This window comes from Psychrobacter pygoscelis (assembly GCF_004335015.1).
Lineage (GTDB): Bacteria > Pseudomonadota > Gammaproteobacteria > Pseudomonadales > Moraxellaceae > Psychrobacter > Psychrobacter pygoscelis.
In genome coordinates this window covers 1,038,089-1,153,431 of sequence record NZ_RQRU01000001.1, presented here as the reverse complement: position 1 = coordinate 1,153,431, position 115,343 = coordinate 1,038,089, and the positions used below count along the sequence as shown (strand labels likewise).

General features: G+C 44.8%; 87 protein-coding genes, 1 tRNA gene and 1 pseudogene (2 of these 89 running past the window's edge). 59 read left to right on the top strand and 30 right to left on the bottom strand.

Translation table 11 applies throughout. The annotated features are described in order from the left end of the window. On the bottom strand, positions 1–1,165 hold the 5' portion of the coding sequence (locus tag EGV92_RS04525) for a hypothetical protein (RefSeq protein WP_131667987.1). Its footprint begins 44 nt before the window's first position; the window shows 1,165 of its 1,209 coding nt (coding positions 1–1,165); it begins with the start codon at positions 1,163–1,165; the stop codon falls past the left edge of the window. 228 nt (positions 1,166–1,393) lie between these two features. Continuing rightward, positions 1,394–2,386 (bottom strand): polyprenyl synthetase family protein, encoded by a 993-nt coding sequence (locus EGV92_RS04520; RefSeq protein ID WP_131667986.1) that lies wholly within the window; start codon positions 2,384–2,386, stop codon positions 1,394–1,396. A gap of 580 nt (positions 2,387–2,966) precedes the next feature. On the opposite strand from EGV92_RS04520, the gene fadB reads away from it, so the two are divergent. The 6 genes from fadB to EGV92_RS04490 all read left to right on the top strand — a co-directional run bounded on the left by fadB (position 2,967) and on the right by EGV92_RS04490 (position 9,553). Next, positions 2,967–5,126 (top strand): fatty acid oxidation complex subunit alpha FadB, encoded by a 2,160-nt coding sequence (gene fadB, locus EGV92_RS04515; protein ID WP_131667985.1) that lies wholly within the window; start codon positions 2,967–2,969, stop codon positions 5,124–5,126. Positions 5,127–5,170: 44 nt separating this feature from the next. Beyond that, complete coding sequence (gene fadA, locus EGV92_RS04510; RefSeq protein ID WP_131667984.1) at positions 5,171–6,343, top strand: acetyl-CoA C-acyltransferase FadA; 1,173 nt, start codon at positions 5,171–5,173, stop codon at positions 6,341–6,343. Positions 6,344–6,660: 317 nt separating this feature from the next. Then, positions 6,661–7,074, top strand: a complete 414-nt coding sequence (locus EGV92_RS04505; RefSeq protein WP_131667983.1) for a hypothetical protein — start codon at positions 6,661–6,663, stop codon at positions 7,072–7,074. A 223-nt stretch (positions 7,075–7,297) separates the two neighbouring features. Beyond that, positions 7,298–7,873: an isochorismatase family protein gene (locus EGV92_RS04500; RefSeq protein WP_131667982.1), complete on the top strand. Its 576-nt coding sequence runs from the start codon at positions 7,298–7,300 to the stop codon at positions 7,871–7,873. Positions 7,874–7,989: 116 nt separating this feature from the next. Continuing rightward, positions 7,990–8,613: an HD domain-containing protein gene (locus EGV92_RS04495; RefSeq protein WP_207401732.1), complete on the top strand. Its 624-nt coding sequence runs from the start codon at positions 7,990–7,992 to the stop codon at positions 8,611–8,613. Between the two features lie 400 nt (positions 8,614–9,013). After that, positions 9,014–9,553 carry a DUF1287 domain-containing protein gene (locus tag EGV92_RS04490; protein WP_423227890.1) on the top strand — a complete coding sequence of 180 codons (540 nt, stop codon included), beginning with the start codon at positions 9,014–9,016 and terminating at the stop codon, positions 9,551–9,553. A gap of 16 nt (positions 9,554–9,569) precedes the next feature. Here the strand turns inward: EGV92_RS04490 and asd are convergent, their stop codons facing one another. Next, the gene (gene asd / locus EGV92_RS04485; protein WP_131667981.1) at positions 9,570–10,460 is read right to left on the bottom strand and encodes an archaetidylserine decarboxylase; all 891 of its coding nucleotides are present in this window, start codon (positions 10,458–10,460) and stop codon (positions 9,570–9,572) included. 324 nt (positions 10,461–10,784) lie between these two features. Between asd and dtd the strand changes: the two genes are divergently transcribed. From dtd to phoR, 3 genes are all read left to right on the top strand, one after another. Next, entirely contained in the window at positions 10,785–11,222 is a 438-nt protein-coding gene (dtd, locus tag EGV92_RS04480) for a D-aminoacyl-tRNA deacylase (protein WP_131667980.1), read from the top strand. A gap of 687 nt (positions 11,223–11,909) precedes the next feature. Then, on the top strand, positions 11,910–12,611 hold the full coding sequence (gene phoB, locus EGV92_RS04475; RefSeq protein WP_131667979.1) for a phosphate regulon transcriptional regulator PhoB: 702 nt from the start codon (positions 11,910–11,912) through the stop codon (positions 12,609–12,611). A 276-nt stretch (positions 12,612–12,887) separates the two neighbouring features. After that, a complete protein-coding gene (gene phoR, locus EGV92_RS04470; protein WP_131667978.1) occupies positions 12,888–14,228 on the top strand; it encodes a phosphate regulon sensor histidine kinase PhoR in 1,341 nt (446 codons plus the stop codon). 118 nt (positions 14,229–14,346) lie between these two features. Here the strand turns inward: phoR and EGV92_RS04465 are convergent, their stop codons facing one another. Next, positions 14,347–14,973, bottom strand: coding sequence for a M23 family metallopeptidase (locus EGV92_RS04465; protein ID WP_242678600.1), 627 nt, complete (start codon positions 14,971–14,973; stop codon positions 14,347–14,349). A 428-nt stretch (positions 14,974–15,401) separates the two neighbouring features. Between EGV92_RS04465 and EGV92_RS04460 the strand changes: the two genes are divergently transcribed. Next, a complete protein-coding gene (locus EGV92_RS04460; RefSeq protein WP_242678599.1) occupies positions 15,402–16,103 on the top strand; it encodes a putative quorum-sensing-regulated virulence factor in 702 nt (233 codons plus the stop codon). 38 nt (positions 16,104–16,141) lie between these two features. Here EGV92_RS04460 and EGV92_RS04455 read toward each other — a convergent pair whose 3' ends face one another. Beyond that, a complete protein-coding gene (locus tag EGV92_RS04455) occupies positions 16,142–17,092 on the bottom strand; it encodes an alpha/beta hydrolase family protein (protein WP_131667977.1) in 951 nt (316 codons plus the stop codon). A gap of 78 nt (positions 17,093–17,170) precedes the next feature. Beyond that, positions 17,171–18,265, bottom strand: a complete 1,095-nt coding sequence (gene ahr, locus EGV92_RS04450; protein ID WP_131667976.1) for an NADPH-dependent aldehyde reductase Ahr — start codon at positions 18,263–18,265, stop codon at positions 17,171–17,173. 694 nt (positions 18,266–18,959) lie between these two features. Here ahr and EGV92_RS04445 point away from each other — a divergent pair. Next, entirely contained in the window at positions 18,960–19,583 is a 624-nt protein-coding gene (locus EGV92_RS04445) for an LOG family protein (RefSeq protein ID WP_242678623.1), read from the top strand. A 193-nt stretch (positions 19,584–19,776) separates the two neighbouring features. Here the strand turns inward: EGV92_RS04445 and EGV92_RS04440 are convergent, their stop codons facing one another. Both EGV92_RS04440 and EGV92_RS04435 read right to left on the bottom strand, forming a co-directional pair. Then, positions 19,777–21,552, bottom strand: coding sequence for an FAD-dependent oxidoreductase (locus EGV92_RS04440; RefSeq protein ID WP_242678598.1), 1,776 nt, complete (start codon positions 21,550–21,552; stop codon positions 19,777–19,779). A gap of 339 nt (positions 21,553–21,891) precedes the next feature. Beyond that, complete coding sequence (locus EGV92_RS04435; protein ID WP_131667974.1) at positions 21,892–22,536, bottom strand: YceI family protein; 645 nt, start codon at positions 22,534–22,536, stop codon at positions 21,892–21,894. Positions 22,537–23,249: 713 nt separating this feature from the next. Here EGV92_RS04435 and EGV92_RS04430 point away from each other — a divergent pair. After that, a complete protein-coding gene (locus tag EGV92_RS04430) occupies positions 23,250–23,684 on the top strand; it encodes a COG4315 family predicted lipoprotein (RefSeq protein ID WP_131667973.1) in 435 nt (144 codons plus the stop codon). Between the two features lie 519 nt (positions 23,685–24,203). Beyond that, entirely contained in the window at positions 24,204–24,485 is a 282-nt protein-coding gene (locus EGV92_RS04425) for a type B 50S ribosomal protein L31 (RefSeq protein WP_131667972.1), read from the top strand. A 125-nt stretch (positions 24,486–24,610) separates the two neighbouring features. On the opposite strand, the gene EGV92_RS04420 is transcribed toward EGV92_RS04425, so the two are convergent. The 4 genes from EGV92_RS04420 to EGV92_RS04405 all read right to left on the bottom strand — a co-directional run bounded on the left by EGV92_RS04420 (position 24,611) and on the right by EGV92_RS04405 (position 28,939). Next, a complete protein-coding gene (locus EGV92_RS04420) occupies positions 24,611–25,375 on the bottom strand; it encodes an SGNH/GDSL hydrolase family protein (RefSeq protein ID WP_131668112.1) in 765 nt (254 codons plus the stop codon). Further along, positions 25,375–26,772, bottom strand: coding sequence for a nicotinate phosphoribosyltransferase (locus EGV92_RS04415; protein ID WP_131667971.1), 1,398 nt, complete (start codon positions 26,770–26,772; stop codon positions 25,375–25,377). The genes EGV92_RS04420 and EGV92_RS04415 overlap by 1 nt, the downstream gene beginning before the upstream one ends. Before the next feature lie 196 nt (positions 26,773–26,968). Further along, entirely contained in the window at positions 26,969–28,057 is a 1,089-nt protein-coding gene (locus EGV92_RS04410; protein ID WP_131667970.1) for a bifunctional nicotinamide-nucleotide adenylyltransferase/Nudix hydroxylase, read from the bottom strand. Between the two features lie 693 nt (positions 28,058–28,750). Further along, positions 28,751–28,939 (bottom strand): hypothetical protein, encoded by a 189-nt coding sequence (locus EGV92_RS04405; protein ID WP_131667969.1) that lies wholly within the window; start codon positions 28,937–28,939, stop codon positions 28,751–28,753. An 840-nt stretch (positions 28,940–29,779) separates the two neighbouring features. Between EGV92_RS04405 and kduI the strand changes: the two genes are divergently transcribed. The 4 genes from kduI (at position 29,780) to EGV92_RS04385 (ending at position 34,469) form a co-directional block, all read left to right on the top strand. Next, a complete protein-coding gene (gene kduI / locus EGV92_RS04400; RefSeq protein WP_131667968.1) occupies positions 29,780–30,679 on the top strand; it encodes a 5-dehydro-4-deoxy-D-glucuronate isomerase in 900 nt (299 codons plus the stop codon). A 484-nt stretch (positions 30,680–31,163) separates the two neighbouring features. Continuing rightward, on the top strand, positions 31,164–31,736 hold the full coding sequence (locus EGV92_RS04395) for a TBP-associated factor 9 domain-containing protein (protein WP_131667967.1): 573 nt from the start codon (positions 31,164–31,166) through the stop codon (positions 31,734–31,736). Positions 31,737–32,120: 384 nt separating this feature from the next. Further along, positions 32,121–32,768, top strand: coding sequence for a Fe-S biogenesis protein NfuA (nfuA, locus tag EGV92_RS04390; RefSeq protein ID WP_131667966.1), 648 nt, complete (start codon positions 32,121–32,123; stop codon positions 32,766–32,768). 375 nt (positions 32,769–33,143) lie between these two features. Beyond that, entirely contained in the window at positions 33,144–34,469 is a 1,326-nt protein-coding gene (locus EGV92_RS04385) for an O-acetylhomoserine aminocarboxypropyltransferase/cysteine synthase family protein (RefSeq protein ID WP_131667965.1), read from the top strand. Between the two features lie 116 nt (positions 34,470–34,585). Here the strand turns inward: EGV92_RS04385 and EGV92_RS04380 are convergent, their stop codons facing one another. The 4 genes from EGV92_RS04380 to rsmI form a co-directional block, all read right to left on the bottom strand. After that, positions 34,586–35,908 carry a TrkH family potassium uptake protein gene (locus EGV92_RS04380; RefSeq protein ID WP_165525558.1) on the bottom strand — a complete coding sequence of 441 codons (1,323 nt, stop codon included), beginning with the start codon at positions 35,906–35,908 and terminating at the stop codon, positions 34,586–34,588. A gap of 121 nt (positions 35,909–36,029) precedes the next feature. After that, the gene (locus EGV92_RS04375; RefSeq protein WP_131667963.1) at positions 36,030–36,683 is read right to left on the bottom strand and encodes a potassium channel family protein; all 654 of its coding nucleotides are present in this window, start codon (positions 36,681–36,683) and stop codon (positions 36,030–36,032) included. Between the two features lie 117 nt (positions 36,684–36,800). Then, a complete protein-coding gene (locus EGV92_RS04370; protein ID WP_131667962.1) occupies positions 36,801–37,814 on the bottom strand; it encodes an adenosine kinase in 1,014 nt (337 codons plus the stop codon). A gap of 191 nt (positions 37,815–38,005) precedes the next feature. Further along, positions 38,006–38,851: a 16S rRNA (cytidine(1402)-2'-O)-methyltransferase gene (gene rsmI / locus EGV92_RS04365; protein ID WP_131667961.1), complete on the bottom strand. Its 846-nt coding sequence runs from the start codon at positions 38,849–38,851 to the stop codon at positions 38,006–38,008. Between the two features lie 325 nt (positions 38,852–39,176). On the opposite strand from rsmI, the gene EGV92_RS04360 reads away from it, so the two are divergent. The 8 genes from EGV92_RS04360 to hisC all read left to right on the top strand — a co-directional run bounded on the left by EGV92_RS04360 (position 39,177) and on the right by hisC (position 48,078). Next, entirely contained in the window at positions 39,177–39,584 is a 408-nt protein-coding gene (locus EGV92_RS04360) for a YraN family protein (RefSeq protein ID WP_131667960.1), read from the top strand. A 560-nt stretch (positions 39,585–40,144) separates the two neighbouring features. Continuing rightward, positions 40,145–41,149 carry a BON domain-containing protein gene (locus EGV92_RS04355; protein WP_242678597.1) on the top strand — a complete coding sequence of 335 codons (1,005 nt, stop codon included), beginning with the start codon at positions 40,145–40,147 and terminating at the stop codon, positions 41,147–41,149. 164 nt (positions 41,150–41,313) lie between these two features. Then, positions 41,314–42,297, top strand: a complete 984-nt coding sequence (locus EGV92_RS04350) for an alpha/beta hydrolase (RefSeq protein WP_131667959.1) — start codon at positions 41,314–41,316, stop codon at positions 42,295–42,297. 391 nt (positions 42,298–42,688) lie between these two features. Next, positions 42,689–42,940 carry a BolA family protein gene (locus EGV92_RS04345; protein ID WP_131667958.1) on the top strand — a complete coding sequence of 84 codons (252 nt, stop codon included), beginning with the start codon at positions 42,689–42,691 and terminating at the stop codon, positions 42,938–42,940. Positions 42,941–43,041: 101 nt separating this feature from the next. Further along, positions 43,042–44,310 carry a UDP-N-acetylglucosamine 1-carboxyvinyltransferase gene (gene murA / locus EGV92_RS04340; RefSeq protein WP_131667957.1) on the top strand — a complete coding sequence of 423 codons (1,269 nt, stop codon included), beginning with the start codon at positions 43,042–43,044 and terminating at the stop codon, positions 44,308–44,310. A 152-nt stretch (positions 44,311–44,462) separates the two neighbouring features. Then, positions 44,463–45,143 (top strand): ATP phosphoribosyltransferase, encoded by a 681-nt coding sequence (gene hisG, locus EGV92_RS04335; protein ID WP_131667956.1) that lies wholly within the window; start codon positions 44,463–44,465, stop codon positions 45,141–45,143. Between the two features lie 253 nt (positions 45,144–45,396). Next, positions 45,397–46,689 (top strand): histidinol dehydrogenase, encoded by a 1,293-nt coding sequence (gene hisD / locus EGV92_RS04330; RefSeq protein ID WP_131667955.1) that lies wholly within the window; start codon positions 45,397–45,399, stop codon positions 46,687–46,689. A 285-nt stretch (positions 46,690–46,974) separates the two neighbouring features. Next, complete coding sequence (gene hisC / locus EGV92_RS04325; RefSeq protein ID WP_131667954.1) at positions 46,975–48,078, top strand: histidinol-phosphate transaminase; 1,104 nt, start codon at positions 46,975–46,977, stop codon at positions 48,076–48,078. Between the two features lie 126 nt (positions 48,079–48,204). Here hisC and EGV92_RS04320 read toward each other — a convergent pair whose 3' ends face one another. Beyond that, positions 48,205–49,824 (bottom strand): anthranilate synthase component I family protein, encoded by a 1,620-nt coding sequence (locus EGV92_RS04320; RefSeq protein WP_242678596.1) that lies wholly within the window; start codon positions 49,822–49,824, stop codon positions 48,205–48,207. A gap of 6 nt (positions 49,825–49,830) precedes the next feature. Next, a complete protein-coding gene (locus EGV92_RS04315) occupies positions 49,831–51,126 on the bottom strand; it encodes a beta-ketoacyl synthase N-terminal-like domain-containing protein (RefSeq protein WP_131667953.1) in 1,296 nt (431 codons plus the stop codon). 681 nt (positions 51,127–51,807) lie between these two features. Between EGV92_RS04315 and EGV92_RS04310 the strand changes: the two genes are divergently transcribed. From EGV92_RS04310 to EGV92_RS04240, 15 genes are all read left to right on the top strand, one after another. Next, a complete protein-coding gene (locus tag EGV92_RS04310) occupies positions 51,808–53,049 on the top strand; it encodes an EcsC family protein (protein ID WP_131667952.1) in 1,242 nt (413 codons plus the stop codon). 468 nt (positions 53,050–53,517) lie between these two features. After that, positions 53,518–53,892 carry a 30S ribosomal protein S12 gene (gene rpsL, locus EGV92_RS04305; protein WP_025646352.1) on the top strand — a complete coding sequence of 125 codons (375 nt, stop codon included), beginning with the start codon at positions 53,518–53,520 and terminating at the stop codon, positions 53,890–53,892. 186 nt (positions 53,893–54,078) lie between these two features. Continuing rightward, positions 54,079–54,552, top strand: coding sequence for a 30S ribosomal protein S7 (gene rpsG, locus EGV92_RS04300; RefSeq protein WP_131667951.1), 474 nt, complete (start codon positions 54,079–54,081; stop codon positions 54,550–54,552). 457 nt (positions 54,553–55,009) lie between these two features. Next, positions 55,010–57,136 (top strand): elongation factor G, encoded by a 2,127-nt coding sequence (gene fusA / locus EGV92_RS04295; RefSeq protein ID WP_131667950.1) that lies wholly within the window; start codon positions 55,010–55,012, stop codon positions 57,134–57,136. Positions 57,137–57,399: 263 nt separating this feature from the next. Then, positions 57,400–58,590 (top strand): elongation factor Tu, encoded by a 1,191-nt coding sequence (tuf, locus tag EGV92_RS04290; protein ID WP_131667949.1) that lies wholly within the window; start codon positions 57,400–57,402, stop codon positions 58,588–58,590. Positions 58,591–59,043: 453 nt separating this feature from the next. Beyond that, a tRNA-Trp gene (locus EGV92_RS04285) sits at positions 59,044–59,119 on the top strand. A gap of 50 nt (positions 59,120–59,169) precedes the next feature. Further along, positions 59,170–59,652 (top strand): preprotein translocase subunit SecE, encoded by a 483-nt coding sequence (secE, locus tag EGV92_RS04280; protein WP_131667948.1) that lies wholly within the window; start codon positions 59,170–59,172, stop codon positions 59,650–59,652. A 35-nt stretch (positions 59,653–59,687) separates the two neighbouring features. Next, on the top strand, positions 59,688–60,218 hold the full coding sequence (nusG, locus tag EGV92_RS04275) for a transcription termination/antitermination protein NusG (RefSeq protein ID WP_131667947.1): 531 nt from the start codon (positions 59,688–59,690) through the stop codon (positions 60,216–60,218). Between the two features lie 133 nt (positions 60,219–60,351). Then, positions 60,352–60,783, top strand: coding sequence for a 50S ribosomal protein L11 (gene rplK, locus EGV92_RS04270; protein ID WP_131667946.1), 432 nt, complete (start codon positions 60,352–60,354; stop codon positions 60,781–60,783). After that, positions 60,784–61,485 carry a 50S ribosomal protein L1 gene (rplA, locus tag EGV92_RS04265; protein WP_131667945.1) on the top strand — a complete coding sequence of 234 codons (702 nt, stop codon included), beginning with the start codon at positions 60,784–60,786 and terminating at the stop codon, positions 61,483–61,485. It begins immediately after the preceding gene. A gap of 449 nt (positions 61,486–61,934) precedes the next feature. Continuing rightward, positions 61,935–62,462, top strand: coding sequence for a 50S ribosomal protein L10 (rplJ, locus tag EGV92_RS04260; RefSeq protein WP_131667944.1), 528 nt, complete (start codon positions 61,935–61,937; stop codon positions 62,460–62,462). Between the two features lie 98 nt (positions 62,463–62,560). Then, positions 62,561–62,938 carry a 50S ribosomal protein L7/L12 gene (rplL, locus tag EGV92_RS04255; protein WP_131667943.1) on the top strand — a complete coding sequence of 126 codons (378 nt, stop codon included), beginning with the start codon at positions 62,561–62,563 and terminating at the stop codon, positions 62,936–62,938. Positions 62,939–63,931: 993 nt separating this feature from the next. Continuing rightward, positions 63,932–68,041, top strand: coding sequence for a DNA-directed RNA polymerase subunit beta (rpoB, locus tag EGV92_RS04250; RefSeq protein WP_131667942.1), 4,110 nt, complete (start codon positions 63,932–63,934; stop codon positions 68,039–68,041). Positions 68,042–68,257: 216 nt separating this feature from the next. Then, positions 68,258–72,493 carry a DNA-directed RNA polymerase subunit beta' gene (gene rpoC, locus EGV92_RS04245; protein ID WP_131667941.1) on the top strand — a complete coding sequence of 1,412 codons (4,236 nt, stop codon included), beginning with the start codon at positions 68,258–68,260 and terminating at the stop codon, positions 72,491–72,493. Positions 72,494–72,654: 161 nt separating this feature from the next. Continuing rightward, positions 72,655–73,188 carry a DUF6586 family protein gene (locus EGV92_RS04240; RefSeq protein ID WP_131667940.1) on the top strand — a complete coding sequence of 178 codons (534 nt, stop codon included), beginning with the start codon at positions 72,655–72,657 and terminating at the stop codon, positions 73,186–73,188. 228 nt (positions 73,189–73,416) lie between these two features. On the opposite strand, the gene EGV92_RS04235 is transcribed toward EGV92_RS04240, so the two are convergent. Then, a complete protein-coding gene (locus EGV92_RS04235) occupies positions 73,417–76,095 on the bottom strand; it encodes a penicillin-binding protein 1A (protein ID WP_131667939.1) in 2,679 nt (892 codons plus the stop codon). Between the two features lie 185 nt (positions 76,096–76,280). On the opposite strand from EGV92_RS04235, the gene EGV92_RS04230 reads away from it, so the two are divergent. The 9 genes and pseudogenes from EGV92_RS04230 to gltB all read left to right on the top strand — a co-directional run bounded on the left by EGV92_RS04230 (position 76,281) and on the right by gltB (position 90,537). Next, entirely contained in the window at positions 76,281–77,336 is a 1,056-nt protein-coding gene (locus tag EGV92_RS04230; protein WP_131667938.1) for a pilus assembly protein PilM, read from the top strand. Beyond that, positions 77,336–77,998, top strand: a complete 663-nt coding sequence (locus EGV92_RS04225) for a PilN domain-containing protein (protein WP_131667937.1) — start codon at positions 77,336–77,338, stop codon at positions 77,996–77,998. The genes EGV92_RS04230 and EGV92_RS04225 overlap by 1 nt, the downstream gene beginning before the upstream one ends. After that, positions 77,995–78,744: a type IV pilus inner membrane component PilO gene (locus EGV92_RS04220; RefSeq protein ID WP_131667936.1), complete on the top strand. Its 750-nt coding sequence runs from the start codon at positions 77,995–77,997 to the stop codon at positions 78,742–78,744. Before EGV92_RS04225 ends, EGV92_RS04220 begins: the two co-directional genes overlap by 4 nt. Then, a complete protein-coding gene (locus EGV92_RS04215) occupies positions 78,744–79,280 on the top strand; it encodes a pilus assembly protein PilP (protein WP_131667935.1) in 537 nt (178 codons plus the stop codon). Before EGV92_RS04220 ends, EGV92_RS04215 begins: the two co-directional genes overlap by 1 nt. Positions 79,281–79,394: 114 nt before the next feature. Beyond that, entirely contained in the window at positions 79,395–81,656 is a 2,262-nt protein-coding gene (locus EGV92_RS04210; protein WP_242678595.1) for a type IV pilus secretin PilQ, read from the top strand. Between the two features lie 171 nt (positions 81,657–81,827). Beyond that, positions 81,828–82,337: pseudogene (aroK, locus tag EGV92_RS04205) on the top strand (shikimate kinase AroK); the annotation flags it as partial. A 275-nt stretch (positions 82,338–82,612) separates the two neighbouring features. Further along, positions 82,613–83,752 (top strand): 3-dehydroquinate synthase, encoded by a 1,140-nt coding sequence (gene aroB / locus EGV92_RS04200; protein ID WP_131667932.1) that lies wholly within the window; start codon positions 82,613–82,615, stop codon positions 83,750–83,752. 454 nt (positions 83,753–84,206) lie between these two features. Next, positions 84,207–85,337, top strand: coding sequence for a hypothetical protein (locus EGV92_RS04195; protein WP_131667931.1), 1,131 nt, complete (start codon positions 84,207–84,209; stop codon positions 85,335–85,337). 736 nt (positions 85,338–86,073) lie between these two features. Continuing rightward, positions 86,074–90,537, top strand: coding sequence for a glutamate synthase large subunit (gene gltB, locus EGV92_RS04190; RefSeq protein WP_131667930.1), 4,464 nt, complete (start codon positions 86,074–86,076; stop codon positions 90,535–90,537). A gap of 167 nt (positions 90,538–90,704) precedes the next feature. On the opposite strand, the gene EGV92_RS04185 is transcribed toward gltB, so the two are convergent. Further along, a complete protein-coding gene (locus tag EGV92_RS04185; RefSeq protein ID WP_131667929.1) occupies positions 90,705–90,944 on the bottom strand; it encodes a hypothetical protein in 240 nt (79 codons plus the stop codon). Between EGV92_RS04185 and EGV92_RS04180 the strand changes: the two genes are divergently transcribed. The 3 genes from EGV92_RS04180 (at position 90,925) to EGV92_RS04170 (ending at position 94,418) form a co-directional block, all read left to right on the top strand. Next, positions 90,925–92,346, top strand: coding sequence for a glutamate synthase subunit beta (locus EGV92_RS04180; RefSeq protein WP_131667928.1), 1,422 nt, complete (start codon positions 90,925–90,927; stop codon positions 92,344–92,346). The genes EGV92_RS04185 and EGV92_RS04180 overlap by 20 nt on opposite strands. Positions 92,347–92,494: 148 nt before the next feature. Then, positions 92,495–93,037 carry a dual specificity protein phosphatase family protein gene (locus tag EGV92_RS04175; protein WP_131667927.1) on the top strand — a complete coding sequence of 181 codons (543 nt, stop codon included), beginning with the start codon at positions 92,495–92,497 and terminating at the stop codon, positions 93,035–93,037. A 67-nt stretch (positions 93,038–93,104) separates the two neighbouring features. Beyond that, positions 93,105–94,418 carry an FUSC family protein gene (locus EGV92_RS04170; protein ID WP_131667926.1) on the top strand — a complete coding sequence of 438 codons (1,314 nt, stop codon included), beginning with the start codon at positions 93,105–93,107 and terminating at the stop codon, positions 94,416–94,418. A gap of 133 nt (positions 94,419–94,551) precedes the next feature. Here EGV92_RS04170 and EGV92_RS04165 read toward each other — a convergent pair whose 3' ends face one another. Beyond that, positions 94,552–95,754, bottom strand: coding sequence for an extracellular solute-binding protein (locus tag EGV92_RS04165; RefSeq protein ID WP_165525557.1), 1,203 nt, complete (start codon positions 95,752–95,754; stop codon positions 94,552–94,554). 419 nt (positions 95,755–96,173) lie between these two features. Then, positions 96,174–97,307, bottom strand: a complete 1,134-nt coding sequence (locus EGV92_RS04160; protein ID WP_242678594.1) for an ABC transporter substrate-binding protein — start codon at positions 97,305–97,307, stop codon at positions 96,174–96,176. 509 nt (positions 97,308–97,816) lie between these two features. On the opposite strand from EGV92_RS04160, the gene EGV92_RS04155 reads away from it, so the two are divergent. The 3 genes from EGV92_RS04155 to EGV92_RS04145 all read left to right on the top strand — a co-directional run bounded on the left by EGV92_RS04155 (position 97,817) and on the right by EGV92_RS04145 (position 99,275). Then, the gene (locus EGV92_RS04155; RefSeq protein ID WP_131667924.1) at positions 97,817–98,080 is read left to right on the top strand and encodes a hypothetical protein; all 264 of its coding nucleotides are present in this window, start codon (positions 97,817–97,819) and stop codon (positions 98,078–98,080) included. Positions 98,081–98,150: 70 nt separating this feature from the next. Beyond that, positions 98,151–98,885, top strand: coding sequence for a hypothetical protein (locus tag EGV92_RS04150; protein ID WP_131667923.1), 735 nt, complete (start codon positions 98,151–98,153; stop codon positions 98,883–98,885). Positions 98,886–99,017: 132 nt separating this feature from the next. Continuing rightward, complete coding sequence (locus EGV92_RS04145; RefSeq protein ID WP_131667922.1) at positions 99,018–99,275, top strand: hypothetical protein; 258 nt, start codon at positions 99,018–99,020, stop codon at positions 99,273–99,275. Positions 99,276–99,533: 258 nt separating this feature from the next. Here EGV92_RS04145 and EGV92_RS04140 read toward each other — a convergent pair whose 3' ends face one another. The 3 genes from EGV92_RS04140 to parC all read right to left on the bottom strand — a co-directional run bounded on the left by EGV92_RS04140 (position 99,534) and on the right by parC (position 102,682). Continuing rightward, positions 99,534–99,776 (bottom strand): SMI1/KNR4 family protein, encoded by a 243-nt coding sequence (locus tag EGV92_RS04140; protein WP_131667921.1) that lies wholly within the window; start codon positions 99,774–99,776, stop codon positions 99,534–99,536. 180 nt (positions 99,777–99,956) lie between these two features. Further along, positions 99,957–100,400 carry a hypothetical protein gene (locus EGV92_RS04135; RefSeq protein WP_131667920.1) on the bottom strand — a complete coding sequence of 148 codons (444 nt, stop codon included), beginning with the start codon at positions 100,398–100,400 and terminating at the stop codon, positions 99,957–99,959. After that, on the bottom strand, positions 100,397–102,682 hold the full coding sequence (gene parC, locus EGV92_RS04130; RefSeq protein WP_131667919.1) for a DNA topoisomerase IV subunit A: 2,286 nt from the start codon (positions 102,680–102,682) through the stop codon (positions 100,397–100,399). Before parC ends, EGV92_RS04135 begins: the two co-directional genes overlap by 4 nt. A gap of 1,019 nt (positions 102,683–103,701) precedes the next feature. Here parC and EGV92_RS04125 point away from each other — a divergent pair. The 4 genes from EGV92_RS04125 (at position 103,702) to rph (ending at position 109,214) form a co-directional block, all read left to right on the top strand. Further along, on the top strand, positions 103,702–103,956 hold the full coding sequence (locus tag EGV92_RS04125; RefSeq protein ID WP_131667918.1) for a VWA domain-containing protein: 255 nt from the start codon (positions 103,702–103,704) through the stop codon (positions 103,954–103,956). A 163-nt stretch (positions 103,957–104,119) separates the two neighbouring features. Then, positions 104,120–105,850 carry an AMP-binding protein gene (locus EGV92_RS04120; RefSeq protein ID WP_131667917.1) on the top strand — a complete coding sequence of 577 codons (1,731 nt, stop codon included), beginning with the start codon at positions 104,120–104,122 and terminating at the stop codon, positions 105,848–105,850. 681 nt (positions 105,851–106,531) lie between these two features. Further along, positions 106,532–108,346, top strand: coding sequence for an AMP-binding protein (locus EGV92_RS04115; protein WP_131667916.1), 1,815 nt, complete (start codon positions 106,532–106,534; stop codon positions 108,344–108,346). A gap of 151 nt (positions 108,347–108,497) precedes the next feature. Next, positions 108,498–109,214, top strand: coding sequence for a ribonuclease PH (rph, locus tag EGV92_RS04110; RefSeq protein WP_131667915.1), 717 nt, complete (start codon positions 108,498–108,500; stop codon positions 109,212–109,214). A gap of 160 nt (positions 109,215–109,374) precedes the next feature. Here rph and EGV92_RS04105 read toward each other — a convergent pair whose 3' ends face one another. From EGV92_RS04105 to EGV92_RS04085, 5 genes are all read right to left on the bottom strand, one after another. Beyond that, positions 109,375–110,916, bottom strand: coding sequence for a surface lipoprotein assembly modifier (locus tag EGV92_RS04105; protein ID WP_131667914.1), 1,542 nt, complete (start codon positions 110,914–110,916; stop codon positions 109,375–109,377). A 209-nt stretch (positions 110,917–111,125) separates the two neighbouring features. Then, positions 111,126–111,374, bottom strand: coding sequence for a transposase (locus tag EGV92_RS04100; RefSeq protein ID WP_131667913.1), 249 nt, complete (start codon positions 111,372–111,374; stop codon positions 111,126–111,128). A gap of 131 nt (positions 111,375–111,505) precedes the next feature. After that, entirely contained in the window at positions 111,506–111,637 is a 132-nt protein-coding gene (locus tag EGV92_RS04095; protein WP_131667912.1) for a transposase, read from the bottom strand. A 277-nt stretch (positions 111,638–111,914) separates the two neighbouring features. After that, positions 111,915–114,581: a lactoferrin/transferrin family TonB-dependent receptor gene (locus tag EGV92_RS04090; protein ID WP_131667911.1), complete on the bottom strand. Its 2,667-nt coding sequence runs from the start codon at positions 114,579–114,581 to the stop codon at positions 111,915–111,917. Positions 114,582–114,826: 245 nt separating this feature from the next. Then, positions 114,827–115,343 carry the 3' end of a transferrin-binding protein-like solute binding protein gene (locus EGV92_RS04085; protein ID WP_131667910.1) on the bottom strand. It continues 1,283 nt past the right edge of the window, so the window shows 517 of its 1,800 coding nt (coding positions 1,284–1,800); its start codon lies beyond the right edge, outside the window — the gene reads right to left on this strand; it ends in the stop codon at positions 114,827–114,829.

The following is a 115,343-nucleotide window of genomic DNA, read 5'->3' as shown; positions in this document are numbered from 1 at the left end:
TGAAAGTCTTTAGCCAAGCAATAAAGGCGGTTTCGTTAACAAAATCAGAATTTTTTATACCATAACCTTTTTGATAACCACGACCTTGGGCCGCGACGCCATTATCATTTAGCGTCAGGACAGTATAGTAAGACTTATTCGCTACACTGTCGAAGCTTAGGCTTGGCATGACGATGACTTTGCGATTATCAATCAGTTTAATATATTCAGGAATGGTCTTGTTGGGTTTATTAGTATCCACCTCATTACTACAACTGCTATTTTTTAAAGTATAAAGGGTAGCGCCGAGTTTAGAAGGATTAAACACTAGACCTTTATTTTTACCTTCTTCAATAGCGCAAACTACACTTTGTTTATTTGTATGTGCAGCGCGATACGCCTCTAAAGATTTATAGGTCGAGGCATCGTTGGACGATTGACGATAAGATAAGGCTGGAGAATCCGTATCTTCAAAATAATAGTACTCCCCTTCTGCCAGCCCGATGTTGATATCATAACCGACAGCTCCCTTACCATAGTTGCCAGTAGCCGGTTTGCGAGGGTTAATTAGAAGATCACTTATGTTTTTATCAGCGACACTTAGCTTAAAGCGAGCGGCGTTTAGATAGGGAGCGGTAAAACCCGATGGCGAATGGGACCATTGTGCCTCTTCAGGGTCGAATTCTTTTGAACTAAACTCGCTGCCATCAGAGAAAAAGTCGCCGAAGCTAAAACGAAAGAGATTATGGAAGGCATCCAGTTGTACCCAAGATTTATCTGTCGGCAAGTAGGCCCAGCTGTCTCTGTTAAATTGACCATTGGCATCTAACCAAATTCGATCAAAGCTTGGACAACCCACACTACCAAAGCTTGGGCAGTTGTTTTTATCAGATATTAAGGTGACCAGCTTAGGCTTATAAATCCCCGTCGTGAGTGCTTGCTCACCAGCCATAGTGTGTTTAAAGGCTAATGAATCATTGTTTTTAAGCTTAGGGATGCTGGCACTAGGTTCAAGGGTAAAGCTGGGCTTAGGTGGGGGTGTCTGCTTTGGTGGAGTGGGTGTAGCAGGGGATGAGTGATGAGATGTATAGGTGTCACCATCCGACCCCCCTCCGCATCCTAAAAGCGCAGGCGTTATACAGATGGCACTTATTATTAAAGACAGTGGTAGCTTTGACAATGGCATAAGGTGCTCCAAGTTATAGTTAATTGTTTTTAGTTTGATGGTAGCAATTGAGTATAACTATAAAAAGACAACTCAGCAAAAGTTATGCAATGAAAATTTATTTATTATTAGGAGCATAGGTAAAAGTTTAAGATAGGAGCCGTATGAAAGTGACTCATACGTGACTGCTCAAGCTTTTGTCCATTCGATTGCTCCTATCTATTTATTCTTCCTGTTAAGCGAAACCTGTTATTTATTGCGCTTCCAAAGCCAGTTTGCTAGCTCAATAAGCTGATTGTCGTCACCAAAAGTTTGCACCACAGCCGCTTTAGCCGAATCAAATAGCTCTCTAGCATACTCACTGGCCGTCTCAACGCCCATAAGCTTAACGTAGGTAGATTTGTCGAGCTTTTCATCGCTCCCAGCAGGCTTGCCCAGATCATCAGTACTGACCGTTACATCTAAGATATCGTCCTGAACCTGAAAGGCAAGGCCAAGATTGGCTGAAAAGTGCTGCACCGTGTCAAGCTCAGTATCGCTTGCATCAGCGCATATAGCGCCCATTAAGCTGGCTGCTTCAATTAGAGCGCCAGTCTTGTCACGATGAATGGCCTCAAGAGCCTCCTGACAGATAGGGGTACTCTCGGCGTTTAAATCCAGCATCTGACCTGCCACCATACGCCGAGCTCGCGGGGCGAACACCTTGATAAGCCGCAGTGAAAGGGTGGTATCAATGGCGGCAAATCCGTCAATATCGGCGCTTAAAACCTCAAAGGCGAGCGTCTGTAAGACATCGCCTGCCAGTAGGGCAGTAGCTTCATCAAAAGCAATATGACAGGTCGGTTGACCACGGCGTAGGTCATCGTCGTCCATGCAGGGTAAGTCATCATGGATAAGCGAGTAGGCATGCAGTAGCTCGACCGCTAACATCGCTCGCCGACAGGCATCATTTAATATAGGCGCTGACGACTCTGATGGGCCAAACTTACCTTGCAGCGTCATAAAGGCGCTAGCAACTAACAAAGGCCGCACTCGCTTACCACTGCCGCTCATCGCATAATGGCAGGCTCCTCTTAAAGGCTCTGGTAGTGATGAGACTTCGATGAGTTGCTCGATATCAGCAGTTAAAAGCTGGGTTGTGTGGGATCTAAGTGCGTCGAAGGATAGTTGATCCTGAGTAGCAGCTAAAACAGGGGTAGGCGGCGCTGAGGGCACCACAGCGTCATTATTAAATTTGGACATAAATAGCAGTTGCGAATAACCTAAAATAGGAATAATAGTGGCTTACGTGTGCGGGAAATGGTGACTTGAATCCGGCAAACGACGAAAAACAGATTTATTATAATAAGTATAACAATAATCTTGATAGGTGGTGTAGCATGATGATAGAAGGAGACTATTACACAAATTTACGACCAATAATTATTAATAATGACTTATGAGTCAGAGCTAACATTGTGACAGTCAGGGGGCAAATCCCCTACACTAAGCCCGAAAGAGCGACCATGTTCCTTAATGGTTGAGTATTTTTATAACCAAAATTTTATCTGTCAAAATCTAAAGGACGATGAGCGCTTAACAATGGTATGTTTCGCTGTGGTCTTTTTAGGGTTCTTTTCATTTATTGTGAATGCGTTAAGGGCCAATTAGCTACCAGTAATAGCGAGCCATATAACTTAATAAGCCATAAGTGTATGGCTACTAACAGCTTATTGGCTAATGGATTTTAGGCAATTTGGCGTTTTGTTTTCATTAATTCATCACAGTTTCATAAAATTATTTTTAACTTGCACAATAACCCAAGAACAACAAGGAGCTTCGAATGGTTTATCAAGGCAACCGCATTTCGGTGACCATGCTAGATGATGGTATCGCTAACCTGCAATTTAATGCAGAAAATGAGAGCGTCAATAAGTTTGATGCCGAGACCAATGAGCAATTTAAACAAGCCGTGAATGCGCTAGAAAAGGCTGACGACATTCAAGGTCTTATCGTAACTTCTGGCAAAGGCGTGTTTATCGCTGGTGCTGACATCACTGAGTTTGTCGGTTATTTCCGTAAAGATGAAGATGATATTAAGAACTGGATTCTAGATATCAATGATGTATTTAACCGTTTTGAAGACTTGCCATTCCCTAAAGTTGCCGCTATCAATGGCGCAGCATTAGGTGGTGGTTGTGAGATGACATTGGTCTGTGAATATCGGGTCATGAGCGAAAAAGCGCAAATCGGTCTCCCTGAAACCCAGCTTGGTATTTTCCCAGGCTTTGGTGGTACTGTGCGTACCACGCGACTATTGGGTGTGGACAATGCACTAGAGCTTATCGCGACTGGTAAGCCGCAAAAGCCGGCCGATGCGCTAAAAGTTGGTTTAGTCGATGCCGTTGTGTCAGCAGATGACTTGCAAAATGCTGCTATCGACTTGGTCAAAAAATGTATCTCAGGCGAGCTGGACTGGAGAGCAAAACGCGAAGAGAAGTTGCAGCCGGTTAAACTCAACCAGCTTGAGCAAGCTATGGCGATCAATAGTGCTAAAGGCGCTATCTTTGCTAAAGCCAATCCCAAGCAGTATCCAGCCCCTGCCATCGCCATCGATGCTATCGAAAAGCACATCAATCTAAGCCGTGATGAAGCGCTTAAAGTAGAGGCGGCAGGCTTTGCTAAAGCGGCTAAGACCCCGCAAGCGACTAGCCTTGTGGGTCTATTCTTGAACGATCAGACAGTCAAAAAGCTGGCGAAAAAGCACAGCAAGCTGGCGCATGATATCGATGAAGCAGCGGTACTAGGTGCAGGCATCATGGGCGGCGGTATTGCCTACCAAGCAGCGTCTAAAGGCTTGCCAATCATCATGAAAGACATCAAGGCGGAGCAATTAGACCTTGGTATGGGCGAGGCCAGCAAATTGCTTGGCAAAATGGTCGATCGCGGCAAGATGACCCCTGCACAAATGGGCGAAACCCTAAGCCGAATTCGTCCAACCCTCAACTACGGCGACTTTGCTGAGACCGATATCGTCATTGAAGCAGTCGTTGAAAACCCAAAAGTGAAGCATGCAGTACTAAAAGAAGTCGAAGGCTTGGTCAAAGACAACGCTATCTTAGCCTCTAACACCTCGACCATCTCAATTACTCATCTGGCTGAAGTGCTTGAGCGTCCTGAGAACTTCGTCGGTATGCACTTCTTTAATCCTGTGCACCGTATGCCACTGGTCGAAGTTATTCGCGGTGAGAAGTCATCAGAAGAAGCGATTGCGACCACGGTTGCTCTAGCGCAGCGCATGGGTAAAGTACCCGTTGTGGTTAACGACTGCCCAGGCTTCCTCGTCAACCGTGTATTGTTCCCTTACTTTGGTGCCTTTGACTTATTGCTTAAAGAAGGTGCGGATTTTGTTCATGTCGATAAAGTCATGGAGAAGTTCGGCTGGCCTATGGGACCTGCTTATCTTATCGATGTGGTCGGTCTTGATACCGGTGTGCACGGCGCAGAGGTTATGGCAGAGGGCTTCCCAGATCGCATGAAGCCTGACTTTAAAGGCGCTATCAAGCATTTGTTTGAGAACCAGCGTTTGGGTCAAAAAAATGGCGTTGGCTTCTATAAATACGAAAAAGACAAGCGCGGCAAGCCAAAGAAAACGGCAGACGAGGCGACTTATGCGCTGCTTAAAGACACCACTGATAGCAAGACGCAAGAGTTTGACGATCAAACCATCATCGATCGTATGATGCTGGCGTTCTGTAACGAAACCGTTCGCTGCTTAGAAGACAACATCGTCGCTACGCCAAGCGAGGCCGATATGGCGATGATCATGGGTGTCGGCTTCCCAGCGTTCCGTGGTGGTCCTTGCCGCTATATTGATCAACTCGGTCTAGACAACTACCTAGCGCTATGTGAAAAATATGCCCATCTTGGTAAAGCCTATGAAGCCCCGCAAAAGATCCGTGATATGGCCGCTGCCGGTGAGACTTTTTACCCACAAGCCTAATAACGATGACCTATAGTTATAATAAAATTTGAAAGGAGCTTTAAATGACAACTTTAAGTCCAACAGATGTAGTCATCGTAGATGGCGTCCGAACTGCGATGGGTAAATCGAAGAATGGTATGTTTCGCAATGTGCGCGCTGACAGCATGTCTGCTGAATTGGTTCGCGCGCTAGTTGAGCGTAACGACTTTGATACCAATGATGTCGAAGATGTGATCTGGGGCTGTGTGAACCAGACCCTAGAGCAGGGCATGAACATTGGTCGTAACATCGGTCTACTAGCGGACATTCCCAAGACCGCTGGTGGTCAAACTGTCAACCGTCTTTGTGGCTCTTCGATGCAAGCTTTGCATACAGCTGCGGCGCAGATTATGACCAATCAAGGTGATACTTTTATCATTGGTGGCGTCGAGCACATGGGTCACGTGGGTATGATGCACGGTATCGACATCAACCCTGAAGCCTCAAAGCACTATGCCAAAGCGTCAAATATGATGGGACTTACCGCAGAGATGCTTGGCCGCATGAATGGCATCACTCGTGAGCAGCAAGATGCCTTCGGCCTTGAGTCGCATCGCCGCGCTTGGGAAGCCACTCAAGAGGGCCGCTTTGATAATGAAATCATCGGTATCGAAGGTCATGATCAAGACGGTCACCTGCAGCTGTGTACAGTGGATGAAGTGATTCGTCCTGATGGCACGATGGAGCAGATGGCTAAGCTACGTCCAGCCTTTGATCCTAAAGGTGGTAGCGTGACCGCTGCTACCTCATCTGCTTTGTCAGACGGTGCGGCTGCGATGCTGGTCATGAGCGCGCAAAAAGCCAAAGATTTAGGTCTTAAGCCGCGTGCTCGTATTCGCGGTATGGCTGTCGCTGGCTGTGATGCAGCAATTATGGGCTATGGTCCAGTGCCGGCTACCCATAAAGCGCTCAAGCGTGCAGGATTAAGCTTGGACGACATGCAAACCATTGAGTTAAACGAAGCCTTTGCGGCGCAGAGCTTGGCAGTCCTTAAGTCACTGAATTTGATGGATAAGCAAGACATCATCAACGTCAATGGCGGCGCGATTGCCTTGGGTCATCCACTTGGCTGCTCAGGCGCGCGCATCACCGTGACACTACTCAACGCAATGGAGCAGATGGATACTGAGATTGGCCTTGCGACCATGTGTATCGGTCTTGGTCAAGGTATTGCCACTGTGATTGAGCGTGTTTAATTAAAGAATTTTATTTAAAAGTTTCTTTTTAGACCAATACGCTCTAATCGCATAATAAAAAAAACGCCAGATAATTCTGGCGTTTTTTTTGGTTTGTTGCTCTACTATTTATAAATTTCAGCCACGTTATTAAAGTTATATTCAATTCACTGTTCGCCAATTATCTTGTTATAGTTCATATTTGACCTATTTATAAGGGTTTTAAGTTTTTATCTGTATAACAAAAATTACGCTTACTCCATTTATCCCACGATACAATATTTGTAGCTAAAAACGCTATATATCTAACTAAGCATTGGGCTTAGTAGGAGACTAAAATGAGCAGTACTCAAAAACCACGTCAAGATAATCAACATAACAAACGCAAAAATTCGATACTAAAATTTGCTTTACTGGCTCTAATTGGTATAGGAGCAACAAGCTTTGCTGCTCAGCAAGCCATGTCCGCCAAGCTATCTGCCCATCTAGATAATCCAGGGTTAAAGCCAAAGCCAGTAACTGGCACAGTCCTTAAGACCTTAGAGCAGTTCAGCTTTAGCAGTAATACCGGTCAACAGTATCATATTGATGACCCCAGCAATATTATAGACAGTATTGCCAAGCAGCGCGGTATCAAAGACTCGTTTTATAAGCTGGATAACGTCTGTATCAAAGGGGTTGTTAGTAAGGTAGGCAGCTATGGTCACATGGGGCACTTTGAGCGGCAGATTATTGTAACAGGTAAGTGCTAGGCTCTTAGCTATTATTAGGTTGTAGCGCTAAGGCTTTGAAGTATAGCGGTAAAGCTAGCAGTCAGCGTTTAAGACATTAAATGACGGTGCTGAACGGGCGGCTTAACGCCTCATGAAATAAAACCCTAAAAATGATCTTCTCTAAAAACACAACGTTGACCCATCAGCTAAAGTGTGACTAAATAAGAGAATAAGTTAAAACGATAGCCACAAGGAGAGTGTTATGTCGACGATTACTACCGATAAGACCTACCGCATCATGCGTGATAATTGCCAAGCCGTGATCATTGATGTGCAAGAAAAGCTTACCCCGCATATTTATCGTCAGCAGGAAATCCTTAGCAAGATTGTGATGCTAATTGAAGGACTGCAAGCTCTTGGCATTCCCATTATGCTGAACGAGCAATACAAAAAAGGCTTAGGTGAGACTGTGCCGGAGATTATGGAAGTCCTAGATAGCAACAAAGCGAAGGCTGTAGAAAAGGTCACGTTCAGTGCCTGTGATAATAATGAAGCGTGGAATCATCTGGCACAGCAAAATCGTAATGCCGTATTATTGTGCGGTGTTGAGACCCATGTCTGTGTTATGCAGACCGCATTAGACCTGCTTGATAATGGCATGCAGCCTGTCATTATTGCTGATGCAACAGGCTCACGAAACGCCTATGATCGTAAGCAAGCGATTCGCCGAATGCGCCGAGCAGGAGCTGTCGTTACTACGGTGGAGGCCATATTATTTGAGCTATGCCGCTCCAGTAAAGACCCTGCCTTTAAAACAATTAGCAACCTAGTTAAATAGGGGGCAAATAACGGTTCATAGAGGTCAAATAGCCGTTAAGTAGCAGGGTATTAAAGATTCCTATAGTCAATTAGTCAATTAGTTGATTGGCTTTTTAGTAATAAATAGTGAGAGTTATGGACAGTCAGCGTCAATCTAAAAGCACCGCACCAGACAACTTGCCAAAGATGGAAGATATTACGCATTTTTTACTAGAGCTTGATGCGCTTAAACACGTGGAGCGCCGCAATTATATAACAGGCGGTACTCGGCGTGAGAATTCTGCGGAGCATTCATGGCACTTGGCAATGGCTTGCTGGTCTATTGCCGAATACTTCAAGCTACCGCTCAATCATGAGCGCTTACTGAAGATGGCATTGGTGCATGATTTGGGTGAGATTGACGCGGGCGATACCTATTTGTACGATAGTCAACGTAGTGAGGCGCATCATACAGAACGTGAAGGCATTCATAGACTTCAAGACGAGCGGGGCAATGGTATTGATAATCTGGCCAAGATTTGGGAAGAGCAAGAGACGGGGAGCAGTCAAGAGACCCAGCTGGTTAAGGTGGTCGATAGGCTACTGCCATTTTTGTTGAATTTAAAGACCCAAGGCGGCATGTGGCAGATGCACCAAGTGACTCGTAGCCAAGTCTTATCCACGCAGGCCTTTATCAAAAAGTCGTTTCCCGATATTTATGACTGGTTAATTCAGCAGATTGATGTTGCCGTTGAGCAAGGGTGGTTGATTGATGCCTAAGTTTATCTGCATAAGAGACTATGACAGCGTATTCATTCTAACAATCTAAGGTTTATGGATAGAAAGTAAAATTGGCCAGTTATTCAATCATTCGACGCACGATGCGCGCATCATTCAATAAAGAACGGAATAAAGAACTCAATAAAGAACTCAATAAAGAACTCAATAAAGAACTCAATAAAGAACTCAATGGATAGCTCATTAGGGTTTCAGTAAGTAATAAATAATGGACTAATAAAAAGAAAACAGGGGAGTGTTAGTGAAATGTCAGGACCGTATTGCCTTAAACAAGATATACCAAGATAAGATATCCCATGCCAACTCACCGTTAGCCATGCCAGTAACAGCTATCATGGCGAGACTCGCTCGAACAGGCCTGATAGCGCTGAGCATCGCCAGTATGCAGCTGGCCGTAGCTGCTGAGCCTGTCAGCAATGGCGCGAAGCTTGCTCGAGATGCCAAAAAGCAAATTGGTGTTACCGTGAGTTATGACCCCTCATATCGCAAGTTGGACTTTCCACGGGGCGATGTGCCGCAGCATACCGGGGTATGTAGCGATGTCGTCATTCGTGCTTATCGACTACAAAATATCGATTTGCAGCAGCTGGTCAATCACGATATGCAGCAGCATTTTGCAGAATATCCTAAACTCTGGGGACTAAAAACTGCCGATAAAAACATCGACCATCGCCGTGTTCCCAATCTAGAGACCTTCTTTGAGCGTCATGGTCAGAGCTTGTCTATAACAGATATTGAGAGTTTTAAAGCCGGTGATATCGTCTCGTGGCGACTGCCAAGTGGCAATCTGCCGCACATAGGTATCGTCTCTAATAAAACATCAGCGGAGGGGACACCGCTGATTATTCACAATATTGGTCAAGGCGTGCAGCAAGAAGATATCTTATTTGCCTATCCCATTACTGGTCATTATCGATACTAGTTTGCTTAGCGCTTAATTATACAGACTGGGTCGTGTTAGCGATCCCAAGCAGTTGGCCCATCTGCACCGCCAAGTTGTGCTCTAGCCCTTCTTGCCATACTACCCCTGCTGCTTTAGGCAATAGCACAATGGCGGTAGAACCCAGATAAAAGCGACCAAGCTCATCGCCTTTATTCAGCGCCATATCATGATTTTGTCTCTGGATAGTTTCGGAGCGCTCAATTTTCCCCGTAGCGACGGTCTCAATACCGGCCACGATCATAGCCCCTACCATAACCACCGATGCCATCCCAAACTCAGTCTCGAACAGACAGACCAAGCGTTCGTTGCGGGCAAATAAGTCGGGTACACCGGCAGCGGTGACGTTGTTAACTGAAAACAGTGACCCTGGAACATAGCGGGTCTGTACCAGCTTACCATCGAATGGCATATGTACTCGGTGGTAGTTACTCGGGGCGAGATAAACGGTGGCAAAGCTACCATCTTTAAAGTATTTGCCATCTTCACTGTCGGCTAATAACTGACCAACTGCATAATGTCGGCCTTTGGCTTGCAGCAACTTTCCTTGCTCAATATGGCCTAATTGTGAGATGACACCGTCTGCTGGTGAGACGATACCATTTGCGCTGTCATCAATAGGTCGTGCATCACTGGCTAGCTCACGGGTAAAGAAGTCATTAAAGCTCTCATAGGCATTGAGGCTTTTGCGCTCGTATTCATCTAGAGTAACGCCGTAAGCCTTGGCAAAGGTGTGCATAAAGGCTTTTTTGACAAGAGGATGGCGACTGGCGGCAAAGCGTCCTGCGGTCTTACTGAGTCGTTGCTGGGGGATAAGGTGCTGAGCGGCAGTGAAGAGCTTATCGGTACTTAAAGTTGCCTTAAGCTGGTTTTTTAAAGAGTTTTTCATGAGTCTCACAGTTTAATCATATATTGAGGAATGGCGCTGACTAATAATAAATAGTCTATCATGAATTGCTAAGATCAGAGGATAAGCTGCGGGTTGATTAGAGCAATGCTGCTGTAATTAGGTCATCAGGCTATTAAGCGTTGACAAGGTGGCAAGAGTTTATCCAGATACTGAGACCTAAGGCGATATTGAGCAGCGGTACTGGCGTAATAATCGATATAATAGTGATAATAGTCAAATGCCTAGCATCGAGTTAATTGGCATCAAGGCAGATAGCATTAAGACAAAGTGCATTCAGATAAAAACATAAGTTATGAGGACAGTATGAAAGCAGTTATTCAGCGAGTTACCCAAGCTAGCGTGAGTGTTGACGGCACAGTCGTAGGAGTTATCGATCAAGGTATTTTGGCTTATATTGGTCTTGGTCATGATGACGATCTAACGGTGGCCAAGAAACTCATCGATAAGATATTAACTTATCGAATCTTCGCCAATGAAGCAGGACGGCTCGATAAAAACCTTCAAGAGGTGCAAGGTGGCCTGTTACTGGTATCACAATTTACGCTAATGGCCAAGACTGATAAAGGTCGACGTCCTGATTTTGGACCGGCTATGGCGCCTGAAGCGGCAAAAGCCCTCTTTGATAGTTTGGTGCTCTATGCCCAGTCGCAGTACTCTAAAGTGGCTACAGGTGAATTTGGCGCTAATATGCAAGTATCTGCTGTCAATGATGGACCTATTAACTTCCTTCTTGAGGTCTAAAGGGCTTGCCACACTGCTATTTTGACACTGTCATTTTAGTACGGTTGTTCTCAATAATGTGCTTTTATTCGCCTTGTTTTTTAGTAGCACTATATTTGAGTAGCATTGTTTTAATACTTTTTTTGCAATTTTGGTAAGTATAATCAATCCTATTTAAAACTGGTACGAAAAACAGTCGTTGGTATAACGTTACTGGCTAGAAGTCGTAAGATGGCTGAGGCGGGCGTAAATTCATCCCAACGGCTTTGTGGTAAATCTAAAATGGATTTACCGTACATAACGTCTTGAGCCGATGAGGCAGGTATATCAAAAAGGCATAAGTTTGTCGTCAGCACTTTAACCTTAGAGTGGTGGACGGTTATCCTCTTTAAAAAGCCTTTATCGTTGCCTTACAACAAGAAAATAAGGATAAGTTGCTGCTTGTCATATGGTTGTCATATTGGTAGGTTGTAATATAACCGTCATAATTATAAGGTAAGGACAGCTAGAGTAATTACCAAATATTGTTTATTTTTTTGGTGATGAATAAGTGATAATTTATTAGCAGTCATTTCTTAACCAATAGAGACTGAGACGTTAAGCGGTATCACACTGTTTAAGTAAGCTTTTTAAGTAAGCGTATTTAGATAATATTGGTTAAATAGCATTGATAAATCATAATTGATCGAACAACTTTGAGGGTAGGGCATGAATAACGAAACCATATTGGTCGTTGAAGATGAGCCAGCAATTCGTGAAATGATCATGACAGCGCTTGAAATGGCGGGGTTTGACTGTGTACAAGCCGAAGATGTCTCTGGTGCTCATCGACAAGTGGTCGATCATCGCCCTGCATTAATCTTACTGGACTGGATGTTACCAGGTGGTCAGTCAGGAATAGACTTTTGCCGGATGCTAAAAAAAGACGAACTTCTCGCTGAGATCCCTGTGATCATGCTTACGGCTAAAGGTGAAGAGGACAATAAGGTGCAGGGCTTAGATGCTGGCGCTGATGACTATATTACCAAGCCATTTTCAACCCGAGAGCTTGTGTCGCGGATCAAAGCTGTGCTGCGCCGCAGTAGTGCCTTGTCAGGTGACAAACCCATAGAGGCAGAGGGATTGAGTTTAGATCCAGTCAGTCAACGCGTCACTGCTGATGGCAATGCGGTTGACATTGGTCCGACAGAGTATCGTCTTTTGGCCTTTTTTATGAGCCATCCGGAGCGCGCTTATACTCGGACGCAGCTGCTAGACCAAGTCTGGGGCGGCAATGTCTACGTCGAGGATCGTACTATCGATGTGCATATTCGTAGGCTGCGTAAGGTCCTGGAGCCTCATAACTATGCTGGATTTATTCAGACGGTTCGTGGTACTGGCTATCGGTTTTCGACACAAATGAGTGGCTAACTCAATGACGAGTCTTTAAGAGGGAATTTAGCGAGGTCTCGTCTTTACCACGCTTCACTTACCTCTGACCGCTTAGTCTTTTGCGACAAAAGGCTTTGATAGGGCGCTCAAGATCATCTTTAAAATTCTTTAAAATAGTATAAAAGCTGCGTACAAGCGCTACAGATAAGTATGACAGTCAGTAGGCGTAGCTTGGCTAATAAATTAGCCTATTCCTTAGCCGGCGTATAATTTTGGCTTTTTGTTTTGGATATCTATGCCAATAATGATCCAATTATGACTAATTCTAATTCTAACTCCTCTTCACAAAACTACGTCTTATTCTGGGCTGATTTTCGCTGGTTACTATTTTGGATGGGTGTCGGTGCGATAGGCGGCTGGTACTTCGGCGTTACTCCTTGGGGTATCGTCGTCGGCTTGGTGTTTTTTCATCTGCTACGTCTCTATGCCTTGCAGCGCTTTAGCTATTGGGTGAAAGCGCCTATTCAAGCACCGCCGCCAGAGATGTCAGGTGGGCTTACTTTCGTCGCCACTCAGCTATACCAAAGCCGAACGCAAGAGCAGCTCACTCAGCAAAAGATGATGGGGCTTATCAAAAAGATCCGTAGCTCGCTACTTGCCTTACAAGATGCGGTTATCCTTCTGGACTCAGAAGATCGGTTAGAGTGGTGGAATCAGTCTGCTGAAAAGCTTTTGCAGCTGCGCTCAGAAGATCAAGGCAATAGTATCTTTAACCTGATTAATGTGCCTGAGTTCCGTGAATACTATGAGATGACGAAGACCCCCAATGATGGTGTTCGCTTGAACTCATGGAAAGACCCAGAGCGCTACGTTCAATGTGAGGTGACTCACTTTGGTGAGGAGAAGCTGCTGCTCATCTATGATGTTACTAGATTACAGCACCTAGAGCAGATGCGAAAAGACTTTGTGGCTAATGTCTCACATGAGCTGCGCACACCGCTGACGGTGATTATGGGCTATATTGAGACCTTTTCTGACCAGCCTGACATTGACCCAAAATGGCAGCGTGGCTTTAGTCTCATGACCCAGCAGACGCGGCGCATGAATAGTATTATCAACGATCTATTGATGCTATCGCGCCTTGAGAATGAAGAGGCGCATGAGACGCAGTGTGTGGATATGCCCAGACTACTGACTCATGTTTTTGATGATGCTCAGATTTATAACAAGGACTATGGTCACTTTATTGATCTGCACTTAGACTCACAGGATAACCTGTATGGTTCAGAGATGTACCTCAATAGTGCGCTACTTAATCTCGTTACCAATGCTATTAAGTATACGCCCAAAGGTGGCGAGATTAGTATCAGCTGGACGGCAGTGAAAGAGGGTTGTATGTTTGCCGTTAGTGATACGGGGATTGGCATTGCCAAGGAGCATATCGACCGCTTAACGGAGCGCTTTTATCGGGTAGATAGTGGTCGTAGCCGCGCTACTGGCGGTACTGGGCTAGGCCTTGCTATCGTCAAGCACGTCTTATACCAGCATGATGCTACCCTAAAGATTGAGTCGAGTGAGGATCATGGCTCGACCTTTAAAGTATTCTTCCCTGCCTCCAGAATCTGCGGTACAAGCTCTAATTCTACCGATGCATGACAGTCGATCAATAGCGGAGCCTAATGTCATGACTGTTAAGCTTCCTATAACTATTATGTTTCCTACCCATCGCTAGATGCTGTTTAGAGTTTGACCCTAGTTCTGATAGGGACTATTTTTACTCTTTAACCAATAGTGGATAAGGATTTACCGCACTGCCATTGATATAGATGCCATAATGCACATGTGGCGGCGTGCCCTTTGCGTTACCACTGTCGCCCACATAGCCGATAACATCGCCTGCATTTACCCAGTCGCCTTCATTGATATTTGCATAATCCTCAAGATGGGCGTAATAGTGCCCCGCTCCGCCTGGTCCGACGATGACCACCACCTTACCACCCAAGCGATCTAACCCGACTTTTCGCACGATGCCGTGAGTGGTAGCGTGGATTGGTGTGCCACGCTGGGCAAAGATATCAATACCCTCATGGCGGCGACCCTCACTGCGAGCGCCGCCCCAAGTATCTGTAAGATGGCGATCGATTAACGGGTTGGGTAAGCTATTGTCTGTCGGTAGATCCTGCTGCATTAAAGTCAAGTACTGCCAGCTCTGAGTGGCAAAGGATTTTACTTTGTCGTGTAAGTTTGGGAGGAGCTGATCTAATGCAAATAATAGCAGCAATAGCAAAATAGAATGCATCAGTAAGCTGAGCAGCCGACCTAACCATGAGCGCCTCGGTGGCTGTGCTACAGGCTTAGGGCTGGATTTGGCTTGTTTTTGTGAATAAGGCTGTTTTGGCATCTTATTATGTATCGTCTGTTTTATAGCGTGAATACGCTAAGGTTCGGTTGGACCGTTGAGTGCTAAAGAGTTTTGAATTAAGTTTACTATAATATAGTCGATTCTAAATAAAATAGCGTCGCTGTATTATGCTGCGCCGCTGGTATAAGTTTTCTGATTTGCTGTGGGCACACCGACAGAGAGCGCAAAAATTCATCCTAGTACCGCTGTATTGTTTTTCTAATGAACTGGCTATAGATTAGCGTAGCAATTTCCGCTTTATATGGATATGAAAAGACCATGAAGAGTAATAGCAATAGTTAATAATCGCTGATTTATACAAAATCTAGCGACTAGCTCTATAAGTACACCATAAGCGCTAGAAATATACTGCCAAAGTACGCATTATAAAGGTCATGGCATTCTATACTACGATGAGGTTAAAGCCTATGACACCGAACGCTACCGCCTTAGTGATTGATACCGAGACCGACCAAGGCCGCAATGCTAGACCTATTCAGGTGGCGACAATAAATGTGCAAACGGGCTTTGAATGGATGGCCTACTTTAATAGTGGTCGACCTATTTCTCCATTTGTTACCAAGATTCATGGTATTACTGATGCTGACGTAGCAGGGCTTGAGCGCTTTGATTTGCAGAAGTTTGAGCTAAGTGACTACCTTATCGGTCACAACGTACGCTTTGATTGGGGGGTGATCGGTAGGCCATCGACTAAGCTCATTTGCACGGTAAGATTGGCTCGATTTGCCTTTCCAGAGTGGTCACGTTATAGCCAGTCTAGATGTATAGAGCAGTTAATAGGGGAGGCGGCAGCCCGCGAGATGACCGCTGCTGCACATGATGCGCTAGGGGATGCGCGTATGTGCTATTTGCTCTATAAAGCATGCTGTGAGCGATTGCAGATAGAGCCGACCGACTTTGCCGCGGCGCACCGTATGGCCAATCAAGCCAAGCCAGTGAGGCAGATGCCTTTTGGCAAGTATAAAGGTCGAGCGATTAAAGACTTGCCTAGTAATTATGTGCAATGGCTGCTCAGCAATGTTCAGAGTATGAACCCCTCACTATACTCAGCGCTACAAAAACGCTTGGCTAAGGATGTCTTTATAGCTGATGAGGCAGTGACAAAGTAACCCACGGTTGAGCTTTGAGGAAGGCGAACAAGAGCTGACTAGCTATGCTCTCTTAGCCAATCTACGGTCATCTGCCACAGCTCTGGCGCCTTAGCGAAAGTCTTACGGCTAAAATATTTCATATGACCAACCTCATCTAGCCCAAAGTCACTAGGGGCTAGCATACAATTTTTGGCGGGCATATTGGGGAAGACTCGAAGCATGTCGTTGACGTTTTTACTATTGGCGATGTCATCATCGGTGAAATTAAGCCAAAGGGCTGGCGTAGTCACTGCAGCGTAATAATGCGTGTGCACCGTCTTGCCAAAAGCGGTCTTGATATAGCCTGCGCCATTACACCAGATACGCCATTGTCTCGCTACGGCGCGCGGTAGTGGCTCACCCATACCCAGCTTGTCAGCAGGCGTATAGCCTAATATCAGATTACTGGCAGGAATAAAGGCCTCCATAAAGCCTATAGCCTTAGCCTTGTAGGGCAATGCCATATTTTTGATTTGACCTGATGAGCAGGCCACATTAACCACTGAACTAAGCTCGGTATGGTTGGGCATTAGACCAATAAGCTGACCGCCGGCACTATGACCAATGAGATGATAGCTTGCTTCAGGATATTGTTGTTGAAGCGCATCAAGTATCGCTGGCATGTCATGACGGCCCCAACTGATTAGCGAGGCGTCTGACTTGTCGATGGGGCAGCTGAGCGATTGTCCAATGCCCTCATTGTCAAAAGTCAATACCCCAAAGCCTTGCTCAGCAAGATATGTGGCAAAATTATGATAAAACTGCCTTTTAATCCCAGTAGCCGGCGCTATCATAATGGCTATACTTGGGGTAACCTTGGGGCGATATAGTGTCGCCGCTAATGGTTTGTTGCGTTCGCTCAATATTGTCAGCGCTTCGGTAGTCACTACCGGCGACGCTTGGCGCTTTGCTGATAATGTCGGTGCTTTATCATCTATCACAAGCGTATCTGAGGTTTCTTCAGTCATAGCACAGTCTCTTATTATAGGGATTGGTTATTGTGAATAGTCTTACCGAGTGTTACTAATAACTTGAAGACCCTTCCATCACTCAAAATCGTTTTCTAGTACGATTCGATAGCGAGCTTTGCCCTCGCGCATTCGTGTCATGGCCTCATTGATTTGCGACATAGGATAAGTCTCAGTAATGGGCTCAACACCTGCGCGAGCAGCGAACTTGACCATCTGACGCAGCTCAGCTGCTGATCCTGTTGGCGACCCTGCGACGGATTTAGCGCCGCCTATTAGGTTGAATGCTTGGATATCAAGAGGCTTTAGTACCGCGCCAACATAATGTAGCTTGCCTTCAGGTTTAAGCAAGCTTAAGTACAGATTCCAGTCTAGCGCGACATTAACGGTAGAGATAATTAAGTCAAGCGAGCCTTGAGCGTCCTTTAATGCGTCGGCGTCTTTTGAATCGATGATGTGATGTGCGCCCATCTCACGAATGGCATCATATTTCTCTGGACTACTGCTAAAGGCAGTGACTTCGCAGCCCCAAGCGTTCAAAAAGTCGAGCGCCATATGTCCGAGGCCACCGATACCGATAACCCCGACCTTTTTACTGGCGTCCATCTGATGCTGGATGATGGGTCGAAAGACTGTGATACCACCACACATTAAAGGCCCTGCTTTAGACTCATCCAGCTCTGCTGGCAGAGGGATAACCCATTGCCACTGAGCTCGAACTTTATCAGCGAAGCCGCCTGAATGACCGACGATGGTCGGTGTGGATTGGCGGCAGACATTGGCCTTACCATCAATACAGAAGTCGCAGTGCTGACACGATTCAGCGGTCCAACCGATACCGACAGTCTGACCGACCTGTAATCCTTTGACAGCCTCGCCCATTCGAATAATCTGGCCGACGATTTCATGACCAGCGATGACAGGATACTGGCTCATACCCCAGTCATTATCAATGACCGATAAGTCTGAGTGGCAGATACCACAGTAGCTTACGGCAATTTCTACTTCATCGATTTTTAGCTCGCCTGCGTCAAAGTCGTAGCGCTCTAGCTCGCCGCCAGCTTGCATAGCAGCGTAGGCGCGAACTTGGTTGTTAGGTTGGTTAACCTCGAGGTCAGTAGCGCTCAGGTTATCAGCAGTAGGAGCGTTGGTAGCTTGCGTAGTTGTCGTCATAACAGCCTTCTTAAATAGTAAAATGAGATAAAGTAGCAAGGGTAATTGGTTATGGTGCTAATTGGGGGATAGCTTTATTATAAATAAGGCACTTATTAGGGATGGCCTATGAGCTAGCATGGCTCGCTCTAAACTTATCAAGCGATGTTATATTTGTGATGCAGAGCTGTAGCATGAGTATGATATAGTGAATCAATGGCATTATTATGCCGTCTTAAGTAGTGTAATTATATAGTCTTAAGTAACTGGGTTAGGCTTATTGTTATGCATGGGTTGCGTCAGCGTGTCACCGGCATAAAATTTAAAGATATCAAAATCATAGTTGCAATTATAGTACAGCATATAGGGCAGGCAGAGCAGCTTGATGGCGCTACCACCTATAGTAAGACTTAGCAAAATTTATAATAGGTATCACTAAAGATCTAAGCACAAGTTATTGGATTGGATCTAACCTATTCTTCTAGATATGAAAGATTCAAGATACCAAAGTATCACAATCCGTGAACAGCTCACTTTTAGCTGTGAGTTAGGTTGTCTCTACCGACGTAATCCCCATGTATTAGCCACTCTTTAACTATAGATTTAATCAAAATAGGAACAGACAATGAGAAATACAGCTAATATTGATACCTCGAGCGCGGCTATTATCCCGCCCAAAAGCAAAGCCACGAGCGAGCAGAAAGTAATTACCAGTATGGATTTAAATAACATTGCCGAAGCAGTAGATAAGAAATCCTTAAGCCAGCCTTTAGTTGCGGTGTATTGCGGATCACGACTGGGCAATAATGACATCTACGACAAGGCTGCGCGCGAGCTGGGAAAAGCTTTGGCCAAAAATGGTTTAGGTCTGGTCTATGGCGGCGCTAGTATTGGGCTTATGGGCGCAGTTGCTGATGAAGCCATCAAGCATGGTAGTGATGCGGTTGGTGTCATTCCTACCTTCATGCTAGAGCATGAGATTGCGCACCAAGGTCTGACCAAGCTACATCTAACAGATACCATGCACACTCGAAAAGCCATCATGGCAGAGTATGCTGATGCCTTTGTGACCTTGCCAGGAGGCCTTGGTACGCTAGAGGAAATTATGGAGATTGCTACTTGGCGGCAGCTGTATCAGCACGAAAAGCCAATGATCATTATGAATATCAATGGCTATTATGATCGACTGATTGATCATTTACGCTATACCGCTGAGCAAGGCTTCATGAAGCAGCAGGACTTTGAGCGGCTCATCGTGTGCAATACCATTGATGAAGCCATTGAGCTATTACTGCAAGTGGTCAAAATTAACGATCAGCTCGATACCGATAAAATTTAAAGGTAGCAAGCTAACATATCGACTTGTCCAAATTATAGATTAAGCAGGCGCTAATAGTGATGGCTATTAGTGCCTGTTTTATTAGTGCTTAGTTTAAAAAGGTTTACTGGGAAAAGCAGTGCTAATCAATGCTAAAACCGCCGTTAAAGGCCAGCTAATATGAGCGTAAAGCTAAAGCTTATATTTGCTGCCATCAGCTTGCTGCTGACGAATTGTTATGATCACGCTTCGTGCAGGACTGGCTATTTACTTCAGCATTGACTTTTATACTATGATTCACCTTAGCCATAGGCTGTGGAAAGTGGCGCTGCTGTGCTAAAGATTGCGCGACCTTGTCTATATCGTTGCTATTTACCTTAGTCAGATATTGCCATTGGTGCTCACGCCGAGCTGAATCACTGGTTGCAGTGGGGGTAAGTAGACCAAGCTTGCTTAAAGTCGCAACAATCTCATCAGCAGCCAGTAGTGCAGAGGAGGCCTTTACATTCTCCGCGCGCGCATAGCGTCTATCATCGTAGAGACTCACATCCGCGACTCGTAGCGTATCGTCTTTACCAGGGATCTGCTGACCACCGTATAAGGCATTGCCGATAGTAATAGCGCTCTTAAAACTGGGGATATACTGAGCGACAAATTCAATCGCGCGCTGGCTGCGGGTCTTTAGAGCAAATGGGTCCCAACCCTCTTCGATATACTCCACATACTTAGGCGGTAAGCTTGGCTGGGCACTAAGCTCGGAGGAGGCCACGAGACCATCATTAAATAAGGTGATGTCCTTACTCATACCATGAATCTGAAAGTAGCCGTCTGGGTAAGGCGTCAGCTGTGCCATACCATGCGGCGTCCCGCGCTCACCATGGATGATAATCTCTGGGATTTGACCACCACTATTATTCCAATAGGTTACATAAGAAGACTTAAACTCGACCATACGCGCGCTATCAACGCCTACCATGTCATCGATTAATCCTGTGCGAAATCCGCAAGCGTTGACCAGATAATCTACCTCGATAGTCTGCTGATCATTAGTATCTGCTGCCGGATCGCAAGTTTCATAGTCTATGCGCCAGCTCGGAGCAGCATCACCGCTGATAACAGCAGTGTCAATACCGTGCTTATGAGCAGGCTTATAATCATGGTCATTATCTTGCTGGTTTTTAGTGGCTAGCGGCTCAACCTTAGTGACAGTGGTGTTGGTAAAGATATGGGCGCAGGGTTTATCGCTTAGTGCTAAGCTTGCAGAAGCCGCTAGGCGGAAGATATTCCAGCCATATTCTTGTACCACAATAAGTGGATATTGGACCTTGTCTAAATCCAGATATTTCGCTACAGGAATCAGCCATTCATCTACCGTCGTCGGTACGGGCTGCTGCGGCTGCTGAGCTAAACTCTCAAGTGCCGCTCGATCATACAGCTGGTAGTACTCTTCTGGCTCACCTAATACTTTATTATTCGGGTCTTGCGCGACCAGCTTTCGATAGGCATCGGTGAGAATGTCGAGACGTGGCAGCAGATCTTCAGGCGAGCCACTATCGTGGATGGGGACTGCAAATACGGTCGGACGCACATCGATGGTATACGGATAGAGCCGCAGAATATCGATACATTGCTCTAACAGCGCCACACAATCCTCGTCCGGAATCTCACGGTACAGATTGCCGCCAGCATGAAGGTGACACATCGGTGGACCATCAATCAGACTGGCGTTACGCTCAAATAAATAGGTCTCAACCCCCAGCTCTGCTAGGCGCAAGGCAATCGTAGAGCCTGCAGTACCACCACCGATGATTCCTACTTTCGTTGTAGGGCGAGTCTTATGCTTAGGGGGCACGGACGTGGCATTTATATCATTGTTATTATTATCCATACTTTCTACACTCTTAGCGAAGCGCTCACAGTCATCATCTGGAGACACTGTAGCCTTGTTTAAAATTGTGACGTGTTGATTTGGTGATTTAAGCATAGACATAATTGCAAGTTCTCGCTCATCATCGAATGAGCACTATTATAACGTGCTAATGGACTGACTGCGTCTATCTTACGTATGCCTACGTAATCCACTACTAAGAAGTTGTCACTAAATGTATGTTAAATCAGCAATTCTACAAACTGATTACAGTTAAGCGCATTAGCAATCAGTAGGGTCGATGCAATTTAAAAACAATACAGCTTAAAAATAGTACTGCTTAAAGGCAATACAGTAATGCTGGCCGTTGGTCTGTAACCGAGGTTACGTAGCCAATGGCAGCTTAGATATCGCAAGCTACTAACTAATAGACGCTATACCTGCACCATCCTCATAATAAGCTTATTGCATCTTAATGTAAGTCAGCTCACCATCGATTTGGATAGGGACATTGGTAGTGATGGCCTTGGCAAAAGCGTCCATGCCGAATTTAGTGCGATCAATTGTGCCGGTGGCTCTAAAGCCAATGACAGGCTCTTTGGTCATCGGGCTTACCGCAATTTTCTTTAAAGTAACGTTTAGGGTGAGTGGCTTGGTTTTGCCCAATAAGGTAAAGTCGCCGGTTACTATGGCTTGCTGAGGATTGATAAAATTAACCTTGGTAGACTCAAAGGTCATAGTGGGATATTTCTCACTGTTAAAGAAGTCCTCACCGCGTAAATGCTCGTCGCGAGCTTCCCAACCTGTATCAATACTGTCGGTATCTATGCTAAAGCGCAGGGTGGTGTTATTGGGGTTTTTGATATCGTAATGCACTGCCCCATCGGCTTTGTTAAAGCGGCCCATCGTCGTTGAATAGCCCAAATGTTCCACCTCAAAACCGATGCGGGTGTGTGAGAGATCAAGCTCCCAGTGCTGGGGTAGGGCGGGCGCTTTTATGGCGGTAGCGGGCGTTGCGGCTGCGGCTGATACGGCTGTCAGGGGTAGCGCTATTGTCAGTAATCCTACGCTTGATAATATCTTTATGGCTTGAATGGTGTTCTTCATATCGTTACTTCCAGTTAGATTTTTATTGTGATAATTGAATAAGCTGCTGGATCTACTTTACTTCTTTAATCCCACTATTTCAAAACCGCTTTTTTGTACGTCGGGCAATAAAATATAGTGAGAAATGCAATGTTCAATTTACAGCCGACTAACGGATTAGTACCGCTGTTAATTCAGCCAGTTGCCAAGGGTCACTAACAATCTTGGCCGGTGGCGAGGTGGCGTAGGGCGTCAGGGTAAGGCTGTGGTTTATAACAAGCCGTCATGCTTTTTGTTTCATAACTTTCGTTTCATAACCCTCATATTACAGCAAACATGTGTTTTGTAAATATTGGGCCGTTTTGTAAGTCGTGGTCAGAGCCAAATTATTACTGATATGCTCCCATGCTATATTTGACGGGCTTGAAACAGGATGGATTAATGATAAGGTTCATAGTTACAAGACGGCCATATCTTACTGATAGGGCGCTCTATTGGTTCTTATATGTCATTGATCCTAACCCTTTATAGATTTTTACTAGGAGCAAGTCAACGTTTAGCGACCTTCAAGCTTTATAACGACTGTCATCAATCCTATCCACCCTCTCGATCAATAACAGCTCAAGTATGAGGAGTAATACCTGACCTCATGAGTGACTAGTCGTTATCGCGACTGATTCTTTTAGCTGTATATTGCTCTTACTCTAATATCTTGTTTATCTCAAGGATGTACTATGAAACAGATGATTATTTTGTCAGCATTAGCAGGCGTATTAGCCCTCTCTGGCTGTTCAACCCTCAAGGACGTGGTGGGCAAAGACACCTCAGGAATGCATGAGATTAAAAGTACCAGTACCAACACGGCGCCTGTCACTAGCAAAAATGGCGTGTTGGTAGACTCAATCAAACAAATGACCTTGTATACTTATGACAAAGATTCTGCGAATAAGTCAGACTGTGGCAAGGTTTGCTTAGTCGCTTGGCCTGCATTCCTAGCCCCAAGCGATGCTAAAGCCTCAGGTAGATTCGCGCCATTCCAGCGTGAAGATGGCACTTATCAATGGGCCATGGATGGCAAGCCGCTATACTTTTATGCCAATGATAGCAAACCTGGTGATAAAAACGGCGATGGCAAATTCGATGTTTGGCATGTGGTAGCGACTAATTAAGCTAGAACCGCCTTGCTCCTATTTAAGAGAAGATTTTTAACTATAGTCTTAGCAATAGGATTCTAATAGCAAAGGGCCTGTGGTGCCGGATATCGTTAGAGATTTTAGCGAATGGGTACTTCAGGTCATTAAGTTTTGCATTTTTCAGCTGCTTTCTTTTTAGCTTCCTTCTTGTTAAATCTTTTTATTTAAGCTTTGTTGTTTTTAGCTTTTCTCTTGGCATGCTTTTTTGCACCTTATTAGGTGAGCTGTTTAAGTCATTATTTTTGCTCACTGTCTAAGCTTTAAGGGGCAGCTATTGATGAGCTAGTCGCCACGACGTCACGCTAATAACCTTGCAAATAAGGCTAAAAATCGGTAAAATCGCCGTTTAAATTTCCCGCTGGGGAAGGCTAAGATTGCAGATTATCGGTGTCATGTGCTGGAATAAGCCAGTGATATGATGGCTGGTGGTCAATATGCCCTTAGTGCCTCAGTTACGTGTAGCTTAGCTACATATCGGACCAAGAGAGAATTATCATGCGTAAAGATATCCATCCTAATTATCAAGAAGTTCTATTCCACGACACCAATGCTGACGTGTATTTCTTAACTCGCTCTACTGTAAATACCAAAGCGACTCGTGAATACGAAGGTAAAGAATACCCATACTATCCACTTGATATCTCAAGTGCATCGCATCCTTTCTACACTGGTGAGCAGCGTAAATCTTCTAACGAAGGTCGTGTTGCTAGCTTCAACAAACGCTTTGGCGCGTTTGGTAGCCGTGGTAAGAAAGCAGCAACTGACTCTGCAGAGTAAATTTAACTGTAGTAGTAAGCTTGCCGTTATAAGCTCATAAAAAACACCGCTGCTATTTAGTCAGCGGTGTTTTTTTATGCCTGCATTTTATGATTGAACTTTAGGCTAAGCGCTGTTGCTGCCAACTACAGCAGCCCCTCTATTTGGACTGCCAACGTTGATGCCCAGTAAGTGTAGGCAGTAGCGTTGGGATGTAGACCATCAATCGCAAACATCTCATCGACCTTAAAGTCTGCTTGGGTAAAGTCGATAGGGGCATAGGTGACATTATCGTATCGCTCGCAGACTTGTTGTAAGACCTGATCAAGCTGGTCTGCCTTAGCACCAATAAAGCCATTCAAGGGTTTTGGGATGGCGGGCATCTGCGCCATCGGTGGTAGACAAGGGAAGATAATATGCTTCGCGCCAAATTTACGCTTGGCTATCACGATAATCTCCTCAAGCTGCGCGCGCCAACGGTTAATGGATACATTCCTCTTAGTATCGTTGACGCCGACATTGACAATCATAATATCAATGGGGTTGGGCGGCGATGCCAAAACATACAGTCGGCGTAGACTGTCAAAGCTGGTGTGACCAGAGGTGGCATAAACTGCCCAGTCAATCTGTGCAAACTTGGCTTTTAAGGAGGGTATATCTTGAAGGCTATTAAGCAGCTGACCAACAAGAGCCTGATCCTGCGTATCGGTACCCACACCTGCCGCTGCTGAATCTCCGACAATCATCAAATTAAGCGTTTTGCCCTCAGATGATGTCGCTTGGTCCGGATCGGCTAGCGACAAGCTACCATGGCGCTCGCCACTTGCTTCAGGCAACCGCATCGCAGTGCGTTTTAGCTTTTTGCCTTGATGAAGATAGAGCGGAATAAATAGAATGTCTTTTAGTTGCATCACCAGCCCGTCCGTTTACGAATTTCTGTCAAGCTCTCATCAACGAGGAGCTTACCATCGACGAACACGTCACGAAGTAGATTGTTACTAGCAGCCGTCAAGGTATCTTCTTTGACTGTTTTTAGCTGACCTTTATCGTTTTTGACTAACGCTAGGCGGCCCTTTTTAGAGCGCTTGGAGCGGCTGGTAATTGGGTCTTTAAACACATCTTTCCAAGTACCGTCGATACGCACGGCGCTGGCTTTCATCGCCCAGCTCATCGTATCACGCGTGATTTGTTGCAGTAGGCCACCACCCATACCAAAGGTGACGTTCTCCGCGCTAAAGCCTGCCTCAATTATAGTATCCAAGATTTTACCAAGGCTCAGCGGATTAATGCCGTCACCTTGGATCAGGCGCACATAATCTGGCAATACTTTATAGCCCTTACTATTAACCGATGTACCGAATTTCACAGCCAAGCGCTCCAAGGCCTCACGGACGACTTTGGCAGGGTCACCGCTATCGGGACGAATCACTAGCGTGCCGCCCATAGTCTTGACGTCTTCTTTTAAAGTCTCACCCCAAATATTATCGATGGCATTCCACAAGTCATAACTGTCAGAGACTACCGCGACTATTTTGCCCTCACCGCCGAACTGCTCGAGCATATTGGCAAAGGCTTCGGTCTCAAAGTCGCGGCCCCACGCCGTCATAGTACTGTGCTCAGCGGCCGGAATAGAGAAGGCAGGCATCTCATTGTCCATACCGTACCAGCGGCTAGCAGCTATCAAGGCGGTCATACTGTCGGTGCCAGAGAAGTTGACCAGATGCGCCAAGCTCCCTAGGGCGACGGTCTCCATGCTCGATGCCCCGCGCGCGCCAAAATCATGCAGTTTAAACGGCAGTCCTGCGCTACTATCAGCAGTTTTTTCTAGCGCGTCTCTGATAATGCCTTTGCAATAGTAAGATAGGCTTGCCACGGTAGAGGGATACCAAATTGCGCGCAGTAGAGAGGTCTCAAGGTAGCTTGGTAGCCAATAAAACTCAGGGTCGGTGTTTACAATCTGGCAGACCACGTTGGAGACTGGCACAATAGAGCCTTCGGGAACCGCTTGAATACGGACCGGTAAATAGCCGCCATGTTTTTCTACCAAGCGCTCCCAACCAGCACGGTTAAAAGGCAGACCGTGGGCGCTAATGACAGCTTCGGCCTCATCAACATGCGCGGTGGTAATGGGCTTATCTAGGTACTCTTTAATATAGGCTTGCAGGCCAAAGAAGACCACATCGTAATCACCACGTCTGGCCTCGACGTAGCTCGACATGTACTCGCTCCCGGGTGGGTACTGAAGCCAATGCGATGCCTTGTAGCTGTCTGAATTCAAGATTAGATTGTTAAAATTACTGGTAAACATACTCACAGAACTCCTCTGCGTTGAAAATATCACAGCCCTCTTGAAGCCACACTGCAAATTGACTCCGTCAGTGGGACAAGTCAGCCGTGACAGGGTAGCCCTAGCCGTCTATCGGCAGGGGCGAAAAGCGTTATCATTTATATTTATTTGCTGATGATTTATCATTCATTGTCCTACTGGGCCATTAGCCTATACTCTACAATCCTACCATCTTACAGATGATGGCGTAGTGGTCTTCAAACATCTTTTTGGCATCAAGCTCCGCTAAGGGCAACCAAAAGGCGTCAGCCGCATCATCACCACCCTTAACTTTAGGTAGGCCGCTGGCATCACTCTTAAGCTGAAAATAAAATGCTTGAGTAATCGTGCGACCCCGCGCCGAGCGGTACGGATCATCGAAGGTGTGCTGACTATGACGCGAGCCGCGCAGTACGGGCTCTGGCACCTTAAGCCGAGTCTCCTCACGCAGCTCGCGGATACAAGCATCTAGCAAGGTCTCTTTTTGGTCGATAAAGCCTCCAGGCAGCGCCCAAAGACCACGACCTGGCATACTACGCCGCTCAACCAGTAGGATATGTCCTGATTGAACGACCAACGCATCAGCAGTCATAAAGGTCGGTGGATAGGGGGTATCTTCCCATTGTTTTTTATAGTTATCGACGAACCACGCTTCTTCTTGTAGTTGGCTGAATTCTTCAGTCGTCTTAAATTCCTCTAGTACCTGCCGCGTAGAGTCAGGCGTGCGCTCAGGTGTTGGCGTCGCCCCCATCAAGTAGCCTTCACGAATCGGCGTCGCTGATAAGTTTTGATAGTTGGGCACTGATACGGCGGCCCAATTGGGGAACAACGATAGGTAATAAGACGAGCTGTCTTTAGAGTGACCAATAAGACCAATATCCGCGTGCAAATCGTGGGTTACTGACTTTACTGCCGCTTGCACATACTGTAGCCAGCGTGTGTCGTTATACAGGGCATCGTCCAGACCGACACAGTGAATCCGCGCTGCATCCTCAGCTGAGTATGCACCCTTAATCATCTGCGCGCGCTCCGTGACCGAAAATGGATTGCGTAGGCTGCGCGGCAAATTCGCCGAGCCGATTAGCATAATCACATTTTCTGCGCGTTTCAGCGCCTCATCGACGACGGCCTTATGACCCAAATGAAACGGCTGAAAGCGGCCAATAAATACCAAATATTTATAACGGCGGTCGTCATCTTGATTGGTTTTGGGTTTGTCTTTATGTGCATCTATACCCACGGGGCTTCGCTCCGGTAGTGTACTCATAACCGCAGTCTCCTTGCGAAATCGATTAATAAGCTATTCATAATCAGTAATAATTGTCTAATGAGGTCAATACTGACACACTGAGCGACTTACTGACAAGTCCCACACTGTCACACGCTACATAAATGCAGAGCTATTGATAAATTGGCAGAAGTTGTTTGTAGAAGAGGTCATAGGCACTAATCACTCAAGTGATGAGTTGCTTTATACCAAATTTACTTAACCAAACAAGCCATTGAATTAACAATTAGACTACTGAGAGTGTTCCTAGACTTCGCCACAATGAAATGACATTCATAAATAGGGATTTATTATGACTACTTCTATATATTATAACTCTGGTAGCTGCACTTGTTCTAAATGCGGCTGTAGTTGTGACGCTACTTGTGACAAGTGCGATATGTGCGAAAAATGCTGCGAGTGCAGTTAAATACTGATTAAGCAGTTACAAAAAAGGCAGTATCCTAGTCGTTCTAGGGTGCTGTTTTTTTGCTTGTAGATACCGCTTTTCACTGACTTTGCGCCTAAAGATATCTTCATAACACTCAAATTAAATCCCCATCTAACCTTGATCCAATCCTGATCCAATCCTGATCAAACCGAATACTGATGCATCCAAGCTAACACCGTCGGCTAAATCTCCTCGTCGAGGTAATCCTGATTTCTCATTAGACACATCTAGAGCAACGGTCTCTATATCAAGTTTTTGCTTGGTAGCGGGGCTAGGGATATACCCACGCCACGCCAAAATATAAAGGCAATGATAGTTAGTAGCATATTTTGCTGATTGGCCTGATGCTCTTCACTCTTTTCGGCGACCTGCCAAATGGCCAATTGCTCGCGATCTTTGCTGGTGAAGAGCGTTAAGCTTCCAGTAATCATAATGATAGTCCACAGGATTTAAGAGAGGATAACTATCGAGCAATTAAAAAATGCTGTCTTAGTTATTCAACTTACCTTAGCCTTGTCTCACAATAATAGCCAATAAAAACTTATTGCATGCGCTAATAAGGTCATTTCATATAATTATGAAAGAAAATATTATTAATTAAGAGCTACTAATTAAATTTATTAATAAAAGTTAAATTAACCATTTTTAATACTATTAACAACCTCAATATATTCAGTAGAAAGCTGTTAATAAAAGACAAGGTTTTGACCATAATTTCGATTTATAAATCTTATATTAAAAAGACAATCAATTAAATGACTTTAATTTTTATTTAAATAATTTTAAATTTTTAGTGCCTTTAGGGAGCTAACAATGAAATGGGGGTGGAGTAGTGGCTCAGAGCATTAATAGTGGTTATTATAATATAGGCTAACTTAGTGTTTTTCTATTTTGAGTAGCATCCTGTTATTAACAATCTTTTATTAGAATTTCCTTATTCAAATTATTAACTTTAAACTAGTTTATTCAGGGTTATTATTGATTTGTTGTTTAAGGCGCTATTTTTTAGACTCTATCTCTTTTGGTGGTTTTAATTGATATTTAACATAATTTTTACGCCTATGGGTTATAGTAAAGTTTATCAGCTGATTATCAGTTAGCTTTATTCAATTTAATATAACTTGCCTTTAATATAAATAACTCTTATTTAACTAAAATTTTATTCAATTGACCTTTAGTTTTTGATTGTACTTAACTTAACCTACCTTTAACTTAATCTCACTTATTTAACTTAATCCCACTTAACTCAACTAATCCTTAAGGGCGATATTATGAGAAGGACGATTATTTTATCTACATTGCTACTATCTGTAGCTACTTTCGCGCAAGCCGATACCAATTATGAAGTGCGCTACGCGACCAACCCTATCGATGCGCAAAGCTATGATACCGAGCGCCTGCGTTCAGAGTACTTAGTACAAAAGCTATTTGAGGATGATGAAGTCAACATGGTCTATACCATGCACGATCGGATGATTATGGGCGGTGCCAAGCCTGTCAATCAAGCGCTTAAGCTAGAGCCGATTGAACCGATTAAGTCGTCTAATTTTACTGAGCATAGAGAGGTAGGCGTCATCAATATCGGTGGTAAAGGCGTCATTACTGTCGGTAATAAAAGATACGACTTAAACAATCAAGATGCTCTATATATTGGTCGCGGCAATGAAGAAGTCACTTTTTATTCTGCATCCAGTAGCGATCCGGCCTTATTCTATTTTAATTCAGCAACCTCTCACGCCTCGCATCCAACTAAAAAAATAACCAAGGCAGAAGCCCCAACTGAGGAAGCTGGCAGTATGGAGGCGGCTAATGCACGGCTAATCACTAAGTATATCTCTAAAGACAATGTTGAGACATCGCAACTGACAATGGGGCTAACAGAGCTGAAGAAAGGTAGCGTCTGGAATACTATGCCGCCGCACACGCATGGTCGTCGAATGGAGGCTTATTTCTACTTTAATCTTCCCGAAGATGGCTCCATTGCTCATTTCATGGGTGAGGCTGATAAAACACAGAACATTTGGGTACATAATCAGCAAGGCATTATCTCACCTGAATGGTCCATTCATGCTGGGGCAGGTACCAGCAACTATAGCTTCATTTGGGGCATGGCTGGCGAGAACCTTGACTATACAGATGTGGATGAAAAGACCAAGCAAGAACTTGAGTAAGTCATTGAACAATTAGTATTTTACAATGACTGTTGCCGTGTAATATAGTCAATCTATTTTAGGTTTGCCACAAAGTTGTTGGGATGAATTTACCCTCGCTTCAGTCGTCTTATGACTTCTAGCCAGTAAACTTGTACCAGCTACTGCTTTATATACCAGCTTTAAATACGATTGGCTATAGCGAGAAACCCGAGACTTTTTATGCGGGTTTTTCGTTTAATAGCTTGTTAAACCAAACCCAATGATTATATTTAAAAGCTGGGCAGTAAAGAAAAATAAAATTAGTGAAAATTACTAATAAGCTATATTAGCTAAATTTAAAATCCAATGAAGTGTAAAAGGTATAGGACAGTAAGTAAAAAGTTGATAATAAGCTGGAAGGAGCGAATAAATATCAAGGACTAGCAATAACTTTTCAATAAATCCAGAATAAATCTGAGCAGACCAACTGCTAGATTTTATAACTCTTTAAAAAGACCAAAATATGAATACATTGTTTAAATCTTTAAGTATCGCGCTATTGTCTATTTCTACCATGCTAGCGAGCATGTCAGCGACTGCCTATGACCCGCAGGACAGAGCTATTATCGAAGATAAAGTACAGCTCATCGTTGATAGTATGGAAAGGATGGATTTTGCCCCTATCTTTGCGATGATGCCATCGAAAGTCTATGACTACTTTGCCGAGAGCACCGGTATGTCTGTAGACGATATCAAACAGTTGATGATGGCTCAGTCGCAGCAGGTGTTTGCCGGTATGTCAGAAGATATGGTGTTTACTTATCTAGTAGACTTAGATAATGCCAAAGTTCGTCAGTCAGAGATTGGCCGTGACTATCTTATTATTCCAACCAAGTTAGATATGATGAATGACGGCATGGGCATCGTGATGCAAGGGAACATGGTGGCTTTTGAGGATGATGGGAAGTGGTTTCTCATGCGAATAGCGAACCAACAGCATCTGGATATAATTGCTGATATTTATCCTGATTTGTACGATTTAGAGCTATTTGAAGCCACAACCAATGTGTATGACCCTGAAGAGATGACAGAATAGATACGTCTTGTTAGGTCTAGACTATAGTCTTTGGTTTACTGGGTTAGTAGCTAGGGACTACTCGCTTCACTTTGACTATGATTGATGGTTTAGTATTCAATCAAAGCACCTTGTTAATCAAAATAGTAAAGATAGGTTAAGTAGCATGAAATCTGGGCTAAATGATAATGCCTAGAGGTAAGGTCTTTGACTTAATTAACCCTCAAGGGATGAGGGCAAATTTATAAGACATTAATATATGGCCACTTCTTCTACGCTCGCTAGCCTTGCACCTTGATTATTTTTCAATCAGCGCCATAATGAGACTATATATTCCTTATAGTCTCTCTGAACATCGCGTCCATTCAGTTTAACTCCCCAATTGTTAATAAGTGAGGTCATCTTATGACTGACAATAACCAAACCTCTGCCTTAGATATTGAACAAACGGATATCAAAAGCAATATCACTATTACTGAATCTGCCCAAGTTTACTTAGCAGAATTATTGGCTAAGCAAGAAACCGATGGTATCGGCGTTCGTATCTTTGTTGAGCATCCTGGCACACCGCGCGCTGAATGTTGTATGGCATACAACCAACCGGGCGAAGAAGATGCCGCGGACTTACAGCTACATTACGAGCACTTTACTGCCTTTATTGATGCGGCATCAGTGCCATATTTGGAAGATGCGGTCATTGATTACAACAAAGATCGCTTTGGTGGTCAGCTAACTTTCCGTGCACCAAATTCGAAGATTCCAAAAGTGGGTGAAGATGCTAGTGTCGAAGAGCGCATCAACTATGTACTACAATCTGAGATTAATCCTGGACTCGCCTCACACGGGGGTAATGTTCAGCTTATGGAGCTGATTGACGATGAAGCAGGGTTGACTGCTGTATTGAAGTTCGGTGGTGGTTGCCAAGGCTGCTCAGCAGTAGATATGACGCTGCGTCAAGGTGTGGAAGTTCAGCTAAAGCAGCAAGTGCCTGAGCTGATGCAAGTGGTTGATGAAACCGATCATTCGCGCACTGAAAATGCTTATTATCAATAAGTATGCTGGTTGCGATTGGTAGTTAAGATGGCCTAAATTGTCATGACTGTTATTACCAATAATAATTTTAGTCTGAACAATAAGTCATTATATTCATATAAGAGCTGGGTTATCATGAGTGATAACTCGGCTTTTTTATTTGCATAAATTTGCTAGGGTGTGTCCGCAATTGCAGCACAAGACTAAAAATGAGATAGAATTTTGCCAATCGGTGAAAATTTTGCAGAGAATATGAGCTTACTGTCTAGAGACTTTCGCCGAGTGGCTCTGTTAATCTAGGCTATAGCCAGTATTGCCGCCCCATTACATGCTAGGGTCGTTAATTGCGAACACGCCTTAGTCTATTATTGATTTTTCACTCTACTAGGAGACGATATGAGCGACCAAAACATCGAGCAAAGTCCAAATAGTAACCACCGCCTAGAGACCCTTGCTATCCATGCTGGTTATAGCGTGGAGCCGACGACCAAGGCGGTTGCCGTCCCCATTTATCACACTAGCTCGTATGCCTTTGATGATACTCAACATGGTGCAGATTTGTTCGACCTTAAGGTCCAAGGCAATATCTATACGCGTATTATGAACCCGACCAATGCAGTGCTTGAAGAGCGCGTTGCCGCGCTAGAAGGGGGAATCGGGGCGCTGGCCGTTGCTTCAGGCATGGCCGCGATTACCTATACGGTGCAGACGGTCTGTGAAGCTGGTGATAATATCGTTGCCGTTTCTACTTTATATGGTGGTACGTATAACTTCTTTGCCCATACGCTACCGCGCCAAGGTGTTGAAGTGCGCTTCTTTGATCACAAAAACCCTGAGTCAATTCGTGACCTGATCGATGACAAGACCAAGATGGTTTATGCTGAGAGTATCGGCAACCCGCTAGGGAATATCGTGGATATTCAAGCACTAAGTGATATTGCCCATGAGTACGGTGTGCCAGTAGTGATTGATAATACCGTGGCCACACCAGCATTGTGTCGTCCGTTTGACTTTGGCGCTGATATTGTGGTGCATTCATTGACCAAGTATATGAGTGGTACGGGTACTTCCATTGGTGGCGCAATCGTCGATAGTGGTAAGTTCCCTTGGGGCGATTATCCAGAGCGCTTCCCGTTATTAAACGAGCCTGATGCCAGTTATCACGGTGTCAACTTCGTCAAAGACGTGGGCGCTGCTGCCTTTATCGCTCGTGCCCGTGTGGCTCCGCTACGTAATACTGGTGCAGCGCTTAGCCCGCTCAATGCCTTTAGTATCTTGCAAGGGATGGAGACGCTCAGCCTACGTATGGAGCGCCATGTTCAGAATGCTCAAGCGGTGGCTGAGTATCTCAAAGGTCATGACAAGGTTGCTTGGGTTAAATATGCCGGGCTACCAGACCATCCAGAGCATGCTTTGGCACAAAAATACATGAAGGGCACACCGTCTGCTATCTTAACTTTTGGTGTCCGAAGTGGTGGTGAAGGGGGTGGCCGTGAAGCTGGGGCGCGCTTCATTGATGCGCTAAATCTGGTAACACGACTAGTGAACATTGGTGATGCCAAGTCGTTAGCTTGTCATCCGGCAACGACAACGCATCGACAGCTGAATGGCCAAGAGCTAGAGCAGGCGGGTGTGTCTGAAGATATGGTCCGCCTGTCTATTGGTATTGAGCACATCGATGATATCAAGGCAGACCTTGAGCAAGCGCTAGCTAAGGCCTAATGTCATCTCAGCTTCGAGCGTTTTAACTTGCTTATAGTTTTAAATTCTAGCATACAAAAGCCCCTATCCGTTATGACAGGGGCTTTTTATTACGTGCTATTTTGGCTTAAGCCGAGTTAGCCTACCAATACATTGGTCTCGGGATAGCTGATCCGTGTTGCCTTAGGCATAGCGATTAAATAGGCCAACGTGAGGGGACCGACACGACCAGCAAACATCATAAACATGATGACCACCTCACCGGCCGGACTCAGCTCAGAGGTAAGGCCACGGCTGAGCCCCACAGTACTAAGCGCTGAGACAACTTCAAATAACACGTCTTCGAGAGAGTGGTTAGGTTCGATCACCGCTAAGATAAACACGCTCAAAAAGATAAGTATCATAGTGATACTGATGAGCGCTAAGGCCTTTCTCACTTGGCGCTCTGGAATGCGCCGCTCAAAGACAGTGACATGATTGCGTTGACGCAAAAATGCCAAGGTGGTGAGGATAAGGATGACGAAGGTCCCAAGCTTGATGCCACTGGCCGTCGATAGTGAGCCGCCGCCGATAAACATTAAAAACATCGTCAGCAAGCTACTGGCGTCAGTAAGCTGATCAATGGGGATAGTATTGAAGCCTGCGGTTCTGGGAGTAATCGCTTGGAACCATGCAGCTATGATTTGATCGCCCAATCCTAGCTGACCTAGGGTTTCTGGATTATGCCGCTCAAGAAGCCAGAATAGAATAAATGCGATTATATTCAATAGCGTAGTAGCCACCAATACCATCTTGGTATTGACGCTAATCTTGCGCCAGCTACGATGCTCGGCTAAGTCTTTAATGACCAAAAAACCTAAGCCGCCAGTGATAATAAGCGCGGTAATAATAATATTAATGCTCGCATAACTCACGTAAGGTGCTAAGCTATCAGCAGTTAAGGCAAAGCCAGCATTATTGAATGCCGAGATAGTATAAAAAAACCCGTGGTAGATGGCCTCCTGACTGCTCATATGTGGCCAAAAGGCCATTGTCAGGGCTACGAAGCCGATAGATTCGACCGTCAATGAGATCATCATCACAGCCTTTGCCGTATCAAAAATATTACCAAAGCTGGTCTCGGCGAACGCTTCGCGGGCGATCATCTGACTAGGAATATTAAGGCGGCGCTGAAGACTAAAAAAGGCTAGCACGGCAAAAGTCATAAAACCTAGCCCGCCAAACTGAATAAGAAAGGCGATCACCAACTGACCAAAGCGAGTAAAATTCGCGGTGTCAACGATACTCAGCCCCGTCACCGTAACCGCTGACGTCGCTGTAAATGCGGCCTGCATCCAAGTAATATTATCGAAGGTAGCACCAGGTAGTTTTAGAAGGCAGCTGCCAGAGGTTATTAGAACTATAAATCCTAGGGCTAGGATTACGGGTGGAGACATTAACAGCCGTTTGCGAACGTTCATCATGCACTACCTACATTAAAGTACCTAAACCAGAGCCATTTGAAGGTGGCACCAATAAACTAATGTTAAAAGCAAAAATTGACAGCAGACAATTTAAATGTCGATATCATTATTAGCTGAGTTAGTGTCGGCGGAAGTATTTCGCCAATCTTTTTAAATCTTCAAGGCGACCAATAAACACCAGCCTGTCACCAGGTTGGACGGCCCGGTCATCATTAAAGACACGGATCATCTCTCCTTGGTGGATAAGTAACACTAATGAAGTGGTGGGATGAGAGTTTCGAATCTTGGCAATGGTCTGCGGTGTAAAGTTTGGATGAACGTCAATACGTACTAGGTACTCTTCACCGCCTAGCGCCAGATACTGCTTCATCATGGGATAGTTCATCGCTTGAGCAATTCGGATACCCATATCTTGTTCAGGATGGATGATATTCTCAATTCCCAAACTATCAAGGATGGCATGATGGGCGTCAGTCTTCGCTTTGACCCACAGATTTTTGGCGGGCAGATTAATGAGGTTTAGCGTACACAGTAGGCTGGCTTCTAGATTATCACCGATACTAACCATAATACCGTCAAACTGACTTAAATTAAGCTCCTTGATGGTTTCTTTATCCGTTGCATCAGCAATGACAGCGTGACTTAGCTCGCCGCTTACCTTGCTGACCTCACGATCATCCATATCGATACCTAGGACTTCATTGCCTTGGCGCTGCAGCTCAAAAGCACAAGCGCGGCCAAATACGCCCAATCCAATTACAGCAAACTGCATAGTTTATCCTCAGTAGGGATGCGGCCTATTACTCCATTTATCGATCTATTTTTTGATCGGTTAGTAGATGCTTAGGCACTTGCATATCTTAGTCTATCGGCACTTGTGCCGCGTTTATTATCCGGCCAAAACTCGGCGAGATATGTCTTGATACTGCCGCGCTTCAAGGCGAGGGCCCATCTGCTGAATTACCTGACTGGCCACTTCACTGGCAAGTCGGCCACACTCAGGTAAGGTGTAGTGCTGAGCTAAAGCATATAAAAAAGCACCAGAGTAGTTATCACCAGCACCATTGGTATCAATGACATCAATAACCTTGGGGGTGGTTACCTCATGAATCTCAATACTGCCTTCATGCTGGTTAGCAATAACCGCACCATTCGCCCCATCGGTAACGACTGCGGTTTGGCAAAACTCAGTCAGGGCGCGTGCTGCTGCTTTAAGCTGTTTTTTGCCAGTGAATAATTTTGCCTCTTCACTATTACAGAATATCACTGCCACGCCATTGCCAATCATATTTAGCAGACCTTCTTTGGCAAACTTAACGACAGCAGGGTCTGCAAAGCTTAAAGCAATATTGACATTGTGAATACCGGCTTGTTGACGTAGCTTGGTAACCGCAGGCTGTAGGTTCTCTGACATGGCGAGATAGCCTTCTAAATACAGCCAGCTCGTTTGGCTTAAGGCCTCAAGGTTAATGTTCTCTTCACAGATATCGCTTGAGGTGCCTAGGTAGGTCTGCATCGTACGCTCAGCGTCGGGGGTGATGGCCACTACACATGAGCCAGTGACGCCGCCTGTATGGATAGATTGCTTGGAGGTAGCCACACCAGACTTGTGCAAGTCTTGTAGATAAAAATGACCTTGTTCATCATCGCCCACTCGGCAGGCATAAAAAGCCTTACCGCCAAGACTGGCAAAGGTAAACATCGCATTGGCTGCCGAGCCGCCCCCAGCGAGCTTTGAAGGTTCAATTTCAGCGCTACTTAGATAGTCTAATAGGGTCTGTTGCTCCTCTAGACTGGCCAGTGACATATTGCCTTTTTCAAGACCTGTTTGACTCAGGTGTGTTTCTGAAAGTAGATACTCGTGATCGACTAAGGCATTGCCAATGGCCATAACGTCATACATGCGGTTGCTCCAAATTAAATCTATAATTAATCGTAGTGTAGGCTAATAAAAAGTTATTTTAGGCAAAATCTATCACAAAAATAGCAACTAAGGTATTAACCTCTCACTATCTTTTTATTCAAGATTTTAATTCTATAACGCAATTTATAATCAGTTTATTATAAGCTGTTAATAGTGGTTGTTATTGACTGTTAAAGCTGCTCTTGTAGTGTCAATAGGCGCTGATATAAGGCGTTTTTCTTAACACCGGTAATATCTGAGGCCAGAGCCGCTGCTTTTTTGACCGACAAGTCCTCTAATAGGCGCAATAGTAGGCCATCGTGTTGCTCTAAATCATCATAATCAGATTGCAAATTTCCGCCAACGACCAACACAATCTCGCCTTTTTGCTGATTAGGATCGCTTTGTACAAAATCATAAAGCTCACCTAAGGTGGTCTTTCGCACGGTCTCAAAGGTTTTAGTCAGCTCGCGGCAATAAGTAACGGGACGATCTGCGCCAAAGATTGCGCTCATATCGGCTAGGCAAGCGGCAATACGGTGCGGGGCTTCATAGAATATTAAAGTTTCTAATCGCGATTTTAAGTCTTCAAGCTGCTTTTGTCGGCCATGCGTTTTTGCAGGTAAAAACCCCAAAAAGCTAAATCGATCTGAGGGCAATCCCGCGACAGATAAAGCTGCGATAACGGCGCTTACACCAGCGACAGGTATGACGGTGACCCCTGACTGATGGGCGGCTTGCACCAGCTGAAAGCCAGGGTCGCTCACTAGCGGAGTACCGGCATCGCTGATCAACGCTATAGGGTGACCATTTTCAATCATTTCGATAATTTTAGGGGTTTGCACTTCGCTATTGTGCTCGTGATAGGCCCAAGTTTTAGTATCAATATTAAAGTGGTTTAGTAATTTACCTGAGGTTCTAGTGTCCTCACAGGCGATAATATCGACTGCTTTTAGAGTATTGATAGCACGGGGCGTCATGTCATCAAGATTGCCAATAGGGGTGGCGATGACATATAAGCAGGCAGGGATGGACATGAGGGCCTCAATAACGATTGGAATGAGTGGCTAAATGACGTAACAAGCTAGTGTATCATGATGTGCTAGAATAATTCGGTGATGATTCTTTACTAGCGGGCGTGTTAAGGGCCATTAAGTGCTTATTATAAAAGATAACCATCAGATTGAGTAATAAAAGATAGTCATTATAATAATTAGTATGCCTGCAATGCTTTCCCATTAAATAATAGCGATTTCTCAGATATAAACAATGATTAGATATAAATCGTAAGTAGCATGGCTTATCACTGCCAATACTCTTTAATAGCACTCATCATAGGCAAGCATTATAGGCAAAACTATTATGACCCAAGATTCGCTGAGCTTGACCTCACCTAAGCAGCGCCAAGGTAGCCGATTTGAGCAGTTAGCCCTAGAATATCTGCAACTACAAGGGCTTACTTTAATCGCGCAAAACTGGCTAGCGGCTAGAGTGGGCGAGTTGGACTTGGTCATGCTAGACTCTGGGGATAGTTGGGATACGCTAGTATTCGTCGAGGTTCGCCAGCGCAAACAAGGCAACTTTGGCGATGCTTTTACCAGTGTGACACTGAGCAAGCAGCGCAAGATTATCAAAGCTGCCAGTCACTTCTTGCGGCAGCACCCAAAGTTTGCCACTTGTGAATGTCGATTTGACGTGGTGGCCTTCTGTGATGAGCAGTCGCCACCGGACTGGCTAGCGGGAGCATTTCTAGCGTCGGCATGGTCATAAGGCCTTTATCTTATTAAGCTTGCTTGTGTCACCATGATAGTTTTATACCATGATCATTGGCGACTATTTATACACGCAAGCCGCAGTGTGCAGTGTATAGTCACTCCTAGTTAAAACTGGCACGCCAAACAGTAGTTGGTACAACTTGACGGGCTAGACATCGTGATATAACTGAGGTGGGCGCAAATTCATCCCAACGACTTTGTGGCACATCTAAATTGGACTGATTATAGACTATCAGTAGAGACATTTTCTCGCTATGATAGGCTTAATGCTAATGCCATCTTCATAATAGCCAAACAGTAAGTTCTTTATAAACGACGATGCAGCGGTACTGGGATGATTTTTGGCAGCCTCTATCGGCGTACCCGTAGCAAGCTAGAAGAATTTGTAGCAGCTTTGCAGCATAAGACAATGACGCTATGTTATTTAGAATTGACTGTAGTTAAGAGACATTGATTAAGAGGCATGTGTTACAACGTTAGGGTTAATTTTTTGAGTTGGCCGCTACAATCGCAAACTTATCGATCAATTGCCAATCTATCAAGAGTAGGGTGACCATGTTAAAGAAGCCATCGCTAAATATACCAGTCACATTATTACAGCAGATTAAGCTAAATAAGCTTATTGAGCAAAATAAGTCACTAAATTTGCCATTTTATGGCTCAGCTATGGCCGGGTTGTTGGCTAGCGTATTGCTGACAAGCTGTGCATCGTTGCCCGTCGGACAGACGCCCGCAACCACACAATCGAATCAGCCAAGCTATCCGACCAATTATGGCGTCCCTGTCACAGAGCGCACTATATCGCAGCGCTTGTTAGACCGCAGTATTGAGCATACGGCCAGTGTCAACATTAAGGCATTAGACCCAAATCTATCCGAGACCAGCCGCCTTAGTGTCGATAGCTTCTATAGCGACGTCCTATTGACAGGCGAGGTCCCCACTGAAGCACTTAAATCGCAAGTTGCAGCGATTGTAAGCTCTATGCCTGATGTTCGGCAGGTCTATGACGAGCTAAAGGTAGCCCCCAATCGTGGATATAGCTCAACGCTACAAGATGGCTATATTACCTCTAAGTTTATGGCCAAAGTATTGGCCAGTAATGGGGTAAAATCCTCTCAGGTCAAGGCAGTGACTGACAATGGTGTGCTATATATTATGGGCCGAATGACCCCGACTCAGCAAAGTCATCTTATCGATATTGCTAATCAGACGGTCGGTATTACTGAGTTGGTGCTGCTGACGACACTGCTCAACGATAATGGGCAGGTATTAACCGATCAAGACGTTATGCATGAAAGCAATCTTGAGGCACCGACCATTGATACTCCAAATACGGATGCGGGCAATCAGGCACAACATAGCCAAGTGCTTAATCATGGTGGTACGCCGAGCGAGCAGCCTGCCGCAGTGAACTATTCGTCAGCGCCTATTAACCCAGTACCTGTTAATCCTGTACCTGTCAATTCAGGCGTGCGTAACTCAAGCAGCAGTAGTGCTGTTGATGTGCCACCAGGGACCAGTCCTTATATTGACCTGTACCGCGACCAAGTCATCAATTAAGCGACCAGCTAAGATTTAGTGTTCAGTGGTTCAGTAATAAGGGATTAAAGATAGCGCGGTAATGGCTTTGGTCTCTCAGTAGCTTAGGTGATTGGCTGCTGCTCCCTTTGAGTATCAGGAGGGGTAAAGCTACTCCTTAATCACCGTAGAGAATGGGTCACAACATGGAAGTGAATACGCGAATTATTAAGGTCATTCAGCAGCTCGCCAGTAATAAGCGGCCTAAATATCTGCGTCCTACGGATAGCGGATTGGCGTTGCCTGCTGTAGTTGCAGCAGGAGTTATAGCAGCTTTGCTTTTTAGTCGGCAGGCTTTTGCTATATCTTCGTTGGACTTGGTTAATGCTATAACACCGGATGGCGGCGTGGGTGTCTCAAAAAACATCAGCTATGGCACTGGCGCGTTACAGAATCTCGATATCTACTATCCTAAGGCGCTTGCTCATGCGATCCGTAAGGGCAAGACTATCGATGAGCGGTATCCACTGGTGGTATTTGTTCATGGCGGATCGTGGGAGAGTGGTAATAAAGACCAGTATGCTTTTGTAGGTCAGAGCTTCGCACAAGCTGGTTATGTCACTGCGGTGATTAACTACCGAAAAGCACCTGACTTTGTTTATCCCGCCTTTGTAGAAGATACGGCGCAAGCGATTGCATGGACTTACAAAAACGCTGATAAATTCTATGCCAGTCCCGAGCTGATGGCCGTTGTCGGGCAGTCAGCAGGGGCTTTTAATGCAGTCGCTGCTGTCTCCAATAGTGATTTCTTAGCGCCCTTTGGCTTGAAGCCGACCGATGTCAAAGTGGTCGTTGGTATTGCAGGTCCTTATAGTTATGACTTTCGTAAGTATGACAGCCGAGCTGCTTTTCCAAAAGACGGCCAGCCCGAGAGCATCATGCCGGATAATTTAATCAAAGGCGCTCAGCCTGAGTATTTATTATTGACCGCCGAAAACGATGACATTGTCCATGATATGAATAGCAAAAAAATGGTCGCCGCATTGAAAGCTGCTAACGCCAAGGTGACGACAGGCATCATTAAAAATGCCAATCACGCGACCAGTATTGGTGCTATGGCGACGCCGCTCCGTGGCCTTAATGATGTACGAGAGCAAGTACTTAGCTATTTAACTAAGGCCTTAAAGTAAATTTGCTCTAAATCAGCTGATAGACCTGTTGTTAAAGTCGATCCGTTAAGCTTCACAAGACGGCTGGCCTAAGTCTTGGTATAATTACTCCCTATTAAACTTATTTTTCATGAAATGACTTCTAGCTACTGAAGTTTTATCAGTATTATTAGGGCCTGTCCTGCTTTACCAAAACTAACGTTTAATGGACTTAAAATGGCGATAGCTTTTATTAACTGAGCCAATATTTGCAAATTTCTAGACAATATGTTCATATTCTCTACAAGATTTCCTTTGATTGACAAAATCTATCTCATTTTAAGTTTCATAAGCTAATTAAGGACAAGCCCTAGCGTTTTTTAACGCTAGGATTTATTACATAGCAAATTGCTAATTATCACAGGTAACCCCCATGAGTATGAACGCTGACGATTTAATCGCCTTTCTTAAGCCACACTTTCCAAAAGCCTTTATTCAAGCTGCTAACCAAGGTAACAAATTTGACGTTCGCGTTGTAGATGCCAGCTTTGAAGGCAAACGCAGCGTACAGCGTCAGCAGGCCATTTATGCGCTAGTTAATGAAAAGATTGCTAGCGGTGACATCCACGCCTTAAATATTCAAGCGCTGACACCAGCGGAGTGGGAGGCACAGCAAGCTGGCTAATAATGAACCGCCTCAGCTTAGCATCGCCCCACCTAGTAATATTGAGCAGCACTTGATCTTGCTGCTCAGTCTAAACCTCAGTTAGCCTTTGGATACCCCCTATGGAACAATTTTTAATTACTGGTGAAAGCCGCATTGCGGGTGAAGTCACCATCTCTGGCGCCAAAAATGCCGCTTTGCCATTACTCGCTGCCATGATATTGGCTAAGACGCCAACCACATTACATAATGTGCCCTCTTTACAAGACGTTCGTACCCTAATCAAGCTTATATCAGGCATGGGCATCGTCATTAGTAAAGAAGGCGATACCGTCACTTGTAATACCAAAACTATTGACAGCTTCTATGCCCCCTATGACTTGGTCAAGACCATGCGCGCCTCTATTTTGGTACTAGGGCCTTTGCTAGCACGCTTCGGTGAGGCTGAAGTCTCATTGCCAGGTGGCTGTGCGATTGGCTCACGTCCTGTAGATCAGCATCTTAAGGCCTTTGAAGCGATGGGCGCTGAGATTATTGTCGAAAATGGCTACGTAAAAGCTCGCGCGCCTAAAGGCGGTAAGCTTATCGGCTGTGAGTTTAGTTTTGATATGGTTACCGTTGGTGGTACCGAAAATGTCATTATGGCCGCGGCTTTGGCCAAAGGTACTACTAGGCTGGAGAACTGCGCGCGTGAGCCAGAAGTCGTTGACCTTGCCAATATGCTGGTCAAGATGGGCGCTAAGATCAAAGGCATCGGTACGGCCAATCTCGTTATTGAAGGGGTTGATGAGCTGCACGGCTGTGAGTATTCTGTCGTTCCTGATCGCATTGAGACGGGCTCTTATCTTGCTGGCGCACTGATGACCAGTGGTGATGTCCTCACCAAAAAGACAGACCCTGCCTTATTGCAGCCGGTACTTAAGAAGTTCCAAGCGATGGGCGCTACCGTTACGACTGGGGATGATTGGATTCGCGCGCAGATTACCGGTCGCCCGCAGCCTGTCGATATCCGCACCCAGCCACACCCAGGGTTTCCTACTGATATGCAAGCCCAGCTTATGGCGATTTGCTGCTTGGCAAATGGTACTAGCACTATTATCGAAAATATCTTTGAAAATCGCTATATGCACGTCCCAGAGCTAAAGCGCCTTGGTGCCAATATCAAGGTGGATGGTCACACGGCGATTATCAAAGGCGTCGAGAAGTTTACCGCTGCGCCAGTGATGGCGACCGACCTTAGAGCTTCTATGTCACTAGTAATGGCAGCGGCGGCGGCTGAGGGCGAAAGCCTTATTGACCGTATCTACCACATTGACCGTGGCTATGAAGATGTTGAAAGTAAGCTGCGTGGTTTAGGTGTCAATATCGAGCGCATTAATAGCAAAGATTAATAGCGACCATTAAATAGTAAAACTAAAGGTGTGAGCGGATGCAGCCGGCCCTGCGATTCGCTACTATATTTATATATCGTCGCGTTGAGGTGGGCGCTAATCTACCTCAAGCGAATACCACTTACTAACAAAATAAAATAATAGACCTTACTATGATCCAATCTAATGAGCTGCTCAACCAAGCTGATAGCGAGTACAACGGCCTTACTTTAGCCCTATCTAAGGGACGTATCTTAAAAGAGACCTTACCGCTGCTCAAAGCAGCTGGCATTGAATTGCTAGAGGACGTCGAAGCTTCGCGTAAGCTCATCTTCCCGACTTCGCATCCTGATGTTCGCGTACTTATTCTGCGCGCCAGCGACGTGCCCACCTACGTCGAGCATGGTGCCGCTGATTTTGGGGTAGCAGGAAAGGATGTACTGCTTGAGCATAGCGCTAGCCATGTCTATGAACTACTGGATTTACAGATAGCTCAATGCAAGCTAATGACCGCAGGTATTAAGGGGGCCAGCTTGCCCAGCCGTCGACTACGCGTCGCTACCAAATACGTTAACGTTGCGCGCGCTTACTTCGCCAGCCAAGGTCAACAGGTCGATGTAATTAAGCTTTATGGCTCAATGGAGCTTGCACCGCTCGTCGGTCTTGGTGATTTAATCGTCGATGTGGTCGATACGGGTAATACGCTACGTGCCAATGGTCTTGAGCCACTTGAGCATATTTGTGACGTGTCATCACGCCTTATCGTCAATCAGGTTAGCTACAAGCGTAAGTTTGCGCTGCTTGAGCCGATACTTGCAAGCTTCAAAGAGACTATAGCGTCGAGTAGCACCTAAACATTGTACAACCACGCTTGAAGCATAAAATCTATCACCATGATTGATAATTTAAACCAGTGCGTCGCATAAGATTTTAGTCTTGCGTGATACACTGGTTTCAGTCGTTTTATCCTCTCCTATATTCCATATAAGCGTCATTTTAGTGATCTGGTTTAGTTGCTAATTAGCTAGCTGCTAGTTAAATTAGTTATTAAAATGCCGATTTATAGTTATACCATAGTCATCATCTAGCACTTGTAAAGGATACTTCATGCGCACCCTAACCAGCACCGATGCCGATTTTGATAGCCAACTTGCCCAGTTGCTCGCTTTTGAGACCGTCAATGATAAAGACCTGCTCACCACTGTTGATGATATTATCGCCCAAGTTCGCAGCAGTGGTGATGAGGCTGTGCTAGCGCTGACGCAAAAGTTTGATCAGCATCCGGCCCAGTCGATGGCAGAGCTAGAGTTGACCCAAGAAGCACTAGCAAAAGCTTTTACAGAGCTAGATACCGATGTCAAAGAAGCACTAACCACAGCGGCTACCCGTGTTGAAGATTTTCATAAACGTCAAGTGCAAGAGACTTGGGACTATACAGATGAGCTGGGCAATCGTCTTGGCCAAAAAGTCACTCCGCTTGATAGAGTTGGTATCTATGTTCCCGGTGGTTTGGCCTCTTATCCGTCGTCTGTTTTGATGAATGCTATTCCCGCTAAAGTCGCTGGCGTGCGTGAAGTCATTATGGTTGTGCCAGCGCCCAAAGGTGAGTTAAACCCACTGGTCCTCGCCGCAGCCCACCTCGCTAAAGTCGATCGCGTTTTTACCATTGGCGGAGCTCAGGCTGTAGCGGCATTGGCTTATGGCACCCAAAGTATTCCTCAAGTGGATAAGGTTACCGGTCCTGGCAATAAATACGTCGCCGCTGCCAAGCGTGCGGTATTTGGTCAAGTCGGTATCGATATGATCGCTGGTCCATCTGAGGTGTTGGTCTACGCTGAAGGCGAAGCGGCAGATCGTGCCGACTGGCTAGCGATGGATTTATTGTCGCAAGCAGAGCATGATAGCGTAGCTCAAGCTATATTTGTCACTACTTCACAGGCGCAGCTTGATGCTGTCGCTGCCGAGATTGAAAAGGCTTTAGCAATATTGCCTAAGGCTGACATTGCCCGTCAAGCGCTGCAAAATCGCGGTGCGCTTATATTAGTCAAGGACCGTAGTGAGGGTATAGCAGTGATCAACCGTGTCGCTCCTGAGCATCTAGAGTTGTCTATGGATGACCCTGATAGTGTGGTAAATGACATTCGTCATGCAGGGGCAATCTTTATGGGACGCCATACCCCTGAGGCAATTGGTGACTACTGTGCTGGTCCTAACCATGTGCTACCAACTTCAGGTACGGCAAGGTTCTCATCACCCTTAGGTGTTTATGATTTTCAAAAGAAATCTTCGCTTATTTACTGTAGTGAGTCAGGCAGTAAGCCTTTGGCTCAGACCGCAGATATTTTAGCGCAGCGTGAAGACTTAGAGGCGCATGCTCGATCGGCTCGCTACCGTAGCTAATTTGGTATTTATGCTCTTATTAGAGCCTTTATCATTATTAATAGTGATGCTATGAACCGTATCGTTATTAAAATAGGGGTACGGTGGTAACTGTTAGTGCAGTCAGTAATAAGCGACGCCAGTTGTCGTGTAAAAGACGCTGACGGTGGTATTTTAGAGCGTTATTGTCGCCAGTGCATTTGTGCCATGATAGAATTCATTGATTATCTTTACCCTATCAATTGAATACTCTAGAGTGTACGACTATTCTTGATTTAACTGTGATATAGCAAAGCGGAAGCCCTAATGAGTGAGTATAAGATCGATACTAGATTGTGGTCCACCAAAGCCCGAAACCTCATGCCTTATACCCCCGGTGAGCAGCCTCGGCATGATAACCTATGTAAGCTAAACACGAATGAAAATCCATTTCCACCCTCTGTGAAGGTGGCTGAGGCGATTGCTGCTGAGCTGGCTGAGCAAGCGACAGGGCTACGCTTGTACCCTATGCCTGAGTCTAATAATTTAAAGCAGTCTTTGGCAGAGACTTACCAAGTGCAGCCTGAGCAAGTCTTTGTAGGTAACGGCTCAGATGAAGTACTGGCGTTGGTATTTGCCTGCTTTTTTTTGAAAGAGCGGCCGCTGTTAGCCCCCGATATTAGCTATAGCTTCTACCCTGTTTATGCTGAGACTTTCGGGATTGAGATGGTGCAGATTCCGTTAAGCGAAGATTTTAGTATAGATACAGATGATTACCGCCGTCCTTGTAGTGGGGTTATTATTGCTAATCCTAATGCACCGACAGGACTGTTATTATCCCTTGACGCTGTTAGCAAGCTTGCTAGTGAGCATCCCAACGCGGTGATTGTTATCGATGAAGCCTATATCGACTTTGCCCGCGCTGATAATGGTGCTCAAGTTTCGGCGGTAAGCTTAATCAACGATTTTGATAACTTATTGGTCACTCAGACGTTTTCTAAGTCTCGCTCATTGGCAGGGCTACGTGTCGGTATGGCCTTTGGTAATGTCTCATTGATAGCAGCATTAACGCGGATGAAGAATAGCTTTAATAGCTATCCTCTTGATAAGTTAGCGCAAGCGGGTGCGACGGCATGCCTACAAGATACTGAGTACTTTGAGCAGGTTTGCGCTAAGATTATTGAGCTGCGTGAAGCGATGACTAAAGGTCTAGTTGGACTAGGGTTTGAGGTGCTACCATCGCATGCTAACTTTGTGTTCGCACGCCCTAAAGATGGCAATGCTGCTGAGATAGCAGCGAATCTGCGTGAGAAGGGCATTATTGTGCGCCACTTTAATGCACCGCGAATCAATGAGTACTTGCGAATTACTGTCGGTACTGAAGCACAGACCCAGCGATTAATCTCAGCGTTACAAGAGATGCAAGAGTAGGGCGCAGTCATTTTAGCTAAGGCGATACGATTTGTTTAAGTCAATGTGATTTATCTAAGTCAATATAGTTAGCTTTGATGCGATTATTACCGACTGTTTATAGGCCCTAGTTTTAGACAGTCGGTTTTATTTTGGTTGCGCTGCTGCCAATACTCCCAGTAGATTACCTACCTTATCAAGGCATTCTTGATATTCTGCCGCGCAGTCCGAGCTTACAGTGATGCCGCCACCTGCCCACAAGCTCACTTGACCGCTACTGTTAGCCTGTAAAGTGCGAATCAGCACATTCCACTGCCCCGAGCCATCAAAATTCATATAACCCATCGTGCCGCAGTATGCGCCGCGAGCTGTGCTTTCAAGCTCGGCGATAATCTCTACTGCACGCTTTTTGGGCGTTCCGGTAATTGAGCCAGCAGGCAAGCTGTCAAACAGCATAGTCAGGGGGTGAACCTCCTCGCGGATAGTCGCGGTAATGGTACTTACCATATGATGGACATTGCTAAAGCTCTCAATGGCGAAGAGTTTAGGTACTTTAACGCTACCCGTCTGCGCATATTTTCCCAAGTCATTGCGTAATAAGTCCACTATCATCACGTTTTCAGCACGGTCCTTATCACTGTTGGCCAGCTCGGTCTTTAGCGCATTATCTTCTTCTACATTGTGGCCTCGTGGTCTCGTGCCTTTAATAGGTTTGGTACGGATTTGTTGTTTGCCTTCTAATGAGCTTTCAAATACGAAGAATAGTTCAGGGGAGCAGCTAAGCAGCTCAAAATCAGCCAAATGTAGATAACCTGCAAAAGGAGCCTGCGTATTGGCGTGTAGGGCAGGCAGGTAGTCTATTAATTGAAGATTGGGGCGGTTAAGCGAGCGCGGATGGCAGGCGTGATTATTGGTTAGATAACCTCGCCACGCTTGCGTCAGGTTAATCTGATAGCAGTCTCCTTGGTTAAGGTACTGCTGCGTTCGAGCAAAAGCATATTGATAGTCTGGATAGTCCCAGTCCGGTTGCAGGTGTAACGCGGGTGGTGAAGCAAGGTAAGGTAATGATTCTGGTGCAGGCAAAGACAGCTGATTATCGATACTATCTAAGCATTGCTTAATGCTATCAATAATAGTGGCGTCGGTATCTTCTTGGGTGATCAGCTGCCAACCCTCAGCACGCGCTTGCAGCGTAATGTCATAATGCCCTAAGTAAGCATAGGGCTGATCGGCATTAGCAATGTCTGATTTAGGGCTTAACTGCTGCGCGGCGATATCGTAACCAATAAAGCCTATCAGCCCATTAATGTACTGCGATGAGGTCGAATCTGTATCACAATTAGTGATAGAGGAATGCTGAGCATCATTAGTCTGGGTATACGCAATCAGCTCTTGTTGCCATGATTCTGTACTTAAGGTTTTTTCAACACACGCACTATAGCCACTAGCGTTGCGTTCGGTCGCTACTATATGTAGAAGAGGCGTAGTATTGGTAGCTTTAGGCGAGAGGGGATAGGCTGACCAACTGGCTTTAGGCAATAGGCCAATGACTGGCGCGCCATCGTTATTTAACCAACAAATGTGCCAATATAGCTCGGAGCCATTTGTTGGCAATCTCGCGGTTGATGCTTCTGATAGCATCTCTGGCAATGCCTTTAGTAAAAGCCTGATAAGCTCAGGGGCTTCCATACCGCCAAACTGCCAATAATTGTCCATCTCTGTACTATCTAAACGGTTCAAACCAGTACTGCTACCACACTCGCTCATCTAACTTTATGCCTCAAATTTTTTGATAATTAATGCGGCATTGGTACCACCAAAGCCAAAGCTGTTGCTCATAATAGTATGCAGATTAGCTTCACGAGTTTGAGTGACGATATCAAAGCCACTCGCTGCTGGGTCCAATTGCTCAATATTGATACTGGGCGCGATAAATCCTTGTTGCATCATCAGTAGACAGTAGATTAGCTCTTGTGCCCCTACAGCGCCAAGACTGTGTCCTGTCATCGATTTGGTCGAGCTGATTGGTGGCAATTCAGTGTTAACCACTGCACGCGAGGGAATATTAATATTTTCAAATTCAGATTGATATGGAGTCTGATGGGCATCGGCAAATAGCGCAGCAATAGCGTTAAGCTCAGTGATATCACCGAGTGGCGTGCTAGTACCATGAGTGTTAATGTAGTCAACGCTTAGTAGCCCTGATTGATTCAGTGCTTGCTGCATGCAGCGCAGAGCGCCGTCGCCACTTGGCGCGACCATCTGCGCACCATCAGAGCTTGCACCGTAGCCGACTATCTCGGCCAAGATAGGCGCTCCACGCTTCTGCGCATGCTCTAAGCTTTCTACCACGACCATAGCGCCGCCGCCAGCAATGACAAAACCATCTCGGTCTTTATCATATGGACGTGAGGCCTGAGTAGGCGTCTCATTATATTGCGTACTCATGGCCCCCATCGCGTCAAACATGCAGGACTGCGTCCAGTCCTCGGCTTCACCTCCGCCAGCGATGACCATATCAAGTTTACCCAGCTGAATCAGCTCCATCGCATGACCGATACAGTGCGTAGAGGTCGCGCAGGCAGAGGATAGTGAGTAGGAAGCGCCTTTAATCTTTAGTCCGGTAGCGAGCGCTGCTGATACCGAGCTACTCATCGTCTTAGGAACGGCCATAGCGCCAACACCGCGCAGACCTTTATCTTGCATAGCAGCGACTGCGGTGGCGACATCGTGAGTAGAGGCGCCACCTGATCCCGCGACTACGCCCACGCGGGGGTTGTTACCAACAGCCTCAATCGTTAGATTGGCATGCTCAATAGCGGCTAAAGCGCTGACATAACCAAAGATTCCGGCATCACTTAAAAATCGCTTTAGCTTACGATCGATGCCGCTGGTATCAAGGCTTGCTTTATCGATACTACCGCTAATTTGAGACTTAAAGCCATGATCTGCATAGTTTGGGTTAAAACGTATTCCGGAGCGGCCTTGCTTAAGCGCCTCTGAAACGACTGCTAAATCATTACCGATACATGAGACTATACCGGCTCCAGTGATGACGACTCGGCGCATATTATAATTCCTTTAAATCAATATTAAGCTGTTGGTAGGTCGAGAATGACCAGTATAAGATTAGCGCGTTACAAATACATTGATTTTTGTTAATAACCTGAAGAGCTACCATGATGACGGCGTTTATCCTTATCAACGATTAACTGACTGTTTTGATGCACTTAGGGTGAGGATAGTCAGGCGGATTATGAAGTAAGTTTAAATTTAGATACAAAGCTAAAAACACTGATAACATTGTTTGCACTGACACTATGGGGTTAAGGATATTATGCTAATCTATATTAGGAATGCTTGCCAATAGTGATTGGTAGTTGGTAGCTTTTTGTCGTAAGAGCAGTGGGCTGTTAAGAGTTTGGCTGTTAAGAATGATTGACCAACAGACTTAAAGATTAGGTCAACAGGCAGTATTGGATGATTTTGATAATCACTTTTGGGTGTATGGTGTATCAATAATTATTGATTACGGATTGGCTTGAAAATCATCTTATTACGAGGATTATTTGACTCAACCTATTTTGACTTAACCTATAAAGACTTCAATGCTAAATTGCTAAATCAAAAATGCTAACTCAAAGCTGAAATGGTCTAGAACTTCTATTAGCATTATAGCTACCTTCCTTTCTTTTTTATGGCAATCAATCCATTATCTTAATACCCATGCATAACAATAAGGACTTAAATATGGCAAAACGCAGCGCACTTTCAAAAGGTCTTGGTACTGCTGGCAAGATGACTCGCAATAATCTAGAACGTCTAGGCTCATTTATTGACAGTGTCAATGCCAAGTCAGGAAAGCCCAAGCAATTTAAAGCGGTGGATTTAGAAAATAAGACACCCAAAAACGATTTGCTTCGTGAGCAGACGCTAAAAGCGTCGCAGCAGCTCCTTGGTCCACGCTTTGCGACGTACGGCAAGTATGCCAAAAAGGTCGTCCCTGACAGTATGTTTAGCAAGGCGATGGACAGTGCTTTTGCTCAGATCGCTAAGCTTGCAGCCAGCTGGAGCCAGCTAGATCTACCTGAGGAGAATCGCCTAGCAGGGGTTAAGTCATTAGACAATGAACAGCGTTACGCGCTAGCGACAGATATCGCTAATCAAAACCGCGCTTTAGCTACCCTTGGCGGTGTAACTGGTCTGGCCGGTCTACCAGGTATGCTTGCTGATACTTTGTGGTTACTGCTTGTCTCCTTACGTACGGTGTATCAAATCGCCGCAGTATATGACCAGCCACTGACCGGTAAGCAAGGTATCAAGATGGCTTACGAGCTACTCTCAAGCGCTGACCTTAGCAAAATGCAAGAAAAGCAGGCATTGCTAGCGGGTCTAGGCGTAGCAAAGGGCCTACTAGATAAAGCTGATAACCAAGGCTTAAGAAATGAGCTTAAAAACGTTGGCTTGCAGCATCAAAATGTAAGTCATTATGCTGAGCAAATCGATAAAATTGCTCAACAGTTTAATATTGATATCGACCACGTTAACCTTAGCTGGATGACTAAGCTACTTCCTGTCACCTCGGTCGCTGTTGGCATGCATTACAACAGCCACCTAATCGAAGAAGTAATTGGCGTTGCTCAAGCTACTTTTGCACCAGATGCCAAGCTTGCTAACCGATTGCTCTCTAGCAGTACTGATCAAGAAAGTGAAGTAAAAAGTGACTCAGAGGGTTCTGATAAATCAGAGAAGTTGAACAAAAAGTCTAGCGATGATTCTAGTCAGCACCAAGCTGACCAAGCCAAAGATGACTCGAGTAGTGAGCCGCAAGACAATGCTCAAGACGGTGATAAAAAATCTGCAATCGATAAGGCTGCCGAAAAGTTAAGTCCAAATAGCGATGAGGGTGATGCTACGGATAAAGTAGAGGCCAATAAAGACGCTAAGACTGCCTCAGCCGACGCAGAAGATGATAAGGTAAAGGCAAAGTAAGACGGTAGAGCGTGGTTTGATAACAATCAAGCTAAGCTGACCAATACGCAAAGTGACCTTTAACAGCGTCAATGCCTTTGGGTGATTGACGCTTAGTGTTACTAAAGGTTTCACAGCTACTCTTTAGGGTGATTCTATAGCCGGTATAAATTGCTTGCCTTCTTGAATTTTCCTTAAAGCGTTCTTATTTTGTGGCCTTCAATAGACTCCTCAGTAACGTAGAAGCGGCTGCTAGATTTTGATAAAAGTGAACTATTTAGACGTTTAAAAATAGCTTGATTAAGCAGACTGCATAAATTTTTTGAATTGTAAAGCTGTATTGGCGCTTTACGGTTGAATTATTGCCAACTTATCTTTATAATATAGTGTCCTAAAAATGGGTGCGTCTGGTATAGGTATTTACATTACCCTATCAATAGATGTTTTAACCCATTTTTTTGTTATAAATGAACGGGAGAAGGATGCCTTATGGCAACAACTAACCAATTGATTCGTAAGGGTCGCAAAACCATCAAGGAAAAGTCAAAAGTTCCTGCGTTACAAGCGTGCCCTCAACGCCGTGGTGTATGTACTCGCGTATATACAACTACCCCTAAAAAACCTAACTCAGCCATGCGTAAAGTTTGCCGTGTTCGTCTAACCTCAGGTTACGAAGTGTCAAGCTATATCGGTGGTGAAGGTCATAACTTACAAGAGCACAGTGTGGTATTGATCCGCGGTGGTCGTGTAAAAGATCTTCCAGGTGTGCGTTATCACACCGTTCGCGGTGCACTTGACTGTGCCGGCGTAAAAGACCGTAAGCAAGGTCGCTCTAAATACGGTGCGAAGAAACCTAAAGCTTAATCATTAATTACATCATAGTGCATGGGTTCGGTATTGCCTACTTAGGATTACTACAATGTGTGGTCTTCTATTAAGTGCCAATATACCACCATGCAGTAAGGCTGGCTGATAGCAAGACAGTAACCATGTCGTATCACGCTCCAGTGCTATGAATGCCAGATATCCCTGAAGACAAGGAAATTTATTATGCCAAGACGTCGCGTCGTCGCTGCCCGAGAAATTCTACCTGATCCAAAATTCGGTAGCCAAACCATCGCTAAATTCATCAACCATGTGATGCTAGATGGTAAAAAATCTACTGCTGAGCGTATCGTATACGGTGCATTAGAGACTGTTGCTGAAAAACGCAGTATCGAAAACCCAGTAGAGTTTTTTGAAGAAGTCTTAGAAAACGTTCGCCCTATGGTCGAAGTAAAAGCCCGCCGTGTTGGTGGTGCTACTTATCAAGTCCCTATGGAAGTACGCCCCTCCCGTCGTACTGCCCTAGCGATGCGTTGGCTTGCAGAAGCTGCTTCTAAGCGCTCTGAAAAGTCAATGGCACTTCGCCTAGCGGGTGAGTTATCTGATGCCGCGGATGGTAAAGGTAATGCTATGAAAAAACGTGACGAAGTTCACCGCATGGCAGATGCTAACAAAGCATTCTCACACTATCGTTTCTAATTTATTAGTAGCCCATCTTGACCTACTCCGGGTTAAAATGGGTTGTTAAGCATTTCTTTTATCGCCTACTTTTTAGCTATTAGCAGTCTCAACACTGCTAGTAGCCTCTAGATTTATTCATCATAAAGCTGAAAGCACAAATGCAGCGCGGCCACAGCAACTAGACTAGGCCTTAGATTGCAGTTAAAAAAGATAAGATAATCTCAGGTTAAGCCGCTTTAATAACGGTGTAATCTTAAAGATGAGTGAAGCGCCAAATGCTAAGATTCAGGCGCTAATGTATAATAAGCTTAGATAATATCAAGCGTCATAAAATTGTCACTGTAATCAATTATTCTGACACTTTTATTTGGCAGTTTATCTTTATCTCTTATCTATCTACCTACGGCTTGTGCGTCTACGGTTAAGACTTTCAGTGAAGATTATATACAATAAGATATTCCATTAGGAAAATACTATGGCTCGTACAACTCCCCTCAAGCGTTATCGTAATATTGGTATCTCAGCGCATATTGATGCTGGTAAAACGACGACGACCGAACGTGTTTTATTCTATACAGGCGTCAGTCATAAGATTGGTGAAGTTCATGACGGCGCAGCTACCATGGACTGGATGGAGCAAGAGCAAGAGCGTGGTATTACTATCACCTCAGCGGCTACCACTTGTTTTTGGTCAGGAATGGCACAGCAGTTCCCACAGCATCGTATCAATATCATTGACACCCCAGGCCACGTTGACTTTACCATTGAGGTAGAGCGTTCAATGCGTGTTCTTGATGCTGCCTGTATGGTTTACTGTGCTGTTGGTGGCGTTCAACCACAGTCTGAGACTGTTTGGCGTCAAGCGAACAAATACAAAGTACCTCGTCTTGCGTTCGTCAACAAGATGGACCGCGTTGGCTCTGACTTCTACCGTGTTATTGATCAAATCAAAACGCGTCTAGGTGGTAACCCTGTACCAGTCGTTATTCCAATCGGTAAAGAAGACGACTTCGAAGGCGTTATCGATCTAGTAACCATGAAAGCCATCTATTGGGATGAAGCTTCTCAGGGTATGCAGTTTGAAGAGCGCGAAATCCCAGCAGAGCTTCAGGACAAAGCCGCTGAATACCGTAGCCAGTTAGTAGAAGTCGCTGCTGAAGCTAACGAAGAGCTAATGAATGCTTATCTAGAAGGCGAAGAGCTGACTGAAGATCAGATTCATGATGCTATTCGTGAGCGTACTATTGCTAACGAAATTATCCCAATGCTTTGTGGTACTGCCTTTAAAAACAAAGGCGTTCAGAAAATGCTAGACGCGGTAATCCGCTATCTTCCAAGCCCTGAAGAAGTACCTGCTATTCGCGGTATCTTGGATGACAAAGATGAGACGGAAGCGACTCGTGAAGCTTCTGATGAAGCGCCATTCTCAGCGCTAGCCTTCAAAATCATGAATGACAAATACGTGGGTAACTTAACCTTCGTTCGTGTTTATTCTGGTGTAATCAAGCAGGGTGAAAGTGTTTATAACCCAGTTAAGATGAAGCGTGAGCGTGTAGGCCGTATCGTTCAGATGCATGCCAACTCTCAAGAAGAGCTTGCTGAAATTCGTGCTGGTGACATCGCTGCTCTAGTGGGCATGAAAGATGTGACTACTGGTGACACGCTATGTGATGAAAATAATGTCATTACTCTTGAGCGTATGGAATTCCCAGATCCAGTTATTTCTCTAGCTGTTGAGCCTAAGACCAAAGCTGACCAAGAAAAAATGTCAGTAGCACTAGGCCGCTTGGCAAAAGAAGATCCTTCATTCCGTGTTCATACTGATGAAGAATCTGGTCAGACCATCATCAGTGGTATGGGTGAGCTTCACTTAGAGATCCTTGTAGATCGTATGAAACGTGAGTTTAAGGTCGATGCAAATATCGGTCAGCCTCAGGTTGCTTATCGTGAGACTATCCGTAACACGGTAGAGCAAGAAGGTAAGTTTGTGCGTCAGACTGGTGGTCGTGGTAAGTTTGGTCACGTTTGGTTGAGACTTGAGCCACTAGATCCAGCAGGCGATGTTGAGTACGAATTTGAAGAAAAAATCGTCGGCGGTGTGGTACCAAAAGAGTTCCACGGTGCGGTCGACAAAGGTATTCAAGAGCGTATGAAAAACGGTGTCTTGGCCGGCTATCCTGCAGTAGGTATTAAAGCTACTCTATATGACGGTTCTTACCATGACGTGGATTCGGACGAGCTATCGTTTAAGATGGCGGGTTCTATCGCCTTCAAAAAAGGCTTCTTAGCAGCTAACCCTGCGCTACTTGAGCCAGTAATGAAGGTAGAAGTAGAAACTCCAGAAGACTACATGGGTGATATCATGGGCGATCTAAACCGTCGCCGTGGTATGGTTCAAGGTATGGACGATCTACCTGGCGGTACTAAACAGATCCGTGCAGAAGTTCCATTGGCTGAAATGTTTGGCTATGCCACTCAGCTTCGCTCTATGTCTCAAGGCCGTGCGACCTACTCTATGGAATTTGAGAAGTACGCAGAAGTGCCTAAGTCAGTTTCAGAAGAGATCATCTCTAAGTACAACTCTAAAGATGATGACGAGTAATATGTGATTGACTTCTGCCTCTAATAAGAGCAGTACCAGATCATAACGATCAAATGGTCGGTTTGTTAAATTGGTTAATTGCGTCGATAACTTGTTAAAACACTTGTTATTGACGCCGATTTACTTATAATATTTGACAGATTGCAAGCGCAATAAATGATTTGCATTATTTATTTTAAATTGATTGAGTAAGCCTCATAGTTAATGCTAATAGCATCTTATGACCAAGCTTACTGGATCTTAGATAACAAGAGGATACACCCATGGCAAAGGCCAAGTTTGAACGAAACAAGCCACACGTCAACGTTGGTACTATCGGTCACGTTGACCACGGTAAAACCACACTAACGGCTGCGATTGCAACCGTAGCGGCAAAAACTTCTGGCGGCGAAGCCAAAGACTATGCGTCTATTGACTCAGCACCTGAAGAAAAAGCCCGTGGTATTACCATCAACACCTCACACATTGAGTATGACACTGAATCACGTCACTACGCTCACGTTGACTGCCCAGGCCATGCTGACTATGTTAAAAATATGATCACTGGTGCAGCGCAGATGGACGGCGCTATTCTAGTAGTATCAGCTACTGATGGCCCAATGCCACAAACTCGTGAGCACATCTTGCTATCACGTCAGGTTGGCGTACCATACATCATCGTCTTCATGAACAAATGTGACATGGTTGATGACGAAGAGCTACTAGAGCTAGTAGAAATGGAAGTACGTGAGTTACTATCAGACTACGACTTCCCAGGTGATGACACCCCTATCATCAAAGGTTCTGCCCTTGAAGCCCTAAACGGCAACGATGGCAAATACGGTGAGCCAGCGGTAATCGAACTACTAGAAACCCTAGACAGCTACATCCCAGAGCCAGAGCGTGATGTAGACAAGCCATTCTTGATGCCTATCGAAGACGTATTCTCAATCTCTGGTCGTGGTACTGTTGTAACTGGCCGTGTTGAGTCTGGTATCGTTAAAGTTGGTGACGAGATCGAAATCGTTGGTATCCGTGACACGCAAAAAACCACGTGTACTGGTATCGAGATGTTCCGTAAGCTTCTAGACGAAGGTCGTGCGGGCGAAAACTGTGGTGTACTACTACGTGGTACTAAGCGTGAAGACGTTCAGCGTGGTCAAGTATTGGCTAAGCCAGGCTCAATCACCCCGCATACTAAGTTTGACGCTGAAGTATACGTACTATCAAAAGAAGAAGGTGGTCGTCACACCCCATTCCTAAACGGCTATCGTCCACAGTTCTACTTCCGTACTACTGACGTAACTGGTGCAATCCAGCTACAAGAAGGTACTGAAATGGTAATGCCAGGTGATAACGTTGAGATGAGCGTAGAGCTTATCCACCCAATCGCTATGGACAAAGGTCTTCGCTTCGCTATTCGTGAAGGTGGCCGAACTGTAGGTGCTGGTGTAGTATCAACTGTTAAGGACTAATCTGCTTATTCATTTAAGTAGCTATGACTGAATAGCTATAATAAATGACTAGCATTAGTACTAAAAACCGTTCTCTTTGAGGACGGTTTTTTTATGGGTACAGTTAATCTTAATAGTGAGTCGGTTGTTTCAGTATCAACATATGATAATGCCTTTTATTTAGCTAGTCCTATATAAGATAGGTAAGGTAGAAACAGAGGAGGCTGATAATCTCTGTTATTGCCTTAAAATATTAGAGAGAATATTTAATAGAGCGCCACTGAGATATAAGAGACATGAAAAATAAAAAAAGTCTAAATAGAGGCATAAAAGTGGAATATTTGTATTGAAGTAGGGAAGAAAAGACGGGTAAACTTGTATAATTGTATCTAAAACCTATTGATTTAAGAAAACTCACTGCTAAAACTTGCATTCTAAGCAAAAACTTGTATAATTATCACCCTTAATACCTATAGGCGATTGGCTCAATTGGTAGAGCATCGGTCTCCAAAACCGAGGGTTGTAGGTTCGAGTCCTACATCGCCTGCCATATATTTTTAAGATCTTACTGTACTTCTACCTTCCCGAAGCGAGTTCTCTATGAGCAACAATCAAGATAACCTCGAGTCAAAGTTATCTGATGCTAAGGTGACGGCAGGAAGTCTGCTTAGTAAAAAACAGAAACCAGTAACCGACAGTTCGGCAGTAGACGTCGCAAAGACCAGTTCAGCTAAAGATATTATACTTTGGCTGGCTGCTTTTGCTGCTTTAATTGGCGCAACTTTGGTAAATCAATATCTACCAGGATATTGGCAACCTGCTAATGATGTTTGGGTCCGTATCGGGCTTATTGTCTTATTAGTCATCGTTGCTCTGGTATGCTTGGCTTTTACCCATCAGGGTAGGGCTTTCAAGATATTGATCAAAGATGCTGCTGTTGAGCTACGCCGCGTGACATGGCCAAGTAAGGACGAAACCTTTACTTATACATGGCAGGTTATCGTGGTTATTGCTATTGTTGGCTTTATTGTCTGGTTATTGGACAACTTTTTTAATTGGTTTGTTGGGTTATTCATCGGTTAACTTGACTGGATTAATCCCTCTTTTAGGAGCGACACATGCGTTGGTATATTGTCCAAGCGTTTTCTGGATATGAGAAACAAGTGCAGCGCTCACTTACAGAGCGTATTAATCGTAGTGACTTCGCAGAGTCTTTCGGTGAGGTATTAGTACCAACCGAAGAAGTCGTCGAAATGAAAGACGGCAAGAAGCGTAAGAGTGAGCGAAAATTCTTCCCCGGATACGTATTGATCCAAATGGAGATGAATGATGATACTTGGCACATCGTCAATGAATGTCCCCGTATTATGGGCTTTATTGGTGGTACACCAGAGCATCCTGCACCGATTACCCAAGTTGAGGCAGATCGTATCTTAAATCGTCTGCAACAAACTGAAGCTGTACCACGTCCTAAGACACTATTCGAGCCAGGCGAAGAGTTGCTGGTTATCGATGGTCCATTCACCGACTTTAAAGGGTTGGTAGAAAAAGTGGACTATGAGAAGTCTAAGCTACAATTGACTGTTAATGTATTTAATAGACCTACTCAGGTCGAGCTGGAGTTTAGTAAAGTCGAAAAACTTGACTAAACATCTACAAACCGGGGAGCTTGCGTTACTAAGCTCGCTATAAAATAACTTTATTAAGTTAGCCTCTTTATAGAGGCGTTATTTTTTATGCGGGACTGAGTAACTGGCGTTATCACCCATTAAGGAGAGAATCATGGCTAAGAAGATTGATGGCTACATCAAACTACAAGTGCCTGCTGGTAAAGCAAACCCTTCACCACCAATTGGTCCAGCATTGGGTCAAAAAGGTGTGAACATCATGGCGTTCTGTAAAGAATTTAACGCCGCGACTGCCAGCATGGAACCAGGTCTACCAATCCCAACTGAAATCACTGTCTTCGCTGATAAATCATTTACATTTATCATGAAGTCACCACCAGCTGCATTTTTACTTCGTAAAGCTGCTGGTATTGCTAAAGGTTCAGGCGAGCCTAATGTGAAAAAAGTTGGTAAAGTAACCCGTGCGCAGTTAGAAGAAATCGTTCAAACTAAAAATGCAGATTTAACCGCTGCGGATATGGACGCTGCTGTTCGTACTATCGCTGGTACTGCTCGTTCAATGGGTATTACCGTGGAGGGTGTGTAAATGGCTAAGCTAACCAAACGTCAAAAAGCTATTCAAGAGCGTGTTGAGCGTGAAAAGCTTTATACACTTGAAGAAGCCGTAGAGATTCTTAACTCTATTCCTGCTGCTAACTTCAAAGAATCTATCGATATCGCGATCAACCTTGGTGTTGACCCACGTAAATCTGACCAAGTCGTTCGTGGTGCTACCAACTTACCTGCGGGTACTGGTAAAACCAAACGCGTTGCTGTATTTGCTCAAGGTGCTGCTGCTGAAGCCGCCAAAGAAGCAGGTGCTGACATCGTTGGTATGGATGATCTAGCAGAGCAAATCAAAGCCGGTAACATGGACTTTGATGTGGTTATCGCTGCCCCTGACGCTATGCGTGTTGTTGGTCAGTTAGGTACAATTTTAGGCCCACGCGGTCTTATGCCTAACCCTAAAGTCGGTACAGTAACGCCAAACGTTGCAGAAGCCGTGACTAATACTAAAGCAGGTCAAGCGACATATCGTGTTGACAAAGCGGGTATTATCCATACTACTATTGGTCAAGTCGGCTTCACTGCTGATCAGGTTATCCAAAACGCAAAAGCACTCATCAGTGATCTTAAGCGTGCTAAGCCTGCGACCTCTAAAGGTGTATTCATTAAGAAAATCACTTTATCTAGCACTATGGGCCCAGGTATCACCATCGATCCTGTTCCATATCGTATGGCTAAGTAGAGCAGATTAGTCGCTTTATAGGTTGGAGTTATTTCTTAGCATATTGCTTAAATGACTTCCAACTGAAGCAAAATTATTTTAAAAATTAGGTCAGCATAGCCGAGCTTTATTAAGCGCTGTGCTGTCTAAGACCGTAGGTAGAAGTTTGCTCAAAACGGGCTAATTGTATTACTCCTTTGAGTCGCTTTGTTAATCGATTTAAGACGCAAGTTTTAATTGGCCTACGCAGACGGTGACCCATAAAAGTTTAGACATGAGAAAGTGAGAGTATCAGTAGTTTTATTGATATGAGCCACATTCGACGTCATTCTGATAATGGTGCCGTAATTAGTCGCTATTAGACCAGTTAGTCGCAAGATGGGCTGGTACTAGTAGCATGTCGTATCAAGTCAATTGTCTACAGCTACCTTGGTGGTGCAGATCAATTGATAAGATTAAGGAGTCAACTAATGGCATTAACGCTAGAACAGAAACAAAAAGTTGTGGCTGAAGTGTCTGAAGTTGCTGCGAATGCGTACTCAGCGATAGCTGCCGAATATCATGGCATGGAAGTATCTCAGATGACTGAGCTACGTAACCGTGCACGTGAAAAAGGCGTTGTTTTAAAAGTGGTAAAAAACACCCTTGCAAAACGCGCTTTTGAAGGCACTAAGTTTGAGTGCATGTCAGACAGTATGACTGGTCCATTATTATTGGCTTTTTCAATGGAAGATTTGGGTTCTGCTGCCAGAGTCGTTTTCGACTTTAGCAAAGAGCACAAAGTCCTTGAAACCAAATTGGTCTCAGTCGGTGGTGAACTGTTTGGTCCTAATGAGCTTGAGCGTGTCTCAAAGCTCCCAACAAGAGACGAAGCATTGTCTATCTTGATGGCGACCATGAAAGCACCAGTGACCAAGCTTGCTCAGACTTTGAACGAAGTCCCAAGCAAGTTTGTCCGCACTGTAGCAGCAGTCAAAGACGCAAAAGAAGCGGCTTAATTATTAAGCTAACTACTTTAGAGCGATTACGTAGCGCTTAATTAGTCGCCGTAACGCTTTATTTTACTAAATTAATTATCAGATAACGGAGAGTTCTCATGGCACTATCTAAAGAAGATGTGTTAAACGCAATCGCTGAAATGTCAGTAATGGATATCGTTGAGCTTATCAGCGACATGGAAGAAAAGTTCGGCGTAACTGCTGCTGCTGCTGTTGCTGCTGCACCAGCTGCTGCTGAAGGTGGCGCTGCTGCCGCTGAAGAAAAAGACGAGTTTGACGTTATTCTTGCCAGCTTTGGTGAGAAGAAAGTCGCTGTTATTAAAGCGGTTCGTGAAGCTACTGGCCTTGGCCTTAAAGAAGCGAAAGAATTGGTTGAAGGCGCTCCAGCCCCAATCAAAGAAGGCGCTAACAAAGCTGAAGCAGAAGAGCTTAAAACTAAGCTTGAAGAAGCTGGCGCTACTGTTGAACTTAAATAAGTTTAATATTGCGTTAAAAAAGTCAGCAGTGCCTTGCATTGCTGGCTTTTTTTTATTATAATCCCTGTCTTGACCTTTTGTGTCTGCCTGAATGGCTTCAAGATAACTTAGCATAGCTAAATTTGCTTCAGCTCGCCTTAGTATGGCTTAAGCAGCTGTGGTTTGATTCACGTCGGTGGATACTCTTCAAAAGGACAGACGATATACATGCTCGTACTCACGCTAATTGAGAAAATACAATAATGAGTAGCTAGACATCATAGGGTGTTTGGCATTTTTTCGTGCTCAATCTTAAGATTGAACAAACTTGCAATATATTTGGTTCTTTTGTTCTTATGCTGTGAGATTCTCTAACGTCTAATGACTCAGATAAAGACTGAGATACGCAATTTACACTGTCCACTACGTTCATTATTGAAATTTAATCGATTTATTTTTATTGATTCTGTCTTTTCTTAGCCAACGCTTATTAAGACAATGGTATTGCTATCCAAGTAGCTGCAAACAGTTCGTCTTATTAAGGTGACTATTCTTAGTTAAGAGTAGTGTATCAGAAAAAAGTTGTTATGAAATAGTAACCGAAGAGAAATATCTTAGTAAATGAGTAATCAGCATCACTAATAAGGGTAGGTCACTAACAAGCAGAGCTGTAGATCATTTAGACAGACAAGTGGTTAATTTAGTGAGTAGCGGTTATTTTGATACGCATCAACAGCAAAGAGCAATAACTGTAGAATCAGTAATGTTAGTGATTGTGGCGTCAGTGATTTTTAAAATAAGTAAATATTAGCACTTAATGACTTATGTAGTTTGTGAGTTAACTATTTAGTGAGTAAAGATAAGCAATTATCTACTAGTAATGTCGATTCATGATTATCGACCAGTAATTAGGCAGCATCGTCTCAATAATTTCGTTCCCGTTATTAAATATCTTATTTAAGATATTTTGATGACGATTTCAATTTGTTTCCCCGTCTACTGTAAGGACTCTCGATGGCATATTCTTATACTGAAAAAAAGCGTATTCGCAAAAGCTTTGCCCAGTTGCCAAATGTGATGGACATTCCATACCTTTTGGCCATTCAGGTGGACTCTTATCAGCAATTTTTGCAAGAGCATAAAAAGCCAAAGGGTCGTGATAACACCGGACTCCAAGCAGCTTTTTCGTCTATCTTTCCTATCGAAAGTCACTCAGGTAATGCTGAGCTACAATTTGTTGAGTACTATCTAGGTACGCCAGAATTCGATGAGCGTGAATGTATCCTTCGTGGCTCAACATTCGCTGCACCGCTTCGCGTTAAAATTCGCTTGGTGATCAAAGATAAAGATAGCAAAGACAAAGACAGTAAAGCGGCAATTAAAGACATTCGTGAGCAAAGCGTCTATATGGGCGAAATGCCACTGATGACCAATAACGGTACCTTTATTATCAATGGTACTGAGCGTGTCATCGTCTCACAATTGCACCGCTCACCAGGTGTGTTCTTTGATCATGATAAAGGTAAGTCACACTCTAGTGGTAAAGTTCTTTATAACGCTCGTATCATTCCTTACCGTGGCTCATGGTTAGACTTTGAATTCGATGCTAAAGATTTGGTATTTGCGCGTATTGACCGTCGTCGTAAGTTATTAGCCTCTATTATCTTGCGCGCTCTTGGTTTAGATACTGCTGAAATTTTAGACATCTTCTTTGATACAGTGTCAGTATATAAAGGTGAAGAGCAGTTTGAGATCGACTTGATTGCCGATCGTCTGCGTGGCGAGATGGCACAGTTTGACATTGTCTCACCAGAAGGTGATGTCTTGGTTGAGCAAGGCAAACGCATTAATGCTCGCCGCATTCGCCAGATCGAAGAAGCAGGAATGACCAAGCTAGCTGTACCGGATGAGTACTTATATGAGCGCATTCTGGCTGAAGATATCATTATTGATGATGAGGTCATCGCTCGTGCCAATACCCTTATTGATCATGAGTTGCTCGTTAAGTTAAGCGAGAATGAGGTCAAAGAGTTCAGTATTCTTTTCACCAATGATATTGATCATGGTACTTATATCGCAGATACTTTGCGCGCCGATAGTACCTCTAGCCGCGAAGAGGCCTTGATCGAAATCTATAAAGTCATGCGTCCAGGTGAGCCACCAACGGTCGAAACGGCTGAAAAGCTATTTGATAGCATGTTCTTTAACGCCGACCGTTATGACTTATCTAACGTCGGTCGTATGAAGTTCAACCGTCGCCTTGGTTTGCCGTTTGAAAATACTGATGATCCAGACGTTCAACGTGAGCGTAGCGTGTTGACTAATGACGATATCATCAATGTGCTCAAAGAGCTGATTGAGATTCGTAATGGTCGCGGTGATGTCGATGATATCGATCACTTGGGTAACCGCCGCATTCGTTCAGTAGGTGAGATGGCAGAGAACCAGTTCCGTGTAGGCCTTGTACGTGTTGAGCGCGCGGTCAAAGAGCGTTTAAGCTCAGCGGAATCTGATAACTTATCGCCGCAAGATTTGATTAACTCTAAGCCCGTGGCTGCTGCGGTCAAAGAATTCTTTGGTTCGAGCCAGTTGTCACAGTTTATGGATCAGAACAATCCATTGTCTGAGATTACCCATAAGCGTCGTGTCTCTGCACTAGGTCCAGGTGGTCTAACGCGTGAGCGTGCAGGCTTTGAGGTTCGTGACGTTCATGACACCCATTACGGCCGTGTTTGTCCGATTGAAACACCAGAGGGTCCAAACATTGGTCTCATCAACTCATTAGCGGTATTCGCGAAGACCAACAGCTTCGGTTTCCTTGAGACCCCTTATCGTAAGGTCATCGACGGTAAAGTTACTGACGATATTGAGTATCTATCTGCTATTGAAGAAGTCGGTACTGTGATTGCTCAGGCGGATTCGCCAATGAATGAGCAAGGTGAGCTTGTTGACGATATGGTCAGTGTTCGAAGCCATGGTGAATTCGTACGTATGCCACGAGATAAAGTGACGCATATGGATGTGTCACCGCGTCAGGTAGTTTCAGTGGCTGCCAGCTTGATTCCATTCCTTGAGCATGATGATGCTAACCGTGCCTTGATGGGCTCAAACATGCAGCGTCAGGCTGTACCAACACTGCGTGCTGATAAGCCACTAGTAGGTACGGGTATGGAGCGTCACGTGGCTCGTGACTCAGGTGTTTGTGTCATTGCTAATCGTGGCGGCGTGATCGAAGACGTTGATGCGTCTCGAATCGTTATCCGTGTAAATGAAGACGAGATGCAAGCGGGTGAAGCTGGTATTGATATCTATAACCTAGTGAAATACACGCGATCTAACCAGAACACTTGTATCAACCAGCGCATTATCGTTAACCAAGGTGACGAAGTCGCTGTCGGTGATATTCTTGCCGATGGCCCATCTACTGATTTGGGTGAGCTTGCGCTTGGTCAGAACATGCGCGTGGCCTTCATGCCATGGAATGGTTACAACTTTGAGGATTCGATTCTACTCTCAGAGCGTGTGGTCAAAGAAGATCGCTTTACTACTATTCATATTCAAGAGCTTACTTGTGTGGCTCGTGATACCAAGCTTGGTACCGAAGAGATTACTGCTGATATTCCAAACGTTGGTGAAGCAGCACTGTCGAACCTTGACGAAGCTGGTATCGTGTACATCGGTGCTGAAGTGGATGCTGGTGATATCTTGGTCGGTAAAGTCACGCCAAAAGGTGAGACGCAGCTAACGCCAGAGGAAAAACTTCTGCGGGCTATCTTTGGTGAGAAAGCAGCGGATGTGAAAGATACGTCACTTCGCGTGCCTTCATCAAGCAAAGGGACGGTCATTGACGTGCAAGTCTTTACCCGTGATGGCGTCGAAAAAGATGCGCGCGCCCGTGCAATTGAGAAGTCTCAGTTAGACAGCTACCGTAAAGATTTAAAAGAAGAGCTTCGTATTTTTGAAGAGGCTGCTCGTAGCCGTATCAGTAACTTACTTGATGGTCAAAAAGTAAGTGGTGGTGCTGGTCTAAAAGCAGGTACGGTAATGGCTCTAGATGATATGAAAGACATGAATCTTGAGACCTTACTTGATATCCAGCCTGTCGAAGAGGACATCGCTGAGCGCCTAACTCAGATCGCTGAATTCTTATCTGATAAGCAAAAAGATATTGATAGTAAATTTGCTGAGAAAAAACGTAAGCTTAGTGCTGGTGATGACTTGCAACACGGTGTGCAAAAAATCGTTAAGGTTTATCTAGCTGTTAAGCGTCGTATTCAGCCTGGTGATAAGATGGCCGGTCGTCATGGTAACAAAGGTGTGGTTTCACGCATTATGCCAGTAGAAGACATGCCTTATGATGAAAATGGTAATCCTGTCGACATCGTCTTGAACCCACTTGGTGTTCCATCGCGAATGAACATCGGTCAGGTACTAGAGACTCACTTGGGTATGGCAGCAAAAGGTCTTGGTGAGAAGATAGATCAGATGCTCAAAGCCCAAGCGGCAGTGAAAGAGCTGCGTGAATTCTTGGACAAAATCTACAACAAGGTCGGCGGTGAGCAGGTTGATTTAGACAGCTTGAGCGACGACGATATCTTGGCATTAGCGGGCAACCTTCGTGGCGGTGTACCAATGGGTACTGCGGTATTTGATGGTGCTAAAGAGAGCCAAATCAAAGACTTGCTTGAGCTTGCTGGTCTAGCTCGCCATGGTCAGCAGACCTTGTATGATGGTCGTACTGGTCAGAAGTTTGATCGTCAGGTAACCGTTGGTTACATGTATATGCTCAAATTGAACCACTTGGTCGATGACAAAATGCATGCGCGTTCTACTGGTTCTTACTCGCTAGTGACTCAGCAGCCGCTGGGTGGTAAAGCTCAGTTTGGTGGTCAGCGCTTCGGTGAGATGGAGGTCTGGGCACTAGAAGCTTATGGTGCGACGTATACCTTGCAAGAGATGCTGACTGTGAAGTCGGACGACGTGGAAGGCCGAACGCGTATGTACAAAAATATCGTCGACGGCGAGCAATACATGGATCCAGGAATGCCTGAGTCATTCAATGTATTGACTAAAGAAATCAAATCACTGGGTATTAATATTGAGCTAAAAGAAACCAACGACTAATTGGCTATCTACCAACTGGCATTATCCAATAGTTATATAGATAGTTATTGTTGTTACTGCTAAGACTAAGTGCTGATTTTATTATTCATAATTGCCGCTTAGTTTTAGCCTATTTATCTCATTCATATTCATTGCCTTCAGTCCTCTGGTGTCCGCTAGCTGCATAGTAGAATGCTAGCCCGATACAGATGGTGATAAAGATAACGGAGAAGCAGCTTGAAAGATTTACTCGATATTATGAAAAGCCCTGCCGATAATAACGGCAACCGTGAGTTTGACAGTATTCAAATTTCACTGGCCTCCCCTGATACCATCAAGTCATGGTCTCATGGTGAAGTCAAAAAACCAGAAACGATTAACTACCGCACCTTTAAGCCTGAGCGTGATGGTCTATTCTGTGCCAAAATTTTTGGTCCAGTAAAAGATTTTGAGTGTCTTTGTGGTAAATACAAGCGCCGTAAGTTCCAAGGCGTTATCTGCGAAAAATGTGGCGTTGAGGTTACTACTGCCAAGGTACGCCGTGACCGTATGGGTCACATTGATTTGGCCAGTCCAGTCGCCCACATTTGGTTTTTAAAGTCATTACCAAGCCGCATTGGTCTATTGTTAGACATGACGCTTCGCGATATCGAGCGCGTTTTATACTTTGAAAGCTATATCGTGACTGATCCAGGCCTAACCAGCCTTGAGAAGTATCAGCTGTTAGATGACGAAGACTACTATAAAGCGCTTGAAGAGTTTGGTGATGAGTTCACAGCGAAGATGGGTGCTGAAGCCGTCCAAGACTTGCTAAAAGATATTGATATTGATCTTGAAATTGATGAGCTACGTGAAGCGATTCCGCAGACAGGCTCTGAAACCAAGCTTAAAAAGATGTCTAAGCGCTTAAAATTGCTTGAGTCCTTCCGTGATTCGAACAATAAGCCTGAATGGATGGTCATGACTATCTTGCCAGTGCTACCACCAGATTTACGCCCATTAGTACCGCTAGAAGGTGGCCGCTTTGCGACATCGGATCTAAACGATCTTTATCGCCGCGTTATTAACCGTAACAATCGTCTAAAGCGTTTGTTAGAGCTTAATGCGCCAGATATCATCGTCCGTAACGAAAAGCGTATGCTGCAAGAGTCTGTCGATGCGCTGTTAGATAACGGTCGCCGCGGCCGTGCCATCACTGGTAGTAATAAGCGTCCACTTAAGTCACTTGCCGACATGATCAAAGGTAAGCAAGGTCGATTCCGTCAGAACTTATTGGGTAAACGTGTCGATTATTCTGGTCGTTCGGTTATCGTGGTTGGTCCAACTCTACGCCTTCATCAGTGTGGTCTACCAAAGAAAATGGCTCTTGAATTATTCAAGCCATTTACCTACTCAAAGCTATTGTCACACGGCATCGCCACGACCATTAAAGCGGCGAAGAAGATGGTAGAGCGAGAAGAGCCACAAGTGTGGGATATGCTAGCGATGGTTATTCGTGAGCATCCTGTGCTGCTTAACCGTGCACCTACTCTTCACCGTCTAGGTCTGCAAGCGTTCGAGCCGGTATTGATCGAAGGTAAAGCCATTCAGCTGCACCCACTAGTCTGTACCGCCTTCAACGCCGACTTTGATGGTGACCAAATGGCTGTTCACGTGCCATTGACTCTAGAGGCTCAGCTTGAATCTCGAGCACTAATGATGTCGACCAACAATATCTTGTCACCTGCGAACGGTGATCCGATTATTGTACCTTCACAAGATGTGGTCTTGGGTCTCTACTACATCAGTCGCTCATCAGTGAATGTCAAAGGCGAAGGTATGGTCTTTGCTTCAGTTAATGAAGCACTTCGCGCTATTGGCTCAAATGATCTACATGTTAATGCTAAAATCAAAGTCCGTGTCACTGAAACGACTTTTGATGAAGAAGGTAATGCTTCAAAAGCAGTCAGCCTAAAAGAAACCGTGGCTGGTCGTCTACTGATTTGGAACATCATGCCTAAAGGTATGGAGTTTGAAGAATGCAACAAAGAGATGACTAAGAAAAACATCTCAAAGCTAATTAACTCCTGCTACCGTAGAATGGGCGTGAAAGACAGCGTTATGTTTGCTGACCAATTGATGTACCTTGGTTTTGCTCAAGCGACGCTATCTGGGGTGTCTATCGGTATCGAAGACATGGTTATTCCACCACGCAAAAAAGAGCTTATTGAAGCTGCTGAAGCTGAAGTTCGTGAGATTGAAGATCAGTTTGAGCAAGGTTTTGTTACCGCAGGTGAGCGTTATAACAAAGTTGTCGATATCTGGTCACGAACCAATGATAAAGTCGCTAAAGCGATGATGGATAACCTAGCGACTGACAAAGTGACCAATGCGCAAGGTGAAGAAGAAGAGCAGAAGTCATTCAACTCTATCTACATCATGTCTGACTCTGGTGCTCGTGGTAGTGCCGCGCAGATTCGTCAGCTTGCTGGTATGCGTGGTCTGATGGCTAAGCCTGATGGCTCAATCATTGAGACGCCAATTAAAGCCAACTTCCGCGAAGGTCTGACCGTACTTCAGTACTTCATCTCGACCCATGGTGCGCGTAAAGGTCTGGCAGATACGGCACTAAAAACAGCAAACTCTGGTTACCTAACTCGTCGTTTGGTCGATGTGGCTCAAGATTTGGTGATCACTAGCGATGACTGTGGTACTGATGAAGGTCTGCTCATGACACCGCATATCCAAGGTGGTGAGATCATTGAAAAGCTTGGTGATCGAGTGCTTGGCCGTGTGACTGCAAAAGATGTCACCTATAACGATGATGAAAATAAAGTCCTTGTTCCTGCAGGTACTTTGATCGATGAGCATTGGGTTGATGTGTTAAACAACAATGCTATCGATGAGCTTTGGGTGCGTTCAGTTATCACTTGTAAGGTTGCTCACGGCGTCTGCTCGCAGTGTTATGGTCGTGACTTGGCTCGTGGCCATAAGGTTAATATTGGTGAGTCGGTGGGCGTCATGGCCGCACAGTCTATCGGTGAGCCTGGTACACAGTTGACCATGCGTACCTTCCACGTGGGTGGTGCAGCAAGCTCGACATCAGTGGACAACAGCATTTCAGTGCGCAATGCCGGTAAAGTCCGTTTCCATAATATGAAGACTGTGGAACATGCTGATGGTCACTTAGTCATCGTCTCTCGTTCTGCTGAGATTGGTATTGCCGATGACCTTGGCCGTGAGCGTGAGCGCTATAAAGTACCTTATGGTTCTAGTGTCTTGGTCAAAGATGACCAAAAAGTAGATGGTGGTCAGACGATCGCTAAATGGGATCCACATACGCATCCAATTATCACAGAGTTCGCTGGTAAAGCGCGCTTTAGTGATATCACGGATGGTATGACAGCGACCGTGAAGCTTGATGAAGCGACTGGTATGAGCTCATTTGAGATTCTTGCCACGCGTGATCGTCCAAGCACCGCTAAAGACCTCCGTCCTGCCATTATTCTAAATACTGATGCCGGTAAAGAGGTGGTCTACTTCCTACCTGCTGAGACGATTATCCGTGTCTCTGATGGTCAAGATGTGACTGCAGGTTCTATCTTAGGCCGTGTACCACAAGCGACTTCAGGAACTAAAGATATTACCGGTGGTCTACCACGTGTTGCTGATCTATTTGAGGCTCGCCGTCCAAAAGACCATGCGATTATGGCTGAAATGACGGGTGTCGTGAGCTTTGGTAAAGAGACTAAAGGTAAAAATCGTTTTGTGATTACCAACGAAGATGGTGAGGTCCATGAGGAGCTAATCCCTAAATGGCGTCAAATTAACGTCTTTGAAAACGAAACGGTTGAGCGTGGTGAGATTATCTCTGATGGTCCACAAAACCCACACGATATCTTACGTCTAAAAGGTCGTACCGCGCTTGCAAACTATATCGTCAACGAAGTTCAGGACGTTTATCGCCTGCAAGGTGTAAAAATCAACGATAAGCACATCGAAGTCATTATTCGTCAGATGCTGCGTAAAGTTGAGATCACTGATGGCGGCGACTCCAACTACTTCAAAGGCGACCAAGTAGAGTTTGCTGATGTCGAAGCACTGAATGAGAAGCTGGTAGCAGAAGATAAATTCCCAGTTCAGTACGAGCGTCAATTGCTAGGTATTACCAAAGCAAGCTTGGCGACCGAGAGCTTTATCTCTGCCGCTTCCTTCCAAGAAACCACTCGTGTGCTAACGGCTGCGGCGGTTATGGGTAAAGTCGATGAATTGCGCGGTCTAAAAGAGAACGTCGTAGTGGGCCGCTTAATCCCAGCAGGTACTGGTCTTGCTTATCACAAAACGCGTAAAGATAAGGCAGAAAGAAACTTGGTAAATGAGCCAGAAATTGATGCTGATGCCTTTAACCTAAGTGATACTCCTGAGAAGAAAGACTTCTCACGCTTTGATGAAGCTTTTGCGCAAGAGTTTAATCAAGACAGTCAGTCTGAGTAATCCATTCGATTATTTATCTTTAAAAAAAGCCAGCTTAATGCTGGCTTTTTTTATGAGTAAAAATTCAGGTATAGTATAGGGCTAGCTTTCTTATGTAACTTTTTATTTAATACCGAACTTCTCATACCAATATCGTAATCAATAGCCCACTAGGAAATACTATGGCAGGTAAAACTCGAGTTGCCCAGTACCAAGCAGATCGTACCAATCAGAAATTATACTTCTGCCGTCTGGCGTGCAAAGCGGCAGAGAGTGCCGCTAATAAGCAGCTGTATCAAGGTGAATGCGAAACCGCTATATTCCATCTTCAAGGGGCGCTATTGGCATTTTTTCAAGAGCTTAGCCATTTTTATGGTCTTAGTCTGTCGCAGCCGACGGTAGCTTCTATTAAGGCAAAATTGGCTGAGCGTACTCAAGTCTCTCCTGAGATTCAGCGCATAGAGCAGCTCTTGCAAAACGGCTTCTTGGCCGAGATCACCAGAGCCTATGAGCGATGTCAATATGCGCCAAAGCCAGATTTTCCGGATATTTCCTATGCTACGCCGCATTCTAGCGAGGAGGGGAGTAATGATTTGATTGTCAATGTTGTGACGTTATCGAATCAATGGCTGCCTGATGAGGCAACTATCAGAGAATGGCGGCAACAGTTTTTGACATTGATAGATCAGCTGCGCGGCGGCATGGCGGAGTACTAAGGCTTATTGCTAAAAAGATAAATCAGCAATAAGTCAAACTATGGCTTAACTATGAAAAATAAAAAAGCAGGCCAATAACTTAGCCTGCTTTTTGTTTAGAATATAGCCGTATACTACCCAACGCTTATAAAGTATCGCATATTAACCACCGTATATTAATCATCACATACTAACCAATAAGGCACTCAGTGCGAATATCTACAAGTTGGCTATCAAACCGAGCTGGGATTAATTGGGCATTGGCGGCATTTGATCAACTGGCGTCACACTAAGTGGGTTTTGTGGAACGCTATCTGACGTTGGTGCAGCTGATGTAGTTGGAGTAGCGTCAGGCTCAGGAGGTGCTGCTCTTTGCTGTGCTTTTGGTTTCGGTGGCGTAGACGAGGCACTCGTTGGCGCTGCCTTTTTCTTTCCAGTCTCACTATCTACAGCGACTACCCCTTCATCAGTAACCTCTAATATGTCTTGTTTTTGCTTTTTAGACTTGGCGCGATTATTTAAAGAGACCCATTGCTGCGGCACATTCTCAAGTTGACCTTTCATAAAGTCAATCCACACTGGTAAGGCGACCACGCCACCATATTCACGATTGCCAAGGCTTTCAGGTTGATCAAAGCCTAACCAAACGATAGCCACATTGGTCGGATGAAAGCCTGCAAACCAGCCGTCTTTATAGTCGTTAGTCGTCCCTGTCTTGCCACCGATATCATTACGACCTAATACTTTTGCTCGAGTAGCAGTACCGCGTTGAACCACATCGCGTAAAATTCCAGCCATTTGGTAGGCTGTAGAAGCTGATAATATTCTCGGTGCTTGCGTTGCTGCTTGATACTGGGTGAGAGGAGCATGCAGCCGATCTACCGCTGGTGACGCAGTATAGATGGTCAAGTCTTCAGTAGTTTTGCTTTCTTCAGTAGCGCTATCAGCCTGTTCATTATCTGGACTGTCACTATTACTCGTCTCTTCTGGCTTTGTGGCTTCTTTATCGGTCGCTTGCGGATTATTGGCTTTATCGAGTGACTCTTGATAGGCCTTTTTCTGAGCTTCGTTGAGTTTTTCTAGCTTATTGTTGAAGCAAAGCGCGCAGGCCTGTTGCGGATTGGCCTGGAATAATAAGTTATTATCAAAGTCATAGATTTGTTCGATGAAGTAAGGCTGGATGCGGTGACCACCATTGGCAAAGGTAGCATAGGCAGTCGCCATCTGCAGCGGCGTTGCTTGACCAGCACCTAACGCCAATGAGAGCGTGGTTGGTAGCTTTTCTTTGTCCAAGCCAAACTGATCTAAAAGGTTTCGCGCGTCAGTAATGCCTACGGAGCGCAGCAAGCGGATAGAGACTAAGTTGCGCGATAGGTATAGGGCACGGCGTAGCGTAATATCACCATAGAATCGGCCATCTGAGTTCTTAGGCTCCCAGCTTCCCACCTTTAAAGGTCGATCAGAGACAATACTATCAGGGCTATAGCCTTTTTCTAATGCCGCAGTATAGATTAGCGGTTTAATGGTCGAACCAGGCTGACGCCACCCTTGCAGAGCACGGTTAAACTTACTGTGGGTAAAATCAAAGCCGCCCACTAGTGCATTGACGGCGCCTGACTCTGGGTTTAGCGACACCAGACTACCTTCTACTTTTGGTACCTGAACCAGACGCCATTGTTTGCCATCGTCTGAGGGCATAAGCCGAACGATATCATTGACTGAGACAATCTCTCTAGCGGTATTGGGATAGCCACCGACACGATTGGTGCTATAATACTTTTTAGCCCAGCTCATCCCTGACCAATTTACGGTGACGTTCTTGCCGTCCGGTAGCTCAGCCTCAAAGCTTCGATATTGTACTTTGTTCACTTTAGCAGGATACATATTGCCATAGCGGCGAAAGTTCTTTAGTGGCTCATCGTTGGCTTCAGCACCGCGCCAGCCATGGCGTCTATCATAATCCATCAGCCCCTTTAATATGGCGGATTCTGCTTGCTGCTGGGTATTACTATCGACCGTTAGCTTGACTCGCCAACCACTATTGATGACCTGTTCACCATAGCGGTTAACCAGAGCATAGCGTGCCATTTCAGCGAGGTAGGGCATATTAACATCAAGCTTTTCTTGATAAATGTGTAGACCTATTGGCTCTGCGACTGCTTCATCATGCTGCTGCTGAGTAATATAGCCAAGAGCCAACATTCGACCAATAATCCAGTTGCGCCGCGTTAAGGCTCGCTGTGGATTGGCGACTGGATTGTACTTCGATGGGGCCTTGGGCAGGCCAGCGAGCATGGCTATTTGCGCGATACTGAGATCTTCAAGTGATTTACTATAATACTTTTTTGCTGCCGCTCGAATGCCATAAGCCCCTTCACCGAGATAGATTTTATTCACATATAAGGTTAAAATCTCATTTTTGCTCAACTCATCTTCTATTTTTCGAGCCAGAAATAGCTCGGTCAGTTTACGATTAATGGTGCGCTCGGAGCTTAAGAAGTAGTTTTTGGCGACCTGCATGGTGATGGTTGATCCGCCGGTCTGACCCTCATCATCAGTCACCACTTCAGTTACCGCGCGTCCAAGACCTTTAATACTAATGCCACTATGCTCAAAAAAAGAGGAATCTTCTGCTGCTAAGAACGCATGAATCATATCTTCTGGAATTTGATCATAGGCTACAGGAAGTGAGATTCGATTGCCGTACTGACCGATGAGCTTATCATCACGGCTGTACACTTGTAGAGGCATCTCAAGGTTAGCCGTCTTAATTTCATTGACACTAGGCAGTGATGGCGCAAGATACATGGCCATAGCGTAAAAGCCGATAGGTACTGCTAAGAGCAAAATTAGCGTTAGTGCTAAACCAGCAATAAGTAGACCAATGAAAAAATGAAGCAGGCGAGCTGAAGAAGGTTTTATGGGCATAACGAGCAAATTCGAGTTGGTTTTAATTAAGCATATATTATACCTTGAACGGAAATAATTCACCGTACAAAAATGTATAACTACTTAAAAAGTAAATTTGCCATCTTGAATCTCACTATCAAGTAACGTATTGTATATCTTTATTACAATAACTACCTAAATCAAGGTGATAAGGAATAGAGTCTGTGAGACTATTTTCTTCTAAAAGACATCATTTGGTCGGTGTCGACGTCAGTGCAACTTCTGCAAAACTAGTCAACATAAAACGACAGCAAGGGGTTTTTTACTTGAAGTCGTACGGTATAGAGCGGTTAACGCCCGGTACGGTAGTGGATAAGTTAATCGTTGATCCTGAAGCAGTAGGCGAGGTGGTCGCTAAGCTAGCGAAGCGTTGTCAGGTCGCGGGTCAAGATGTGGCCACTGCGGTGACAGGGTCTGCTGTTATTACTAAAATCATCGATATGGATGCCACGCTAACAGATTCTGAGCGTGATGCTCAAATTCGCTTGGATGCTGATCAATATATTCCCTACCCATTATCTGAAGTCAATCTTGACTTTGAGGTGATAGGTCCCTCGGTACTCAGTGATGACATGGTGCAAGTACTGTTAGCGGCCTCTCGCTCTGAGAATGTGGAGCAGCGAGTGGATGCAATGACCTTTGGTGGCATGACCACTAAAGTTATGGACATTGAGTCGCATGCGATTGAGCGAGCATTTGCCTTGATGGTGGATAATATACCCAACCAGCCAGAGCTGGTAGCCTTAGTAGATATTGGTCATACCCAGACCACACTTTACGTCGCCCGTGATGGCGAGTTTGTATATAGCCGTGAGCAGCTTTTTGGTAGTGGTCAGTTGACTGAAGCCATCCAAAGTCGCTATGGCCTATCATTTGAAGAGGCGACAATCAATAAGCGTGAGCAAACGCTGCCGGATGATTATTATAAAGATATCCTGCTGCCATTTATGGACAGTGTCATCCAACAAATTACGCGATCTTTACAATTCTACTTTTCTTCGAGTCAATTTAATAATGTTGACCATATTGTCTTATGCGGAGGCAGTGCCAGTATCCCAGGACTGGTCGGTATGGTTCAGCAGAAGCTCGGAAACCCAACTTCTATTGCCAATCCTTTTATAAACATGTCTATAGACCCACAAATCGACCATGAACAGCTAATTATTGATGCACCTGGGCTTATGGCTGCATGTGGGCTGGCCTTAAGGAGCTTTGACTAATGGCTCGAATTAATTTATTACCATGGCGTGCAGCTGAACGAGAGCGTAAGAATAAAGAGTTCATTACCTTAGTAGTAGCGGTTACCTTATTCTCTTTACTGGCTGCCTTTGCCGCTTGGAGCTACTTTAATAATGAGCTAACAGAGCAACAAAATGCCAATTCGCTGATAGAGCAGCGCAACGCTGAGCTTGATACTGCGCTAACAGAGATTGAAGGGCTTGAAGAGCGCCGTAGCGATATTATCTCACGCATTCAAGTGATTCAAGATCTGCAAGGACGTCGGCCTATCCCTGTCCATATTTGGGACGATATTCCTAAGGCCATCCCACCAGCCATGTATATCAATAATCTAAAACGCGAAGGCGACACCATTACTCTAACGGGACTAGCAGACAACCCCAACGTGGTCTCAAGTCTTATTCGTAATCTAGATGCTAGCGAATGGTTGGACGGCTCTGCGGTACGTACTATTCAACAGAACATTTCTGCTTATGCACCACCGCCTCAGAGCGTTACGAATACTAGCGAAGATAGCAGGCCTACTTATCCAGAAGATAACTATGTTGAATTTGTCGTGACCACTCAGGTACAACATAGCTCGGCCGATCAGGAGCAACAACAAGAGGCTACTGAGGTGGCCGCGCCCGGAGATGCCTCATGAAATTAACTAAGAAAAAGAGTCGGATTGAGCTGAAAAAAGGCCGGTCAGAGCTAAAAAAGACGCCCAAAACGCCTAAGACGCCTAGAAAGTCTTTTGATATTCAAGAGTTTCGTCGTAGTTTTGAATCGCTCGATACCCAAAACTATGGCAGCTGGCCGATGGTCGTTAAAGTCACGGTACTGTTATTTATTGTCGGATTTATCGCAGCTTTGGCTTGGGCACTGCCAATCAGTAGTAAGATTGATGAGATTAAAGCGGCTGAATCGCAACAAACCACGCTATTAGAGACTTATAGAGAAAAAGAGTCAAAAGCACGGCATTTAGATGCTTATAAGGCTCAAGTCACACAAATGGAGACGGAATTCAACAAGCTCTTAGATCAGCTACCCAAAGATACTCGAGTATCAGAACTCGTTGAGGGTATTAATATGACTGGTGTTGGCAGTAATATCCGCTTCCAAGACATCTCGGTAGAGCCTGAGGTTGAGCAAGAGTTCTTTATTGAACAGCCTATCAGGATCGCGGCCATAGGGGAGTATCATCAGTTTGGTGCTTTTGTTAGCGGTCTTGCAGCCTTACCACGAATTATTACTATGCATGATTTTGAAGTCAGTAACCCTCAGCCTTCTTTGGACACCATTCCTGAATTAAACCTAGTGCTTAATACTAAGACATATCGTGCCAAGCAAACCGAAGCTGAGAATGAATCAGCTACGCCAGATGCTACTACAGAAGGGGGTAACTGATGACTATTTTATCTAAGCATCCAGCCCTATTAATAGCCATTATGAGCGTTATGGTCTTAAGTGGCTGTAAGGATCGAGTAAAAGATGCCCAACAGCAGATGCAAGATATTCGTAACTCTAGTGCTCAGCCCATCGAGCCACCACCTAAAACTGAGGTGATTGAGGATTTTACTTATAGTGCGAGCAATCTGCGTAGTCCATTTATGCCGCCAAGTCTATTAAATGTTCAGAATACCCAGGTTAATAACGAAGGGGTCCGCCCTGATGTGACCCGCCAAAAAGAGCAGCTTGAGCAGTTTGAGCTATCAACATTGGTATTTCGTGGTCAAATTATTTCCCCTGAAGGTCAACAGTTTGGCTTGGTTCAGCGTCCTGATGGGACGGTAGCTAGCGTCAAAGTAGGGGACTACATTGGGCTTAACGATGGTCGAATAGTCGAAATTACACCGACGCAGATTAATTTGATCGAGATTGTACCAGACAGCCGAGCAGGATTTGTCGAAAAGCCAGCATCGTTGATCTCTCCTTTAGGCTAGTTGGCAGAAATTTTTGAGGATAAAATAATGACCGTTCGAAACTCTATTAGTAGCTATTTTGCAAGCTACATCCCATACGTTACAAGCGCTAAGAGGCCAATAGTGAATCACCAAATGTCAGCAAAATTCATGGCTTCGGCCTTGACTGCTAGTATGATCGCCATCAGTAGCACTGCTTATGCCGAGCAAACGCTTAATTCTGTCGCTGTGGTGCAAACGACGCCGAGTACCACTCAGATGCGCTTAGGCTTTGAGGGGACCCCCGTCATACCAAAAGCCTATCAGCTTGATGACCCTAGCCGATTGGTACTAGACTTCAATGACGTTAGAGATGGGCTAAGTCAGCGCTTTAAAGAGTACCATGTCGGTATGGTGAATGATCTGACAACCTTAAGTAATGATAGTACCACTCGCTTAATTGTCGGTTTAAAGCGCAATGGTGACTATACCAGTGCCGTTCAAGGTAATGAGTTGCTCCTGACGATGACTGACCCACAGGCTGCTCCTTCCCCTGTTACCCCTGTTGAGCCAGTGATTGCCACACCTATCGTCACGCCAATCGAGGAGGCACCGAAGGCGTCGAGTACGCAGGCTAATAAGACTGCGAAAGACACCCCTCCTGAGACTATGGTGGTGCGGGTTAATCCGTTATTAAACCCCTCGCTAGCAGCTTCCACGACCGGGAGCCAGTATAGCTATGATGCTATTAATGCATTAAATTATGCCGGAGCAGGGGCTGGTGGCAATATCAGCATTGACTTAACCAATGATGCATTACCAGTAGATGTTCAGCGTCAGGGTAATAGGCTTGTCATAAGAATTACGGGCGCGACGATACCACAGCGATTGCTACGCCGATTGGCGGTGAATGGCAGCCTTGTCGATAGCATCGATACCAAAAATCAGGGTCAAAACGGTGTTATCACGATTAACCTATCTGGCGACTATGACTATCAGGCTTTTCAGTCGGGCAGTCAGCTGAACATTAGTATTAAGGAGCCTGAACTACTACGTGAGCCAACTCTAGAAGAGAAACAATACTCTGGCGAGCCACTATCGATGGAATTTCAAGATGTTGAGATTCGCAGTGTCCTAGATATCTTGGCTCAGTTTACGGAGCTAAATATTGTTGCTAGTGACTCAGTAAACGGTAACATTACCCTAAGACTGATTAATGTACCTTGGGATCAAGCCTTAGACATTATCCTTAAAAGTAAAAATTTAGCCAAACGAGAAAATGGTAATGTTATTTTGGTAGCACCGGCAGCGGAACTGGCTGAGCAAGAAGCCAAAGAACTAGAGGCTCAGCAGGCAGTAGAAGCCTTTATGCCATTAAGGACAGAGTATATCCGCTTGAACTATGCTCGAGCGCAAGATATCTTAAACTTAATCTCGCAGGGTCGCGGCTCTAACTCTGGCAATAGCAATGCGCAAGATAGTGGTAGCCTACTGTCAAGTCGCGGTACGGTAACGATCGATGAGCGTACCAATACCTTGATCGTCAAAGATGTGTCCGAGAGTATTCAAAATATTCATGAGCTGGTTGAGAAGATCGATATCCCAGTGCGTCAAGTCATGATTGAAGCGAGGATTGTCAGTGCTTCAGACAACTTTAGTAAAGAGCTGGGGGTGCGCTGGGGAATCTTATCTAACGGCGCCGCGAATAACCGAAACCTATTGGTGGGTGGTAGCAACCAGACCTTATGGGACTTAAAAGACTTTAATGTTCAAACCACTACGATCAATGGTCAGACAGTCTCTTATCCAAACTATGATATTAGCCGACCTGATAATTTAAACGTGGATCTTGGCGTCGCTAATCCAGCAGGTCGAATCGCTTTTGGTCTACTTAGCATGTCAGATATGATGTTAGATTTAGAGTTGTCTGCTATGCAAGCGGACAACCGCGGTGAGGTCATCTCCACGCCTAAAGTGCTGACAGCAGATAAGCAGACAGCAAGAGTCTCATCAGGAACGCAGATTCCTTATCAAGAAGCGTCGGCTAGTGGCGCAACGTCAACCAGCTTTAGAGAGGCTGCATTGAGCCTTGAGGCCACGCCGAACATTACGCCAGATGGTAAAATTGGTTTAGCACTGAATATTACTAATGGTACACCGACGGTTATCAATGGCTCGGTTGCTATTGCTGAGGACTCTATCAATACCAATGTTATTGTGGAAGATGGTCAGACAGTAGTGTTGGGTGGTATCTTTAAAAATCAGATATCTAATGGGGTCAGTAAAGTACCATTCTTAGGAGATTTGCCTTATATTGGCCGCGCGTTTAGAAACAATCGCCAAACCAACGATAAGCAAGAGCTGCTTATCTTTATCACGCCAAAACTCATCAATGATGGCATCAGCCGACTGAACTAATCTAAGTGAGGTACAGCTCAACCAAAAGCAAGCGTTATCGCTTGCTTTTTTAAGCTTTAATTATCAGCGACTTTTGATTTATAGTACCCTATAGCTGACTGACAAATCAAAGCATGACTAGCCTTCAAAAGTTGGACATTGTATGATGGGCAATTTATTTGAGTAAAAACTATGTGGCAAGAGTTACCTTCGGTATTTTTGGTGGGTCCAATGGGCGCAGGCAAAACGACCGTGGGCCGGTTATTAGCAAAGCACTTGCAGCGCGAGTTTGTAGATAGCGACTGGTTTGTTGAAGCACAAACGGGCGCCGATATTGCGTGGATATTCGATAAAGAAGGCGAGGATGGCTTTCGCGAGCGCGAGACGAAGGCACTAGATGAGCTGACCTTGCGCCCTGGTATTGTTATGGCAACTGGTGGCGGTGCTGTGATGCGCAGTATCAATCGCCATATGCTTAAAGAGCGTGGCATTGTTGTCTATCTGAATGCCCCAGTGGACGTGCAGATGGCTCGAACGGCAAAAGATAAATCGCGGCCATTACTTCAGCAGCCAAACCCGAGGCAGGTCCTACAGAAGCTTTATGCGCTTAGGGACCCGCTGTATCGTGAAGTGGCAGATATCATTCTACCCACAGGCCACACCTATCCTCGGCACATGGTCACTGAGCTGATTGAGCAGTTAAAGCCTTTGGCAAGCTGTAATACGAATAACCAGTCTGAGCATACAAATGCTGTCAGCAATAGCACAGAGCTAGGTGTGGGCGGCCTTGATGATGGTGGTTCTATTGGCAATAGCTTCCATCATGAAGACTAGCTTAAAGGGTGATCTTGTTTGCAACCAGTCAGTCATCTGTCTTAAGCTTGACTCTCTATTCATTGCTTTATCTATCTATTTTTATTCTACACCTATTTTACAACATCTATTTCACAAGATCGTAAATAACGAAGGATACTGTCATGCTAGCTCAAGGGTTAACCGTTCATACGCATTCTCATGACTACCCCATTGTTATAAGCCGCCAGACCGATATGGCGGCGCAAATAACGCCTTATATCAAGGGCAATCAAGTCTTGATTGTTACCAATGATACAGTCGCGCCTTTATATTTACAGCCTCTAAAACAGGATCTTGAGCAGCAGTTCACGGTAGCGGTCTGTATTTTGCCAGACGGCGAAGCGTTTAAGACGCAAGATAGTATCAACCAAATTTATGATGTACTGATGGATGAGCACTTTAGCCGTGATGTAACGCTAGTGGCTTTAGGTGGCGGTGTGATTGGTGATATGACCGGCTTTGCCGCAGCCAGCTTTATGCGCGGGGTGAATTTTATTCAAATTCCTACTACTTTATTGGCCCAAGTAGACTCTAGCGTAGGTGGCAAGACAGGCATTAATCATATTAAGGGTAAAAATATGATTGGCGCCTTTTGGCAGCCACAGATGGTATTGGCAGATATGGCCACACTGCAAACTCTGCCCAAAAGAGAACTATCGGCCGGTATGGCAGAGGTTATAAAGTATGCCCTAATCATGGATATAGACTTCTTAAGCTGGCTTGAGGCCAATATGGCAGCGATGATGCGTCTGGATTTGACATTGATTGGTGAAGCGGTAAAACGCTGCTGCGAATTTAAGGCACAGGTGGTAGCCGAAGATGAGCGTGAAGCGGGCAGGCGAGCTTTATTGAACTTTGGTCATACTTTTGGTCACGTGATTGAGACCCATGAGGGTTATGGCAAATGGCTACATGGTGAGGCTGTTGCTGCTGGTATGGTGCAGGCCGCTAAGCTATCGCAGCGTCTTGGTTGGATAAGTATTGCCGATGTCCAGCGTATCGAGCGATTATTGCTAGCCGCTGAGCTGCCTATCCTACCACCGCCTATAGCGCTCAATACTGCGCTTGAGCTGATGAGCCATGATAAAAAAGTCAAAGGCGGTCAGATTCGACTTATCCTTTTAAAGTCGCTTGGGGAAGCTTTGGTGACGGATGATTTTTCGCCGCAACTATTGCACTCAGTATTGACTGATAATAGCCCTAAGCTTGGGAGTGGAAGTGAGTATGATCACGCTCCTGAAAATGGGTCTGAGCATGGTTAAAACGGATTTATAACGTAGTTAGACTATGAAATTTTAGTAGTAGTTTAACAGTAACGCAGTCCGAGTAGCAGTACTACTGCCATTTCTTAATAGGCAATAATAGCTCGTGAATTAATAATAGCTCATAAATTAACAGTAGTCCTGTGCCAATTAATAGTAGTCCTGTACCATGGTTGGCGCTTACTCGATATGATTTACTGATAGTAGTGAGCTGGTTGTCTAGGATAATAGGTTACCTGCGATTCTCTACCTTGCTTTGGTTGAGATAGCGAGTAAACTATATCTCGATACTTTGTCACAAAAGGGTTCTTAACAACAGGATTCTTAATAGTAAGGCTCTTAGCAACAGCGCTATCAGTAACAAATCCTCAAAATACTCATTGAATCTCATAGGCTACTCTGCACATTTTTGATATAAAGCTGGTGTAGTACTAAATCTCATTAAGGAAATATCATGGCCGCCATAAGCCCTTCTTCTCGCCCTGCTACTAAGGCGTATCGCCGGTATGCGTTGATTTGGCTATTGATGACCTTATTGCTTGGTGTTGTGACAGCCTTGGTTTGGATGTTTGCCAAGACACCAGCAGCTCACGCTCAGATAGAGAATGAGCCGATTACTGCCAATGCAAGCGCTGCTAGCGATATCGTGCAACCGACCAAAATCGAATCGCTACACGAGCTAGATGCCGACGTCCAGCCTATCGACTTTTCGGCGATGGTACGTGACTTACGCGACTATCCTGACGAGTTTAAAGATAAGAGTTTCTTAATTGCTAATAAGGGCAAATGGACCGTTCAAGTGATGAATGTGGCTGAAAATGATGTGATCGTTGACTACCTATTAGGGCGTGAAGATCGCAGTAAGTTTGCCTACTTCCGTTACCGAGATGATAATAATCAGCTTCGTTATATGCTGACCTATGGGATTATGAGTAGTGCCCAAGAAGCGAATGGCGCTGCCAAGCTTATTGACTTTGGACTGCCGCCCAATGTTCGGGTTATTCCTGAAGAGTTCAATCGCTATGTCAATATTATTGACAGTTATGAGTTGGCTGCACCCGTCGTAGACTTGGATACTAAGCGCAATCGCAAGGTAAATCTGCAACCGACTCGCCGTGAAGTCCCCGTTCGTAGAAGAGCTGCGCCAACAAGCTCACAGGATAATAATGAATCAAATAACGACTTGAGTAATTCTAGTGCTGATAATTCGACTAACAGTCGCTCAGATAATGATCAGGTCTCAGCCAGCGCCAATAATAATCAGAGCATTCGCCAATCAGGAGATGCTTCTAAAACATTAGTCGTCAATGAGCAGCGAGTGGTCAATGATGATACCTCTAGAAGTGATAGTTCAAGCAGTCAATCAACGGTAGACAATAGTGGTGGCAGCTCTGCAAACAATAAGGCGACGGATAAAAAATCGACTGCAGACAGCTCAGTAGCCAATAAAAAAGAACCAGCTCCTAAAGCCGAGAGCAATAATAAGAATCAAGCCAAAGGCGGCAATAATAAAGAGAGCAATAATAATGCAGCCGCAACGGGTACTGACCCTATCAAGGCGCTAATCGAAGAGAAAAGCAACTAAAAGTCGCTAGAAACGAGTGATAATCAAATGGACACCCATAATGTCTTTGGCTGGTCTCAGGGTATCATTGGCCTAAAATAGCTGCTATTGCATACTAATAGTGGAGAATATGGTAGTAAATAAGACTGGATTTTTTCGCAGGCATTGTCTAATATGACTATGGGTGATGTTCAGTAGATTTATGGTAAGTATTTCGTTTAGTTATAATGATAAGCATTTATAACATTGACCACTTGTGGTAATTCACTCTGGTTTGTTTTGAGCTGCTAGGTTTTAATTACCAAAGTTTGACCACTCGGATTCTTATTCGTTAGCGTTTTAACCAACGGCTCAGTCATGAGACGAATAACACTGGGCTTGTATATCGCCAAATTTAGGACGATATCTTTATCATTAGACCCGTAGACTTATCTGACACCTTCGCTAGATTCTTGACCCGGTAAAAAGCATGACGCATCGGCCATCGCTAACCTAGCGTAGTTGAACCATACAACAGCTTAATCTGCCTTTTTGTCAAAGCTGAGAAATCCTGCTTCGAAGATTATGCTTCTGTTACCAGCCAGACTACGAATAAGGTGCTAATCGGTCTACTCTGTACCGTTATTAATATCAGCTTGTACAGTTGTATCCATAAATTTGCTCAATACTCTACCCACTAGCCCGTTCTAACTGCGATCTAGATAACTCACACCCAATGCTGGTGGGTTATCTGGCGGCCCACTAAAAAGGACAAGCGATGTCAATGATTTCTAAGCACCAGCATCTAGCCACTCCGGAAGACTTTTCTGACAACTGTGGATTTGGTTTAATTGCCCATATTGAGGGTATTGCTAGCCATGATTTGGTCAAGACGGCTATTCATAGCCTAAGTTGTATGACCCATCGAGGCGGCGTCGCTGCTGACGGTAAGACAGGCGATGGTTGTGGCTTACTATTGGCTAAGCCTGAAGCATTTTTTCGCGCTATCGCCGCAGAACTTGAGTTTGATTTGGCAGATAACTTTGCAGTAGGAACGGTGTTCGTCAATGACGATGCACAGATAGCTGCCCACAGCCAAGCGGTCTTGAATGAAGAGATTGCAGCTCAAGGGTTAAGTGTTGCAGGTTGGCGCGACGTACCAGTAGATTTAGATATCGTTGGTGAGATTGGCCGCGAGACTTTACCAGACTTCAAGCAAATCATGGTGAATGCTGATGATGATCTAAGTGCCGAAGCTTTTAACCGTAAACTATTCGTCGCGCGCAAAAAAGCAGAGCAACGTCTTAGTGATGATCCATTATTCTATGTGACATCTATCAACTGTCAGACCTTAATCTATAAAGGTTTGGTCATGCCATCAGACTTACCAGCCTTTTTCTTAGATCTACAAGATGAGCGCCTGAAGTCGCATATTGTCGTCTTCCATCAGCGTTTCTCAACCAATACTTTGCCGCGCTGGCCCTTGGCGCAGCCGTTTCGTTATCTGGCTCACAATGGTGAGCTAAACACCATTACGGGTAACCGCAACTGGTCCGTCGCCCGAACCCCTAAGTTTAAGTCGGATAAACTGCCAGAGCTTAGTGAGCTACACCCGTTGGTTAATCGTACAGGCTCTGACTCTTCTAGTCTCGATAATATGCTTGAGGTGCTACTCTCTGGTGGGATGAGCTTGTTCCATGCTATGTCTATTCTGGTGCCGCCAGCTTGGCAGAATGTCGACAGTATGGACATGGATCTTCGCGCATTTTATGAGTTTTATTCACAGCATATGGAAGCTTGGGACGGTCCGGCAGGATTAGTGATCCAAGATGGTCGCTATGCGGTCTGTATGCTTGATCGTAATGGTCTGCGGCCCTCACGGTGGGTCACGACTAAGAATGGCTACATCACTGTGGCGTCCGAGGTCGGAGTTTGGGACTACGAGCCAAAAGATGTCTTGGCAAAAGGCCGAGTCGGTCCCGGTCAAATGTTAGTGGTCGATACCTTAACGGGTCAAATCCTTGATACCAAAGCCATTGCAACGTTACTGAAGAAGGCGCACCCGTATCGTAAGTGGCTGCGTGAGGAAGCCACTCGAGTCCGTGATAATGAACGCCTAGAAGAGCAGCTAGCGGAGAAGGCTATCAAAGGTGAGCCGCTAAAAGCGCTACAAAAGATGTTCAACATCACCAATGAAGAGCGTACCGAGATTATTCGGCCAAATGCTGAGAATGGTCAAGAGCCTGTTGGTTCCATGGGTGATGATACACCTATGGCCGTCTTGTCTAAGCAAGTCCGTCATGTGGCTGACTTCTTCCGCCAGCAATTCGCGCAGGTGACCAATCCGCCGATTGATCCGTTACGTGAATCAATCGTCATGTCACTACAAACCTGTCTTGGCGCTGAGACTAATGTCTTTAAGCCAACCTCTAGAGATGCCCATCGTATTGTCTTAGCCTCACCAGTCTTGTCAGCCAGTAAGATGGCACAGTTAGAGACGCTAGACGATCCTTTATTTGAATCAGTGCGCATCGACCTAAACTACGATATCAATACCCCGCTTGAAGACGCCATCAAAGCTATCTGTCAGCAAGTTCAAGCCCAAATTCGTGCTGGCAAAACCCTCATTATCTTGTCTGACAAGGCGATTGAAGCGGGTAAAGTACCTGCGAATGCTATTTTAGTAACCGGTGCGGTTCATCATTATCTGATCGAACAAGGCCTACGAACCGATGCTAACCTAATCATTGAGACGGGGCTGGCTCGTGACTCGCATCAAGTAGCGGTGTTGATCGGCTTTGGGGCCACCTGCGTCTATCCTTACCTGGCCTACGACGTCATTGAAGACTTGGTCGCTACTGGCGAGCTACTCGGCGATCCGATTCAAGCTCGAGTTAACTTTAGAAAGGGTCTGGATAAGGGCCTATTAAAAATCTTATCAAAAATGGGCATCTCAACCATCGTCTCTTATCGCGGCGCGCAGTTGTTTGAAGCGGTCGGGCTATCAGAAGAAATCGTTAATTTATGCTTTAAAGGGGTGCAAAGCCGAATCAAAGGTGCACGCTTTAGCGATTTAGCTGCAGACCAAGCTATATTAGCTGCTAATGCCTTTAAGCGCCGTGTCCCAATTGATCAAGGCGGCTTACTAAAGTTCGTCTTCAACAAAGAATACCATGCCTTTAACCCCGATGTGATTCGAACGCTACATACAGCCGTGCGGACGGGTAACTACGACAATTATCGCGAGTATGCCAACTTGGTCAATACCAGACCGATTGCTACCTTACGTGACTTGCTACAACTTAAAGCGGACCAAGGCATCGATATTGAAGAAGTCGAAGGTATTGAGAAGATCTTACCGCGCTTTGACTCAGCGGGTATGTCGCTTGGTGCTTTGTCACCAGAAGCTCATGAATCAATCGCGATGGCAATGAATACCATTGGCGGTCGCTCAAACTCTGGTGAGGGCGGCGAAGACCCAGTGCGCTACGGTACAATGCGTAACTCTAAGATCAAACAGGTCGCCTCAGGACGCTTTGGTGTAACACCCGCGTACCTACGATCCGCACAGGTCATGCAGATTAAAGTTGCCCAAGGGGCCAAGCCTGGTGAAGGTGGTCAGCTACCTGGTGGTAAGGTAAATGCGCTAATTGCTCGCCTGCGTTACTCAGTACCAGGTGTGACCTTGATTTCACCGCCACCGCATCATGATATCTATTCTATTGAAGATTTAGCGCAGCTTATCTTTGATCTAAAACAAGTCAATCCAGAAGCGCTAGTATCGGTTAAGCTGGTGTCGCGTCCAGGTGTGGGAACGATTGCAACTGGCGTTGCCAAGGCTTATGCCGACCTTATTACCATCTCAGGCTATGATGGTGGTACAGCGGCTTCGCCACTATCCTCAATCCATCATGCTGGCTCACCTTGGGAGCTGGGGCTGGCTGAGGCGCATCAGTCTCTTCGAGTCAATGGTCTTCGCGATAAAGTCCGTATCCAAACAGATGGTGGCCTCAAGACTGGTCTTGATGTGGTAAAAGCTGCGATATTGGGGGCAGAGAGTTTCGGCTTTGGTACTACTCCGATGATCGCAGTAGGCTGTAAATATTTAAGAATCTGCCACCTGAATAACTGTCCAACAGGTGTGGCTACGCAAAAGGCTCAGCTTCGTGATGAGCATTTCATTGGTGAAGCAGAGATGCTCATTAACTTCTTTAAGTTTGTGGCCACTGAGACTCGCGAATGGCTAGCTGTGCTAGGGGTTCGCACTATGGAAGAGCTGGTCGGTCGTACTGACCTGCTGGAGGTCATTGATGGCTATACTGAGAAGCAGCGTCATCTTGATCTCTCACCATTATTATTCAGTCATCCAGCCAGTGTCGGTAAAGCTCAGACCTGTCAAGTTGAGCGTAATACGCCATTTGATAAAGGGCTGCTGGCTGAGCAGATGATTACCGATATGATTAAGCCGATTCGTCAAGGTACAGGCGGTGACTTTAGCTATTACATTGGTAACTGTGACCGCTCTATTGGTGCACGCATCTCTGGCGAGATTGCTCAAGTATGGGGTAACCTTGGTATGAGCGATAAGCCTATTCGTCTGCATCTGACGGGTACGGCAGGTCAAAGCTTGGGCGTTTGGAATGCCGGTGGTCTAAATATCGAGCTTGAAGGCGATGCCAATGACTATGTGGGTAAAGGTATGGCAGGTGGCGAGATCGTTATTTATCCACCTAAGGACTCTGTTTTTGCTACTCAAGAGACCGCTATCATCGGTAATACCTGCCTATATGGAGCGACGGGCGGCAAGCTTTATGCTGCTGGTACAGCAGGTGAGCGCTTTGGTGTTCGTAATTCCGGCGTCCATGCTGTCATTGAAGGAACAGGGGATCACTGCTGTGAGTATATGACAGGCGGCGTGATTACTGTATTGGGCCGCACAGGTCTGAACTTTGGCGCGGGTATGACCGGTGGTTTTGCTTATGTACTAGACCTAGAGGGTGACTTCTTTGATCGCTGTAATCATGAGCTTATCGACCTCAATAGAATCTCGAATGAGCAGACCGAGGAGCACCGGATTTACTTACAGCAGATCATTGAGACGCACGTGGAGAAGACAGGTAGTGCTTGGGGGCAGATTATCTTAGCCGACTTTGAGCATTACGCACGTAAGTTCTATTTGGTCAAACCAAAAGCGGCCAATATTGCCTCGTTGCTCAAGAGTACTATGGCAGACCCGCAGTAAGAGCTTGAGGATTGGCTATGAGACGTCCCGAATAGTGATAGTTGAACCACAAAGTTCATATGACGATGAGGGCGCATAGCCAAGCAAGCAACAAGACATTTTCGCGGTTTAAGACTGGCAAGGTAGTTAGTGTCAGTTCGGTCTTAGGCGCAGTTAACAGATAACCCTCACGGCAGGTGTGTGGCAGGAGAGCAATCAAGAATTGAGCGATTAGCGCTCATCGCTGAGACAATATTGGCGATTGAGGATGAATATCCTACTAGGGTATGGGTACTAGTAGAGCATACGCTATTAATCGCTTCTTTTTTGGCCCAAATGGCAGCCGCAAATATTAGGTCGCTAAGATAATCCCCCTGACCACCGCTCACTTTAGGAGAAAATATCGAGATGGCAAAACGCTTACACAACAATTTTCAGTTTTTAGACGTGCCGCGGATGGAGCCAACCAAAAAAGATGTGGTCACTCGGGCGACTGAATTTGTCGAGATTTACCAACCCTTTGATCGCGACTCAGTCGCACAGCAGTCGCATCGTTGCCTAGAATGTGGTAATCCATATTGTGAGTGGAAGTGTCCGGTTCATAACTATATTCCCAACTGGTTGAAGCTTGCCACTGAAGGTCAGATATTTCAAGCGGCTGAGCTGTGTCATCGAACCAATACCTTACCAGAGGTTTGCGGCCGTGTTTGCCCTCAAGATCGTCTGTGTGAGGGTGCCTGTACCCTAAACGATGGCTTTGGTGCAGTGACCATTGGTAATGTCGAAAAGTACATTAACGATACCGCATTTGCCCTTGGCTGGCGACCAGATATGTCTGATGTCGTTTGGACCGATAAAAAAGTAGCCATTATCGGTGCTGGACCCGCTGGCCTTGGCTGTGCCGATATCTTGGTTCGTAACGGTGTCAAGCCTGTGGTCTTTGATAAGCGTCCTGAGATCGGCGGCCTTCTCACCTTTGGTATCCCCGAATTTAAGATGGAAAAAGATGTCATGCGCAATCGCCGTGAGGTGTTTGAAGGCATGGGTATTGAGTTTCGCTTAAATACAGAAGTCGGTACAGATATAAGCATCGATGAGCTGATGGCAGAATACGATGCGGTGTTTATGGGTATGGGGACTTATACCTATATGCGTGGCGGCTACGCTGGTGAAGAGCTGGACGGGGTGTACGATGCGCTCGACTTTTTAATCGCTAATGTCAATCGCTGTAATGATTGGGAAAAAGACCCAAGCGAGTATATCGACCTTAAAGGCAAAAAAGTCGTGGTGCTCGGTGGTGGTGATACCGCTATGGACTGTAACCGAACCAGTATCCGCCAAGGGGCTGAGCAGGTCGTCTGTGCTTATCGCCGTGATGAAGAGAATATGCCAGGCTCGCGCCGTGAGGTAGTTAATGCGCGCGAAGAGGGGGTGGAGTTTTTATTCAATCGTCAACCTACTGAGATTATAGGTCTAAATGGTAAGGTAACTGGCGTTAAAGTGGTCACCACTCAGCTGGGCAAGCCAGATAATCGTGGTCGCCGCCGCCCTGAGCCGGTCCCGAATTCAGAAGAGATTATCGAATGTGATGCGGTCATTATGGCTTTTGGTTTCCGCCCAAGTCCTGCCGACTGGTTTGAGTCTCAGCAGATAGAGATGGATAATGCCGGCCGAGTGGTAGCACCAGAGCAGCAAGAATTTAAGTTCCAGACCAACAATCCCAAGGTCTTTGCCGGTGGCGATATGGTCCGAGGATCAGACTTGGTAGTGACGGCGATTTGGGAAGGTCGTGAGGCTGCGAAGGGTATATTGGACTTCTTAGATGTCTAATTTTACAATAGTGATTTAGCCCCTATAAATAACGCCTTCTAAGCTTAGAGGGCGTTATTTTTTTGTTTCGACAGAGTTTAAAGTCTTAATCATATGCACTTACGTTATTGTAACTATTAAAGCTACTAAAGTTAATAAGGAAGCTTATATGGCTACCGAGTTACCCTCGCTCGATAAAGCAAAACTACCACTCAATCGTGCAACCTCCCTATACCCACGAGCTAACTTATATCGCGTTGATAGCCAACTATATCGTAGTGAGCAGCTTCACGCCTGCGAGTCACACCTACTGACGACTTATGGGATAGATGCCATTATTAATCTACGATTTTTTGATCGTAATGACAATGAAGCACATCTAAAAACGCTTCATAATATTGAGTTATATAATCATCCGCTGATGACTTGGTATGTCTCTCCTAAGCGGTTGGCTGCTATACTGTGGCATATTGAGCAGCTGCATAGTGCGCAAAAATCGGTCTTAGTGCACTGCTATCATGGCTCAGATCGCACTGGAATTGTCGTCGCTATGTACCGGATTATCTATCAGCGTTGGTCGATTGAGGCTGCCAAAGCTGAGATGGTGGATGGGGAATATGGCTTCCATAGTTTTTGGATTAACCTTGTAAGTCTACTAGACGATAAAGAGGTAAACGAGGTAAAGCGTGAGTTGGCACATCTGCGTCCGTAGCTACTTAACGCCGATGATGCGGCGATGCTATCCAATATTACATTAAGCAATCATTGATAAGTTAATTATGAATAAACCGTTGTGGCAGCAAATAATTGCACCATTTATTGAGCCTTACGCCCGCTATCATCATGCCAATATTCTGCATGCCATACGTATTGGTGTGGCGGTAGTTACGGCCTTACTTATTAATAGAATAACGCAGTTGCCCCATGGTGAATGGACGGCAATGACCGTCTTTGTGATCTTGGGGTTATTACAATACCAAGGCGCAATTTATGCCAAAGCAAAAGAACGAGTTTTAGGTACGATATTAGGCATCATTATCGGCTTAGTCTTACTGTGGCTTAGTCATGGTCTCGGAGGGTATCTGTGGCTGTATTATCTGCTCATTGGTCTTATTAGTGGCATGATTGGTTACTTTGCAATTCGCCAACTCGGCTATATGGGGATGCTCACAGGGCTTACCATGTGTATGATCATATCGAGTACCAGCAGCATTGGAGAGGACGGGATGTTTCGTGCTTTGAATGTGTTGATAGGTACTCTAGTGGCTGTCGCTGCGACCTTAATATTGCCACTCAAGTCGACACTGATGTGGCGTTTTTTACTTGCTAATAATCTTGATGCCTGTGCCGAGATTTATACCAAAGTTGCTACCCCGTTGAACCTCAGAGACAAGATAGTCTTATCAAAAGAAGACGAAGCGCGCGGTCACTTGATCTCATCACCATATCAGCCAATGACCACAGAACCGCCAAGATTACAGTCGTTAAACTCAGGACCATTATTCAACTCCTCAATGATGATGAATCTGGAGAATGAATTAGAAACTGAGCAATTAGCAGCCATTGCTGAAGAGGTCATCTTAAAGCTTAAAAAGATTAATAAGCGTCTGCTGGCCAGTCGTCCTCACCTTGCTCCTACTGCTAGGGAGTCGGGGATAGACCAGCAAACGCTGGAGAGTATCCAGAGAACCCATCGTAATATCATTGGTACCATTGACTTGCTGATGACCTCAGCTTATCAGCTGGCAAGCAAGCAGATTGACTCGGAAAATCGAGAGTTGCTGCTGCATTATCAACACGAGCTAACCCAAGCCATGGGCCATATGGCGGCGGTACTCAGAAGCCCAAGTGATGAAGTGTTTAGACCCATTACCCGAATACAAGTATCTGCCTATCCAAGTACGCAAGCTCTAAGCTTTGAGTGGCAAGGCTACTTCTGGCTCACCCAGAACTTGCAGTCACAGCTTCAAAGCTTAAGCGACCTGTTGCAGCAGACCAAGCCCAAGTGGTTTGCTGCCTCTGGACTTCGCTATCAACGCCGTGAGCAGCGCCGCATCAATGCTCAAGGTGGTGAGAGTGATATAGATGTTTAGGGCGAATTTGATAGGCCGTAAATAGACCCTAATAGCAGAAGAGACAGCTTGGATATGATGGGTCAAGTAGGTGTGATGATTTTAATGTGTTGCGATTTTTTGAGCGTATCGGCTACGGTGGTCATCGATAGGTCTATTTAGCTGAGGTGGTTATGGCGGTCTGCTCAGTTTCAAGCTGTTTACTACGCTCTAGCAGCTTGTTCCAGTAGAACTCATAAATCTTCAGGGCGTCTGCGCTAATAGCAGTATGCAGTTCAGCATTATTAAACTGCTCCTGAGTAGGATAGATGGTGGTGTTAGCGATCTCACTGGGCGTCATAAATAGCCGTGCCCCTAAGTTTGGAGTCGCGTACCCCGTTTGGCGGCTGATAATTCGCGCGTTTTCTGAGCGTAATATAAAATTAATAAAGCGGTAAGCTGCCTCAATATTTTGAGCATTCTTGGGAATGACCAGACTGTCAATCCATAGTATGGCACCCTCACTAGGATACTTATAGGTAAGATAATCCATACCCTGTTTTTGAGCCAACATAATCTCACCGCTCCAAATCATACCGATATCAGCGCGATCTGTCATATAGCCGGAACGGCTAAACTCTGACTCCATAACCGCGACATTAGGAAGCAGCTTAAGTAACTTCTCATAAGCCTGTCTGATCTCTTCTGGATTTTCACTATTGATTGAGTAGCCGAGCGACAGCAGTGCCATACCGAATACTTCACGCATATCGTTGGATAGCAAGAGTCGCCCCTTAAATTCAGGTCGCCATAAGTCTTGCCACCGGTTCACTGTATTAGGATCAATCGCTTGTGAATCGATTGCTATCCCTGTTGTACCCCAGAGATAGGGAATAGAGTAGTTATTATTTGGATCAATAAAGGTATCTAGGGTTTTTGGGTTTAATTGTGAAAAGTTATTCAGTTTAGACTTATCGATAGGGTGTAATAAGTCTTCGTGACGCATTCTGTCTACAAAATAACTAGAAGGTATGACCAAATCGTAGGGGGCTTGGTTGCCAGTTGAAGTATCAGATACACTGCGAGCTGAATTAGCTACCGACTGAGTAATTCGGTTATACATCTGCTCATTGGAATCATAAGTATCATAGATGACCTCAATGCCTGTCTCTTTTTCAAAGTTATCTATAATCTGCTGCGGCATGTACTCTACCCAATTATAGATCCGTAGTATTGGCCGCTGCGTTTGAGCGTCGTTATCGGCTTCAAAGTTAACCGGTTGGCAGGCAGTGAGTAACAAGCTCAAACTTAGTGATAATAAGGAGGTAATGGTGATATTAAAGCGCGTAAAAAATAAGGATAGGGCAGCTGGTCTCATAAATATTGAAAGCATAAAAAGTGACACAAACAGTAATATAGCGATAAATGACAACGGTGGAGGGATTAAGGAGATAACTTCTAATCACGAACGACCAGAGTGGCTAATTAATGGTCGACTGATATAGGATTGTGGTTAGTGGCTAAGTTAATAGCTGTTTAATGACAATTTTGCTGACAGACGCCTATAAACTAGACTTAAATAACTGTCAGCTGATTTTTTGTCTAAAAGTTAAGGTCACAGGCTAATAAGCTTATGACCTTAATCAGTACTACTCATTAATGACAAACTAATCAGTTTGCTGCTCTACTTGACCACTCAACTATGAGTTAAAAAGCCAGAAATAAAGAAGTCTTTACATCAATAAATGGTTTTAGCAAGTAGCTTAGTCTGAGTAAGTCGTTAAGTAGCTAAATAGATTAGCGGTTGGCTTTTAGCTTGTCCCAATACTGCTGATAAATGCGCAGCGCCTCATCGCCCACATCCTCTTGAAATTCAGATTTTGCGAGTATTGAGGTATCAGGATAGATAGCAGGGTTGTTTTTTATCTCATCTGGCATCTGCTCACGGGCAGCTTTATTAGGTGTAGCATAGCCGATTTCATCACTGATAATTTGCGCATTTTCGGGACGCAAGATATAGTCAATGAATTTAAGAGCAGCGTCAGTATGGGCAGCATTCTTAGGAATGACAAAGTTATCCATCCATAAGATTGCACCTTCGCGAGGGTATTTGTATTGAAGACTGGTTAGCCCTTCATCATTGGCCATGACGGCTTCGCCATTCCAAATCATCCCCACATTGGTCTCGCCCTCGATATAGGGCATTCTTGCAGCGTCAGAGTTGAAGGTTTTTACGCCAGGCATAAGCTTGGTTAGCTTGTCATAAGCGGCCTTAATCTCATTAGGGTCGGTGCTATTTCCAGAGTATCCAAGCGACATAAGCGCCATGCCAAATACTTCACGCATATCATTGGTCAGCATCACTTGACCAGCGAAATCTGGTTGCCATAGGTCGCTCCAGCTATTCACACTAGCGGGATCGACAACGTCGCCATTAATAGCCAGCCCAGTACTGCCCCAAAGATAAGGAATAGAGTATTTATTCTCAGGATCAACCTTGGTATTCAAAAAAGAGGTATCAAGATTATTAAAGTTGGTTAGCTTAGATTTATCGATTTCTTGTAGTAGCCCTTGCTTAGCCATCTTCTCGACATAATAGGTGGAAGGTACGGCTAGGTCATATTGGCTTGAGTCGTCCAATAGTTTCAGTTTGGCGTACATCGCTTCATTCGAATCAAAGGTCGTATAGTTAACCTCGATGCCAGTCTCTTCTTCAAAGCCGTCGATGATTTGCTGCGGCATATATTCCGACCAATTGTATAGATTAAGTGTCTCACCGGTTGCTGTCGCAGTGTCGCCATCCGCAGTCTCTGTTTTACTACAGCCGCTAAGGGCAGCTGCTGATAGGGCGAAAGTGGCACTCAAGCTGACAGTGAGTATGGTACGGAACAATGGCGGTACGCCTTTATAAGATAAAGATGGACTTGGCAATGTTGGTCTCCTAAATCAAAGAAAAATAACCATACCGATAAAACGGATTTAGCTGTATTGTAAATGATAGGTATCAAGTAGGGTCTCGGCCTATAAGGCCTTATAGCTGCGCGGATAGTATAGCAAAGCTAAAAAGACACATTGTATCATTATAATAGGGAATGTTTTCCGTTTATCCTATTATTCATAATGAAGTGACCAAGAAATATGACAGTTAACAGGATTAAAAGCAAATAAATAAGAGTTAAGCGGCAATTGATATTTAAGTTTTTGTTATGACGAGTGTTTTGTTAGCAGTTAATACTAGGAGTTTAGCACTCAATAAATAACTTTAGTTCAAACTATTGAGTATATGACCTAGCTTGCCGATACCTCTTGATAACCTCGCGATACGCTGAACTAACTGACCTTATACTCAGTCTATGTAGGGTAAGCGGTATAATAGCGGTCATAGTTTTAATAAGTGAACTTTTGATGAGTTTGCTTTTGATAAGTAGAGAAAAGACAACATGAGTAGCGCTAGAGTATTTGCAATAACTACGGCCATACTTGGCCTCATAGGGCTTGTGGCATTATTCACTGCGGGTACCCCTACGCCGCTTTTAGGGCGTCCCTTCGAAGCGTTTCAAGGGCTGGCATTTACTGCTGGCTGGTTGACGGGAGTTCCTGCTTGGTTGGCTTATCTACTGTCTGCGCTAGTCTTCGCTATCGTTGCTTGGATTTGCTATAAGCTTGGAAGCGCCATTGGGCGAATGCTCAGTCGTTTGGCTTAGTTGTTTTAAGCAGCTTAATCAATTTAACCGCCAGCTAATGATCTTGATGGCCTAACTAGAATCATTTGATATGAGCTATTTTGCAGACAAACAACAACGCATTAATGATTTCCTTAGGCGCGCCAACCAAGTCCTCCCCGAGGACAATCCGCTTTATTTCAGCGGCCACTATATAACAGGTCAGACTAAAAACCCTGACATTTTGTTTATCGGTATTAACCCAGGTCATCGACAATGGCATAATCTGCCTGCGCGTAAAGCCAATACTAGGTTAGTGCCTTATCAGTCCCAACCTTGCAAATATATCGAAGAGCTGCAACTGGGCAATCGCTTTGCCAAGCGGGTATTGGACATCGCTTGCGGCGGTGACTTAAGTAAACTTGAGCACTGTGCGGAGACCAGTCTGCTGTCGTATTTTGCCAGCCCTACTGAAAGCGTCGTCAAAGCACAAATTAAAAAGCTGCCCAAAGACATGCAAGCCGAACACCGCGAGCTGACCCATTTGGACTTTGCCGCTATCAATCCCAAGCATATCGTCTGTATTGGCTGGCGAACCTTTGATGAGTTTATCAAGCGGTATCACCCCAAGCTTGATAGTCGCACAGAGATCACTAGCAAGCAGCTACCCATTGCTATCAATGGTACGGGCAAAGATGTCAAGATGATGGACTATTATGCGCGGACTGAAATTGATGGTATTCCAGTTCATGGGGTGAGGCACTTTTCTACACCGCTTAGCCGAGCCATGCTAGATGATATGAAGGCGATATTTCGGGGTGTTTGGGAGGAGATGAAAACTAATTAACCGCTGCATTAATGACCGCCTCTAGAGACCAAGCTCGTATTGATGCGCTTATTAATATTTTGCACCATGGCGTCGTGCCAATTCACCAAACTTTGGCTTATTACCCGCCTTATTGGTCTAGTGATTATAAGTATGTCAGGGTTTGCGCTTTACCAGCTTTATATAGACTTGCAGCAGTATTGGTTTTACTCCCTAATCCCATTTCTATTTATGCTTGGTCTTGGGTTAGTGATTTATCTGGTTAATAAGCAGGAAAACTTACATCTTGATGGTGTGACACAGATGCCATTGAAGGATACACCTTTGGGGTTTGAGCTGTGTTTATTGGTCGGTGCTGGCCTTAGCGTAGCGATGTTATTGGCGTTTGAGATGGTTTTTAAGTTGAGTTAATTTATAAATAAAAAGCCCTTTTCATGCTTAAATTTTCAAGAGTTATAGGGGAGGTCCTGAACACAGTTATGATTCAGGATAAAGGACGGTTAGTGCATCCAAAAAGTGACTTTTATTTGGGTTGAGCATATTAAAGCTTCTATCACCATTATCTTCATTTTCTATGGCAATATCAAAATTACCCTTATCGAGTTCTTTTAATAACCAAACTAAGCATTCAGCTAAACTTAAAGCGACTACGATTTTACGCTCTTCATCTCAACCAAAGTTGATGACCTGTCCTACCGTACCTAGAGAGTCTGGCTCTAAATCTATACCAAGGAAATTACCACCATGGTCATGGGCAAAAGGGAGCCAAAAAGGGTTGATAGAAAGTTTTTTGACGTGACCATCAGGTATAGAAGACATCACGTCACGCATGGAGTTAAGCTCATCTTCTTCTAACTCATCCACTATTTTTTGCCATAAATTTAAATAATAAAGTATTTTCTGAGTAGGCATAAAAGTTAGACCATACCAAGGTCAAGTAGCTGCATTATCTGCCTGCCCATTATGCCATTGATACAATGCTACAAAGTCTTGTGGTCGAGGCTTGCCTATTTTTTCTTCTAGATGTTTGATCTCAGCTAAGGTTGCAGGAGGGTTTAAAAACTCCCATAGCTAAAGCTTGATGAGGTTTTATTATTCCCTTTCACTACATAATCTTGCACTTAGTTTAGTATCGACCATATCTGATTTTGACAAGTCTCGAGTGCGATACTCATCGTCGTTAGCATTAGCGGAATTGAAGGTGGCTAATACATCAATAAATGATGCCGATGGCGCTATTTTGGCAAATATTTTTTGTGAATGCGTGGTGATGGTTTGATTGTTACAGTCAATAATCTGCATCGCACTGGTATAAGGCTCATAAAGTGGCATCGAATAAGTTGTTACACTACTTTGCGGTAAAGTACTGGTCCTCATGGGAAGTTGATAGCGGCCATTGGCTAATGCTTCAACGTTATGAAAATCGACATAAATATCAAAATCATCGATCGGATCATATTCATTGACCAATTGCCATTCAGCGAAGCTTACGCTCGATACCAGTGAGCTTACCAATAATAAAATCAAGTGTTTCATTCAGTCACTTCAATCCCACTCACATTCTGAAAGCCTCTCGGCAGCTGTGAGCCACGATTGCCGCGTTTGCCTGTATAGTTGGCCAAGTCCATCGGTTTTAGCGTCACATGACGTTTGCCTGCTGTCACCGTCAAGCTATCATCATGATGGAGGGAGGCGACTGCAATGACCTCTTCATCGTCTTTTAGATTAATCAGCTTATTACCTTTTCCGCGCGCCTGTTCCGGCAGCTCATCAATCGGGAAGATGAGCAGATAGCCTGCGGAAGTCACCACAGCGATTTGGTCTTGCGCTACTTTGGCTTGTTCGCCCTCGACCTTAACATCAATACTAGCCACAGTTAATAGACGCGCATCATCAGCGAAGTTGATGATATTTTTACCGGCCTTTTGATTGGTATCAAGATTGCCTAGGGTATTGATAAAGCCATAACCCTGCGAGCTGGCAAGGATGATTTTTTGCTCATTGTCACCAGCGAGCAACTGCTCAAACTTTGCGCCTGCCGCAGGTTTTAGTACGCTAGTGAGCGGATCGCCTTGACCACGCGCTGAGGCGAGGGTATGGGCATCGATGCTATAGCTACGGCCGGTACTGTCCATGATGTAAATCTTCTCATTGGACTTGCCGTGAACGTGTGCTTGATAGCTGTCACCAGAGCGATAACTCATGCCAGCGGCGTCAACGTCATGGCCCTTGGCCGCGCGAATCCAGCCCGCCTGTGACAAGATAGCAGTGATAGGCTCGCTTGGTACTAAGTCAGACTCCTTGAGCGCTGTGGCTTCCTCACGCTCGACAATAGGTGACATACGCTCATTACCATGCTCTTTCATATCACTTGTTAGCTCATCAATCATGAGACTGGTGAGGCTATCAGGGTTGTCGAGCAGCTCTTGCAGGGTAGCACGTTCAGCATTTAACGCATCGCGCTCGCTTTTTAGCTCAATCTCTTGCAGCTTGGCCAGTTGGCGCAGGCGAATATCAAGGATAGCATTGGCCTGAATTTCGCTGAGATCATAGCTGTCCACGAGGACGGCTTTAGGGTCATCTTCTTCACGGATGATACGGATGACCTCGTCAATATGTAGGTAAGCGATGAGCAGTCCTGCCAAGATATGCAAACGCTTGTCGATTTTATCGAGTCGATAAAGGGTGCGACGCGTTACCACAGCGCGGCGACTGACCAGCCACTCTTCTAGGATTTGTTTGAGGTTTTTGGCTTGCGGTCTGCCATCTAGCCCGATCATATTCATATTGACACGGTAGTTACTTTCAAGATCAGTACTGGCAAACAGGTGACTCATCACCCGATCGACATCGACGCGGCTTGAGCGCATCTCTAGCACGATTCGGCAAGCGTTCTCATGATCAGACTCGTCGTGAATATCCGTCACCCACGGTAGTTTTTTGTCCGTCATCAGCTTGGCAATCTGCTCTTGGATCTTATTACCAGAGACCTGATGCGGTAGGGCATCAATGATGACCAGATTCTTCTCTTTTTTATCGACGTGATAGACCGCGCGCATCTTATAGCTACCACGGCCGGTCTCATACAAGGCTTGTAGATCTTTTTTGGAAGTAATGATTTCGGCTTTGGTCGGTAGGTCGGGCGCTGGGATAGACTGGGTCAACTGCTTGACTGAAAGCTCAGGGTTTTTAAGCAAACGAATAGCCGCGCGCACCACCTCGTTGAGGTTGTGTGACGGAATATCCGTCGCCATACCGACTGCGATACCTGTCGTACCGTTCAATAGGATGTTGGGCAGCCGTGCAGGCAAGGTCACCGGCTCTTGCATCGAGCCATCAAAGTTATCCTGCCAATCGACCGTACCTTGACCCAGCTCAGTGAGCAAGGTATTGGCATAGGCCGACATCTTGGCCTCGGTATAGCGCATCGCAGCGAAAGACTTCGGATCATCAGGACTACCCCAGTTACCTTGACCGGTGATCAGCGGATAGCGATAGCTAAATGGCTGCGCCATCAGTACCATCGCCTCGTAGCAAGCGCTGTCACCATGTGGGTGGTATTTACCCAGTACGTCACCGACGGTTCGTGCAGATTTTTTGGGCTTGGAGGTAGACTTCAGTCCCAGCTCACTCATGGCGTAGACGATTCGGCGCTGAACGGGCTTTAGACCATCTGCGATATGCGGTAGCGCGCGGTCCATGATGACGTACATGGCATAGTTGAGATAGGCCTGCTCGGTGAACTCCGCAACGGAGCGGGTGTCCATAGGTTCGCTGGCGAGCAGCTCGGTAGCATCAGGGGTGGTGACATCAGACATAACAATAAGTTTCGCTATAATTATTAAAACAAAAAAGTGGCATTATTAGACAATATTAAATCAAGGATATGGTGCGTTTTTAAGCTTTCATTGGCTTTGTAGTCATGGTTGCTATTAACAGTAGATTCGTATTAACAGTAAGCTGGTATTGCTTGTATTCAAAGTAGGTCTGTATCCATAAAAAGGACAAACCGAATAAAGGGAATAAGATAGCGTATCGTAAAGGATATTGCGTCAATAAAAAAGTAGGCAGCGATGATAGACGACAGAATATGACGTGCGGCTGGTTTTGTACGATCCCATGTTGGTCGATTTTAAGGGGGTTTATCTACTTAAGTTTGGATGAAGTGACACAGCTCTATCACTCCTTCATAGTAACTATGACGGACGTTCCGTCACTTATGTGCTAGTTACGGCTGACTTTAAGCCGAACAAGCACTTAACTGGACTTGCAAATGGAGTATGTTTTATATAAAACATAAGTTGGTAAATTTAAACTTGTGAGTAACCATACTAATAAAAGGTGGGAGACTCATCCACACTAGGATATACCCACTGCTTAACAAATAAAGAGCGATCTAATAGCGTTGGTCTCAGTAAACAACCATGATGAGAGTTATTGAGCATAACCATTGGTACGGGGCTACTGTTTCGTGCGTGTCGCACGCGGTAAAGTAGTAGTTCTGTAATGAGAAGGTCAGCGAGTAAGTTATAGTCGAGTCTAAATAAAATAGAGTTATCGCAATACGGTGCGCAACTGGTATAAATTTTTCTGACTTGCTGCGGGCATGTCGACAGAGGCTGCAAAAAATTCATCCCAGTACCGCTGTAGCGTTTTTATCATGAACTTACTATAGCGAACTGCAGGTCTCTTAAGCTGAGAGTTCGCCTATTGTCGTGATTGCGCCAATGGTAATGGATGTTGCTGCTCTCGGTAGTTACAGTAGAGTGCCGGTAATACCCCAGGCAAAGAGCCGACCGAGACAATAAAATCGTTAAGCTCGGTATTAAGGTTAATAATGGCTGGACTAAAAAGTGGTAATAAAACACTACCACTCGCCAATCTAGTCTTTTTGATCGACAGGTCAGGCGTCATGGATAGCCGTGATAAGTTGCTGCTCGCGCAGGCTGCGCTCAAGCTATTGACCCAGCAGATACGCGCTCAAGACATCATCAGTATCCTGACTTACTCAGAGAGTACGGACGTTGTGCTGCCGACCACTTCGTGTAATGAGAAAAATAAAAAGCTTAATAAATTCAGAAGCTTTACCTAGCTCAGCAGCCTACTTATATAATCTATTGAGTAATTTACAAATAATAGTGTATTTTAACAGTAGTAATGGCATTCATTTTAGGGGATTATTTTAATTCGCTGCCTTTCTAGTTATACTAAATTATAATTTCAATTAAGTTTTAAATGTTAGGAGTTTTAAGATTATGGACAATCAACATCATCTCATACGTCGAAATGATAAGCCTTGGTTAAAGACCTACCAAGAGCTAGGCATGGAGTATGATATCGAGCTGCCGCCCGAAAATACTTCTCTTATCGATATTTTTGAAGAAAGCCTTGAAAAGCATGCTGAAAAGACAGCTTATGTCTGTATGGGTTCAGAGTTATCATACAAAGACCTAGATCGCTATAGCAAACAAATTGCCGCCTATCTACAATCGATCGGCTTAAAAAAAGGCGATAAAGTGGCTGTTATGATGCCCAATATCCTGCAAATGCCTGTGACCGTGCTTGCAGTGCTACGTGCCGGTTATGTATTGGTCAATGTCAATCCTTTGTATACCTCAAAAGAGCTTGAGCACCAGCTTGACGACTCAGATGCCAAAGTACTGTTCATCATCGAAAACTTCGCCAAAACCTATCAAGATATCGGTAAAAAATTGGTCGATAAAGTCGTGATCGCCTCGATGGGAGATCTGATGGGCACACTAAAAGGCCTAGTGGTGAATACCGTCGTGCGGCATGTCAAAAAGATGGTACCAAAGTATGACATCAAAGGCAGCATCACCTTTAAAAAGGCGCTCAATAAAGTCCCAGTAAGCAAATATAAGCGCCCTAACAATATTGGTCTTAGTGACCTTGCTATGTTGCAATATACGGGTGGTACGACAGGTGTGGCCAAAGGTGCCATGCTCACTCATAAGAATCTTGTCGCCAACCTTATTCAGTGTGACACCTTTTTGGGTGGTGGATTAGATGAACTTGAAAACAGTAGCGAGCAGCCTATCATCATGACCGCTCTACCGCTGTATCATATTTTCTCATTTACCGTCTGTGGTATGTTCGGTCTGCGCCGAGGCTGTATTGGCCTATTAGTGCCTAATCCTCGTGATGGCAAAAGCTTAATCAAGGCCTATACTGACTATCCACCAACTTTCTTTCCAGCGGTCAATACCTTATTTAATGGTCTAGCCAATAGTGATGTCTTTAAAGCACTCGACCATAGCAAACTAAGAATGTCGATGGGCGGCGGTATGGCAGTGCTTAAAAATACGGCAGATAAATGGGAAGAGGTCACTGGTAATGTGGTGATTCAGGGCTATGGTCTCTCGGAGACCTCCCCAGTCGCGATTGCTAATCCTATTATGATGAACACCTTTAGCGGTACTGTCGGTGTACCGATACCTGCCACTGAAGCTGCCATCTTGGACGATGCAGGTAATGAGGTGGAGCTAGGCGAGCGCGGCGAGATTAGTATCCGTGGACCTCAGGTGATGAAGGGCTATTGGAACCGTGAAGATGCGACTGCCAGTGCGATGACGGCCGATGGCTACTTTCGCACCGGTGATATCGGAGTCATGGACGAAAAGGGCTTTGTCAAAATCGTCGATCGCAAAAAAGACATGATCTTGGTATCCGGCTTTAATGTCTACCCCAATGAAGTAGAAGAGGTGATGACGCATCACCCTAAAATTCTGGAGTGCGGCGTCATTGGCGTGGAAGATGAGCGTAGTGGCGAAGTACCTAAGATATATGTGGTACGGAGCGATAATAGCCTGACGGAGGAAGAGGTCCTTAAGTTCGGAAAAGAGAACCTAACTGGCTATAAGCGTCCACGCTACGTTGAGTTTATCGATGAGCTTCCTAAGTCAAACGTTGGCAAAATTTTACGTAAAGAGATCCGTAAGATTGAAGAGAAAAAGCAGAAAAAATAATAAGTTATGCCATAACGATTGCTAGATTAGCGCATAAAGACGCCATATTAAGATGCTGAATTTAATCAGGCTGCTATTATTCTAAGCGCTAACGGGTAGTGCTTCGCAAAAAGGACTGGGCTAAGGGCTACAGTCCTTTTTTATGTGCGGCAATAACAATAATAGTAACAGGGATAGTATTAGTGACAATAACAGCAACAGTGTGATTTTGAGGCGGTAGGTTGTTAAGATAGTTTTTTGTCATTATAAAAGGTATTATTTAGCTCTAACAATGACCGTAACTGTTTATTTACCTTTATTAAAGGGTAGAGTTGACTGCTAAATGACTTTAGATTCACAAATAAATAATAAAGCGCCATGTTATTACCAGATTTTTACATTACTCTATATCGCGATAGGGCGATGCTACTATGAAGATGTCACCATTAATTAGCATACCGTAATGGCTCTTAAGCTCGTTACACAGAGAGATTATGACGCTTATGATGAGTCTGGCTAAATAGTAACAGCGCCTACATTGATCGATTTGGCTATGAACACAAGTTAGCAATCATAGCGCATATTGAATACGGCTTTATGTTTGGGCGTAAAGTATTTGGACTAGCAAGTGAACGAATAACCGAATAATTAGCGATTCACTTACTAAATTTTATGACAATCTTTAACTCGTTGGGTAATTTTATGACAGCACAAAATGACGTGAACAACACAACCACTCATTCAGATAGCGCGCAATCGACCAGTGCGTCAGCTACTAATAGCAATCAATCGTCTTATAACGCGCAGCCTTATCCACAGATTCCGGAGATTCCAAGCGACCGGCCATGGCTTGAGACTTATGAGCGCTACGGTATCCCAGCCGATATCGAGCTGCCTGCTAAGAACAGCTCAATGCTGGATATATTTGAGCGAAACTTTGCCCGATATGGCAATAAAAAAGCGTTCACTTGTATGGATGTCTCGTTGACCTTCCACAAGCTCGACTTATATAGCCGTCAGATCGCCGCTTACCTACAGTCGTTAGGACTTAAAAAAGGCGATAAAGTAGCCGCGATGATGCCCAATATTCTTCAGTACCCCATAGTCGCTTTAGGGGTTATTCGTGCTGGTATGACTTTAGTCAACGTCAACCCACTTTATACCAGCCGCGAGCTATCGCATCAGTTAGAAGATAGCGGTGCTAAAGCTATCTTCATTATTGAGAACTTTGCGACGACTTTAGAGAACGCTAAGAGTAAAGGGCAGCTAGAGCATATTATCGTCTGTAGCATGGGTGATATGCTCGGTCTGCTTAAAGGCTCGATAGTCAACCTTGTCGTTCGTCACGTCAAAAAGATGGTTCCCAAATATAAGCTGCCTAATAGTGTCGGCTTTAAGACAGCGCTAAGTGCAGTATCTGCCAGCCAATATAAGCGTCCAGATGTCGATCTGGGTGACGTGGCATTGCTGCAATATACTGGTGGTACGACGGGAGTGGCAAAAGGCGCAATGCTGACCCATGGTAATTTGGCTGCCAATATGCTACAGATTAGTGCCTTGATGAACAGTGCTTTTGAATACGATGTTAAAGCAGAGGACATCATCCTTGGTGCGTTGCCGTTATATCATGTTTTCTCATTCACAGTCTGCGGCATGTATCCTATGTACCAAGGGTATAACACGTTGCTCATCCCCAATCCGCGTGATCTTGACGACCTCATAAAGCAAATTGATAAGTATAAGCCGTCGTTCTTACCAGCGGTCAATACCTTATTTAATGGCTTGGTTCATAAAGAAGCCTTTAAGCAGCTCGACTTCTCACACCTTAAAGCCTCTATTGGTGGCGGCATGTCAGTACTTGCTTCAGTCGCCAAAGAGTGGCATGAGATTACGGGACTACCGATTATTGAAGGCTACGGTCTGTCTGAGACCTCGCCTGTGGTTGCCTTTAACCCAATGACCATCGCTGAATTCACAAATAAAATTGGTATTCCAGCCTCCAGTACGGATGTAATTTTAATTGATGATGATGGTAACGAGATGCCTGTCGGTGAGCGCGGTGAGATCTGCGTTAAAGGTCCGCAAGTGATGCTCGGCTATCAAAATCGTCCAGATGAAACCGCTGAGAGCTTCACTGACAACGGCTACTTAAAAACGGGTGACGTTGGTATTATGGATGAAAAAGGCTTTATCAAAATTGTCGATCGGAAAAAAGACATGATCTTAGTCTCAGGCTTCAATGTCTATCCTAACGAGATCGAAGAGGCCATGTCAGATCACCCTAACGTCCTTGAGTGCGGAGCAATCGGTGTTCCTAGTGATAGCCGCGGCGAGGAGCCTAAGATATTCGTGGTTAAGAAAGGTGAGGTTAGCGAACAAGAGCTGCTCGAATTTGGTAAGAAAAACCTAACTGGCTATAAGCGACCACGTAAAGTCCAGTTCGTTGACGAGTTACCAAAATCGAATGTGGGTAAGATTCTACGAAAAGAGCTGCGTAAAATGGAAGGCTTAGAATAAAGCCCCTCATTGCTTCTAGGTATCTGCCATGCCTTGCTATTCGCGAGTCATGGCGTTACGATAGCCCCATTCATCTTTGATGAAGTATTAATCCATAGCAGCACTCAATCCTCACTTGCTGCTAGATATAACGATAGGAAACTGCACCGCCATGCGAATAGATAACCGAGAGTTTAATCAACTGCGTCCCGTCACCTTTGAGCGTAACTATACCAAGCATGCTGAAGGCTCGGTATTGGTGAGCTTTGGCGATACCAAAGTCTTATGTACTGCCAGTGTTGAGTCCGGCGTTCCACGTTGGCTCAAAGGGCAAGGTAAAGGCTGGATTACCGCAGAATATGGTATGCTGCCGCGCGCTACTAACACCCGCAATCAACGCGAGGCGGCTCGTGGTAAGCAATCTGGCCGTACCCAAGAGATTCAACGCCTGATCGGCCGTAGCCTACGCGCGATGGTTGACTTATCTAAACTGGGTGAAAACACCATCTACGTCGACTGTGATGTGATTCAAGCAGATGGCGGCACGCGTACCGCTAGTATCACCGGCGCAGCAGTGGCGATGATTGATGCGCTTGAGACCTTGCAGAAGAAAAAGAAGCTTAAGGCTGATCCATTAATTGGTCTGGTTGCTGCCGTGTCTGTCGGTATCAAAAACGGTGAGGTCTATTTGGATCTCAATTATGAAGAAGACTCAAGCTGTGATACAGATCTTAATGTGGTCATGACCCAAAAAGGCGAATTTATTGAGATTCAAGGTACGGCTGAAGAGAAGCCATTCACCCGTGAGCAAGCGGATAAAATGCTTGCTATGGCGCAACAAGGTATCGAGAAGCTGGTAACTATGCAGCAAACCGCACTTGGTTGGTAAGATTGTGCTTATTTATTTGTATGACATATAGCTGAGCTAAATAAGCATGAAGTGAACAGGCAGGACGAGTTGAGTTATCAACCCGCCCTGCTTTTTTTATTTGAGATCAAATAATCGATAAAAACACCAGATAAAACATCAAAAAAATATCAGCTAAACATCAAAACCGCATCTCAAGCTCAGCACCTATATTATTGAGGGCATAACTTTTTGACGCATCATTGCTATCTAGGCGCTGATGGCTAAAAGTGAGCTTTGGAAATAGCACATTGGCAAAATTGAGCTTCTCATGCCAAATACTGGCATTAATGGCATATTCTTTATCATTACGTTTTTGCCCATTACTAAAAAATGATGCGCCCTCATAGTCACGTACTGCATAGCTGGCGCCAAGCTGAGTGCCAAGCCCTTGTCCTTGTTGCCAGTTTTTTTGCCCCCCTAAGCGCAGCCCTTTTTGTTGGTAACTGTCATCGGTATCTCGAGTTTTATATTGCCGATAATAATCAATACCAGCACTAATGCTTTGATTATCATCTAGTTGATGTAGCCACGTTGTACTAGCCAAATAGTTACGATTGTTTAAAAATTGGCGTTTGTCTTCGTGGTGATGCACTCGTCCAACCTCCGCTGCACTATAAAGGTAATCATTATCAGAGAGCTGGTGGCGGCTATTGATTCGTAGTCCCACACTGCGGCTATAGGGGCGGTTGCCATACAGTCGATAAGTCCATATAGGTGCTAACTGATATTGCTGTTTGGCATCTGCCCAGCCAATACCAGCCGATACCCGTAGACTGTGATCATTATATTGGGTTTGCTTATGATAGTTTTTAGCCGTATAGCTTGCCTGTAATTGGTTAAAAAATCCCCCACGATGTTGCCACTGCTTGCCAAGCTGCAAAGAGTAAACTAAGGCTTTGTCATCAACAGGGTCATCAAATGTCCAGCGCCCATAATGCTTATCATCAGGAGCTTTATTGATATTATTGTCCTGTACAATGGTGGCAGCCAACTGCCATTGGATATCTGCTTGCTTGTCAATCCATTGTCTATAATTGGCAATCAATACTGGTGGAATTTGTTGTGAGCCTTGTAGCTGCTCAAGATGGTGTTGTGCCTCTTTAAACTGTCGATTCTCTACTAGTGATAAGGTTAACTGCCAACGTAGCATGTCATTTTGAGGATATGTTCTTAATAATTGTGAAAAATTTGCAATCGCTATTTTAGGCTGATGCTGATACCGTGCTAACATCGCCTCTGCTAATAGTGCGGTTTCAGCATCATGCTGTGACCACTGTATATATATGGGCAGTATTTCCTGGATGCCTGCCATATTTTGTTCAGCGATGACCGAAAGCATGGCTTGCTGTAACAGCGTAGGCTGAGACAGTAAAAACTTGGCATCGACATCCATTGTATTATTGGTAGTAGTCGGAGTGGCGGCAGTTTTTGGCTCAGAAGATAGGGGGTTTTGCTCAGGCGCTGCAATGGGTAATTCATTAAAACGTTGCTGACTACCGATGTCTGTGGGCTTAGTCACAGCCTTGGCATTGATAGATATAGGTGTTGCTGAAAAACCATTGTGCATACTGACGCTTAGTAGCCATAATACAGTGGCACGTTTGAGCGTACGATGAATGAAGCTGTGTCTATGACTGCGAATATGTCGGTCACTGTGAATAAAATTATGGATATTTTGCATGATAAAACCATTGGTTTTTATGAGTTAGGGATATTAAGGCGTTAACAAGCACCCTCTAATTTAAGAACCTGTATTCACAACCAAAGCCCTCGTAAAATTTGCTGGATATGAGTCAATTTAACCAAGCAAAGGTACGTTCGACAATTCAGCGCTTAGGGATAATCTGAAGAACCGTTGATCTTCATTGAGATGCCAGCAGGCAACTTGCATTACTCCTGCACTTGTTCTTCAAAGGTTTTACGATAACCGGTGTCAGCAGATATGGCTTTCATGTTGGGGTAGGTATCAAGCGCTTTAGTAAAGGCTAATATGCTAGATTTGGTATCGTGGATATCAGCATAAACAACGACGGTTAATAGGCTGCCCAAAGTATCAACTACGGTATGACGTTTGCGACCTTTTACTTTTTTACCCCCATCACAACCCTCTGTCTTGTGCTTTGCTAGTTGTTTTAACACTTTGAGAGTCTATGATGGCGTAACTTGGTTTGGCTACTCTTTTGGCTTTTAAGCGCTTTTTTTAACCAAGTCCTGCAATATCTTATCCCAAAGTTCTGATTGATTAGCACGCCGAAAGAAACTCCAAACGGTTAGGTAAGGGGAAAGTCATTAGGAAGCATTCGCCACTGGCAGCCGGTCTTGGTAATATAAAGTACGGTATTGACCAGTTCACGCTTGTCCCATTTGTAGCGACGATGGCGATTAAAGTGAGGTTCTATCACTGCCTATTGTTCGTCAGTTAAGTCAGTTGGATATGCTTTTCTGTTCATCCTATTATGTTAACTTATCTGAATATTTTGGATGCAGGTTCTAAGAAATACATGATTCAAAAGCCATGATAATCCGGCTTACGGGCTAGCGCTTACATCTAAAAATAAATGCAAGCGCTGGCTTGTCAAGCAAGAGTACAGAGGTAAATTTAATAGCCACTATTTAAGCAGTTATTTAGACAACCATTTAATCAACTACTTTAACAATGACTCAAACCAAGAGCTGGGTTTAAAAAGTAAACTCCATACTCAAGCCATAGTTACGTCCGGGTGCGGCTAGTAGTTGAGGCTTTATATCTGCTGAGTTAACATCTTGAAGGTCTTTTAACTGACGCAAAGATTCCCAAGTTAAGTAACCGTAATCAAAGATGTTATATATGCCGCCACGCAATGTGAGGTTATCATTAATACGATAATGTCCAGTCAAATCAGTGATACGCCATGAAGGTGCGGTTAGGTCTGCGGTTGTATCTTCACCAGAGAGTCCCCCAGTTTGATAAGAGTAGTTAAGCTCGTCTACATCTTTTGCGGCGGAATAGGTGGTGTTTAAAGCGACTCCCCATTTATCATTAGGTTCGTTATAAGACACACCGTAAATTACTCGTAGCGGTTGTACCATATCAAAGGCGTAGCTTCTGGTACTTTGATAATTCGGATTGCGTTCTGGGGTTTCTCGCATTTTTACCAAGCCTGCGCTGAGGTTGGCTTGTAATCCCAATGGGGCTTTATCCCATATGGCCTTTAAGTCTAGCTCTGAGGACAAATCAAAGCCATGTACCTTGACATCTTGTTGGTTATAGTAGGCTAGTTGTGTCACATCTGATACAGGAATCCCAAAGGCTATAAAATCACGATAGTCAGTTCTAAAGTAGCTGGCTTTGAGGTCACCAAAACGGGTATGCCAAGCTGCACCGATCTCATGATTTTGAGCAGTTTCTGGCTCTAGTTTGGGTTGGGGCAGGCTGCTGTCATCGTTTGGTGTAAAGCCCAGTTGTTCGGTCATACTCGGTACACGAAAGCCAGTGCTGTATTTATACATGAGCTCTATGTCATCGGTTGGATAATATATCAAGCCTAAGTTCCATGAGGTGTTGTTAAATTCACTGTCAGTAAATCTTTCTACTTTACGCCCATCAGCAAATTCTTTGATGCCTTGATCAGAGTTGAATTTGTAATTATCGTATCTTAGGCCTAAAGTAGCACCTAAGTCTTCATCTAACATAAACGTATCATTGATACCAACAAAATAGCTTTTTTGATGGACAGGACTGCCGATCTTGTTGAGCCCATAAGGTTTTTCTACCGTTTCTGAAAGTATGGGGTAGTATTTATCATAGCCATTTGTATTGAGTTCAGGTTGACTAGAATTGCTCTTAGTGCCAATGAATTTTTTGGAGCCAGAATTTTTTTCTTGTAATTTGGCTTTGGTATAGCCTGCATTTAACACAAGTTGGTGAGAAGTGTCCCCCAACTTAAAGTCTTTTTTAGCATTCATATCAAAGCGTTTGGTGTCAAAGTCTAACTCTATATAGCGATTGGATTTAAACTGCCCATACTTTTCTACTTCACAATCTTTATTGGTATTAGGATAGGTTGCACAGTTGATGCGTTGATCTTCGCTTGATAACGTGAGCTTTTGTTTATCAATACGAGTATGTACCTCATCAAACACCGCCGATTCGCTGGGCGTGTATTTATATTCTAGACCATAACGGCGATTATGATGGGTATCAGTTAAAAAACGAGTAGGAGTATAAGCGTAAAATGGTTCAGGGCTAAAATGATCCAATACTTCAGGTTTGATAATTTTTAAATCATTGCTATTTGCTATTTTATTAGAGTGATAGTTATAGCTAAACATGTCCCGTATGTCATATTGTTGTTTGCTATCCTCTAAAACTGTGCCGAGATAGTGCTCATTATTTATATGATAGCCAATTTTTGAGAGTAAGGAGTCGCTGTCATAATCCATCGGGTTGGGCACACGGCGGTTGGGTCCTGAAACATCTTCGGTAGAAAAATTTTGGGTCTGTGTGATGGGTTTCCAGCTAAGAAAGTTATAGGTAAATGGCTTATTATCAGCATTGATGCCAGTACGTTTTTCTTGTACGGGTTCTACGCCAACAATCACATCCTCAACTGTTTGACCTGGCAGATTATACATATCGCTATGGGGTTGTAGCTCATGTCCGCTACGTTTGGTATATTGTACAAAGCCTTCCCAGCCACCAGTACGACCACCCAACGCCGCTGAAGCAACTTTACGCTTATCTCGACTGGTGTAACCAAGCTTGATACGACCGCCAAAATTATCATTTTCATCTACAAAGTCAATGGTGTCTTTGGTTTGCATTAATACCGCACCACCCAAAGCACCACTGCCAGCATAAGTGGAGTTTGCGCCTTTACTAATCTCTACTAATTTTAAGTTTTCGTATTCTACTTCATTTTTTGCTCCACTTTCTGTGCCAGAGCCATTGCCATAGCGTTTGATCGTCTCGCCTTGACTGATACCATCTACCATGACCGCAACCCGCTCTTTTTCTGCCCCACGGATAGAAAAACCGGTGCTGGTACCACGACCGACAGACTCATTAACAGCAACCCCAGCATCATAACGGGTTAAATCTCGTATATTCTCAACTTGTGATCTTTTCAGTGTTTCAGCCGTTTTGTTAATCTGTCCCAGTCCAGTGACATCTTTGTTTTGAGTATCAGGTTGGGTTTTTGCAGTAACCATAATGGTTTCAAGCTCTGTTTCCGGCAGTGGCTCATTAAGTAATTTTATATCTACCGTATCAGCGGCGGTGGCATATAAAGGTATACTGGTAGCCAATATGATACCTATGGTTTGGGCTAAAGGATGACGACGGGGCGTAAATGAGTGTTGTGACATCACAAAGTATCCTAGTTGGTCTAACTTATAAGTTAAGGGTCAATACTTTAAGGCGCAATAATTAAAGCCTAAACTTGGAAAGTTGAAAGTTTGCGTCTCTATAACTTCGCTATTTGTCATTTCTTGATAACAATAAAGCAAAATATTTTTTAGTGGATGAAGTGAGCGATAAAAAAATGAGAAGCACAGCAAGCAGAATTGCTGACTGTGCTTTTATAATCTTCTTATTTTGAGATAAAAGAGACTTATTTTGTGGTTTGCTTACCTGCAAATACGCCCGCAAAATTTTTATCTTCTTTAGTAAATTGACCACCTAATTCGTTGGCTTTATCACCAAAGAAGCCACCAGAAACATTAACTGTCCCTTTGATGCGAGATTGACTACCGTCTTTATCGTTGGTTAATCCTGCATTGACGATATTGGCTTGACCGGTAAACGTATTGCCACTAATTTTGACCCCACTTAGTGTCATGGCGTCATTGCCTGCTGGTGTCAAAAATTTACCTGATAATGCTTTGCTGGCAAAATCTGCGTTAAAGTTGATGCGAGCATCCGATGCCTTGCTGATGCTATAGGGCGTACCATTTTCAGCTTGACCATAACCTATCCAATTACCTTCATAATTAGCCGTACCTGTGGTAGGCATGGTCTGGGTTAACTGACCTTGATAAAAGTAAGTGTAGGTAGGGTTGTTGGCATCCGTTTGGACAGAGCCAATATGGGTAAACTGTAGAGGTAGCGTTTCATTGCTAGTGAAGATA

What these genes read in the sequence shown, in the direction of transcription:
- EGV92_RS04520 (WP_131667986.1), bottom strand. Translation starts at nt 2,386, where the DNA reads ATGTCCAAATTTAATAATGACGCTGTGGTGCCCTCAGCGCCGCCTACC.
- fadB (WP_131667985.1), top strand. Translation starts at nt 2,967, where the DNA reads ATGGTTTATCAAGGCAACCGCATTTCGGTGACCATGCTAGATGATGGT.
- fadA (WP_131667984.1), top strand. Translation starts at nt 5,171, where the DNA reads ATGACAACTTTAAGTCCAACAGATGTAGTCATCGTAGATGGCGTCCGA.
- EGV92_RS04505 (WP_131667983.1), top strand. Translation starts at nt 6,661, where the DNA reads ATGAGCAGTACTCAAAAACCACGTCAAGATAATCAACATAACAAACGC.
- EGV92_RS04500 (WP_131667982.1), top strand. Translation starts at nt 7,298, where the DNA reads ATGTCGACGATTACTACCGATAAGACCTACCGCATCATGCGTGATAAT.
- EGV92_RS04495 (WP_207401732.1), top strand. Translation starts at nt 7,990, where the DNA reads ATGGACAGTCAGCGTCAATCTAAAAGCACCGCACCAGACAACTTGCCA.
- EGV92_RS04490 (WP_423227890.1), top strand. Translation starts at nt 9,014, where the DNA reads ATGCAGCTGGCCGTAGCTGCTGAGCCTGTCAGCAATGGCGCGAAGCTT.
- asd (WP_131667981.1), bottom strand. Translation starts at nt 10,460, where the DNA reads ATGAAAAACTCTTTAAAAAACCAGCTTAAGGCAACTTTAAGTACCGAT.
- dtd (WP_131667980.1), top strand. Translation starts at nt 10,785, where the DNA reads ATGAAAGCAGTTATTCAGCGAGTTACCCAAGCTAGCGTGAGTGTTGAC.
- phoB (WP_131667979.1), top strand. Translation starts at nt 11,910, where the DNA reads ATGAATAACGAAACCATATTGGTCGTTGAAGATGAGCCAGCAATTCGT.
- phoR (WP_131667978.1), top strand. Translation starts at nt 12,888, where the DNA reads ATGACTAATTCTAATTCTAACTCCTCTTCACAAAACTACGTCTTATTC.
- EGV92_RS04465 (WP_242678600.1), bottom strand. Translation starts at nt 14,973, where the DNA reads ATGCCAAAACAGCCTTATTCACAAAAACAAGCCAAATCCAGCCCTAAG.
- EGV92_RS04460 (WP_242678599.1), top strand. Translation starts at nt 15,402, where the DNA reads ATGACACCGAACGCTACCGCCTTAGTGATTGATACCGAGACCGACCAA.
- EGV92_RS04455 (WP_131667977.1), bottom strand. Translation starts at nt 17,092, where the DNA reads ATGACTGAAGAAACCTCAGATACGCTTGTGATAGATGATAAAGCACCG.
- ahr (WP_131667976.1), bottom strand. Translation starts at nt 18,265, where the DNA reads ATGACGACAACTACGCAAGCTACCAACGCTCCTACTGCTGATAACCTG.
- EGV92_RS04445 (WP_242678623.1), top strand. Translation starts at nt 18,960, where the DNA reads ATGGATTTAAATAACATTGCCGAAGCAGTAGATAAGAAATCCTTAAGC.
- EGV92_RS04440 (WP_242678598.1), bottom strand. Translation starts at nt 21,552, where the DNA reads ATGTCTATGCTTAAATCACCAAATCAACACGTCACAATTTTAAACAAG.
- EGV92_RS04435 (WP_131667974.1), bottom strand. Translation starts at nt 22,536, where the DNA reads ATGAAGAACACCATTCAAGCCATAAAGATATTATCAAGCGTAGGATTA.
- EGV92_RS04430 (WP_131667973.1), top strand. Translation starts at nt 23,250, where the DNA reads ATGAAACAGATGATTATTTTGTCAGCATTAGCAGGCGTATTAGCCCTC.
- EGV92_RS04425 (WP_131667972.1), top strand. Translation starts at nt 24,204, where the DNA reads ATGCGTAAAGATATCCATCCTAATTATCAAGAAGTTCTATTCCACGAC.
- EGV92_RS04420 (WP_131668112.1), bottom strand. Translation starts at nt 25,375, where the DNA reads ATGCAACTAAAAGACATTCTATTTATTCCGCTCTATCTTCATCAAGGC.
- EGV92_RS04415 (WP_131667971.1), bottom strand. Translation starts at nt 26,772, where the DNA reads ATGTTTACCAGTAATTTTAACAATCTAATCTTGAATTCAGACAGCTAC.
- EGV92_RS04410 (WP_131667970.1), bottom strand. Translation starts at nt 28,057, where the DNA reads ATGAGTACACTACCGGAGCGAAGCCCCGTGGGTATAGATGCACATAAA.
- EGV92_RS04405 (WP_131667969.1), bottom strand. Translation starts at nt 28,939, where the DNA reads ATGATTACTGGAAGCTTAACGCTCTTCACCAGCAAAGATCGCGAGCAA.
- kduI (WP_131667968.1), top strand. Translation starts at nt 29,780, where the DNA reads ATGAGAAGGACGATTATTTTATCTACATTGCTACTATCTGTAGCTACT.
- EGV92_RS04395 (WP_131667967.1), top strand. Translation starts at nt 31,164, where the DNA reads ATGAATACATTGTTTAAATCTTTAAGTATCGCGCTATTGTCTATTTCT.
- nfuA (WP_131667966.1), top strand. Translation starts at nt 32,121, where the DNA reads ATGACTGACAATAACCAAACCTCTGCCTTAGATATTGAACAAACGGAT.
- EGV92_RS04385 (WP_131667965.1), top strand. Translation starts at nt 33,144, where the DNA reads ATGAGCGACCAAAACATCGAGCAAAGTCCAAATAGTAACCACCGCCTA.
- EGV92_RS04380 (WP_165525558.1), bottom strand. Translation starts at nt 35,908, where the DNA reads ATGAACGTTCGCAAACGGCTGTTAATGTCTCCACCCGTAATCCTAGCC.
- EGV92_RS04375 (WP_131667963.1), bottom strand. Translation starts at nt 36,683, where the DNA reads ATGCAGTTTGCTGTAATTGGATTGGGCGTATTTGGCCGCGCTTGTGCT.
- EGV92_RS04370 (WP_131667962.1), bottom strand. Translation starts at nt 37,814, where the DNA reads ATGTATGACGTTATGGCCATTGGCAATGCCTTAGTCGATCACGAGTAT.
- rsmI (WP_131667961.1), bottom strand. Translation starts at nt 38,851, where the DNA reads ATGTCCATCCCTGCCTGCTTATATGTCATCGCCACCCCTATTGGCAAT.
- EGV92_RS04360 (WP_131667960.1), top strand. Translation starts at nt 39,177, where the DNA reads ATGACCCAAGATTCGCTGAGCTTGACCTCACCTAAGCAGCGCCAAGGT.
- EGV92_RS04355 (WP_242678597.1), top strand. Translation starts at nt 40,145, where the DNA reads ATGTTAAAGAAGCCATCGCTAAATATACCAGTCACATTATTACAGCAG.
- EGV92_RS04350 (WP_131667959.1), top strand. Translation starts at nt 41,314, where the DNA reads ATGGAAGTGAATACGCGAATTATTAAGGTCATTCAGCAGCTCGCCAGT.
- EGV92_RS04345 (WP_131667958.1), top strand. Translation starts at nt 42,689, where the DNA reads ATGAGTATGAACGCTGACGATTTAATCGCCTTTCTTAAGCCACACTTT.
- murA (WP_131667957.1), top strand. Translation starts at nt 43,042, where the DNA reads ATGGAACAATTTTTAATTACTGGTGAAAGCCGCATTGCGGGTGAAGTC.
- hisG (WP_131667956.1), top strand. Translation starts at nt 44,463, where the DNA reads ATGATCCAATCTAATGAGCTGCTCAACCAAGCTGATAGCGAGTACAAC.
- hisD (WP_131667955.1), top strand. Translation starts at nt 45,397, where the DNA reads ATGCGCACCCTAACCAGCACCGATGCCGATTTTGATAGCCAACTTGCC.
- hisC (WP_131667954.1), top strand. Translation starts at nt 46,975, where the DNA reads ATGAGTGAGTATAAGATCGATACTAGATTGTGGTCCACCAAAGCCCGA.
- EGV92_RS04320 (WP_242678596.1), bottom strand. Translation starts at nt 49,824, where the DNA reads ATGAGCGAGTGTGGTAGCAGTACTGGTTTGAACCGTTTAGATAGTACA.
- EGV92_RS04315 (WP_131667953.1), bottom strand. Translation starts at nt 51,126, where the DNA reads ATGCGCCGAGTCGTCATCACTGGAGCCGGTATAGTCTCATGTATCGGT.
- EGV92_RS04310 (WP_131667952.1), top strand. Translation starts at nt 51,808, where the DNA reads ATGGCAAAACGCAGCGCACTTTCAAAAGGTCTTGGTACTGCTGGCAAG.
- rpsL (WP_025646352.1), top strand. Translation starts at nt 53,518, where the DNA reads ATGGCAACAACTAACCAATTGATTCGTAAGGGTCGCAAAACCATCAAG.
- rpsG (WP_131667951.1), top strand. Translation starts at nt 54,079, where the DNA reads ATGCCAAGACGTCGCGTCGTCGCTGCCCGAGAAATTCTACCTGATCCA.
- fusA (WP_131667950.1), top strand. Translation starts at nt 55,010, where the DNA reads ATGGCTCGTACAACTCCCCTCAAGCGTTATCGTAATATTGGTATCTCA.
- tuf (WP_131667949.1), top strand. Translation starts at nt 57,400, where the DNA reads ATGGCAAAGGCCAAGTTTGAACGAAACAAGCCACACGTCAACGTTGGT.
- secE (WP_131667948.1), top strand. Translation starts at nt 59,170, where the DNA reads ATGAGCAACAATCAAGATAACCTCGAGTCAAAGTTATCTGATGCTAAG.
- nusG (WP_131667947.1), top strand. Translation starts at nt 59,688, where the DNA reads ATGCGTTGGTATATTGTCCAAGCGTTTTCTGGATATGAGAAACAAGTG.
- rplK (WP_131667946.1), top strand. Translation starts at nt 60,352, where the DNA reads ATGGCTAAGAAGATTGATGGCTACATCAAACTACAAGTGCCTGCTGGT.
- rplA (WP_131667945.1), top strand. Translation starts at nt 60,784, where the DNA reads ATGGCTAAGCTAACCAAACGTCAAAAAGCTATTCAAGAGCGTGTTGAG.
- rplJ (WP_131667944.1), top strand. Translation starts at nt 61,935, where the DNA reads ATGGCATTAACGCTAGAACAGAAACAAAAAGTTGTGGCTGAAGTGTCT.
- rplL (WP_131667943.1), top strand. Translation starts at nt 62,561, where the DNA reads ATGGCACTATCTAAAGAAGATGTGTTAAACGCAATCGCTGAAATGTCA.
- rpoB (WP_131667942.1), top strand. Translation starts at nt 63,932, where the DNA reads ATGGCATATTCTTATACTGAAAAAAAGCGTATTCGCAAAAGCTTTGCC.
- EGV92_RS04240 (WP_131667940.1), top strand. Translation starts at nt 72,655, where the DNA reads ATGGCAGGTAAAACTCGAGTTGCCCAGTACCAAGCAGATCGTACCAAT.
- EGV92_RS04235 (WP_131667939.1), bottom strand. Translation starts at nt 76,095, where the DNA reads ATGCCCATAAAACCTTCTTCAGCTCGCCTGCTTCATTTTTTCATTGGT.
- EGV92_RS04225 (WP_131667937.1), top strand. Translation starts at nt 77,336, where the DNA reads ATGGCTCGAATTAATTTATTACCATGGCGTGCAGCTGAACGAGAGCGT.
- EGV92_RS04220 (WP_131667936.1), top strand. Translation starts at nt 77,995, where the DNA reads ATGAAATTAACTAAGAAAAAGAGTCGGATTGAGCTGAAAAAAGGCCGG.
- EGV92_RS04215 (WP_131667935.1), top strand. Translation starts at nt 78,744, where the DNA reads ATGACTATTTTATCTAAGCATCCAGCCCTATTAATAGCCATTATGAGC.
- EGV92_RS04210 (WP_242678595.1), top strand. Translation starts at nt 79,395, where the DNA reads ATGTCAGCAAAATTCATGGCTTCGGCCTTGACTGCTAGTATGATCGCC.
- aroB (WP_131667932.1), top strand. Translation starts at nt 82,613, where the DNA reads ATGCTAGCTCAAGGGTTAACCGTTCATACGCATTCTCATGACTACCCC.
- EGV92_RS04195 (WP_131667931.1), top strand. Translation starts at nt 84,207, where the DNA reads ATGGCCGCCATAAGCCCTTCTTCTCGCCCTGCTACTAAGGCGTATCGC.
- gltB (WP_131667930.1), top strand. Translation starts at nt 86,074, where the DNA reads ATGTCAATGATTTCTAAGCACCAGCATCTAGCCACTCCGGAAGACTTT.
- EGV92_RS04180 (WP_131667928.1), top strand. Translation starts at nt 90,925, where the DNA reads ATGGCAAAACGCTTACACAACAATTTTCAGTTTTTAGACGTGCCGCGG.
- EGV92_RS04175 (WP_131667927.1), top strand. Translation starts at nt 92,495, where the DNA reads ATGGCTACCGAGTTACCCTCGCTCGATAAAGCAAAACTACCACTCAAT.
- EGV92_RS04170 (WP_131667926.1), top strand. Translation starts at nt 93,105, where the DNA reads ATGAATAAACCGTTGTGGCAGCAAATAATTGCACCATTTATTGAGCCT.
- EGV92_RS04165 (WP_165525557.1), bottom strand. Translation starts at nt 95,754, where the DNA reads ATGAGACCAGCTGCCCTATCCTTATTTTTTACGCGCTTTAATATCACC.
- EGV92_RS04155 (WP_131667924.1), top strand. Translation starts at nt 97,817, where the DNA reads ATGAGTAGCGCTAGAGTATTTGCAATAACTACGGCCATACTTGGCCTC.
- EGV92_RS04150 (WP_131667923.1), top strand. Translation starts at nt 98,151, where the DNA reads ATGAGCTATTTTGCAGACAAACAACAACGCATTAATGATTTCCTTAGG.
- EGV92_RS04145 (WP_131667922.1), top strand. Translation starts at nt 99,018, where the DNA reads ATGTCAGGGTTTGCGCTTTACCAGCTTTATATAGACTTGCAGCAGTAT.
- EGV92_RS04140 (WP_131667921.1), bottom strand. Translation starts at nt 99,776, where the DNA reads ATGCCTACTCAGAAAATACTTTATTATTTAAATTTATGGCAAAAAATA.
- EGV92_RS04135 (WP_131667920.1), bottom strand. Translation starts at nt 100,400, where the DNA reads ATGAAACACTTGATTTTATTATTGGTAAGCTCACTGGTATCGAGCGTA.
- parC (WP_131667919.1), bottom strand. Translation starts at nt 102,682, where the DNA reads ATGTCTGATGTCACCACCCCTGATGCTACCGAGCTGCTCGCCAGCGAA.
- EGV92_RS04125 (WP_131667918.1), top strand. Translation starts at nt 103,702, where the DNA reads ATGGCTGGACTAAAAAGTGGTAATAAAACACTACCACTCGCCAATCTA.
- EGV92_RS04120 (WP_131667917.1), top strand. Translation starts at nt 104,120, where the DNA reads ATGGACAATCAACATCATCTCATACGTCGAAATGATAAGCCTTGGTTA.
- EGV92_RS04115 (WP_131667916.1), top strand. Translation starts at nt 106,532, where the DNA reads ATGACAGCACAAAATGACGTGAACAACACAACCACTCATTCAGATAGC.
- rph (WP_131667915.1), top strand. Translation starts at nt 108,498, where the DNA reads ATGCGAATAGATAACCGAGAGTTTAATCAACTGCGTCCCGTCACCTTT.
- EGV92_RS04105 (WP_131667914.1), bottom strand. Translation starts at nt 110,916, where the DNA reads ATGCAAAATATCCATAATTTTATTCACAGTGACCGACATATTCGCAGT.
- EGV92_RS04090 (WP_131667911.1), bottom strand. Translation starts at nt 114,581, where the DNA reads ATGTCACAACACTCATTTACGCCCCGTCGTCATCCTTTAGCCCAAACC.